Source organism: Rahnella sp. CFA14(1/10), from assembly GCF_004195095.1.
Classification (GTDB): Bacteria; Pseudomonadota; Gammaproteobacteria; order Enterobacterales; family Enterobacteriaceae; genus Rahnella; species Rahnella perminowiae.
On record NZ_SEWS01000008.1, the window covers coordinates 57099 to 171295 of the forward strand.

A 114197-nucleotide genomic window follows, 5' to 3' on the forward strand; every position below is an offset into this window, starting at 1 on the left:
GCCAGTCGCAGCGAGCAAAGGGATAGTGGATTTAACGGTGGCGATAGTGGCTGAATCAAGCATGGTGAACTCCGGCTCTGTGAGAATTTTATATAACATGTATTTAAAATACATGTTATATAAACCGACTATTGCTGTAAACCCCCCTAAAGGGGTAAGGGCTTTCCCCCGCAGGGGCCGGGTCACAAAGCTGAAATTTGTGCATGACCGGGTGAATAAATATCTCTTGATTATGGGCAGAGGTTCGCAGATCAAAGCCTTGCTGTATCTGGAGCCAATCGTTTGCCTAAAAACCTCAAACTGACCCTATCCGAAGGCCGCTTAAACATTTACACTGTGGCGCAGAACCCGGAAGGGGCTTTTTTTTAGTTTGTTGAGTCAGGAGATGCGGATGTTAAAGCGTGAAATGAACATTGCCGATTATGATGCTGAGCTGTGGGCAGCAATGGAAAAAGAAGTTGTTCGTCAGGAAGAACATATCGAGCTGATTGCGTCAGAAAACTATACCAGCCCGCGTGTCATGCAGGCTCAGGGTTCGCAACTGACCAACAAATATGCCGAAGGCTATCCGGGCAAACGTTATTATGGTGGCTGTGAATACGTCGACATCGTAGAACAACTGGCCATCGACCGTGCAAAAGAATTGTTCGGTGCAGATTTCGCCAACGTTCAGCCGCACTCCGGCTCACAGGCAAATTTCGCGGTGTATACCGCATTGCTGCAACCGGGCGACACTATTCTGGGGATGAACCTTGGCCATGGTGGTCACCTGACTCACGGTTCACCGGTTAACCTTTCCGGCAAACTGTATAACGTGGTGCCTTATGGCATCGACGAAAGCGGCGATATCGATTACGAAGACGTGAAACGTCAGGCCGAAGCGCATAAACCAAAAATGATCATCGGCGGCTTCTCCGCATTCTCCGGTATCGTTGACTGGGCAAAAATGCGTGAAATTGCCGACAGCGTTGGTGCTTACTTCTTCGTTGATATGGCACACGTTGCCGGTCTGATTGCTGCAGGCGTTTACCCGAACCCGGTTCCTCACGCACATATCGTGACCACCACCACGCACAAAACGCTGGCCGGTCCACGCGGCGGTCTGATTCTGGCGAAAGGCGGTGACGAAGAGTTCTATAAAAAACTCAATTCCGCTGTCTTCCCGGGTGGCCAGGGCGGCCCGCTGATGCACGTGATTGCCGGTAAAGCAGTCGCACTGAAAGAAGCGATGGAGCCTGAGTTCAAAGCTTACCAGCAACAGGTGGCTAAAAACGCACAGGCCATGGTGGCTGTGGTGCTGGAACGCGGCTACAAAGTGGTATCCGGCGGCACACACAACCATCTGTTCCTGATGGATCTGGTGGATAAAAACCTGACCGGTAAAGAAGCGGATGCTGCACTGGGCCGCGCTAACATCACTGTGAACAAAAACAGCGTGCCTAACGATCCGAAGAGCCCGTTTGTGACTTCCGGTGTGCGTATCGGTACACCAGCCGTCACCCGTCGCGGTTTCAAAGAAGCCGAAGCGCGTGAACTGGCTGGCTGGATCTGTGACGTGCTGGACAACGTGAACGATGAAGCAACCATCGAACGCGTTAAACAGAAAGTGCTCGACATCTGTGCACGCTTCCCGGTTTACGCGTAATATTTGCGAAGCCGTTAAGCTGCGAAAACCCGCTCCGGCGGGTTTTTTTATGGGCATGTATCAGAATTTGTGAGCTGGCAGACATTCCTGAAGTCAGAAAGCGTCTGCGGATTGCTAGCGATTGTGAGCTTTGTCAAAGTATTGGCCTCACACCGGAGGATTTATGGAATTGCGTTCCACGCGCTGGCTTGCACTCAGTTATTTCACCTACTTTTTCAGTTACGGTATTTTTCTTCCCTTCTGGGGCTTGTGGCTCAAAGGCGAGGGGATCTCCTCCGAAAGCATCGGCCTGCTGCTCGGTGCCGGTCTGGTCGCCCGCTTTCTCGGCACGCTCATCATTTCTCCCTCCATCAAAGACCCTTCTTACCTTATTACCGGTCTGCGTATTCTGGCGCTGCTTACGCTGGCGTTTGCCGTCGGTTTCTGGTTTGGCAACGGCTGGGCATGGCTGATGATTAACATCGCCGGATTCAGTCTGTTCTTCGGTCCGCTGGTGCCGCTGACCGATGCGCTGGCAGGTACGCTACAACGGCAGATCAATATGGATTATGGCAAGGTGCGCGTCTGGGGTTCCATTGCCTTTGTGATTGGTTCGGCGGTCACAGGCAAACTGGTCGAGGTGTATGGCCATAACGCGATTCTCTATACGCTGACCGCAGGCGTGGCGGCGATGCTGCTCGGCATGTTATTGCGCCCGAGCGTGAAGCCGGCAGGAGAGCCGCGTGCAAGCGGTGCGCCGGGTATTTCGTGGAAAGCGTTGCTGAGCGAAAAACCGGTCTGGTGTTTTCTGTTATGCGTGACGCTGCTACAGGGGGCTCACGCAGCGTATTACGGTTTCAGTGCCATTTACTGGCAGGATGTGGGCTATTCTTCCACAACTATCGGTTATTTATGGTCGCTGGGTGTGGTGGCGGAAGTGCTGGTATTCACCTTCAGTAAACAGCTGTTCAGCCGCTGGTCGGCACGGGATCTTCTGCTGCTTTCGGCCGTATGCGGCGTGTTGCGCTGGACAATGATGGGGGCGTTTACCGCTTTGCCGTGGCTGATTGTGATGCAGATTTTACACTGTGGCACGTTTACGGTCTGCCATCTGGCGGGCATGCGGTTTATTGCTGCACGGCCAGGTGATCAGGTGATCCGTCTGCAATCGGTGTATTCCGCACTGGCAATGGGGGGCGGCGTGGCAGTGATGACCATGTTATCCGGTTTCCTGTTCGAACATCTGCATGCCGGATTATTCTGGGTGATGGCGTTGCTGGCGGTGCCGGCGATTTTTCTGCGTCCGGCTGTGACGCCGTCAACGGTTGCGACATCAGCCCGTTAGGGAGCTTCGAGCAGCGAGCGGATACGTTTCCGCTGCTCTTTTGCCAGCGGTAACTGCGTGTGGATCACCAGCGGATCGGCGTCAGTGCTGCGGGTGGCGTAGGGGGTGACAATCATCGCTACGCCACTCGGTGCGCCGAATTTATAGAAATCCGCCAGCGTCTGATATTTGATGTTCAGCGGCAGCAGCGTCGCCTCGCGGATTTGCTGCTCGACGGCTTCTTCCAGCTGCGGATTATCGTGGGTCAGCAGCAAAATTTGTTTCTCCTGCAAGGCGTTACCCTGCATCAGCCATGCACCAAAGGTGATGGCCACCAGCCCGACTTCATCTTCTGAAAGCGTAATCAGGTATTCGTGCTCAAACCCCTGTAACGCCTCGCGGGTGGTACGCACCAGACGCGGATACATCCGGTTCACTTCTTCCTGCATCAGGTTATCGATGCCGATGCCGAAATGACAGCGTTCAATTGCCGGGCCCAGATGAGCGAAAAGCTGACCGACCAGTCCTTCGTAACTGCTGAATTTCATGCCGGCAATATCCTGAAAACGCGCCACCATATTTTCAATTTCTAACAACAGGCGCTGATCTTCCGTTGAGCCGGAACTCTGATAACTGTGGATTTTCAGCATCCGTAACATCAGCGTGAAAAACTCACATTCGCAGTCATCCAGCCGGCCTTTGCTGAGTGCCTGCAACTGGCTAAACAGTTCGCGGGCGGCAGGATATTCCGGTTTTTCACGCAACCAGCGCCGCTGTTGTTCGGTAAAACGCAAGCCGGTCGGGCCGTTGTTTTGCCACAGACAGTATTGAAGACAGATAAGCATCAGCTGGCGGTCATGTCCGCTCAGCGGCCTGGGCAGCAATGCACCGCAATCTTCGAGCATCAAACCCAGAATATCGGTGCGCAGTGCCGCTTTCGGGCAGGTCTGGCCTTCAAACGCGATGTGCAACCATGGGATGAAATGGCGCGAAACGAAATCCGGGGAAATACGTAATGTGCGGCGCAAACCCTGAAATAAACACAGCCGCTGAGCAAGCGCGTCGCCCTGAATACGGCACTGTTTTTCGCTATATTGCAGCACATCAAGCTGATGGATCCGCTGAATTTCGCAGGTCACTTCTGCCAGATCTTCCCACGTGATGTCTAATGCGACACCATTAATTTCACTGATGATCTCCAGCTGAACCGCCGTCAGCGGCGCGTAAAGCATCAGCAACACGTGGCAACGGCGTTGCGTAGCGGAAAGCGCAGGGGAGGGCTGTTTTTCTGGATTCATATCACCTGCCGAAAAAGTATCGCCTGAAATTATTAGTCAAGCATAGCAAAGCGAATGCCCGCAATAAGGCGCGGAGATTGGCTTTTACTCCGGCTTACAACTCAGATCACAGATATTTTTGACGACCGCTTAAATGCACAGCAAAATACTGTTACTTAGTAACAATATAATGGCGCCAGATATGGAAATGACGTTACACCAGGCCCGGAACCGGCCTTTTCCCCGTTACGTTAAATGGCTGTGCGCTGCGCTGTTGGGCCTGCCCGCCACGGTGCTGGCGCACCCGCACAGTTTTATTGATATGCAGACCACACTGGTGACAAATGAAACCTCACTGACCGGGCTGAAAATGGTCTGGACGATGGATGAAATCACCTCGGCAGATTTACTCTATGACGCGCATAACGCCAAACCGGGTTCGGATATCTGGAAGAAACTGGCGGCGGAAGTGATGGCGCGCGTGCTAAGCCAGCATTACTTCACGGATTTCTATCGCGATGGAAAACCGGTGAAGTATCTGGATCTGCCCAGTGAATATCAGCTTTCCCGCAAAGGCGATCAGGCGGTGCTGGAATTCGTCCTGCCGCTGGCGAAACCACAAGTGCTGGAAGGCAAACCCATGGAATTCTCCACTTTCGATCCTTCGTATTTTGTCGATATGACATATAAAGACAACACCGCGCTGCATCTGCCACCGGCGCTGGAAAAACGCTGTACGCTGGCGCTGTTTACACCAAAGCCGGATGCCTCGCTGCAAAACTATGCCCTGTCACTCGATAAGGCTGATGCCCCGCCGGAAGACATGGTTCTTGGTCAGCAATTTGCCCAGAAGGTGACGCTGGAATGTCATTAATCTCCACGCCATCGAAAACGCTGTCCTGGCGCGATCTCTGGCCGCTGGCGGTATTTCTGTTGCTGCTGGCGGGCGGTGCTTGCCTGTTAATCCATTACTGGCCGCGTATTTTGCTCAGCAGCATTATCTGGCAGCGGGAGTTACATCAGGAACTGGCCGGATTGCTGCGGCAGGTGAAACAAAATCCTGCGCAGGCGGGGATGACGCTGGCGGGCTTCAGCCTGATTTACGGCGTAATCCACGCTATCGGGCCGGGGCACGGTAAAATCGTCATTACCACCTACCTGGCGACACATCCTTCACGGCTGAAAACCAGCCTGAAGCTGACCTTCGCGTCGGCGATTGTGCAGGGACTGGTGGCGATATTGCTGGTCAGTGTGGTCCTTGGCGTGTTGCAGCTCTCTTCGCGACAACTGCATCAGAGCAGTTTCTGGATGGAGCGGGGCAGTTTCATTCTGGTGATGTTGCTCGGATTGCTGTTGTGCTGGCGAGCCCTCAAACGGGTGTGGCAAACCCTCAAAGATCTGCGCCGGCCACCGGCGATGAAAATCCGCAGCCTTTCCCCGGCGGCCAGTAATACGCATGTTCATGATGAATATTGCGGCTGCGGCCATCAGCATGTGCCCAGCGATCAGCAGCTTCAGGCGGGTGATGATTTGCGCACGAAGGTAGCGATTGTGCTGGCGATGGGGCTACGTCCGTGTTCCGGCGCGATCATGGTTTTGCTGTTTGCCAAGGTCATTGACGTCTACCTCTGGGGCGTGATTTCGGCGATCACTATGGCTGCCGGCACCTCGCTGACCGTATCACTTATCGGTGTACTGGTGTTTTACAGCCGTGCGCTGGCCGTCAAACTCAGCGCCAGCCGTACGCCTGCGGCGTGGCAGCGGATTGCCTGGTCGCTGCTGGCACTGACCGGCGGGATGATATTACTGGGAGCGGGCATCTTGCTCTACAGCACCGGCGGCGGTGATATTTCACCGATAACCGGCGGCCCATTCAGGGGATAAACCGCAGGCATAAAAAAACGGACGCCCGGTGGGACGTCCGTTGTTGTTTGTATCATTCAGCGGTGGGATTAACGCTTCAGCGCTTCGCTCAGTTCATCACGCATGGTCATCAGAATGCCTTTAACGACGCGCGGGTTGCCGGCAACAATGTTACCTGACGAGAAGTGGTTATGGCCGCCAACGAAGTCAGTCACCACGCCGCCGGATTCACGCACCAGCAGTTCGCCACCGGCGAAATCCCAGGGCTTCAGGGCGATTTCGAAGAATCCGTCAACGCGGCCAGCGGCTACGTAGGCCAGATCCAGTGCAGCAGAACCGGTGCGACGGAAGTCTGCACATTCGGTGAACAGTTTGCCCACGACATTCATGTAGCTGGTTGCGTGTTGTTTTGCTTTGAACGGGAAGCCGGTTGCCAGAATGGTGCCGTCGAGATCTTTCGCGTGAGTGCCACGCAGACGGTAACCGTTCAGCTGTGCGCCCTGACCGCGGGTCGCGGTGAAGAGTTCGTTACGCATCGGGTCATAAACTACCGCAACTTCAGTGCGGCCTTTGATGCGCACGGCGATAGAGACCGCGAAATGTGGGAAGCGTTTAACGAAGTTGGTGGTGCCATCCAGCGGGTCGATAATCCATTGTACATCTTTGTCTTCGCCTTCCAGCTCGCCACACTCTTCACTGATGATGGTGTGTTTTGGATAGGATTTGCGAATGACATCGATAATCATGTGTTCTGCATCGCGGTCTACGTTGGTAACAAAATCGTTGGTACCTTTTTGGGTAGATTCTACAGAGTCTGGCGTTTCGTAATGTTTGGCAATCAGGTTACCGGCCTTGCGCGCAGCGCGCACGGCGATGGTGAGCATCGGATGCATGGATATCTTCCAACTAGGATGTTAAAGAACGGGAATACGGGAAACGGCGCGCAGTATAGCAGGGGTTCTGAAAATTAACTACCGTTGTGTTAGGCTGTTGTGATTTTCCGTCTGGTAAGAGTTCCTATGCTGCCCAATATCCGCATTGTATTAGTAGAAACATCCCACACTGGCAATATGGGGTCAACCGCCCGCGCCATGAAAACCATGGGATTATCAAGTCTTTATCTGGTCAATCCGCTGGTGAAACCTGATTCTCAGGCCATCTCTTTATCTGCCGGTGCCAGCGATGTGATCGGTAATGCGACCATCGTTGATACGCTGGATGAAGCGCTGGCCGGTTGCAGCCTGGTGATTGGCACCAGTGCGCGTTCCCGCACCTTGCCGTGGCCGATGCTGGAACCGCGTGAATGCGGAGAGCTCAGCGCGAAAGCCGCACAAACCGCGCCGGTGGCACTGGTGTTTGGCCGTGAACGCGTCGGGCTGACCAATGAAGAACTGCAAAAATGTAACTATCACGTTTGCATTCCGGCCAATCCTGAATACAGTTCGCTGAATCTGGCAATGGCCGTGCAAATTATCGCGTATGAAGTGCGTGTCGCCTATCTGGCCTTGCTGGAAGCGGCAAAACCGCAGATTGAATATGAAGAAACGCCTTATCCTCTGGTCGATGATCTTGAGCGTTTTTATCAGCATCTGGAAAAAACCTTGCTGGAAACCGGCTTTATTCGTCAGGCACATCCGGGTCAGGTAATGAGCAAACTACGCCGTCTGTTTACCCGTGCGCGACCTGAATCTCAGGAGTTAAACATCCTGCGCGGTATTCTGACATCGATTGAAAAGACCAATAGCAGCAAAGAGTAAGCGCCAGGGGTTGAGGATAAACATCAAACCTTTGCTTGTTAATCAACAGATTACTTCTTACCCGTGAATGGCGACAACTGGGCGGAATATAGAGTCAGATAATACTTGAGTAAATTACTAGGTTAAATAGTTGACTGATTTACTCAGGAATGGCAGACTCATTTACATGTTCCGCACGATTGAATTTTTAAGTCATTTTAAACAGGTAACCATGCTATGAGACTGACATCCAAAGGCCGTTATGCCGTGACCGCTATGCTCGACGTTGCACTGCATTCCCAGGAAGGACCAGTACCCCTGGCTGACATTTCTGAGCGTCAGGGTATTTCCCTTTCTTACCTGGAGCAGCTTTTCTCTCGCTTGCGTAAAAATGGTCTGGTTGCCAGTGTTCGTGGTCCGGGCGGTGGTTATCTGTTAGGTAAAGACTCGGGTGATATCGCCGTTGGCGCGGTGATCACGGCCGTTGACGAATCCGTTGACGCCACCCGTTGTCAGGGTAAAGAAGGCTGCCAGAATGGCGAACGTTGCCTGACTCACACCTTATGGCGTGATCTGAGCGAGCGCATCAGCGGCTTCCTGAACAATATTACACTGGCAGAACTGGTCAACAACCAGGAAATCCTGGAAGTGGCTGACCGTCAGAACGGTGAAGTCCGTCGTCAGCCAAATGGCCGTCAGATGGAAACCATCAACGTCAATCTTCGAGCCTGATCCCCGTCATCCTTCGCGCCGCCCCGGCGTTGGCTGCTGTCGCAAACCCCGGTCACATACTAGTGTATGCTCCCGGGGATGTGCTCTGTTGCCGCCTTGATGCGACACGAATGATTTAGGGGAGCATGTGAATTTTGATGTTACTAAAAGCCCGCTGAAATGCAGATTTCCGCGGGCTTTTGCTTTTCAGACGTCATTTCTTACCGATTAGTGCCCGCAAAGCGTCATTTCCCTTTTAAGAAGTTGTGAACCCGTTTTAAACTGGTTGTCGTTTTTTTTATTCTTTCGTTCGAAACCGAACGCGCAGTCCGGAGCTACCTGCCATGAAATTACCTATTTATCTTGATTACTCTGCCACGACGCCGGTTGATCCGCGTGTTGCACAGAAAATGATGCAGTGTCTGACACTGGACGGTACTTTCGGTAATCCGGCCTCCCGTTCTCATCGTTTTGGCTGGCAGGCAGAAGAGGCCGTGGATGTGGCGCGTAACCAGATTGCGGAGCTGATTAATGCGGATCCCCGTGAAATCGTCTTCACGTCAGGCGCAACCGAATCTGACAATCTGGCGATTAAAGGCGCGGCTCATGCACAGCGTGCGAAAGGTCACCACATTATTACCAGCCAGACTGAGCACAAAGCGGTGTTAGACACCTGCGCGCAGCTGGAGACGGAAGGCTTTGAGGTCACCTACCTGACGCCGCAGGCCGACGGTGTTATTCCATCAGCAGCCATTGAAGCCGCGTTGCGCCCGGATACGATTCTGGTGTCCATCATGCAGGTTAACAATGAAACCGGCGTTATCCAGGATATCGCAACAATTGGCGAGCTTTGCCGCAGCCGGGGTATTCTTTTTCATGTGGATGCAACCCAAAGCGTGGGGAAAATCGCGATTGATCTCAGCGAATTGCAGGTTGATCTGATGTCGTTTTCCGCCCATAAGATTTACGGCCCGAAAGGCATCGGGGCGCTGTATGTGAGTCGTAAACCGAAAGTAAGGATTGACGCGCAAATCCACGGCGGCGGTCATGAGCGCGGCATGCGTTCAGGTACCTTGCCGGTGCATCAGATTGTCGGAATGGGCGAAGCGTATCGTATTGCCAAAGAAGAAATGACCGCTGAAGTGGCGCGTCTGTCCGCACTGCGCGATCGTCTGTGGAAAGGCATTCAGCAGCTTGATCGGGTGTTTCTCAATGGCGCGCCGGAACATGCTGCGCCCAATATTCTCAACGTCAGTTTTGCCGATGTTGAAGGAGAATCTCTGATTATGGCGCTCAAGGATCTGGCTGTTTCGTCTGGTTCCGCCTGTACGTCCGCGAGCCTCGAACCCTCTTACGTGCTGCGTGCGCTGGGATTAAGCGAGGAGCTGGCACACGGCTCAATCCGTTTTTCTCTCGGGCGCTGGACCACAGAAGAAGAAATTGATTATGCAATTGCGCTGGTGGTGAAATCTGTCCGTCGCCTGCGTGAGTTGCCCCCTGTTTATACAAAATAATGAAGTGCCGCCCGATGAAAGGGTGATTTGCCTGTCATTGAAAATGAATATTCATTGAAGATAAAAAACATCAGGAGTGCTGTTATGAGTTCCGAAGTCACGACCAATGAAGCAATGTCCGTATTCCTTTCTTCTCAGCCTGCCGATGCGCGCTGGGGCGAAAAAGCCACACTGAGCACCGATTCTGCCGGGATGACCATTCATCTCAATAGCGGCGATGTGCTGACGGTCATTGCCCGTGCCGCGCGTCGTATCGACGGCCAGGGAGTCAAAAATATTAAACTGGCCGGTGAAGGCTGGGATCTCGAAAACAGCTGGGCTTTCTGGCAGGGCTTCCGTGGTCCGAAAGGAACACGCCATGTTGAATGGGCCGAATTGTCCGAAGATGACGCGAAAACGCTCAGGCAACGGCTTAAAATCATCGACTGGGTGCGAAATACCATTAATACCCCGGCAGAAGATTTGTCCCCAGAACAACTGGCCACCCGCGCGGTTGATCTGATGTGTGAATTTGGTCACGACAAAGTCAGCTACCGTATCACCAAAGGCGACGACCTGCGTCAGCAAAATTATATGGGTATCCACATCGTCGGGCGCGGTTCTGACCGTCAGCCGGTCTTGCTGGCGCTTGATTACAACCCAAGCGGAGACGCTGAAGCGCCGGTTTATGCCTGCCTGGTCGGTAAAGGCATTACCTTTGACACCGGCGGTTACAGCCTGAAACCAAGCGGTTCCATGGATTCCATGAAAGCAGATATGGGCGGCGCAGCCACCCTGACCGGCGCACTGGCGCTGGCAGCGGCTAACGGCCTGAACAAACGCGTAAAACTGTATCTGTGCTGCGCGGATAACATGGTCAGCGGTAATGCACTGAAACTCGGCGATATCATCCGTTACCGCAACGGCAAAACCGTTGAAGTGATGAATACCGACGCCGAAGGCCGCCTGGTGCTGGCCGATGGTCTGATCGATGCGTCTGCGCAAAATCCTGAACTGATCATTGATGCTGCCACACTGACCGGTGCGGCGAAAACAGCGCTGGGTAACGATTATCACGCCCTGTTCAGCTTTGACGATGCACTGGCGGGTGAACTGCTGGAAAGCGCAAAATCCGAACACGAACCGTTCTGGCGCCTGCCGCTGGAAGAATTCCACCGTTCTCATCTGCCATCCAACTTTGCTGAACTGAATAATATTGCCGGTCCGGCACACACAGCGGGTGCGAGTACGGCGGCGGCATTCCTGTCTCATTTCGTCACGGAATATAAGAAAGGCTGGCTGCACATTGACTGTTCTGCAACGTACCGTAAAAGCGCAGCGGATCAGTGGTCTGCCGGTGCAACCGGTCTCGGCGTACGAACTGTGGCTAATTTATTGTTAGCTAAAGCGAAGTAAGCAGTAAAATTTGCATGAAGCATAACGGGGCGCTTAACAGTGCCCCGTTTTATACCATTACCGGAGTCAAGAACCATGAGTGTCCCACACGATCATCTGCCTGCTGGTGCTGCGGCAACTGACGGTGAAAACGAGCTGGAGCGGCTGCTTCGCCTGTCTGTCACCGCGCCTGCGTGGCGTCCGGCGTTTTATCAAACCTTGCTGGAATCCACTGTGTTTGTGCTCGGTGATGCAGGGCAGGATAACGCGGAAAAGCAGGGCAGTGTGGCGATCACCGCTGGCAGTGAACTGAATATTTTGCACTGGGAAAAACAGGACGGCAGCTCGATTATTCCTTTCTTTTCCTCGGTGGACGTTCTGGAAAAAGCCAGTGCCGGTGAAAGCCCGGATGAGCAGGCATTTGTCGCGCTGCCTGCCCGCGTGCTGTTTGAAATGACGCAAGGGGAAGAATTGTTTCTCAATCCCAAGTCGGAATATGGCAAGGAATTTTATCCGGGCGAAGTCACGCTGTTGCTGAACAGTGGCGGGCTGAATGCGCCGTCTGAGCTGGTGCTGGATAAAGAAAGCCAGTTGCTGATCGGCCAGCCGGAAGAATATCCTTCTACCATGATCGATGCGCTCACTACGCTTTTCGCCCGGAAGAAACCGGTGCGCCGCGCATTTATGGCGCTGATCCACGATAAAGCCGTGGATGATCAGCCCAACCTGCTGATCGGTGTTGAAGCGGACGGTGATGAACAGGAGATCGATGCGCTGATCCGCGAGGCGGGCAATGTGGCGAGTGAAACCTCTCCCGACGATCGTCCGGTGGATTTCTGTATCGTTTCTGAAAAAGAGCGCGGTATCAGCCATTACCTGATCAGCCACACGCAGCCTTTCTATCAGCGCAAGTGGGGAAGCTGGTTGCGCAATATCATTCCTTCTTCCGGTCAGGCATAAAAGTGACGATACACCAGGGGAAACGCCGTTTTGCCCCTGTTTTGTTTAAGGGAAATAGGTGGTTTAGGTTCGATAGTGAATCAATCACACATTTTTTTAATTAAATGTTGTGATTCGGGTAGGCAATCGTAACTTCGCTCCCTATAATCACCGCCATTTTACGGCAGGTATAACATTAAATTAACCGGCCCTACCTATAAAAGTCTGACAGAGGTTTTTTCATGACTATCGAACGCACTTTCTCCATCATCAAGCCAAACTCCGTAGCGAACAACGACATCGGTGCTATCTATGCCCGTTTCGAACGTGCTGGCTTCACCATCATCGCGTCTAAAATGCTGAAACTGACGAAAGAACAAGCGGAAGGTTTCTACGCAGAACACAAAGGCCGTCCGTTCTTCGACGGTCTGGTTGAATTCATGACCTCCGGCCCGATCATGGTTCAGGTTCTGGAAGGCGAAAATGCCGTTCAGCGTAACCGTGACATCATGGGTGCAACTAACCCGGAAAACGCGCTGGCCGGTACCCTGCGTGCAGACTTCGCTGACAGCTTCACCGCTAACGCTGTGCACGGTTCTGATGCTGTAGAATCTGCACAACGCGAAATCGCTTACTTCTTCACCGAAAGCGAAATCTGCCCGCGTTAAGATTTTTGAGTCACCGTTGCCGGAAGATGTGCCGCAAATTCACAAGAATTTTGCCACTGCGACTTTCCAAACATGGCAACCGTGCCCTAAAATTTGTACAATGTTGCGCCCCGAATGAGCCAGCCTCTTCGGGGCGCAATTTTATTTGCAGGCCAGCCGTTTTCTGTCAGGTCAGGCTCTGCACTTCCAATACGCCATAACGTGTAACAACGAGGCCATTTTCATCATGTTAGAATCCAACACCGCCGAGCCAACTTTGTCTGAAAATAACGCTGTTTCCGCAGAAGCCGTGAATACTGTCGTGCCTGCTGCTGCAAAAATTAACCTTCTTGACCTCAACCGCAAGCAAATGCGTGAGTTCTTCATCAACATGGGCGAAAAACCGTTCCGTGCAGATCAGGTCATGAAGTGGATGTATCACTACTGCAGCGATGATTTCGAGCAAATGACCGATATCAATAAGGCCTTGCGTGAAAAGCTGGCCCGCGTTGCAGAAATTCGTGCACCGGAAGTCGCGTCAGAACAACGTTCAACGGATGGCACCATCAAATGGGCAATTCAGGTGGGCGGACAGCTGGTCGAAACCGTCTATATCCCGGACGGTGACCGCGCGACCCTTTGCGTGTCCTCTCAGGTCGGCTGCGCACTGGAATGTACTTTCTGTTCCACGGCGCAACAAGGCTTTAACCGTAACCTGCGCGTGTCCGAAATTATCGGCCAGGTATGGCGTGCGGCAAAAATTATCGGTGCGGCGAAAGTGGCCGGTACACGTCCCATCACCAACGTGGTGATGATGGGGATGGGCGAACCTTTGCTGAACCTTAATAACGTGGTTCCGGCGATGGAAATCATGCTCGACGATTTCGGTTTCGGCCTGTCGAAACGTCGTGTCACCCTTTCCACCTCGGGCGTGGTCCCTGCGCTGGATAAACTGGGCGATATGATTGATGTCGCGCTGGCGATTTCTCTGCACGCACCTAACGACACCATTCGTAACGAAATTGTGCCGATCAACCGCAAGTACAATATCGATACTTTCCTGGCCGCCGTTGAGCGTTACATTGGCAAATCCAATGCCAATCAGGGCCGCGTCACCATCGAATACGTTATGCTGGATCACATCAATGATGGCACCGAGCATGCGCATGAACTGGCTGAACGTCTGAAGAATACGCCATGCAAAATCAACCTGATCCCGTGGAACCCGTTCCCGGGCGCACCGTATGGCCGCAGCTCGAACAGCCGTATCGATCGCTTCTCTAAGGTATTGATGGATTATGGTTTTACTGTGATCGTGCGTAAAACCCGCGGCGATGATATTGATGCCGCGTGCGGGCAGCTGGCCGGTGATGTTATTGACCGAACCAAACGTACGTTGAAGAAAAAAATGGCAGGCGAGCAGCAGATTTCTGTTAAAACCGTCTGATCCCAAGAAATATGCAGGGCTTTGCCGTGCCGTTCTGGTTAAGCCCACTGTTTTATTGTCGCTGGCAGGGTAAAGGGAATTAAGCATGGCAATGAAGGGCAGTGTGAGAATGTTGATGGTCACAGGTGTGGCTTTGGCGTTACTGGCTGGCTGTTCCGGTTCACCTAAAGAAATACCACCGGCCAGTGGCGCAGCACAAACGCGTCTGGAGCTGGGCATGGCGTATCTGAAACAGGGGAACATGGAGGCGGCCAGACAGAATCTGCAAAAAGCCGTTGACGGTGCGCCGCAGGATTATCGGACACAGCTTGGTATGGCCCTTTACGAGCAAAAAAACGGCAATCAGAAAGCCGCACAAACCCGCTACCAGCAAGCGTTGCAGCTTGCGCCGCAAAATGGGACGGTCTTAAATAATTACGGTGCGTTTTTGTGTAGTTTAGGGCAGTATGTACCCGCACAACAGCAGTTTAGCGCCGCAGCTAATGCGCCTGATTACGGTCAGGTTGCTGACAGTCTGGAAAATGCAGGCTACTGTTTTCTGAAGGCCAATCAGAATGAGGAAGCGCGAGTGTTACTAAGCCGGGCATTGAAAGTGGATCCCGATAAAGGCGCACCCTTGCTGACTGAGGCAACCAAAGAATTTGGAGAAGGGAATCGCGCTCAGGCGAAATTATTACTGGATGTATACCAACATGTTCTGCCAGCCACTGCCGACAGCCTCATGTTACAAATTCGATTCGCTGCGTTAGCGGGCAATCCGGATAGCGTTCAACGCTACGGTAAGCAACTTGCGCGTAGTTATCCACAATCTAAACAGTACCAGCAGTTCTTAGCCAATGAATACTGAAGCCCCTCAAGAAAATAATGCAAAACTGACCACAGGCGAACGTCTGCGTCAGGCTCGTGAACAGTTAGGTCTCAGCCATCAGGCCGTTGCAGAACGCCTGTGTCTGAAAGTCTCTACTATTCGCCAAATCGAAGAAGAAACGACGCCGGCCGATCTTGCGCCGACTTTCCTGCGTGGTTATCTGCGTTCTTATGCAAAACTGGTTCATGTCCCTGAAGAAGAATTATCAGGTCTGATCGGTAAACAAGCCCCAATTAAAGTGCCTAAAGTGGCTTCAATGCAGGGGTTCTCTCTCGGCAAGTCTCGCAAAAAACGTGATGGCTGGCTGATGGGCTTTACCTGGCTGGTGGTGTTTGTGGTGATTGGCCTGACCGGTGCGTGGTGGTGGCAAAATCATCAGGCACAACAGCAGGAAATCGCCACAATGGCCGATCAGTCATCGGCACAGCTCAGTCAGGATAATGGTCAGGGGCAAGCGATCCCTCTGGGCGACAATGCGAATTCTGCACCCACAACAGAAGATACCCCTGCTGATCCGGCGCCTGCCGCAAACGCAACACAACCGCAGAATTCTATTCCGCTGAATACCGCGCCGGGCGCAGCCGCCAGCAATACACCTGCTGTATCAGGCACGTCAGCCGCTCAGGCACCTGCTGCTGTCTCTACCAGCCAGCCCGCTACGCCTGAAAATGGTCTGCCAACCGGTGATGCACAAACTGCAGCCGCCGCGGGGGGAGATCCACAAGCTGTGACCTTTACTTTTAAAGCTGACTGCTGGTTCCAGATTGATGACGCGTCAGGGAAAACCCTGTTCAGTGGCATGAAGAAAGGCGGTGAAACCTTCAGCGTGAAGGGCACTGCGCCATACAAACTGAAAATCGGTGCGCCGGGGGCGGTAGATATCCAATTCCAGGGCAAGCCGGTTGATTTAAGTCGTTTTGTAAAATCAAGCCGTGTTGCACGCCTGACCTTAGCTGCCGAGTAATCGGCAGTTTGTCAGACGATGGCAACGATGGAGAGTGAAGCAATGCATAATCAAGCACCCATTACCCGTCGCAAATCAACCCGGATTTATGTCGGCAAGGTGCCTGTAGGTGACGGAGCACCGATTGCAGTGCAATCGATGACCAACACCCGCACCACAGATGTCGCGGCGACGGTCGCACAAATCAAATCACTGGAACGCGTCGGTGTCGATATTGTTCGCGTTTCTGTGCCCACTATGGATGCGGCAGAAGCATTCAAACTTATCAAACAGCAGGTTAATGTCCCGCTGGTCGCTGATATTCATTTCGATTACCGCATCGCCCTGCAGGTTGCAGAATACGGCGTTGATTGCCTGCGTATTAACCCAGGTAATATCGGTAACGAATCCCGCATCCGTTCCGTGGTCGATTGCGCCCGCGACAAAAATATCCCTATCCGCATCGGTGTGAACGGTGGTTCCCTGGAAAAAGATATCCAGGAGAAGTACGGCGAACCGACGCCGCAGGCGTTGCTGGAATCGGCGATGCGCCACGTGGATATTCTTGACCGTCTTAATTTTGACCAGTTTAAAGTCAGCGTAAAAGCCTCTGACGTTTTTCTGGCTGTTGAGTCTTATCGCCTGCTGGCTAAACAGATTGTTCAGCCTCTGCATCTTGGAATTACCGAAGCCGGTGGTCTGCGTGCAGGTTCTGTTAAATCGGCCATTGGCCTGGGCTTGCTGCTCTCAGAAGGTATCGGTGACACGCTGCGTATTTCGCTGGCGGCCGATCCGGTTGAAGAGGTCAAAGTCGGATTCGATATTCTCAAATCCCTGCGTATCCGTTCCCGTGGTATCAACTTTATTGCCTGCCCGACCTGTTCGCGTCAGGAGTTTGATGTCATCGGTACTGTGAATGCATTAGAACAACGTCTGGAAGATATCATCACGCCAATGGATGTTTCGATCATCGGCTGTGTGGTTAACGGTCCGGGCGAAGCGCTGGTTTCCACCCTGGGCGTGACCGGCGGTCATAACAAAAGCGGTTTCTATGAAGACGGTGTTCGTCAGAGAGAACGCTTTGATAACAACGATATGATCGACCAGTTAGAAGCTAAAATTCGCGCCAAAGCGGCGTTGATGGATGAGAGTAAACGTATCGTTATCAATCATCTTGAAAAGTAACATCGGTTGCGGGTGTCAGCGTACATCTGCATTATATTGAACCCGACTGGGGCAATGGCGTTGTGCGTTGAACCACAGGCCACAAAGCCCCTATAATCGGGTTCATTTTTTATAAAACGATAGAGAACTGACGTGGCAAAGAATATCCAGGCCATTCGCGGCATGAACGACTACCTGCCAGAAGACACAGCACTGTGGCAACGTATTGAAGGATCGCTGAAACAAGTGCTCGGCAGTTACGGCTATAGCGAAATTCGTATGCCGATTGTAGAGCAGACCCCATTGTTTAAACGCGCTATCGGTGAAGTCACTGATGTCGTGGAAAAAGAAATGTATACCTTTGACGACCGCAACGGCGAAAGCCTGACGCTGCGTCCGGAAGGTACGGCAGGCTGCGTGCGCGCCGGTATTGAACATGGTCTGCTGTACAATCAGGAACAACGTCTGTGGTACATCGGCCCGATGTTCCGTTACGAACGCCCGCAAAAAGGCCGCTATCGCCAGTTCAATCAGTTGGGTGTGGAGGTCTTTGGCCTGCAAGGACCTGACATTGATGCCGAATTAATTCTGCTGACCGCCCGCTGGTGGCGCGCACTGGGGATTTCTGAGCACGTTACGCTGGAACTGAACTCTATTGGCTCGCTGGAGGCACGCGCGAACTATCGTGACGCGCTGGTCGCTTTCCTTGAGCAGCACAAAGACACGCTGGATGAAGACTGTAAACGTCGTATGTACAGCAATCCGCTGCGTGTACTTGACTCCAAAAATCCGGATATTCAGACATTATTAAATGATGCGCCTGAACTGGGTGATTATCTTGATGAAGAATCAAGAGAACACTTTGCAGGTCTGTGTGAACTTTTAGAGCAGTCTGGTATCCCATATACGATTAATCAGCGACTTGTGCGCGGTCTGGATTATTACAACCGCACCGTGTTCGAGTGGGTAACCAACAGCTTAGGCTCTCAAGGTACGGTATGTGCCGGTGGCCGGTACGACGGTCTGGTTGAACAACTCGGTGGTCGTGCAACACCGGGTGTCGGTTTCGCCATGGGGCTGGAACGTCTGGTTTTACTGGTTCAGGCCGTAAACCCGGACTTCAAAGCGCCGGCGATCGTTGATGCCTACGTGATCTCATCCGGTACCGGCACGCAAAGCGCAGCGATGCAACTGGCTGAAACACTGCGTGATGCGCTGCCTGAGCTGAAAGTCATGACTAACTACGGTGGCGGCAACTTTAAGAAACAGTTTGCCCGTGCTGATAAATGGGGTGCGCGTGTGGCCCTGGTATTAGGCGAAACTGAAGTCGCTAACCAGCAGATCGTCGTTAAAGATCTGCAGAGTGGAACGCAAGAAACGCTGGCGCAAAGCGAAATCGTCGCGCGCCTGGCTTCGATGTTGGGTTAAGGAGAAGGACACTGTGGAAGTCTATACCACTGAGAATGAACAGGTTGATGCTGTACGTCGCTTCTTTGCGGAAAACGGTAAAGCGCTGGCCATTGGCGTTGTTCTGGGTATTGCAGCCCTTGGCGGCTGGCGTTTCTGGCAGAGCCATCAGGACTCAGCCCTGACGGAAGCCTCTGCGTCTTTCCAGCAAGCGAATCAGTTGCTGACCAGCAATAACGCGAAAGGCGTAGCTGATCTCGAAAAATTTGCGCAGAGCAATGACAATAATTACGGCGTATTTGCCGCCCTGCAACTGGCTGATCATTTTGTCGAAACCCGTGATTTCGCCAATGCTGAAAAGCAATTAGCGCAGGCGCAAGGTCAGGCCAAAGAAGATAATTTACGTTCGCTGGTGAACTTACGTCTGGCGCGTGTCCAGATGCAGCAAGGCAAATTTGATGATGCACTCAAAACGTTAGACGGCGTGAAGGGTGAAGGCTGGACGGCTATGCAGCAAGGCATCCGTGGTGATGTTCTGCTTGCCAAAGGTGATGCAAAAGGTGCGCGCGAAGCCTACAGCAAAGGAATTGATTCTAAACCCTCTCAAACGCTGCAAACCATGCTGCGTATGAAATTGAACAACTTAGCCAGCTAAGGGGAACCCCGATGCAATTGCGTAAAACACTCTTGGTAGGATGGGTTTCTGTTGCCCTGCTAAGTGGCTGTTCATTGTTTAACAGCGAAGAAGACGTGGTCAAAATGTCTCCGCTGCCAAAAGTTGAGAACCAATTTACTCCGACGCAAGTGTGGAGCAAATCCGTAGGCGATGGCATTGGCGAATTCTATTCCAATCTGCGTCCGGCCTGGCAGGACAGCACTATTTTTGCCGCTGATCGTTTTGGTCTGGTTAAAGCACTTGACGCTGACAGTGGTAAAGAAAAATGGAGCGTGAATCTGTCTGAAAAGACCGGCTTCCTCTCCCGCAATATTTCAGCACAGCTTTCAGGCGGCCTGACAGTTTCAGGTGATCACGTTTACGTGGGCAGTGAAAAAGCGATCGTTTATGCATTGAACACAACTGATGGTAAAATCGCCTGGCAGACCAAAGTGGCGGGTGAAGCATTGTCCCGTCCTGTTGTCAGTGATGGTCTGGTTCTGGTTCACACCGGCAACGGTATGTTGCAGGGGCTGAACGAATCCGACGGTACCATTCAATGGACCGCTAACCTCGATATGCCAACACTTTCTCTGCGTGGCGAATCAGCGCCTGCGGTGGCCTTTGGTGCGGCAATCGTCGGTGGTGATAATGGTCGCGTCAGTGCCGTGCTGATGAAAGAAGGTCAGCTGATCTGGCAACAACGTATTTCTCAGACCACCGGTACGACTGAAATCGACCGTCTGAGCGATGTGGACACCACGCCGGTTATTGTTGATGGCGTGATTTATACGCTGGCATACAATGGCAATCTGGTGGCGATGGATCTGCGTTCTGGTCAGATTATGTGGAAGCGTGATGTCGGTTCTGTGAATGACATCATCGTCGACGCAGGCCATATTTATATGGTTGATCAGGATGACCGCGTGATGGCGCTTGATACTCAGGGTGGTGTCAGCGTATGGCGTCAAAGTGAATTGCTGCACCGTAACCTGACGGCACCTGTGCTGTATAATGGTTATATTGTGGTCGGCGATTCCGAGGGCTATCTGCACTGGATCAACACCACTGATGGCCGCTTTGTTGCTCAGCAGAAAGTCGACAGTGACGGCTTCCTGAGCGCGCCGATTGTGGCAAGCGACAAGCTGGTTGTACAAGCGAAAGGTGGCGAAGTTTACTCCTTCACCCGCTAATACCGCGACCGGCATCGGGCTCTGAGATCGGATGATCCCGGGCTTTAAAACGGCTCCTGAATGGCTCAGGGGCCGTTTCGTATTATAAAATATGCGTAATCACGGCTGATGAATCAGGCCGTAACAGTTTGAATTATAGTGGTTTGCATTGAGATTTCGCAGGCCAGCTATTTGCGTTTAGCACCATATATACTATGCATCATAAAAACATTGAGGCTTCAAAATGATACCTGTCGTTGCGCTTGTTGGGCGCCCGAATGTGGGTAAATCCACTTTATTTAACCGTTTAACCAAGACGCGTGATGCGCTGGTTGCGGATTTCCCGGGGCTTACGCGTGACCGCAAGTATGGTCGTGCCGAAATTGAGGGTAATGAATTCATCATCGTAGATACCGGCGGTATTGACGGTACGGAAGACGGCGTTGAAACCCGCATGGCAGGGCAGTCTCTGCTGGCTATCGAAGAAGCGGATATCGTGCTGTTTATGGTCGATGCCCGTGCAGGCCTGATGCCTGCCGATCAGGGCATTGCCCAACATCTTCGCAGCCGTGAAAAAGCGACCTTCCTGGTCGCGAACAAAACCGACGGCCTGGATCCGGACAGCGCAACCGGTGATTTTTATTCACTCGGTTTAGGCGAGGTGTATGCTATCGCGGCTTCACATGGCCGTGGCGTCACCCAGCTGATTGAACATGTGCTGATCCCGTTCGTGGGTGAAAAGCCGGAAGAAGTGGAACTGACCGAAGAAGAGGCCAACGCGGCGTACTGGGCCGAACAGGAAGCCACCGGTGATGAAATCCCTGAGGACGAAGAAGATGATTTCGATCCGCAGTCTCTGCCCATCAAACTGGCGATTGTCGGGCGTCCCAACGTAGGTAAATCCACACTGACTAACCGTATTCTGGGTGAAGAACGCGTGGTGGTTTATGACATGCCAGGCACCACCCGCGACAGTATTTACATCCCGATGAACCGCGACGACCGTGAATATGTTCTGATCGACACTGCCGGTGTACGTAAGCGCGGGAAAGTCACTGAAACTGTAGAGAAATTTTCAGTAATCAAAACCCTGCAGGCGATTGAAGATGCCAATGTGGTGATGTTGGTTATTGATGCCCGCGAAGGCATTTCTGATCAGGATCTCTCGCTGTTAGGCTTTATCCTCAATAGCGGGCGCTCACTGGTTATTGTGGTCAACAAGTGGGATGGCATGAGCGAAGAAGCGCGTGCTCAGGTTAAAGATCAGCTGGATCTGCGCCTTGGCTTCGTTGATTTCGCCCGCATTCACTTTATCTCTGCCCTGCACGGCAGCGGCGTCGGTAACCTTTTCGAGTCTGTGAATGAGGCGTACACCTGCGCGACCACGCGTGTGAGCACTTCCTTACTGACCCGTATCATGCAAATGGCGGCTGACGATCATCAGCCACCGCTGGTGAATGGTCGCCGCGTGAAGCTCAAATATGCTCATGCCGGGGGGTATAACCCGCCAATCGTGGTGATCCACGGTAATCAGGTGAAAGACCTGGCCGATTCCTATAAACGCTATCTGATGAACTATTTCCGTCGTTCACTGAAAGTGATGGGTACGCCAATCCGTATTCAGTTCAAAGAGGGTGAGAACCCGTTTGAAGGCAAGCGTAATACGCTGACACCAAATCAGCTGCGCAAACGTAAGCGCCTGATGTCACACCTGAAAAAAAGTAAATAATCTGCAGGCGGGGCGCATAGAATGTGCCCCTTTTTTTTCGTCTTCGTTTCCCTGCAAGGAGCTGGCTGGATGTTCTGGCAGACCTGGAGTTTTGCATTTGGTGTTACGGTCCCAAACCTACTGATCTTGTTGCTGGGCATGGTGCTGCGCCGCACCGGCCTGATGGACGACAGCTTCAACGAGAAAGCCAGCCGGCTGGTGTTTAATATCGCCTTACCCTGCCTGCTGTTTTTCAGCGTAGCACAAGGGCATGATTCCTCAGGCTCAAACCTGCCGCTCGCCCTTTACGGGGGAATCGGTACCGTAGTTTCTTATCTGTTGCTGGAACTGGTGGCGATAAAACTGGTGAAAGACCCGCGTGAGCGCGGCATTTTTGTGCAGGGAGGCTTCCGGGCAAATACTGGTATCGCGGGGCTGGCTTATGCATCACTGGCCTTTGGCAGTGAAGGGATTGCGCTGGGCTCGATGTATCTGGCTGTGACGGTTATTTTGTTCAACGTCCTGTCGGTGATTACATTAACCCGCAGCCTGAAAGGCGGGCAGGGGAAAAGCATCGGGATGAAGCCTATCTTGCGCGGCATTATCACCAATCCGCTGATTATTGGTCTGGTCCTCGGGCTGGCGTTTAAGCACAGCCATTTACCTATGCCGGCGACCATTGCCAGCACCGGTGACTTTATTTCAGGTATGGCGCTGCCGCTGGCCATGTTATGCGCCGGTGCCAGCCTTGACTGGCAGGCGATGTTCCGCAGTTCTAACGTGGCAGCCTGGTCTTCTGCGTCACGTGTCATATTTGTGCCCGCGCTGATGACCCTCGGGGCAGGGTTGTTTGGCTTTCGCGGCGCGGCGCTCGGCGTTATATTTCTTTTTTCCTGTACACCGACCGCAGCGGGCAGCTACGTGATGACCCGCGCGATGGGCGGCAATGCGACACTGGCAGCTAATATTATTGCTGTCACCACGCTCGGATCATTTTTCACTACCGCACTGGGTCTGTATTTACTGCGGACGCTGGGTGTTATTTAGAAGGGAAAGACGATGGATGCACTTTGTCCGGTTTGCGGCCAGCCGATGAGCTGGGTAAGCGGTCACTTTCATTGTGACGCTGACCATGGCGACTTTACGCAAATCGCATTATGCCCGGATTGCCAGCAGCCGTTGCAGGCGCTTAAAGCCTGCGGAGCGGTAGATTACTTCTGCCAAAACGGGCACGGGATGATTTCTAAAAAACGGATACAGTTTACGTATTCGCCTTATTCGGAAGAGTGATCGTCAGGGGGAGCCTCTTTCCATAGGTTCACCAGTTCCTCGGGCGCTTCGGTTTCAGGAATAATGACAACCAGACTGGCTGAATGCTCTGCCGATGCATAATAAATCTCCAGCCGGAAATAACGCTGGTCTCCATGACCGGCGTTTTCTTTTTCCTGAGCATGGGGCAGTGCCTGATTGATGAGCTGGCAGATTTCCCGCCGCTTATCATCGCTCATGCCTGAAAGTTCAACCCGTCGCGGCCCGCTGAGTTTGGGGATAAACGCGATACCGCCTTCGCGGTAAATTTCAATCACCGCATTACTTTCCAGCGAATCTAAAGGTTTCATTTACATCACTCCGACCTGCTCCCAGGCTTCACGAACCGCTTGTGCAACGGAGGCGTCAAATCGTTTTTCCGCATGCTGAATAGTCAGTTGGGCGAAGGTGGCAAAGTCTGCATTTTTGGGCAGGGATTTATCACAGACCGTGTCATACCAGACGTAACCTGCACGTTCCCATGCATTCCCGCCCAGTTTAGTCGCCGCCAGATAAAATGCCCGGTTAGGTATGCCTGAGTTAATATGCACACCGCCGTTATCGTCGCGGGTATTCACATAACCGCTCATGTCCGCCGGTTGCGGATCTTTACCCAGCAGCGGATCATCGTAAGCAGTGCCGGGATGAGACATTGAGCGCAGGCCGGTCCCCTGAATGCCTTTTGCCAGCAATCCTTCACCAATAATCCAGTCGGCTTTATCAGCGGTTTGTTTCAGGTGGAATTGTTTCACCAGCGAGCCAAACACATCCGAGAGTGATTCATTCAGCGCGCCCGACTGGCCGTTATATTCCAGACCGGCTTCCGTTTCGGTAACACCATGGGAAAGCTCATGCCCGACAACGTCGATAGCAATCGTAAAGCGGTTAAAGATTTCGCCATCACCGTCACCAAATACCATCTGCTGTCCGTTCCAGAAAGCGTTTTGATAGCCTTTGTCATAATGCACGGTGCCGAGCAGTGCCAGACCTTTATTGTCGAGGGAATTACGCTGATACGCCTGCCAGAAGAAATCATACGTCACGCCCAGATAATCATAGGCTTCATCCACCGCCACATCGCCGTTACTGGCCTGGCCTTCCTTGCGCACAGATTCGCCCGGCAGCCGGGTGGTATTTTTGGCGTCATAAATATCGCGTTCTACCTGACCCGCTTTGGCTGTCACGATCTTCTGCGGTTTGGCGTAAGTCTGTGCCATTAACGTATTCACATGTACCAGGGTTTGTTTGGCACATCTGCGCTGGGGTTCTGAACCGTGTTCGATAATACGGTTAAGTATGTAAGGCGGGATAACGCTGTGGTAACGCTTTGCTGAACTGTGATTCATCGTGAATCTCCTTATCAAGAGTCACCCGAAGGTGAAAACAAGGTGTTCTGACTGCCTGATACTGAAAGCTGGTTAATGAATAGCCGTCACCGTCAGTATAGGACTGCTGAGCGCCAGGTCCGTTAAAGATGAGATTTATCTGTCCGGCTGCGGGTCATACAACGTATGCGGATGACAGGTCACGGCGCGTCCGCTGGCTTTTCTGACAGATTCACGCACCACCAGTTTTCCCTGCAACAGCTGCGTGGTATAAGGCGCATCGGGGCGCATCATGCGCCTTTGTAATAAGGAGATCGCTTCGGCACCGAGTTCATCGCGCGGCACATGCACCGCGGTCAACGGCACGTCATGAATTTCTGCCAGATTGAACCCGTCAGTACTGATAACGCTGATATCACCCGGCACGGAAAAACCGCGCTTTGCCAGCGCAGCAACCACACCGGATGCCATAAAATCCCCGCCGGCCAGGATGGCTGTCGGCAGCGGCTGGCCGGGCGGCAAGGCATCCAGAAATTCCAGCAGCGCCTGTTCGCTTTCCTGCGCCCCAAAACCTGACGTATTGAGCAAATGGTGGCGGTCACTGAAAACCTGATGATGGCGCGTGAATGCCTGTTTAATACCGGTGAGCCGCAGTTCCATGGTATGACGACGCAGGCATTGCACGGTCACGATATGAGTGTGGCCCTGAGAAAAAAGGTAGTCGCAGGCAAAATCGCCCATCGTCAGATGATCAGGACTGACGCTGTCATGGCGCATATGCCGGTCATGGCAGTTGATCAGTACACATGGTTTGCCCATGTCGGCCGCAAGCTGATGAATATGCGAATCGTCGATGCCGACCAGCAAGACGGCTTCGGTCTGCGGATCGGTCATTTTGGCAATGAACAGCGCGGCGTCGGCGTTTTCTTCTTCTATCGCGCAGTAGCGGACACGTACTTCGTGACGGGCGGTGGCAGCCAGAATGCCCTGGATCACCTTGTAGTAAAAAATATCGCTGCGCACATCAAAGGCCCGGGCCGGGGCGAAAATTAAAATATTGTTCAGCATCAGCCTGCCGGTCGAAAGGCCGTCGAAAACGCCCTGCGCCCTGGCACATTCCAGTACGCTGTCGCGCGCCTTGCTGCTGGTATTATTTTTTCCGGCTAAAACCCGTGAAACGGTACTGATCGACAATCCGGTCTGGTCGGCAATTTGCTGGATATTTAACTTTCCTTTCAAACTGTGATCTCCTTCAAAATGGCCCATGCAAAAATTTTCATATCTGAAGCTGTGATTCCCGTGAGCTTTTATCCTCCCTGAATTCCTTATGCAGTTATAGCGTGAAAGCTTTTGCAAAAAATCACGTTTCCCTCACAGAACCGGCTGCCTACTCTGCAGATGTACCTCACATAACACATCATCTGCGGCCAGGCCGACGGGTGGGAGAACCGATATGACAATTCAAATAAACACCGGGACAGCGGCGGTTGCAGGACGCCGAAAAATAAAAGCTTTACGCTGGTGGATGCTGGCGCTGTTCCTGCTCGGCGTGACAGTGAACTACGTCACCCGAAATTCTCTGGGATTACTGGCGGCTGAACTGAAAACCAGCCTGAACATGACCACCGAACAATATTCTTACATCGTCGCGGCATTTCAGGCGGCGTACACCCTTTTTCAGCCATTGTGCGGCTGGCTGATTGATGTGATCGGCCTGAAGCTGGGCTTCCTGATTTGCGCCTCAGTCTGGGCGGTGGTGTGTATGCTGCACGCCGGTGCGGGCAGTTGGATCCAACTGGCGGTTCTGCGCTTCTTTATGGGGAGTGCGGAAGCTGCGGCGACGCCTGCTAATGCCAAAGCCATTTCCGACTGGTTCCCGCGTAAAGAGCGTCCGGTCGCCGCCGGTTGGGCCGGCGTCGGCTTCTCGATTGGTGCCATGCTGGCACCGCCGATTATTCTGGTTGCACATATCTCGTTCGGCTGGCGTGGTGCATTCCTGTTCTGTGGCATCCTGTCGATGTTATGGGTGTTGTTGTGGTGGAAGTTCTACCATTCACCCGAAACGCATCCGAACCTCAGTAAAGATGAACTGGCGCTGATCCGCTCCGATAACGAACCACAGCAGACGCGTCTGCCGTTTATTAAATCACTGAAAATAGTCTGCAAAAACAAGAAATTCTACGGTATTGCTATCCCGGCATTTCTGGCGGAACCGGCTTGGGCGGTGTTCAGTTTCTGGGTACCTCTGTATCTGGCTAATGAACGCGGGATGGATTTAAAACATATCGTGATGTTCGCGTGGCTGCCGTTTCTCGCCGCCGACCTCGGCAGTATTGCCAGCGGATATCTCACTACGCTGTACCGCAAAGTCTTTGGCTGCACCCGCATTAATTCCATCGTCGCCAGCTCCGTCACCGGTGCATTTATGATGCTGTCCCTGGCGCTGGTGGCGGTCACGCAAAGCCCGTACGCCGCCATTGCGCTGATCTCCATCGGCGGCTTCGGCCATCAGGTTATTTCCTGCATGTTGAGCGCAGTGGTGGTAGAAACATTCGATAAAAGCCAGGTGGCAACCGTCAACGGTATGCGCGGTTCTTCGGCGTGGATCGCCAGCTTTCTGTTTTCACTGCTGATCGGCGCGGTTGCCGACAAAATGGGTTTCAATCCGCTGTTTATCGCGATGGGTTTCTTTGATTTGATCGGCGCAGTTTTCCTGATTGCCCTGATCGCTGAACGCCGCAATCCGGCAAAAAGGGAGGGAGTATGAAGACGTTAAAACACTGGGAGCTGGCCGGGCAGGACGATGCAGGTGTGGATCTGCGTGTTGATGGCCAGCATCTGTTTTCTCTGCGGGTGCTGGAACAGGGGCTGATTCGCATATTCATCCGGCGTAACGGCGCGTTGGCGCTGGATCGTACCTGGAGCATCGCACCACAAAATGATGTGCCGTGGGAAGGGCGCAACCGCCTGAGCAACGATGGTTTTTCGTTGCCGGGTTATCAGCTCGTACAGGACGAAGAACGCCTGATATTGACCACTGAGGCGCTGCGCGTCACGGTGCATCAGCCGCTATGGCTGGAGTGGGAGTATAAAAATGAGGCCGGTGTCTGGTTGCCGCTGGTGAAAGATCGTAAAACCGGCGCCTATATGCTTGGGGTGAAAAACGACGCGTCGGCACACTATCAGCTGCGCGAGGCGCAGGATGGCGTGTACGGGCTTGGCGAAAAAGCCGGTGACCTCAACCGCAGCGGCCGTCGTTTTGAAATGCGCAATCTTGATGCCATGGGCTACAACGCCGCCAGCACCGATCCGCTGTATAAGCATATTCCGTTTACCCTGACACGGCGCAATAATGTCAGCTTTGGCGTTTTTTACGACAATCTCAGCAATGTATGGCTTGATCTCGGCAATGAACTGGATAATTACCATCTGCCTTATCGTCGTTTCAGTGCGGAAGCGGGCGATCTGGATTACTACCTGTTTGTCGGCCCGACATCTCTCGACGTGACCAAAAAACTGGTGCGCCTGACCGGTAAAACCACCTTTGGCCCGAAATGGAGTCTCGGTTACAGCGGCTCGACCATGTATTACACCGATGCGCCGGATGCCCAGCAACAGCTGATGAAGTTCATCACGTTGTGCCAGCAGCACGAGATCCCCTGTGACTCCTTCCAGCTTTCATCGGGTTACACCTCGATTGGCAATAAGCGTTACGTCTTTAACTGGAATTACGACAAAGTACCGCAGCCGGAAGTGATGTCGAAAGCGTTTCTCGACGCCGGTATTCGTCTGGCGGCCAATATTAAACCTTGCCTGTTGCAGGATCACCCGCAATACGAACAGGTTGCCGGGCAGGGGTTGTTTATCCGCGACAGCGAAAACGATCAGCCGGAGCGTTCTGTTTTCTGGGATGACGAAGGGTCGCATCTCGACTTCACTCATCCTGGTGCCGTGTGCTGGTGGCAGAAAGGTGTGACGCAGCAGTTACTTGAAAAGGGCATCGGTTCGACCTGGAACGATAATAACGAATATGAAGTCTGGGACAGTGATGCCCGTTGCTACGGTTTCGGCAAGGCTATTGCTATTAAACACATTCGTCCGGTGATGCCGCTGCTCATGATGCGTGCGTCTTTTGAAGCACAGCAGAAATTTGCGCCGGAAACCCGCCCTTACCTGATTTCCCGTTCCGGCTGTTCCGGCATGCAGCGCTATGTGCAGACGTGGAGTGGCGATAACCGCACCAGCTGGCAAACGCTGCGTTACAACACCCGTATGGGGATTGGCATGAGTTTGTCCGGTTTGTATAACGTCGGGCACGATGTGGGCGGATTTTCGGGTGATAAGCCGGATGCGGAACTGTTTGTTCGCTGGGTGCAAAACGGCGTCATGCATCCGCGTTTCACCATTCATTCCTGGAATGATGATCACACCGTAAATGAGCCGTGGATGTATCCGCAGGTGACGCCGCTTATCCGCGATGCCATCCGTCTGCGTTATCGCCTTCTGCCGTATTTCTATACATTGCTGTGGCAGGCTCACGCGGATGACGAGCCGATGCTGCGCCCGACATTCCTCGATCATGAGCATGATAAAAATACCTTCGCAGAAACCGATGATTTCCTGATAGGCCGCGATTTGCTGGTCGCCAGTGTGGTTGATGAAGGACAGCGTGAACGCCAGATTTATCTGCCGGATAACGGCAATGGCTGGCGCGATTTTTATACTGGCGAATGGTTTGCGGGCGGGCAGACAATCACGCTGGATGCGCCGCTGGATCGTTTGCCGCTGCTGGTGCGCGCCGGTGCTGCATTGCCACAATCCCGCCGTCTGGCACATGTGGATGCCAGCAGAGATACGCTGCGTGAATTACATGTGTATCCGGCACCGGGTCAGGCGACCTCGTCAGGCATGCTGTTTGAAGATGACGGCGAAAGCCATCGCTGGGAGCAGAATCATGCGCTGTGGCTGAACTGGGATATCGTCAGTGACAATCAGCGAATCGACATCACGCTGACGCAGCGCGGTGATTTCAAACCGGCGTGGAAAACCCTGGATATCGTGCTGCCGCAAGGCGAAGCGCGTGAAGTGTGGGTCAATGGTGTGAAGACAAATAGCTATAATCTGTAAGCTTTTCAATCTCCTCCCTGCAAAAGGGAGGCGGCAGATGGGTTTTTAGCGTCTCCCCCTGCGACGGGGGAGGCCGGGAGAAGGTTTTAAACTCAACTCCGGGCTAAACCGCACGTTTCCGCGCTTTCTTTTCCACCACAACCGATTTCACTTCACTTTCAATCCAGCCATCGGCCAGACGGGTTTTCAGCGTATCGCCCGGTGCTGTTTGTGTGGTTTTCTTCAGCAATGCGCCCTGTGGTGTGGTGGTCACACTGTAGCCACGTGCCAGGGTCGCCAGCGGGCTGACGCCTTCCAGTTGCGTACAGGCAGTGCCGAAACGCTGACGGCTTTCCGCCAGTTGTGAAGACATCGCCTGTTGCAGCCGGTACTGAAGTTGCTGAACCCGTTGCTGGGCACGGTGAATGCGCGGTTGCGGTTGCTGTTGCGTCAGGCGCTGCTGTAAACGGTCGGTGCGACGCAGCATCTGACGCAACTGGTTTTGCATGGCTTCATCGAGACGACGGCGCAGCCTGAACAGCGCCGTCTGCTGGCGGGCCAGACGTAAATGCGGGTGCTGCTGTTGCAGACGGTGATTCAGGCGCGTGAAGCGCTGCGTCAGTTGGGCGAGATAATAATCCATCGCCATTTCGAGACGCTGCTGCTGCGACTGGATCTGGCGCAGCAATTCCAGCTGATTCCGGCTGATCAGTTCGGCGGCGGCAGACGGTGTCGGCGCGCGTAAATCCGCAACAAAATCGGCAATGGTGACGTCGGTTTCATGGCCAACGGCGCTGACGATGGGAATGCGGCTGGCGAAAATCGCCCGTGCCACGCGCTCATCGTTAAAGCTCCATAAATCTTCCAGCGAACCGCCACCGCGTCCGACAATCAGCACATCCACTTCCTCGCGGGCGTTAGCCAGTTGAATGGCGCGGACGATTTGCGCCGGGGCATCGGCACCCTGAACGGCGGTCGGATAAATAATGACGGGTAACGACGGGTCGCGACGCTTTAAGACATTTAAGACGTCGTGCAATGCGGCACCGCTGGCGGAGGTGATCACACCGACGCATTTGGCCGGGGAGGGCAGCGGTTGTTTATACTGCGCATCAAACAAACCTTCGGTGGCCAGTTGCTGTTTCAGCAGATCGAATTTTTGCTGCAATAAACCGTCGCCTGCTTCCTGCATACTTTCGGCAATCAGCTGATAATCGCCGCGCGGTTCGTACAACGTGATGGTCGCACGAACCAAAACCTGCTGACCATTTTGCGGACGGAATGTGGTGCGGCGGTTGGTATTACGGAACATGGCACATTTGACCTGAGCGCGGTCATCTTTGAGCGTAAAATACCAGTGGCCAGAGGAAGGCTGTGAGAAGTTTGAGATTTCACCGGAGAGCCAGACCTGACCCATTTCGTTTTCCAGCAACTGTCGGACCGTCTGATTGAGGCGGCTTACGGTAAAAATAGGAGGCGAAGAAGGTAGTGGCATGTGATCCAGATCAAATTCAAATACAGAGACTTAATCGAACGATACTACATGCCCGCAAAAGGTAATCAAGAAGTTTTTGAAATAGTTCTGGTCGAAATGCCTACTCACCTGTATACTCCCGCTGCAATATTTTATCTTTTCCGCATCCACCTTGGTGAGATATTGCCCATGCTACGTATCGCAAAAGAAGCACTAACGTTCGACGACGTTCTCCTTGTTCCAGCCCACTCCACAGTTCTGCCTAACACTGCCGACCTCGGTACTCAACTGACCGCTAAAATCCGTCTGAATATCCCTATGCTGTCCGCAGCGATGGATACCGTGACTGAAGCGAATCTGGCGATTGCTCTTGCACAGGAAGGCGGCCTTGGATTCATTCACAAGAACATGTCTATTGAGCGTCAGGCGGAAGAAGTCCGTCGCGTGAAGAAGCATGAAAGCGGCGTTGTTGCTGACCCTAAAACTGTCACGCCATCGACCACTTTGCGTCAGGTTAAAGAACTCACTGAAATTAACGGTTTTGCCGGTTATCCGGTCGTGACGGAAGAAAACGAACTGGTCGGTATTATTACCGGTCGTGACGTGCGCTTCGTCACCGATCTGGAACAGCCTGTGACCGCCGTCATGACGCCGAAAGAACGTCTGGTGACGGTCAAAGAAGGCGAAGCCCGCGAAGTCGTGCTGCAGAAAATGCACGAAAAACGCGTAGAGAAAGCGCTGGTGGTTGACGCGCAATTCCATCTGCTCGGTATGATCACCGTCAAAGACTTCCAGAAAGCCGAACGTAAACCTAACGCCTGTAAAGATGAGCAGGGCAGCCTGCGCGTCGGTGCTGCGGTTGGCGCGGGTGCGGGCAACGAAGAGCGTATCGATGCGCTGGTGGCTGCCGGTGTTGACGTATTGCTGATTGACTCTTCTCACGGCCATTCCGAAGGCGTGCTGGAACGTATCCGCGCCACCCGCGCAAAATATCCGGATCTGCAAATCATCGGCGGTAACGTCGCGACGGGCGCAGGTGCGCTGGCACTGGCTAAAGCGGGCGTGAGCGCGGTGAAAGTCGGTATCGGCCCTGGCTCCATTTGTACCACCCGTATTGTGACCGGCGTGGGCGTTCCGCAAATTACCGCTGTTTCTGACGCGGTTGAAGCGCTGGAAGGCACCGGTATTCCGGTCATCGCTGACGGCGGTATCCGCTTCTCCGGCGATATCGCGAAAGCCATCGCGGCAGGCGCAAGCTGCGTGATGGTGGGTGGGATGCTGGCAGGTACGGAAGAATCTCCGGGCGAAATCGAGCTGTATCAGGGCCGTTCGTACAAATCCTATCGCGGCATGGGGTCTCTGGGCGCCATGTCCAAAGGCTCTTCTGACCGTTACTTCCAGACGGATAACGCCGCAGACAAACTGGTACCTGAAGGTATCGAAGGTCGCGTAGCGTATAAAGGCCGTCTGAAAGAAATCATCCACCAGCAAATGGGCGGCCTGCGCTCCTGTATGGGGCTGACCGGTTGTGCTACCATCGACGACCTGCGCACCAAGGCTGAGTTTGTCCGCATCAGCGGTGCAGGGATCCAGGAAAGCCACGTGCATGACGTGACCATTACTAAAGAGTCACCGAACTACCGCATGGGTTCTTAATCCCACAGTCGCTGCTGCGCGTCGGCGATCCGGTGTGGGAAGCTGGCTTAAAATGCTCATTTACGTTATGTAAACTGCGCTTTTTCGCCAGCCTCCGCTTTGCCTCACGGGCGCCTGGATCGAGTCACTACAAATTTATATCCAGCCCGTATTTTCCGGGCTGATTAATATTCCGTTTTAACGCTTTTATTGCTTTCTGGAAAACGCCCCCTCATGAGCGAAAATATTCACAAGCACCGTATCCTGATCCTCGATTTCGGCTCCCAGTACACCCAGCTTGTTGCGCGCCGCGTGCGTGAACTGGGTGTCTATTGCGAACTCTGGGCCTGGGACGTAACCGAAGCCCAAATCCGCGAATTCAACCCGAACGGGATCATCCTGTCCGGCGGCCCGGAAAGTACAACCGAGCATGACAGCCCGCGTGCACCAGACTACGTCTTTGAAGCCGGTGTACCGGTTCTGGGCGTTTGCTACGGCATGCAAACCATGGCGATGCAGTTAGGCGGCCATGTTGAAGGTTCTAACGAGCGCGAATTTGGTTATGCGCAGGTGGAAGTTCAGACTGAAAGCGCGCTGATCCGCGACATTCAGGATGCCCTGAGCGAGAACAACAAACCGCTGCTCGATGTCTGGATGAGCCACGGCGATAAAGTAACGGCCATTCCGTCTGATTTCGTGACCGTTGCCAGTACCGAGACGTGCCCGTTTGCCATTATGGCGAACGAAGAAAAGCGCTTCTACGGTGTGCAGTTCCACCCGGAAGTGACGCATACCCGTCAGGGCCTGCGTATGCTCGAACGTTTCATCATGGATATCTGCGAGTGCGAAGCACTGTGGACGCCGGCAAAAATCATTGAAGACGCCGTTGAGCGTCTTCGTGTGCAGATCGGCGACGATCACGTCATCCTCGGTCTGTCCGGCGGTGTTGACTCCTCCGTGACCGCCATGCTGCTGCACCGCGCCATCGGCGACCGTCTGACCTGCGTGTTCGTCGACAACGGTCTGCTGCGTCTGAACGAAGCGGATCAGGTGCTGGAAATGTTCGGTGACCGTTTCGGTCTGAATATTGTTCACGTCGCGGCGGAAGAACGTTTCCTGTCTGCGCTGGCAGGGGTGGATGAGCCGGAAGCCAAACGTAAAATCATCGGCCGCGTCTTTGTTGAAGTATTCGACGAAGAAGCCTGCAAGCAGGATGAAGTGAAATGGCTGGCGCAGGGCACCATTTACCCTGACGTGATTGAGTCTGCGGCCTCTGCCACCGGCAAAGCGCATGTGATCAAATCGCACCACAACGTGGGCGGTCTGCCGAAAGAGATGAAACTGGGTCTGGTTGAGCCGCTGAAAGAGCTGTTCAAAGACGAAGTGCGTAAAATTGGTCTGGAACTCGGCCTGCCATACGACATGCTTTACCGTCACCCGTTCCCGGGGCCGGGGCTGGGCGTTCGCGTACTGGGCGAAGTGAAGAAAGAGTACTGCGACCTGCTGCGCCGCGCCGATGCTATCTTTATCGAAGAGCTGCATAAAGCCGACCTGTATAACAAAGTCAGCCAGGCTTTCACGGTCTTTCTGCCGGTCCGCTCTGTCGGCGTGATGGGCGATGGCCGTAAATACGACTGGGTTGTCTCTCTGCGCGCAGTCGAAACCATCGACTTCATGACCGCGCACTGGGCGCACCTGCCGTATGATTTCCTCGGCCGCTGCTCCAACCGCATCATCAACGAAGTCGACGGCATCTCCCGCGTTGTTTATGACATCTCGGGCAAGCCACCGGCAACGATTGAGTGGGAATGATTTAGCAAAAATAAAGGCTGAACGCCCGTAAAAACGCCAGTGCGATCGTAAGATCCACTGGCGTTTTTTATGCCTGGCATGCTCTCAGGGGATTATTTCAGATGCGCTGCAAACCCGCTTTTCCCCGGCGCAATGTCCGGTTTCAATATCAGTGACGGAATAGCGTAATCGCCGCCATTCTGCTGGCGAAATGAAATTGGCGTGGTGCTTTCTACTGTATCCAGCCGGTGAGCCATCTCCCCGCAAATTTGCGCGTAGCGGGTCTCATCCATGCGTCCGGTGCGGTAGAACACCAGTGGCGGCAGCACGGTAAAGCCCGGATAATGCAGCATGCCATGGTGGATCGGGAACAACAGGTCGTCGATCGGGCCGTTAATCCCACGCGCGCTGTAATGGGGTTCCCAGCCGCCGGTGGTGACCATCAGCATAGCGCGTTTTCCGGCCATTTTGCCTTCCCCGTAACGGTCGCCCCAGTGCGTGTCGGAATGCTCACCAACACCATAGGCAAATCCATAAGCATAAACACGTTCAACCCAGCCTTTCATAATGGCAGGCATTGAAAACCACCACAGCGGGAACTGGAAAATCACGGTATCCGCCCACTGTAATTTTTCCTGCTCGGCGGCGATGTCATCGCTTTGCGTGCCATTTTTGTAAGCGCGCTGAGAATCCTGCGAAGGGTGAAAAGGCCCCGGCGACGGTTCGGTGTTATCTCCTGCATCCAGCACGGCTTTCCATTGCATGGCATACAAATCCGAAATCTGCACATTGTGCCCGGCGGCCTGCAAATGGCTGACCGCAAAATCTTTCAGCGAGCCGTTCAGCGAGTGTGATTCAGGGTGAGCATAGACGATCAATACATTCATGACGAAACCTCCGTTAATGGGATAAAGGCAGAGTAGGTTGTCGTCAGGTATAGTTGAAATGAATTGATCATATAGCAGGTATAGCGATGAGTAATTTCGGTCGTCTGGATCTCAATTTGTTGCTGACGCTGGATGTTTTGCTGGCTGAACAAAATGTCACGCGAACTGCGCAGCGCCGTAACCTTTCGCAACCTTCGGTCAGCGTTCAGCTCGCTAAGTTGCGTCAATTTTTTGATGATCCGTTGCTGCTGCCGGGGCCGCGGGGAATGCGTCCGACGGCGCGTGCGGACGAATTGCGGGAACCGCTGCGGCAGGCCCTTGCCGCGCTGGAAAATGCGATCATTGCCGGAGAGGTTTTTGACCCGTCAAAGGCGAACCCTACCTGGACTCTGGGTGCCGCGGATTACGGCGAATCCACTATCGTTTTACCGGCCTTACGGGCATTGCGTATGGCCGCACCTTCCGCGCGGCTGTCTATTTTTGAAACATCACCTGCGCGGATTATCCACAAAATGGAGCAGGGTGAACTGGACCTGGCGTTTCATACCTCTGATGCGGTAATAAACGGGCTGCACAGCAGATTCCTGTTTGCCGAGCGCTATGTGCTGGTCAGCCGGAAAGGGCATCCGTCCGTCAACGGGCCGGTGACGCTGACAGAGTTCTGCGGGCTGGAGCATGTGATGGTTTCACCCGACGGCGGCGGATTTTATGGGTATACCGACACCGCGCTGGCGGCGGCGGGTTTAACGCGGCGTGTGGTCTTGTCAGTACCGCATTTCCTGTTTGTGCTTCAGGTGCTGATGACCACGGATCTGGTGGCGATGTTGCCCGAACGTTTAGTGCGGGGAAATCCTGCTTTGCAGATAACCGAAGCCCCGCTTGATGTACCGGGTTTTGACATGTTTATGGTGTGGCATGAACGTGCGCACCGTGACCCGGCACATCAGTGGTTACGGGAATTTATCGCTGATTCAGTCTGAAGGTTTATCATTCCCGGTAAACAAAAAAGGCAGCCCTCTGGCTGCCCTCATTGTTATGCTGTTTCGGGAGTTATTCTTTGAACAGCTTGGTATCGTTCGCCAGGCTGTCTACTACAACTTTTAAATCGTTAGCAGTGACTTTCTGAGTATCGTTGGCAACCTGCTTACCGAAGCCTTTACGCACGACTTTAATCACCGGTTTGCCGGTGCTGGCATCGATCAGCTCACCTTCAAAGTAAACTTCAGTATCACGCGTACGATGGCCTGTGGCGGTTTCAGTACCCGCAATAACCAGCGCGACCGGGATGACTTCATAGAACTGCAAACCCTCTGCCGAGGTGTTCACACCGGTGATCGCACCTTTGAAAATCAGTGTGCGCGGCCCTGCGTGATCTGTCAGTGGCATGCGCTCTGCCAGTGCCGGTTTCATGCGGCTGTTGGCGTAATCCAGCACCCCCTGCAAGGTAGCTTTGTCGATTTGTTCCGTTGGCTGAGGTTCCGGATAGAATTTAATCGGTTCGTATTTGATATAAGAATAATTGGCTTTTTTGAAAGCAGGATCTATCCAGCGCAGCACCGGATTACCTGATGCAGTTTTGACTTCCTTCAGACCGGAATAATCACCTAAAAAACCGGAGTATTTTTCTGTCTGGGTAATATGGCTGGTACAACCGGCCAGGAACAGCGCACCGGTCACTGCAGCAATCTGCATCAGTTTCATTGTTTTCATTCATACCCTCGAAATTTTTAAGGAAGCCATCGTATGTATAGCACTGCTGCGGAATTTAACCTCTTAACGACAAAGAAAAAATGATATTCGTCAGAACCACGAAAATAAGGTTTTTCGGGGTAATCATTTTCTTCTCAATTATTTCTTTGGTGAATGAAATAAATAGTATTCACCTTTTGGGCTGTCCCCCGCAGAGATGATGGTCCAGCCTTTTGACAGATAAAAAGCGACGGCATTTTTACTCTTGGCTAAACATTTCAGCGATCCCTGACGGGTAAAGGTTTCTTCAGCAGCGTGAAGCAATGCCGAACCTGCACCGGTTCCCTGATACTGCGGATCAACAAACAGGTTATGCAAAAAATTTTCCTGAGTGAAAATTGAGGCGAATCCCAGTAAATGTCCGTCACGTTCTGCGACCAGTATTGTCTCGCCGAGCACTGCCCGGTCAAAATCTTCCAGCTGAAAATCGTCTTCCAGCCATGTCCAGGTGTGCTTGCGCGAGGCCAGATAGAGCGTACGTAAAAACGGGCGGTCTGCTTCTTGATAAGGGCGTACAGTCATTGTTGAGGGCAAGCATTGACTCCTGAGGAAGTTTTTCATCAACGTATGTTATTCAGGTCTGTGCCCAGATACTGCCAGTGAAGCGGAATGAGTTCAATAAGCTTCACTGATTGGTTTTTTAACGCATTTGCTGATTGATCTTCTGACCTCCGCCGCCAATAATGCTCCCTTGACTCGGGGTGCCCGCTGCAAAGCAGGGCTGAGATTTTACCCGTATTACCTGATCTGGATTATGCCAGCGTAGGGAAGTCAGGTATCTCTCCTGATACCGCCTTCTTGAGCGCCGGTAGGGAGACTTATGAATACCCGACCTACCTACATTCCCGGCGCTTTAGCCGCCACTTCTCTGAAACAACTTCGCTTTGCTGCGCCGCTGGTTCACTGCCTGACCAATGACGTGGTGCAATCTTTTACCGCCAACGTCCTGCTGGCGCTGGGCGCGTCTCCTGCGATGGTGGTTGATCCCGCCGAAGCGGCACAATTTAGTGCCATCGCCGATGCCCTGCTGGTCAATGTCGGTACGCTGACACATCCCCATGCGCAGGCAATGCTGGCAGCCATTCAGGCAGGCAGTCAGGCCGGAAAGCCCTGGGTGCTGGATCCGGTTGCCGTCGGCGGCCTGAACTGGCGTACAGAATTCTGTCGTGAACTCATCACACTTAAACCCGCAGCAATCCGCGGCAATGCCTCCGAAATCCTGGCCCTCAGCGGCGTCAGTGCGTCCGGGCGCGGCGTTGACAGCGGCGATGATTCCTTTTCTGCTTTACCTGCCGCACAGCAACTGGCGCGTGAGACCGGCGCAGTCGTGGCTGTCACCGGTGAAACCGATTATGTCACCGACGGCCAGCGCAGTTGGGCTGTGGCTGGCGGGCACCCGATGATGACCCGAGTGGTGGGAACAGGATGCGCACTATCCGCAGTAGTAGCCGCCTTTGCGGCTTTGCCGGGCGATCGTCTGGATAACGTGGCCGCCGCCTGCCGGGTGATGTCCTGCGCGGGCGAACGCGCCTGTATGGCCGTGAAAGGGCCGGGCAGTTTCACGCCTGAATTCCTCGATAATCTGTATTTAATGGGCGAAGAATGGCTGAACGGCGAGGCAGACAATGAAACGTATTAATGCACTGACGATTGCAGGCACTGATCCGAGTGGCGGGGCAGGGATCCAGGCGGATTTAAAAACCTTTTCGGCGCTTGGCGCGTACGGTACCAGTGTGATCACCGCGCTGGTAGCCCAAAATACCCGTGGTGTGCAATCGGTCTATAACATTGAGCCAGGGTTTGTTTCAGCACAGCTTGATTCCGTACTGAGCGATGTGCGGATCGACAGTACCAAAATTGGCATGCTGGCAAACAGCCAGATTGTGGAAGCGGTGGCGGAGCGGATCCGGCATTATCAGCCACCGTTTGTGGTGCTGGATACCGTGATGCTGGCGAAAAGTGGCGATCCTTTGCTGCTGCCGGAAGCCGTTGATGCGGTGCGCCGTTTGCTGATCCCGCAGGCTTCGATGATTACGCCAAACCTGCCGGAAGCGGCGGCGTTACTGGAATGTGCGGTCGCAGTGAACGAAACCGAAATGCGTGAGCAGGGAGAAGCACTGCTGGCGATGGGATGTGGCGCAGTGCTGATGAAAGGGGGGCATCTGAGCGATGAGGAAAGCCCTGACTGGCTGTTTACACCGGGTTCCCGCGAGCGGTTTACTGCGCCGCGCGTGAATACCCGACATACTCACGGCACAGGTTGTACGCTGTCGGCCGCGCTGGCCGCTTTACGTCCGCGTCATCAACACTGGGCCGGTACTGTGCGTGAAGCCAAAGACTATTTACAGCAGGCGCTGATGCAGGCCGATTCACTTGACGTCGGTCACGGCATCGGGCCGGTACATCATTTCCACCGCTGGTGGTAACCACAGATTATGCGAGGCGCAGGGTTTCACTCAGCGCCTGTTCAGCCTGACGGAATTTCGTCAGTGCCTGTTGCAAATGCACGGCATCAAACGGGTTCAGCGGATAGAATTTTTCTTCTTTACGCGGGCGCAGCATCACGCGAATTTTGTCCGCTGACATCCGTTCAAACAGATAGCTGGCAATATCGTCGTTCTCTTCGTCTTTCCATGACAGCAGCAATGCCGCCTGTTCGCCGTTGCGTCGGCCAATAAACTGCCCGTGCAACCACAGCCCTTCCAGTTCGCCATCTTTTTGCAGTTTTTTACCGCTGAACCATGGCGATTCAGCCAGCGAAACGAGGGATTGCGACGTGATTTCGCCGTGCAACTGGCGCCATTGCGGGCGGTTGTTATCCATCTGCCAGCAGGCCATGCCGAGATAATCGTTCAGTTCACGCCAGTCTTGCTCCAGCTTCTCCCTGAGTTCAGGATCCTGCACATGCATGAACTGTTGCAGGCCGGTCGCCTGTTCGCCCAGCTTGTTATAGGCGATCACGGTCATGGTGCGGGGCTTACGGCGGAACGTGACCCACAGCAGCACTTTGGGGATACGGAAAGTGATGGCCTGAACGGTGAGTTTGTAACGATTGCCACGCGACATCACCAGGCCGCTGGACGTGCCCCGTTTGTCCTGATAATTCCTCACCAGGACCACGCTGTTCTGGCCCATCCAGCCCGTGACGTAATGTTCTTTTTCGCTTTCTGCCACGTCCAGATCCCGGACGATCTGACTGATTTTCTCGTTATCGAGTTGGGAGAGGGAGAGTGACTGATCGGCACTGTAGTAGCTTTTTTTCAGGGTGGCAGCGGCTGGCATAAAAGTATCCACGATATTGGTGTGGTTTACAGCTTACACCAAGTTGTCATACAGATTTCAGGGCTAACCCGCAAAATTTGAACGCCGTCGCAAACTGCTTGTGTTGTACTTCCTCCCTTTACTTACTCGGCATCAAACCAGTCACTGTTTTGTTCGGCAATGGGCGTAATGGTGGAAATCATTTCCTGCAAATGAATACGGATGGCTTTTTCTGCGGCGTCCGGGTCATGCGCTTGCAGTCCGTCAAAAATCGCATAATGCTGTGCAATCAGATTTTCCGGCGGTGACACTTTGCTGAGTGTCAGAAAGCGGACGCGATCCATTGTCGCTTTGATGTGCTCGACGGTTTCCCATGCCAGACGGCAGTCGATAATTTGTGCGATCGTGCGGTGGAACTCATCATCCAGTAGCAGGAATTCCTGCGTTTGCTGACGCTTTGCTGCCAGTGTCTGACGCTCAAGATTATGTCCGAGCAGCGCCAGATCTTTGTCCGTAGCGACCATGGCTGCACGGCGTACCACGGCGGTTTCAACGGCTTCGCGAATGAAACGTCCGTCAGCGACCCGTTTGGAGGAAATTTTCATTACATACGTACCGCGTTGCGGTAAAACCTGAACCAGTCCGGCTTCGGCCAGTTTGATAAAGGCTTCACGAACCGGCTGACGGGACACATTAAAGCGTGTGGAAATCTCTTTCTCCGACAGGAATGCCCCCGGTGCGATGGCACAGGTGACGATGTCCTGACGCAAGGTGCGATAAATCTGCTGATTAACCGGCACATTACTGAGAAATTCAAAGGAGTCTGTCATGGGCAAAAGTTGTCTTTAAAGTCGGAAGACCCCAATACTAACATGAGTTTTCTGATGTTTTTGAGATTGTTAGCGCAAGGTTTTATCAAATTATTGGGAGTTTATATGCTCACGGCAATACAGCTTTTTGTAGGCCGCAGGGGTAATGCCCAGTAGTTTACGAAATACCCGACGAAAATACGCCACGTCGTTAAACCCCGTCAGGCGTGCCACGTCCGCCACATTGCCGGTATTGGCCAGTAGCAGTTTTTCTGCTGCCGCGACCCGTTGTTTATGCAGCGCCTCTGTCAGCGTCATCTGAAAGGTCAGGCGGAAAACCCGCCCGAGATAATCAGCATTACAATGCAGCCGTTCCGCCAGTTCAGAGGCTCCCAGCGGCAGATGGAATTGTGTCGTAATCAGCTGACGGGCTTTATAGGCCAGCGCCACACCGGGGCCGCCCGGTTCAACATTCTCCGGCCAGGTGCGCGAGACTTCTTCTAACAGCAAAATCAGAAACAGATCCAGAGAATTACCGCCGCGTTCCTGTTCATATAAAAATAATCTGAACAGCGTTAGCAGCGTTTCGCGGTCCCTGACTTTACAATGTTGTGGAATATTCAGCTGTAAAGAGGGATTATTTTGCTGTGAATTATTTATTGCTATATCTTTCACAATATCAAAATGCAGCCAGTAAAATTTTAAATCAGCATCAAAGGTGGTGACGCCTTTATGTTCCCTGCCGGGAAATAACAATAGACTTTCTCCTTCGTGTAAATCAAAACGGCTATTTTCTTCCTGTAAAGACAATGAGCCCCGGACAACATAAATTAATTCATGCGAACTGAGTCTCCGGGTCGGATGTGTGCCTATTCCGCGGGAAATGAACAAACCGCCGTTTTGTACTTTCACCGGGATATTGACGGGAAACGTAAGCATTTCAGTCATTTTAAGGCACTCATCAGGCTGGATATACCTGACAGTAGCATAGAGAACATGCATCTCCAGCCAGGTTTAAAGAGGTTTTGATCTGCTTCACAGATTCTGATCGTGAGTCGGAATTGTCCCGTTTAACTACTTTATCCTCCTCTTGTTGGCATGAGGCCATTATGCCAGATTTATGGCGTACCTTATTTAAATCCAGGGCTGACACCCATAATTAGCCTTATTTATTGTGTTCCTACAGCTTATTAATAACGATATAAAAGCGAGGAAAAATAATGCCAACAGATTCAGTTAATACCGGTTCTGCAACGGTAAACGGAGAGAGCAGAATAACTTCTGCCCATGCCAGACTTTCGGTCAGTGAAAAAATCGGTTACGGATTAGGTGATGCCGGTGGCACGATAATGACCTGTCTGATCACCAGTTTTCTGACATTTTTTTATACCGATGTTTTCGGGCTGACGCCTGCTATCGTCGGTACGCTGTTTATTTCCCTGCGGGTGATTGATGCGATTTCCGATCCGCTGATGGGCATACTGGCTGACCGTACGCAAAGTCGCTGGGGACGTTTTCGTCCCTGGCAGTTATGGATTGCGTTACCTGTTGGCGTGATCGGGTTTCTCACCTTTACGGTGCCCGGCCTGAGTGGAGATGCCAAAATTGCCTACGCCTTCTTCACGTACTTCCTGCTTTCCGTGTCGTATACGGCAATCAACGTGCCGTATTGCGCACTGATTAACACCATGACCACCGATCATCGCGAAGTGATGTCTTGTCAGTCGTGGCGCTTTGTCCTGTGCGGTGTAGCGGGCTTTATGGTATCCGTCGGGCTGCCGTGGCTGGTACAGGTGTTGGGTAAAGGCAATGCGGCACTAGGATATCAGCAGGGCGTGGGGTTGCTGTGTGCGGTGGCGGTAGTGATGTTTCTGTGGTGTTTCTTCACCGTGCGCGAACGCCTGCCCCTTGCGTTGCTCGGGCAGTTCAGCGTTAAAGAACACATCCGCGGATTGCTGAAAAACGATCAGTTGTTGCTGGTTTTACTGATGTCTTTCCTGCTGATCAATGTGTTCAATCTGCGCGGCGGCGGCTACATGTATTTCATCACGTATGTGCTGAAAGGCGGGGCAGGCTACGCTTCGCTGTTCTTCGGTATGGTGACACTGGCTTCCATTTTCGGCGCGGTCATCGTCAATCAGCTGACCAAATTCATCGACAGCGTGCGGCTGTATATGCTGACAAATCTGGTACTGGCGGTGTTTTCCCTGATGCTGTGGTTTGTTCCTGCCGGTGAACATCACCAGATATTGTGGCTCGGTATCATCTTTGTACACTGCGTGATCCTCGGGTTCACGTTGCCGCTGCATTTTTCCATCATGGCGTTCGCCGATGATTACGGGCACTGGAAAAACGGTATCCGTTCCTCCGGCATGAACTTTGCCTTCAACCTCTTCTTTATCAAACTGGCCTGGGCATCCAGTGCCGGGATCATCAGCCTGGTCTTCATTCTGGTCTCTTATCAGGCTGGCGCAGAGCACCAGACTGCGGCATCACTCGGCGGGATCACCTTGCTGGAAACCCTGTTACCGGCGGCGATGCATCTGCTGCTGGCGGGAACGCTGATGTTTTGCAAACTCGATAACAAATTGCTGTCGCGGATGTCGCACGATTTAGCTGCAAAAATTTAATTTAACTTTTTCAGGAGGTTGTATGCCGTTTTCTCCGGTAGATTCTTTAGAAGTGCCTTTGCAAAAGGTGAATGTTTCCGATGCATTCTGGCTGGAATATCAGCGTCTGGTGAAAGAGGTGGTGGTGCCGTACCAGTGGAAAGCGCTCAATGATGATGTCGCCGACGCCGAACCAAGCCACGCGATTGAAAATTTCCGTATTGCCGCCGGGCAAAGTGATGGTGAATTCTACGGTATGGTTTTTCAGGACAGTGATGTTGCTAAGTGGCTGGAAGCGGTGGCGTATTTACTGACGAAAACGCCGGATCCCGCGCTGGAGGAAACGGCCGATCAACTGATTGAGCTGATCGGCGCAGTGCAGCAACCTGACGGCTATCTGAATACTTACTTCACCGTCAAAGAGCCGCAACAACGCTGGACTAATCTGGCTGAATGTCACGAACTTTACTGCGCCGGACATCTGATTGAAGCCGGTGTGGCTTATGTGCAGGCCACAGGCAAAACCCGTTTGCTGGAGATTGTCTGCAAGCTGGCTGATCACATCGCACATGTCTTCGGGCCGGGTGAGAAGCAGTTGCATGGCTACCCGGGACATCCGGAAATTGAGCTGGCACTGATGCGTCTGTATGAACAAACCGCCGAAAAGCGTTATCTTGACCTGACCCGTTATTTTGTTGAGCAACGGGGTATACAGCCGCATTTCTACGATATCGAATATGAAAAACGTGGAAAAACATCGCACTGGAATACCTACGGACCGGCGTGGATGGTGAAAGACAAGGCCTACAGCCAGGCGCATGTGCCGGTGGCCTTGCAGACAACGGCTGTCGGCCATGCGGTACGTTTTGTGTATCTGTATGCCGGTGTGGCCCATCTGGCGCGGCTGAGTCAGGATCAGGAAAAACGCGAAGTGTGCCAGCGTGTGTGGGAAAATATGACCCGGCGGCAGATGTACATTACCGGTTCTGTCGGATCGCAAAGCAGCGGTGAAGCTTTTTCTTCCGATTATGATTTACCCAATGACACGGCTTATACCGAAACCTGCGCATCGATTGGCCTGATGATGTTCGCCAACCGTATGTTGCAGATGGATCCTGACAGCCGTTATGCCGACGTGATGGAGCGGGCGCTCTACAACACTGTGCTGGCCGGGATGGCGCTTGATGGCAAACATTTCTTCTATGTCAATCCTCTGGAAGTGCATCCGAAAAGCATTCCGTTCAACCACATTTATGACCATGTAAAACCGGTGCGTCAGCGCTGGTTCGGCTGCGCCTGCTGTCCGCCGAATATTGCGCGTCTGCTGACATCGCTCGGCCACTATATCTATACCCAGCGCCCGGACGGTGTGGATATCAATCTGTATATCGGCAGCGATGTCGAAGCGACAATTGGCGGAAAAGCGTTGCGGCTGAAACAGTCCGGCGGCTACCCGTGGACAGAATGCGTGCTGATTGACGTCGATACCGATCAGCCGCTGGAGGCGACACTGGCATTGCGTTTACCCGACTGGTGTGACAGCCCGCAGGTTTCGCTCGATGGTAATCCGCTGGCGCTGGCCAGCCTGACGCAACATGGATATCTGCGTCTGACCCGGACATGGCAGAAAGGCGATCGGCTTGAAATGATACTGCCGATGCCGGTGATACGGGTGAAAGGCAATGCGCTGTTGCGGCACGTTGCAGGCAAAGTGGCAGTGCAGCGGGGGCCGCTGGTGTATTGCCTTGAGCAGGCTGACAACGGCAGTGAGCTGCATAACATCCGCCTGCCGCATGATGCAACGTTCCGCCTGTTTTCCGGCAGCGGACTGTTCGCCGGTAAAACATTATTGCAGGCTCAGGGCGGGCGCCGGGCATCCGTTCAGGCCAGTCAGCAGCCGCTTTATCACTATAATCCGCCTGTGGAAGACACTGTGCCGCAAACCCTGACCTTTGTACCGTACTTTACCTGGGCGAATCGCGGAGAGGGAGAAATGCGGGTGTGGGTGGACGAATAAAATCGCCATCCTGCAACCTGACTGAATATTGGCTGCGCTCCCCGTTGACGGGGAGCGACATGCACATTCAGACCATCAGCTGTGAGACAGCGTGGAGTCGGGCAGGTGTTTTGGCGGTTTAATCACGAAGAACACCAAAATAGCGCCCAGCGCGGCGACGCCGCCAGCGAGAATAAAGGCACTGTCAAAGCGTCCGGTGTTTTGAACAATGAAACCCGTCACGACCGGGCCGATGATACCCGAGACGCTGCCGACCAGATGAATAAATCCACTGGTGCCGCCGACGCGGGATTTATGCACCACATCCTGGATAATCGCCCAGTAAATCGCACCGGTCGTATACAGGAAGAAAATAGACACTGACATCAGGATGACTGCCGGAACCACGCTGGTGACAATCCCGGCGAGTGCGACACAAACAGCCGCAGCTAACAGGCTGACCACTAATATAATTTTACGCGACAGCAATAAGCGGCCGGTAATATTAAAAATTTTATCAGAAATATAACCACCTAATGCCAGGCCGACAAAACCCACAATCCAGGGAATAACCGTCGTCAGGCTCATCTCTTTAATATTCAGTCCATGTGCCTGTACCAGATAAGCCGGGAACCAGCTGAGGAAGAAAAATAAAATATAGTTGTAGCAGAAGAAGGCAAATGCAGTAACCAGAATAATCGGCTGACGTAAATAATACCCAAGACCATGTGAAGCCTGCGCCATATTCTCTTCTTCACTTAAATGCTCATTCTTCATTTCGTCAACTAAACGCAGTTCTTCCGGTGAAACGCGTTTGCTTTTCAGCGGATTATCCGCAACCGTAAAGAACCACACCACCATCCAGACGATGCCGATACTGGCAATGACCATAAACGCCGGACGCCAGCCGAAGGAAATTGCCAGATACCCGACAATCGGCCCGGCCACTGCGCCACCCAGGGGAGAACCGGCACTGAGCAAGCCCATCGCGGTTGCCGCCTGTTTCTTCGGGAACCAGCCGTTGATCATTTTATTTGCCGAAGCACAAATCGGGCCTTCGGCCATGCCGAATAATACCCGTAAAATCAGCATGGAATAAAAGCCGGTCGCGATAGCGGTCATGCCACAAAATACTGACCATAAGCCGACAGCTAATCCCATCACCAGCGTCGGGCCGAATTTATCCACGGCCAGGCCACCGATAAAGTTAAATATCGCGTAACCAAAGAAGAAACTGCCAAATATCATGCCGAATTGCTCGGGATTAATGGTCAGTTCTTTTTCTATCATAGGCACAGTAATCGACAGCGCAACGCGGTCGAGGTAATTGATCATATAAACCAGAAACAGCAGGAATACGATGATCCAGCGTAGGTTCTTAAACATAGATGCGTGCTCCACTTGTAGGTGTCGTTTTAATAGTGTTGCGTTTTTATAGGTAGAATATGAGGTACGGCAGGCGGGAAGATATTTGAAACCTTCCCGCCTTGTTGCAAAAATTAACGCTAAATCAGAATGTCAGTAAAACCTTGCAGCAGGAACGCTGATCTTTCTCGAACAGCGTTAATGCCGCTTCTACTTCACTGGCGGGCATCCAGTGCGTCACCAGTTTTTCGGGCGCGATTTTTCCCTGCTCCATCCATTCAATAACCTGCGGGAACCGGTGACTGTTCAGGCGTGAAGAAAACAGTGAAATCTCTTTGCTGGTGATACTTTGCTGCGTGACCAGGCTCGGCTCGCCGGAGAAACCCATCATACCGATACGTGCTGCCGGAGACGCCAGCAGAATGGCCTCCTGTAAGATCGCCGGATGGCAGGCAGCATCGACGATAAGTGTCGGGCGTACACCTTCTGCAGCCAGCACATCAGTCACGCTGCGGTCGCTGTTATTGATGATCCAGTCTGCGCCACTTGCCTGCGCCATCTGCAACCGTTCGTCGATACGGTCAGCGACAATGACTTTCTGCACCCCGTAAACCCCTTTCAGCACCTGAATCACCGTCAGTCCCATCGGACCTGCGCCGTATATCAGTGCAGTATCCTGCGGTGTCGGTTTGAGAAATGCCGTGATATTCGCTGCGATAGTAAACGGCTCGACCATGCTGGCGAGTTTGTCCGGGATCACTTCCGGCACCACATAGGCGTTTTTCGCCGGTGCACAGGCGTAATCACTGAAACCGCCATCGCGGTGGACGCCGATAACCTGCAGTTCTGCACAAACATTCGGGCGGCCGATCGAGCACGGGTAGCAATGCCCGCAACTGACTACCGGATCGATCACCACACGTTCGCCGATACGTGCGGTATCGACGCCTTCGCCGGTGCTGTCGATGTGGCCGAAGAACTCATGGCCGATAACCCGCGGGTATTTCGCAAACGGATTGTGGCCGTGATAAATATGCACATCTGAACCACAGATGCCCGCATGACTGACCCGAACTCGTACTTCGCCGGCGGCAGGTACCGGCAAAGCACGTTGCTCGATGACTAATTTTCCAGGTTGCTCAATAACGACGCTGTTCATGTTTCGCTCCCTTACCAGTTCCACAACGTGCCGTCTTCCAGACGGGCCACCGGCAGATACGCCGGCTCGTACGGATATTTCGCCGCCAGTTTTTCGTCAAACTCAATGCCCAGACCCGGTTTTTCGCCCGGATGCATGTAGCCGTTGTCGAACGTCCAGTTATGCGGGAAGACTTCCAGCATTTGCTCGGAATACCCCATATATTCCTGTACGCCGAAATTCGGCACCCACAGGTCGAAATGCAGGGCCGCAGCCATACAAATCGGCGAAAGATCGGAAGGGCCGTGCGAGCCGGTGCGCACCTGATATAACGAGGCGAAATCGGCGATGCGGCGCATACCTGTTATGCCGCCAGCGTGCGTCAGCGTAGTGCGGATATAGTCGATCAGCTGTTCTTCGATAAGCTGCTTGCAATCCCAGATGCTGTTAAACACTTCGCCGACGGCAATTGGTGTCACGGTATGCTGGCGGATCAGGCGGAAGCATTCCTGATTCTCAGCAGGCGTCGGATCCTCCATCCAGAACAGGCGATATTCTTCAATGCTTTTGCCAAAACGCGCCGCTTCGATGGGCGTCAGGCGGTGGTGCATGTCGTGCAGCAGATGTTCATCGAAACCAAATTTATTACGCACGGCTTCGAACAGTTTTGGCGTGAAATCGAGGTATTTTTCCGTTGACCATAACTGCTCTTCCGGCCAGTTGCCTTTCGTCGCCGGTTCGTAGGCCAGACCTTTGCCTTTCGCCATGCCATAAGTGGTTTTCATGCCCGGTACACCGCATTGTGCGCGGATCGCCTTAAAGCCCAGTTCTTTATGTTTGGCGTAATCATCGAGTACTTCATCAACGGAATGACCGGTGGTGTGACAGTAAACCATGACGCCGGTGCGGGATGCGCCGCCGAGCAACTGGTACAACGGCATATTGGCGGCTTTGGCTTTGATGTCCCATAACGCCATGTCCACGGCAGAAATGGCAGACATGGTGACCGGTCCGCGACGCCAGTAAGCGCCTTTATAGAAAAACTGCCAGATGTCTTCGATCTGATGCGCATCGCGGCCGATCAGCTGCGGACACACATGATCTTTCAGATAGGATGCGACCGGTAATTCGCGGCCATTTAGTGTGGCATCACCAATGCCGGTCAGCCCGCTTTCAGTGGTGATTTTCAACGTCACAAAGTTGCGTCCCGGACAGGTGACAAAAACTTCAGCATTCACGATTTTCATCGGTTACGACCTTTTGCAGTAAAAGTAGGATGCATTTTCTTTGGTTATAAATACGCCTTTTGCTAACTACCATACAAGTATGTTTAGCGTTTTTTGCCGGAGAGGATCACACTTTGTGAGGGAAATGTTGCAGGGATTAAAAAGAAAACGCCTGCGGTTAACAGGCGTTATTTGGCAGGAAAAAGCGGAGACTATTCCGCCAGGCGCATAACTTCGTTCCATACCGCTTCATCGACCGGGATGCCCAGACGGCGGTTTTGTTCACGGTTAGATGCAGCGGTCTGGCCCGGATAACGGACATCGCGGCTGTTTTCGGCAGGTTCCGACTGGTTAACGTAGTCTGCGACGCTGTCGGCCATGCGTTCGGTGAATTCGGCACCCCCGAGTTGTGTCGGGTCAAATACCATGAAAATCTGGCTGGCACCGGTGCAACTGCCTTTGCCAATTTTGTCGATCTCATTGGTGGGTGATCCGGCCGATAACAGCGCGGCCATGGCATCCAGCACAATGGCCAGTCCGGAGCCTTTCCAGTAACCCGTCGGTAAAATACGCATAGAGGCTTCGATAGGACCAGGATCGTCTGTGAGATGACCTTCTTTGTCGTAGCCGCCGGGGAAGGGCAGTTTTTCATTTTTCAGCCGCGTGACCTGCAATTTGCCGTAGGAATATTGCGACATTGCCATATCCAGTACGATCGGGCCTCTGGCACGGGGTACGGCCATCACGAACGGGTTGTTGCCCACTCGGGTGTTTTTGCCGCCCCACGCGGGCATGCAGGATTCAGTATTGGTCCAGCAAATCGCCGCCATGCCTTGTTGTGCCGCATGCCAGCCATAACTTCCGCCACGCATCCAGTGACTGCTGTTTTTCAGCGCGACAATGCCGACACCGTATTCCTTTGCCATCTCTGCCGCTTTATCAACGGCAAACAAGGCATTGGTGATGCCGATACCGCGGTTGCCATTATAGATGGCGATGGCACCAAGGGATTTTTCCAGCTCCGGTTTGGCATGAATATCAATCCAGCCCTTATTGACGTAATCGACAAAACGCGCCACACGGTTCAGGCCATGGGATGAAATGCCGTCGCAACTGGACTCTGTATGTATGCGTGCGCAGGTACGTGCGCTTGCTTCATCAAGTCCCGCTTTTTGCAGGGCGTGAAAGATAGTCTGTTGCATCAGGCTGAATTCAATTCTTTGCATGGTCGGCTCCGGTTGAGAGATCATCTGGCGTGAGTGTGGATAATTCTTCCGTCTGGCTAAGAATATTATTATCACCCCAACATTTTTCGTATGGCCAGCCGGTCAGCTGTTCGGTAATTAAGCGGGTTTCCGGTGTGACATCATATTTACTGCCGCCGGCTTTCAGGCGCTCAATCTCATTGACCAGCAACGCATGGTTATGACGTGTCAGACGGAATTTCATTGAACTGTATAAACCCACCAGCAGGAAGATGACTGAACCTGTGCCAAATACCAGCGTGATCCCGTACACGGCTTCAGCAGGTTGTGTTGCGCTTTTCGGGGTAAATCCGTAATGCTGTAATAACAGGCCAACCCCAAATAAAGCCACCGCCTGAACGGCTTTGCGCACGAAAGTCATGACGCCGGCGAATATCCCCTCGCGTCGTTTTCCGGTCAGCATTTCATCCACATCCGGAATAAAACTGTAAATATTCCAGCAAACATAACTGGTACCTGAACGGCCAACACCCATTAAAATGACGGAGAGATAAATCAGCGCCATATTAAACGGCAGTTGTAATAAATGGATGGCTAAAAACAACCCGACACTGGCTAACATAAATAACTGTGCGATACGGTAAGATGCGCCATTACCTAATTTCATGCACAGGAAAATAAACAGCGCGACACAGACAAACTGTACCAGTGTCATTAATGTCATGGCATTCGAGGCCGTCACGGCGTTTTGTCCGAGGACAAAAATAATGTAGTAGGCCAGCACTGCACCGAGTACGTCGAGAGCGACATAACCGCCCAGATACATCCCCACGTGCTGACGGAAGGTGCGTACTTTCATCGTCGAGATCAGGGATTTAAACAAATGTTTCATGTCGCGGCGAAAAGAGAGTTTTGGCGCGGCGACATCAACCGGGATCGGGCGCTCCCATGTGTAAAAGTAAAGCATCAGGATCACCACGGCAAACAGTACGCCGAAAATGACGCCCATAATCAGAAACGATGATGATGAATCTTCACCGAGATAGGCAATTATCCGACCCGGTAACCAGGCGGCTAATATCGCGGCACCGGTAGAGAAAAACATTCTCACGCCAGTCAGTTTGGTGCGCATTTTAAAGCTGGAGGTCATTTCCGCTGCCAGTGTTTCATAAGGTACAATGGCCAGCGTATAAGCGGCATAGAATAAAATATAAGTGAGCAGGTAATACCAGAATCCCATGCCGCTGACCCACATAATAATGTAGGTTACCATAATCAGCGGAGCACCAAATAAGAAGAAGAAACCTCGGCGGCCGTATTTTTTACCCCACGCATTACGGTAGAAATTATCCGTGACATACCCCATAAGCGGATCGAAAAAAGCGTCCAGCAGGCGTGCTGTAGCAATAACGGCACCGGCCTCTGCGGGACTTAATCCGGCATAGGTGGTATAGAAAAACATTATCCACAGACCCAATACCGCAAAACATCCCCCGCCGAAGAAATCTCCCCCGCCGTAGGCCAGCATATTTTTTACCGATATCGGTCTTTCTTTATGATGATTAATCATACTACCCCTGCATTCCGTCACCGGATAAATAAGAGTCGTAAAAAGAAATGCGTCGTTTGTGCCCGCAGAAGTTCATAAATGAAGTATTCAGCGACATCGGCAGAGTAAAATTAAGTAATGTATATCTACCATACAAGTATGCGAAACGGGTTTTATCGGACCAGATCACAAAAAAGAGAGCAGAATTCCTCTGTACTGCAAGACGGATCACAGTACAGAGAATGAACAATGAGAAGGGGGGATATCAGCCGAGCAGCTCACACTGAGGGGGTAAACGGCACTGAATGGCACCAGTCAACACCTCAATATGGAACTGTTTACCGGTCAGCGGTTCACCGTCAAGGTTGAAGGTCATGTCGTGGGGCGCGGTGATGTCGAGCCATGGCAGGCTGACGGAAACGATATTTTTGTTTTCTTCATTATTGAGCAGGCTGCGCAGGAATGACGGCAGCAGCTCTTCTGACGTCAGAAGACGGAGCTGCAGCAGGCCGTCGTTGATCAATGCGTCCGGGCAAATCTGTTGTCCGCCACCGGCCTGGCGGCCATTACCGATGCCGATCACCAGCGCATCGCCTTCCCACTGAAAATCCGGGCCTGTGATTTCGCAGCGATCCGCTTTGAGCGTATCCAGACGTAAAAGCCCGTGGATGAAATACGAAACGCCACCCAGTGCCGCTTTCAGTTTTTCCGGTGTTTCCGTGGTGATACGTGTCCCAAAGCCGCCTGTCGCCATGTTGATGAAGAAATGCTGGCTGTTGACGCAAGCCAGATCGATCTCGACGGCCCGGCCTTTTACCGCCAGTTGTAATGCCTGCTCAGGCGTCGGGGGAATATTGCAGGCGGTAGCGAAATCATTCGCCGTCCCCAGTGGCACAATCCCCAGAGCTGGCCTTACACCGTCGAGTTGTGCCAGCGCACCCGCCACTTCGTTAATTGTGCCATCACCGCCACCGGCGATCACGGTTTCACAGCCCAGTTCAACGGCTTCGGTGACATAACGCGCCGCATCACCGTGCTCCCAGGTGACCCGTACGTCCAGCTTCACGCCTTCAGCACGCAGCGCGTTCACCGCTTCGCGCAGTTCTTCGATGGCGGCCCCTTTTCCATTTAAAATCAGCAGTGCTGTGGTCATGTATGCTCCTTTTATCTATACATAACAACAATAGATGATTGTGACCGTATTTGGCTATCGGATAAATCAGTGAAGCGTTCTCTTTGGTATTAAATAATTTCAGTTAAGGTCATTCAATAAAATACTTATTTATCTGCAAAAGATATTTTATTTTTTTAGGGAGGAAAGAGATTATTTGTTTGATGAATGGAAGTACAAGAAGTTGCCCGAATATTCAAAGAAAAGCCAGCTCAAGGGAGATTGAGCTGGCCAAGGAGGTGGTTCCTAGTGTAGTCCGGTGCTTTATTTTGCATTCGAAGTAAATTGCGAATACATATTAACCAGCTACTCTAAAAATAGATGTGATCGAATTCTTATTTTCGAAGAATTCCTTATTTTGAATGCGGATTCCGGGTGTCGGTTTCTTGCAGATTACGCAACAAAATAGCGAATTCCAGGCTGACATCTTCCGGCAGCGCAACATAAACGAAGTGGCCATTACCCGGTGCCACGTCGGTCGGCTGACCTTTTTTGTTGCGTAACGCGTCGAGTGTGAACTGAACGTTGCCCTGCGGCGTCATCATTTCCACGCTGTCGCCGACGCTGAACTTATTTTTTACGTCGATTTCTGCCCAGCCATCTTTACGGTTACCGGTAAATTCACCGACAAATTGCTGGCGGTCACTGACCGAGAAACCGTATTCGTAGTTCTGTTGTGCGTCATGTGTATGACGGCGCAGAAAACCTTCGGTATAACCGCGATGCGCCAGGCCTTCCAGCGTTGACAGCAGCGTCGGGTCAAACGGTTTTCCGGCCACTGCGTCGTCAATGGCACGGCGATAAACCTGTGCGGTGCGGGCGCAATAATAGAAGGATTTGGTACGGCCTTCTATTTTCAGCGAATGTACGCCCATTTTAGTCAGGGTTTCCACATGCTGAATCGCACGCAGGTCCTTAGAATTCATAATATAAGTGCCATGCTCATCTTCAAAAGCACTCATGTATTCACCCGGACGCATCGCTTCTTCCAGCATAAATACTTTATCCGTCGGCTGGCCGATGCCTAACGTGGGTTCTGCGGCTTCTACCTGCTGAACCGGGATCGGTTCGTATTGGTGCACGATGTTGCCGATGGCGTCTTCTTTGCCTTCCTGAACTTTATACTCCCAACGGCAGGCGTTGGTGCAGGTCCCCTGATTCGGATCGCGTTTATTGATATAACCGGAAAGCAGACAGCGGCCGGAATACGCCATGCACAGTGCACCGTGCACGAAAATTTCTATTTCCATGTCCGGCACCTGAGCACGGATTTCAGCGATCTCTTCAAGCGACAGCTCGCGGGACAAAATGACGCGCGTTAGCCCCATTTGTTTCCAGAATTTCACTGTTGCCCAGTTCACGGCGTTGGCCTGCACCGAGAGGTGAATATCCATTTGCGGGAACGCTTCGCGTACCATCATGATAAGGCCCGGATCGGACATGATCAGGGCGTCCGGTCCCATATCTATGACCGGTTGTAAATCACGGATAAAGGTTTTGAGCTTGGCGTTATGCGGGGCGATATTGACCACCACATAGAATTTTTTACCCAGGGCGTGGGCTTCGTTAATGCCTGTTCCCAGGTTCTGGTGGTTAAATTCGTTATTACGCACACGCAGGCTGTAGCGGGGCTGGCCGGCATAAACCGCATCAGCACCGTAGGCAAAAGCATAACGCATATTTTTCAGGGAGCCGGCAGGGGACAGCAGTTCCGGAACAAAAGAATCGCGGGTAAACATAGTCAATCTCAGTCTGATCACAAGTCAGGGTCGTCCCGGATGCGGGGCGACGAAAGGTCAGAATTGTAACGTCTGAGTTGTTTAAAAGCAGCCAGTTCGTGTGGGTATTTGAAGTTTTACCGGGGCAGATCAATTTTTGGATCCTGAGGTTGCAGCAGGAAATGTAGCAACCTCAGGATAACGAGGTCAGGCGATTTGCTGGGTGAGATCACGGATCTCCGGGCTTAGCCCGTTTTTGATAACGGACAGCACCCCTTTTTTAGCGGTGCGGGGTGCGGTGTACATCTCGCTTATGGCAATGACCTGATGATTTTTTGCTTTCAGGACAAAGTAAAACTGCCCGTCTTTCGTGGGTTTGATCTCGTACTGGGCTTCTTCTGAGACGTTGTTTTGTACCGATAAGATGCCGTTTTCCGCTGATGCTTTGCTGGCATACATTTCACTGGTGAGAAGAATCTCTCCGTTACCGGCTTTAAGGATAAAGTGATATTGCCCGTTCCTCGCCTTAATCAGCTCATAGTGGCTATTAGCCATAAAGGTAATCTCCATAAGAGGGGTTATTTTTCAGAAATAAGTGTAGTTAATGGAGACTTTTTCGCGGCGATAGCGGAAATTTAAGGTATGAAATGTGAGCTGGCCGACAGACTTTCAGTAACTTTACAAACCTGAGTTGCCGGCCCGAAGAACATTAAACTAAATGGCAAGGCTCCGCTTCCCAACGGTAACCGACGCCGTATACCGCGCGGATAAATGCCTTTTCACCATCAAGTGATTCGAGCTTACGGCGCAGGTTTTTGATGTGGCTGTCGATGGTGCGATCCGTCACAACGCGGTAATCGTCATAAAGATTATTGAGCAGCACTTCCCGGGTAAAGACATAACCGGGTTTCACAGACAGGGTTTTTAGCAGACGAAATTCCGCCGGAGTCAGCTCAAGTTCGTGTCCCTGAAAAGTGGCCTGAAAGCGAGCCTCATCAATATGCAGGCCGGTATCTTTTGTCACGTGCTCATCCGGACGCACACAACGGCGCAGGATAACCTTCACGCGCGCGACCACTTCCCGCGGGCTATAAGGCTTACAGATATAATCATCTGCGCCTATTTCCAGCCCGAGCAGACGGTCAATTTCTTCCGTTTTGGCAGTCACCATCATGACCGGCACATCGGAGAACTGGCGGATGTCACGGCATATCGTTAAACCACTGCTGCCCGGCAGCATCAGATCCAGCAGAATCAGTGCCGGGGGCTGGGTTTTAACCAGCGTAACCACGTCGTTTCCGTCGGGTAACCACTGCGTGGCATAACCTGCCGCTTCGAGATAATCAATCAGTAACTGGGCGAGTTTAGGCTCATCCTCCACGATCAGGATTTTCAACGGCGCAGGGCCGGACAATGCAGAGTCGTTCATTCAGTTTCTCGGGCCATGTGGGACAGAAAGAGGCAGGACGACCGTAATGCGCACGCCACCCGCCGGGGAGTGGCTTGCGCTGATCTGCCCGCCGTGGGCTTCGACGATATTCTGGCAAATTGCCAGACCTAAACCCGAGCCGCCGCTGGCGCGGTTACGCGAGCCTTCGGTACGGTAAAACCGTTCAAAAATACGGATGAGCTGCTCATCGCTGATGCCCGGCGCGCTGTCCTGGAAAATCAGATTCAGCGTTTTTTCACAGATTTCTCCCTGGATTTCCAGGCCGCCATTCGGATCAGTATAGCGCAGGCTGTTTTCCAGCAGATTATTGAAAAGCTGCGACAGCCGCTGCGGGTCACCAAAGACTTCAGCACTTTCCGGCAGATGGCTGTTGAGCGTTAACTGTTTGCTGTGGAAACGGTCACGCGAGCCGGCCTCGGCCAGTTGTAGCAGATGTACAACGTCGGTATCGACTTTGCGATAAGCCAGCGCACCGGCATCTGACAGAGAAAGCTGATGCAGATCATCGACCAGTTTGGTCAGAATCGCCACTTCAGATTGCAGCGATTCCAGTGAACCGACGGTCATTTTACGCACACCATCCTGCATGGCTTCCAGCTCACCGCGCAATACCGCCAGCGGGGTGCGTAACTCATGGGAAATATCTGCCATAAATGCCCGGCGCATCTGTTCGTTTTTCTCCAGCGTCATTGCCAGCTGGTTAAAGTCCTGCGCCAGTTTCCCCAGTTCATCTTCACTGTCGACTTCCACGCGGGTGCTGAAATTTCCCGCAGCAAGCTGATGGGTGCCATTAACCAGCCGTTTTACAGGCGCGAGCATACCGCGAGATAACACCCAGGTTACGACGGCGGCCAGCAGTGCGGTAAAAGCGACAATCATCCAGCTGGTGCGGCTCTGCTGACGCTCAAAGTTGATATCGGCATCGCGGGTCAGGCGCTCAGCGGGCGTGGAAATTACTGAACCGATGATCACGCCATTGACGGTCATCACGCGACGCGGCCCTTGCAGATCGGGCGGGACCGGTTGATCGTAACCGCCGATCCGGCGATCGTGACTGTCGAGGATCCAGAATTTTGTCCGCCAGCCCTGTGGCGGCATTTTCGAACTGCTGTTTTGTTCAAATGAGCGCATCAGCTGGTAGATCAACCGATCATTTGTTTCCAGAAACTCCCAGCTGCCATGCTGCTTGTATTGCTCCTGCAACGTGTCCGCTAACAGTTCGACGCGCTGTTCGTTGCTTTGACGGATATAGTCAATAAAGCCTCTTTCGAAGCTCATCCGCACGCCCCAGTTCATGATGATCAACACCAGTGCGCAGGTACAAAAGATGGCCATAAACAGCTTGGCGGTGATACCAGGTTTCATGATTTTCTCATCGGATCGGGGGAAGCGGCCGCCGGACGACGCCGGTTAATGATGGCGTTTTTCTGCCTGTCAGGCGGCACTTTGGAAAATACCCAGGCAGGCAGGGCAATCACCAGCGCCATCGACATATAGCAATACAGAAAAGCGGTGTGCAGGGTACTGCTGTCAGGTGTCATTGCTTGCTGGTGAGCGAACAGGCCAATCAGTAAACCGGCAACGCTGACACCGAGGCTCATTGACAATTGCATGATCATCGACAGTAAGCTATTGCCACTGCTGGCAAGGCGTGGCGGTAAATCTTTAAGTGTCAGGGTATTCATCGACGAGAAGCGCAGCGAGTTCACCATTCCCTGGAAGAACAGCACAATCGGGATCATCCATACGGCGCCGTAAATCGCCACCAGCGGAAAAATCAGGGTAATCAATGCCAGCAGCAATGTGGCGCTGACCAGTGCCGAACGATAACCTAGCTGATTCACCAGCCGGACCACCACGCGTTTCATCCCCATGCTGCCCAGCACCATTGGGATCATCATCAGTCCGGCATGGAAGGGCGTAAAGCCCATTCCAAGTTGCAGGAAGACCGGTGTCATAAACGGCAGCATGCCGCTGCCGATACGCCCCAGCAAGCTGCCGGTCAGGCCAATTTTAAAAGACGGTGTATGGAACAGGCGCAAGGAAAACAGTGCTGAAAGATTACCGCGAGCGTGTAACCAGTAAATGCCCAGCGCCGCACCACCGGCGATGACCAGTAATACAATTTCCAGCGCCGTCAGCCCCATGCTGCGGCTGCCTTCCAGCGCCAGCGTCAGCGTGGCCATACACACTGCCAGCATAACAAACCCGCTGATATCAAAGCGCCGGGTTTGCATTTTATAGTTCGGCATGATCATTAATGTGGCGATGCATCCGGCCAGACCGACCGGCAAATTGATCAGGAAAATCCAGTGCCAGCTTGCATATTGCACCAGAAAACCGCCTAACGCCGGGCCCAGTAACGGGCCGACCTGACCGGGCAATGTCACCATTGTCATCGCTGCCATGTATTCGCTGCGCGGGACAATTTTCAGCACTGTTAGCCGGCCAACAGGCACCATCATCGCGCCGCCAATCCCCTGAACGATGCGTGACATCACCAGTTCGCGCAGGCTTTCCGATTGTGCGCACAGCAGCGAACCGAGCGTGAACAGCACAATGGCTGAAAAAAATACCCACTTAACCCCGACTTTGTCCGCCAGCCAGCCACTCGCCGGTAACATCACCGCGACCGTCAGCACATAAGCCACAATGACCGAATGCATGTGCAGCGGATTTTCGCCCAGACTGCGGGCCATCGACGGCAGGGCAGTATTAACGATCGTAGTGTCAAGGGCCTGCATAAAAAAGCCAAAGGCGACGATCCATAATTGCCAGCGAACTGAAGCTGGCAGCGGCGTGGAAGGAGGTAAAGTGTCAGTGTTTTCAGATTTCATGAGTCATCGCATCAGCACAATCATTGTTGCGGTATTTCAGGCGGGAATTAACCTGCAGACCGGCTTACAGTGTAGCCAGAATGTTTCAGCAGAAAATGGAGGAAATAAGGAGAGTCTTTCCCATTTTTTGACAATACTTCTGACTATAAAGAATAGCTTTCAGCCTGACATTTTATATCAAAATGCTAAGGTTGACCTTTGACCATCAACCGTTCGCATGCAAAGTAAGTCTGATCTGAGCGTTTAAAAGGGAGATAATGATGAACAAAAGAGAACTGGGTCGTACAGGTATCCAGGTGCCGCCGTTAACCTTCGGTGGCAATGTATTTGGCTGGACCGTCGATCAGGCAGCCTCGTTTAACCTGCTGGATGCCTTGCTGGATCATCAACTGAATTTCATTGACACAGCTGACGTCTATTCGAGCTGGGTTGAAGGTAATAAAGGGGGCGAATCCGAAACCATTATCGGTAACTGGCTGAAAAAAACCGGTAAGCGTGACCAGATTATTCTCGCCACCAAAGTCGGAAAACCGATGGGTGAGGGAAAAGTCGGGTTGTCGCCACGCTATATCAAAGAGGCGGTAGAGGCCTCGCTGAAGCGTCTGCAAACGGATTATATTGATTTGTATCAGTCACATGATGACGATGCCGATACACCGCTGGCTGAAACCATGGCGGCATTTGACCGGCTTATTAAAGAAGGGAAAGTGCGTGCCGTTGGGGCATCCAACTACAGCGCACCACGTCTGGTTGAAGCGCTGAAAGTCAGTCAGGAAAACGGACTGGCGCGTTATGAAACGCTGCAACCGCAATATAATTTGTATGACCGTAAAGTATATGAAGAAGCGCTGGAAAAAGTCGTGACGGATAACGGCTTAGGTGTCATCAACTTCTATGGCCTGGCAGCCGGTTTTCTGACCGGGAAGTACCGTACCAGGGCCGATGCAGGGAAGAGTAAACGCGGTGAAAGTGTGATTGCGCGTTGCCTGAATGAGCGTGGCCTGAAAATACTGGCCGGATTGGATCAGGTTGCCGGTAAGCATGGTGCTCAGCCGGGACAGGTAGCACTGGCCTGGCAGATTGCCCGTCCGGGTATCACTTCACCGATTGTCAGTGCGACCTCTCTGCAACAGCTAAACGAACTGGCGCAGGCTGCGACCCTGAAGCTGGATGAGTCTGATATCAGGACGTTAAATGATGCCAGTGCCTGGTAAGTCCTGGCTCTGAACCATAAAAAACCGCCTGGATTCAGGCGGTTTGCGTTTATCGGCCTCTTTAAATCCTAACGGAATAACGTTTGGGCCCAGCGCGCCAGACCTGCCGTAACCGAGCCGAAATCATTTCCTCCAACCAGCGGGATCCCGGGTAACTGCGCCTGCAAAGCGGCGCGCAGCAACGGTGAACGTGCACTGCCACCGGTCAGGTAAATCACATCAGGTTTAATTTCGCTGCTGGCGAGTGCCAGACTGACCTGCTCCTGAATACGTTCCAGGGGCTGAGAAATCGCGTCACTCAGTTGCTGCTGGGTAATGGTTTCTGCCAGACCCGATTCAATGAAGTCCATGGCTGCCGTCACGCTTTCACGTTCAGACAATGCAATCTTACTTTCTTCCGCTGCACGAACCAGACGGTAGCTCAGACGTTGTTGCTGAACTTTCAGCAGGCGTTTGATCAAATCAGGCTGCGCTGCATCACGGATCAGATCACGTAACATGCGGCCGTTCGCCACACTATAGAAATCCAGTTGCGCCGGAACATCGTTGGTCGCGACGGCATTCCAGTAAGGCAGGGCCGGGATAGCGATACCTTTCTGGGTTTCACTGCCCATACCAAATTGTGGAGTCAGCTGTTTGAATGCGGTCATGATATCCAGATCATTACCGCCGATGCGGCAACCACTATGACCAAGCAGGCTGTTCTGACGCTCTGCTTTATCACGCCATTGTGGCCCCATCAGCAGTACCGAGCAGTCAGTCGTACCGCCGCCGATATCGACAACCAGCACCGTTTTCTCTTCGGTCAGTGTGGCTTCGAAATCCAGACCGGCCGCGACCGGTTCAAACTGGAAAGCGATATCACGAAAACCCGCACGTTCTGCCGCACGCTGCAAAATACCTTGTGCCTGAGCATTGGCTTCATCACCGCCCATGCCCTGGAAGTTAATCGGGCGGCCAATAACCGCCTGTTCAATACTTTCCTGCAGGACAGACTCAGCCTGACGTTTGATGTGGAACATCATCGCGCAAACCAGATCTTCGAACAGGGCGATCTGTTGTGGCTTCAGGCCGTTTGCGCCGAGGAACGATTTGGGAGAACGCACAAAGTACACTTCTTCCGGATCTTCCATATAGGTCGAAAGTGCCCGCAAACCGAAGTTTACGCTGTTGGCATTAACCGGGATATCTTCCTCGCGGTTAAAGCTGATACTGCGACGCAGCAGCGCCAGATTTTCATCACTGCCTGCGGGAACCTGCCCGTGACGGTTCAGCCATTCGCTGACCGCTTCACGTGTCGGTGCACAAAGCATGGAGGGTAAGTAAGGATCGTTATTTTCTAGCGCCAGAAGGTGAGCGTTATCGTCACGCATCACTGCAACGGAGCAATTCGCTGTACCGTAGTCAAATCCAATAAACATCATTGTTCCCCATGCCAAAGAAGGGACGGGACTTTACCGGAGAGAGGGCGATTCATCAAGTCAGATAGGATGCGCAATGAAGAGGAAATCCCTCTCCTGGGGAGAGGGAATCAAGTACAGAGAATTACTTCAGCAATGCCTGCGCTTTAGCGACGACATTATCAGCGGTAAAACCGAACTCTTTAAACAGTTGCTCGGCTGGCGCAGATTCCCCGAAGGTTGTCATGCCGACAATGGCACCATTGAGGCCGACATATTTGTACCAGTAATCGGCGATACCCGCTTCAACCGCAACCCTTGCGGTCACGGCTTTCGGCAGAACCGATTCGCGGTAAGCCGCGTCCTGTTGGTCGAAGACATCGGCAGACGGCATGGAAACCACGCGTACTTTGGTGCCTGCGGCAGCCAGAATGTCCGCAGCTTCTACCGTGATGCCCACTTCCGAACCGGTGGCAATCAGGATCACCTCCGGCGTACCGTCAGAATCTTTCAGTACATAACCGCCGCGTGCAACGTTAGCCAGCTGTTCCGCCGTACGCGGCTGCTGGGTCAGGTTCTGACGCGAGAAGATGAGCGCAGAAGGGCCGTCAGTACGTTCGATGGCGTATTTCCAGGCGATAGCCGACTCCACCTGATCACCCGGACGCCATGTGTTCATATTTGGCGTCACGCGCAGGCTGGCCATTTGTTCTACCGGCTGGTGCGTAGGGCCATCCTCACCCAGACCGATTGAATCATGGGTGTACACAAACACGTTGCGGATCTTCATCAGTGCCGCAAGACGAACGGCGTTACGGGCATATTCCACAAACATCAGGAATGTCGCGGAGTACGGCAGGAAACCGCCATGCAAAGCGATACCATTAGTAATGGCGGTCATGCCAAATTCACGAACACCGTAATGAATGTAGTTACCCGCCTGATCATCACCGATGGATTTGGAACCAGACCACATTGTCAGGTTACTTGGCGCGAGGTCAGCGGAGCCGCCAAGGAATTCCGGCAGAATTTTACCGAAGGATTCCAGCGTATTCTGCGAGGCTTTACGACTGGCAATATTGGCCGGTTTCGCCTGCAATTCTTCGATGTATTTCTGCGATTCGTTTTGCCATTGCGCAGGCAGTTTGCCGCTCATGCGGCGCTCAAATTCTGCGGCCAGTGCCGGATAGGCTTTGGCATACGCGGCAAACTTCTCATTCCAGGCTTTCTCTTTCGCTTTGCCGGCTTCTTTGGCATCCCACTGGTCATAAATATCTTGTGGGATTTCGAAAGGCGGGTAGTGCCAGCCGATATGTTCACGGGTGGCTGCAACTTCATCATCACCCAGCGCAGCACCGTGGGCACCGTGAGTACCGGCTTTGTTCGGTGAACCGAAAGCAATGACGGTTTTGCACAGCAACAGTGACGGTTTGTCAGTGACTTTGCGGGCTTCTTCGATAGCCGCTTTCACCGCGTCAGGATCGTGCCCGTCAATACCGCGGATCACATGCCAGTGATAGGCTTCGAAGCGTTTGGCGGTGTCATCGGTGAACCAGCCTTCAACATGACCGTCGATAGAGATACCGTTGTCATCATAAAACGCAATCAGCTTGCCGAGTTTCATGGTGCCGGCAAGCGAACAGGCTTCGTGTGAGATACCTTCCATCATGCAACCGTCGCCTAAAAAGACGTAGGTATAGTGGTCGACGATGTCGTGATTTTCACGGTTAAACTGAGCCGCAAGTGTACGTTCGGCAATCGCGAAACCTACGGCGTTCGCAATCCCCTGACCCAGCGGGCCGGTGGTGGTTTCCACGCCCGGCGTATAGCCAAATTCCGGATGTCCTGGCGTTTTAGAATGCAGCTGGCGGAAGTTTTCCAGCTCTTTCATCGGCAGATCGTAACCCGTCAGATGCAGCAGGCTGTATTGCAGCATTGAACCGTGGCCGTTTGACATCAGGAAGCGGTCGCGATCGACCCATTTAGGGTTGGTTGGATTGTGATTCATATAATCACGCCACAACACTTCAGCGATATCCGCCATTCCCATGGGGGCTCCGGGATGGCCTGAGTTCGCTTTTTGAACGGCATCCATGCTCAGTGCACGGATCGCATTTGCGAGTTCTTTACGAGAGGGCATATTCACTCCATCTGTTTTTTCAACGCTAAAATTCAAAACTTACATTCAGTTAAAACTAAAGTTGTGCCGACAGCATATCTTCGAGTTTCTTCTGATCGACGGCAAATGAACGGATACCTTCGGCCAGTTTTTCAACGGCCATAGCATCCTGATGATGCTCCCAGAGGAATTCAGCCTGTGTCAGCGGTGCCGGCTTTTTATCTGCCTGAGAAGACGGCTGCAGTTTGCGTTCAACCGGTGCATCACTGGCTTTCAGTTCTTCCAGCAGGTTTGGTGAAATCGTCAGGCGGTCACAACCTGCCAGGGCCAGAATTTGTTCCACTTTGCGAAAGCTCGCGCCCATGATGACAGTCTCGTAACCGTGGGATTTGTAGTAGTCGTAGATATTCCGGACAGATTCTACGCCCGGATCTTTTTCGACGTCGTAGGTGGCGTTGGGCTCTTTGGCTTTGTACCAGTCATAGATACGGCCAACAAAAGGCGAAATCAGATATACTCCGGCTTCGGCGCAGGCCCGTGCCTGAGCAAAAGAGAACAGCAAGGTCAGATTGCAGTTGATGCCTTCTTTTTCCAGTTCATTAGCGGCCTGGATACCTTCCCACGTTGATGCCAGTTTAATCAGGATGCGCGATTTATCGATGCCATGATCCTGATATAAACCGATCAGTTTGCGGGCTTTTTCGATACACAAATCCCGGTTAAATGACAGGCGGGCATCCACTTCTGTCGAGACGCGCCCCGGCACACTTTTCAGGATTTCGGCCCCGATATTAACGGCCAGTTTATCTGTCGCATTGATCACCTGAGTTTCTTTGCTGCCACCTTGCTTGCGGGCGTAGTCCAGCGCGTCTTTAATCAGGTTTTGGTACTGCGGCAGGTCGGCTGCTTTGAGGATCAGCGAAGGATTGGTCGTCGCATCCTGAGGCTCGAAATGACGGATAGATTCAATGTCACCGCTGTCGGCAACGACGGTGGTGATTTTTTTTAGTGCGTCTAACTGGTTCATCTCTTAGCTCCTTGGCGAGAAAAAACGATACAGCAATAAGGTCTGACGACTCTCTTTCGTAGGGCTCCTACCCTGCATCATTCGGTTAACAAACTGAATGCGCTTTTTCTGATTACTGCAATGGGTCTCAACAATGGCGGCCCTGTTGCCCGACAAACTGAGCGTCTGGCGAGAAAAGCGCAAGGACAAACTTTAAGCTTAGTGCATTTTTACGAGACGTCTTCCATGAATGAAAAGTAATCAATGTAACGGCTAAGTTTTGGTCGTGATTCACCCTTAGCCATGGCAGGGTTATCTATACTTGTCAGCAGGAAAATCAGATGCTGATGTTTCCCGTACCCTGTTGTCTCTGCAAAAAATAAGAAACACGAAAAGGATCCTGCAATGGACGAACAACTCAAACAAAGTGCGCTCGATTTTCATGAGTTTCCGGTGCCTGGCAAAATTCAGGTTTCACCCACCAAGCCTCTCGCGACACAACGTGATCTGGCGCTGGCCTATTCTCCGGGCGTTGCCGCTCCCTGTCTGGAGATCGCTAAAGATCCGCTGGCGGCTTACCGGTACACCGCACGCGGCAATCTGGTGGCGGTGATTTCCAACGGTACCGCTGTTCTCGGGCTGGGAAATATCGGTGCCCTGGCCGGGAAACCGGTGATGGAAGGTAAGGGCGTATTGTTCAAAAAATTCGCCGGTATTGATGTGTTTGATATTGAAGTGGATGAGAACGATCCCGATAAACTGATCGATGTGATCGCCGCGCTGGAGCCGACGTTCGGCGGCATCAACCTTGAAGATATCAAAGCGCCGGAGTGCTTTTACATTGAGAAAAAGCTCCGGGAGCGCATGAAAATTCCGGTGTTTCATGACGATCAACACGGCACCGCCATTATCTGTACCGCCGCAGTGTTAAATGGTCTGCGCGTGGTGGGGAAAAGCATTTCCGATGTGCGGCTGGTCGTTTCAGGGGCGGGGGCTTCTGCCATTGCGTGCCTGAATTTACTGGTGGCGCTGGGGCTGAAACGCCATAACATCACGGCCTGCGACTCCCGTGGTGTGATTTATCAGGGGCGCGAAGACAACATGGCTGAAACCAAAGCGGCTTATGCGATTGAAGATAACGGCCAGCGCACATTGGGGGATGCAATCCCGGACGCCGATATTTTTCTGGGGTGTTCCGGCCCCGGAGTTTTGACGCAGGAGATGGTGAAAACCATGGCCAAAGATCCGCTGATCCTGGCGCTGGCTAACCCTGAGCCGGAGATTTTACCGCCGCTGGCAAAAGCAGTGCGACCCGACGCCATTATCTGTACCGGCCGTTCGGATTATCCGAATCAGGTGAACAATGTCTTGTGCTTCCCGTTCATTTTCCGTGGTGCGCTGGATGTCGGGGCAACCACCATCAATGAAGAAATGAAACTGGCCTGTGTTCATGCTATCGCGGATCTGGCAATGGCCGAGCAAAGCGATGTGGTGGCTTCCGCTTACGGTGAAGAAGAGCTGTCTTTCGGACCTGAATATATTATTCCTAAGCCTTTTGATCCGCGCCTGATCGTGAAAATTGCGCCCGCCGTAGCGAAAGCCGCGATGGAGTCCGGTGTGGCTATGCGCCCGATTGAGGATCTGGAGGCGTATGCCGAAAAACTTACCGAGTTCGTCTACAAAACCAATCTGTTCATGAAGCCTATTTTCTCGCAGGCTAAGAAAGACGCCAAACGGGTGGTAATGGCGGAAGGAGAAGAGGAACGCGTGCTGCACGCTACGCAGGAACTGATTTCCCTCGGGCTGGCGAAGCCGATTCTGGTCGGACGGCCGAGCGTCATTGCCATGCGCATCAAAAAACTCGGTTTGCAACTGGAAGCAGGCCGGGATTTTGAAGTGGTGAACAACGAATCTGATCCGCGTTTTAATGAATACTGGCGCGAATATTATGCGTTGATGAAAAGGCGCGGTGTGTCTCAGGAACAGGCGCGCCGGGCTGTGATCGGTAATCCGACGCTGATTTCTGCCATCATGCTGCTGCGCGGCGAAGCCGATGCGATGATTTGCGGCACGGTCGGTACCTATCATGAGCATTACGATATCGTGGCGAATGTGTTCGGTTTTCGCAAAGGTACGCATGTTGCCGGGGCGATGAATGCGCTGCTGCTGCCGAGCGGCAATACCTTTATTGCTGATACCTACGTCAATGATGATCCAACCCCTGAACAGCTGACAGAAATCACGCTGATGGCAGCAGAAACGGTGAGACGGTTTGGGATTGAGCCGAAAGTCGCGCTGTTGTCGCACTCCAGTTTTGGTACCTCAGACAGCCCGGCCGCGCTGAAAATGCGCCGTACCCTGGAATTGATTCATGAGCGCGATCCTGATCTGGAAATCGACGGTGAGATGCACGGTGACGCGGCGCTGGTGGAAAGTATTCGTCAGGATGTGATGCCGGACAGCCCGCTGAAAGGATCGGCAAATATTCTCATCATGCCGAATATGGAATCGGCGCGCATCAGTTACAACCTGCTGAGGGTATCGTGTTCGGAAGGGGTAACTGTCGGACCGGTCCTGATGGGGGTATCGAAACCGGTACATATTCTGACGCCAATTGCCTCGGTCAGGCGAATAGTCAATATGGTAGCGCTGGCGGTCGTGGAAGCCCAAACCGAACCTTTATAACCACGCAACTGTTAGCGTAAAAAACGGGCATCAAAGCGATGCTCGTTTTTCTCAATCGCCGTCTCAGTATTTCACTTCGCCGATACGCTCCAGCGCATCGACGATCAGATCCCAGAAACGCTGATGGTCGAGTTTGACTGCCACCTGCGTATGGCAATCCGGCGGGGGCGGGGCGCGGAAATCGGCGACGGTCATACCCAGTGTTAAGGTGCCCGTCAGTTCGATATCTACCGGCACCTTTTGCACGGTCATTACGTTCGCATCAATGACATAAGCTACGGCACACGGATCGTGAACCGGCGGTGAATCAAAGCCCTGGCGGTCTTTGTAGCTCAGGCCAAAGAAATCCAGCAGTTCGCCGACAAATTTAGCCGGCTGAGTACCTACAGCGGCGATGCGCGCGGCAACTTCAGGGGTAGCCAGTGCCTGATGGGTTAAATCAAGCCCGACCATCGTCAGCGGCCATTTCTCGTTAAATACAATATGCGCGGCTTCAGGATCAATTTTGATATTGAATTCTGCGACTGCACTCCAGTTTCCCACGTGGTAACCACCGCCCATGAGTACCACTTCTTTCACACGTTCAACAATACGAGGCTCTTTGCGTACAGCCATAGCAATATTGGTCAGCCCACCGGTGGGCACCAGCGTAATGGTTTTTGGCGGGTGAGACATGATCAGATCAATTACCAGATCGATAGCATGAACAGGTTCAAGAGTGAGGGTCGCTTCCGGTAGCACCGGACCATCCAGACCGGACTCACCATGGATTTCGTCAGCAATTTCAACCTGACGTACCAGCGGACGGGTTGCGCCCGCCGCAAACGGCACGCCAGTCAGGTTAATCACACGTGCCACGGCGAGGGCATTGCGGGTGACTTTCTCCAGCGTCTGATTACCGACGACCGTTGTGACAGCCAGCAGTTCGATGTCTGGGTTACCGTGTGCCAGTAACATCGCGATAGCATCGTCGTGCCCAGGATCGCAATCAAGGATGATCTTTTTGACCATTTTTTACATCCTTTTCAATTTATCCACTTTTATCAGTCCCCAAAATCATTCGAATTGCATGAAGGGGAATTAGTTTTTGGCCTGTTGCAACCACTTATCCAGTTCATTGGCAAATTGCTGACGGTCGCGCTGATTAAGCGCGGGCGGTCCGCCGGTTTGTACGCCACTGGCGCGCATGGTGTCCATAAAATCACGCATGTTCAGGCGTTCTTTGATGGTCTCGGTGGTATAACGCTCACCGCGCGGATTCAGCGCCACGCCGCCTTTTTCAATGACTTCCGCTGCCAGCGGAATATCGGCGGTGATCACCAGATCACCTGGCTCAGTGCGTTTTACAATTTCGTTATCTGCTACGTCAAAGCCCGCTTCTACGCGTAAGGTGCGCAGGAATTTTGACGGAGGTGTACGGATGGTCTGGTTGGCAACCAGCGTCACCATCATGCCGGTACGTTCGGCGGCGCGGAACAGCACTTCTTTGATGACATTCGGACAGGCGTCTGCATCAACCCAGATTTGCATCAGTTTGGCTCTCCCTTTTCAGCCAGCCAGTCGCGAACCGGCAGAAAGTCGTTATAAAGTGCGGCTTCCGGGCTGCCTTCTTCCGGCTGATAGCCGTATTCCCAACGCACCAGCGGAGGCATCGACATTAAAATAGATTCCGTGCGGCCACGGGTTTGCAGGCCAAACAGGGTTCCGCGATCCCATACCAGATTGAACTCAACGTAACGCCCCCGGCGGTAAAGCTGGAACTGGCGCTCACGCTCGCCCCACGGCAGAGCTTTGCGTTTTTCTACCAGGGGCATATAGGCGTCGGTAAAGCCGTTGCCCACAGCCTGCATGAAACTGAAACAAGTGGCGAAATCCGGCGAATTAAGGTCATCAAAGAATAAGCCGCCGATACCGCGTGCTTCGTTACGGTGTTTAATAAAGAAGTAATCGTCACACCATTTTTTGTATTTCGGATAGACATCATCGCCGAACGGCTGGCAAAGCTGTTGTGCAGTTTGGTGCCAGTGGTGGGCATCTTCTTCAAAACCGTAGTATGGCGTGAGGTCAAAGCCACCGCCAAACCACCAGACCGGCGCTTCACCGGGTTTTTCCGCAATGAAAAAGCGTACGTTGGCATGGCTGGTTGGCACGTAAGGATTCAGCGGATGAATAACGAGTGAAACGCCTATGGCCTGAAAACTGCGACCAGCCAGTTCAGGTCGATGCGCGGTTGCGGAAGCGGGCAGGGTTGCACCGGCAACATGCGAAAAGTTGACACCTGCCTGTTCAAACACTGCGCCATGGGTCAGCACCCGGCTCTGGCCACCACCACCTTCCTCCCGTACCCATTGATCTTCAGCGAACCGGCCCTTGCCATCGGCGGCAGCCAGTTGCTGGCAAATGTGATCCTGGAGTTTAAGCAGAAAAGTTTTAACTTGCTGGATGTCGGGAATGGATTGGCTCACGGGCAAACTCGCAGACGTTGACTTAAGAGGCATTCAGCGCCTTGCGGGCGCTGAATCAAAAAGAGGAAGTGATTATATACCCAAAAACATCCGCGTCGGCTAGAGACGCCTGCTTTTAGCAGTGCAAAGACGTTACCGGGGCTTACGTTCGTTGGCATCGAAGTAACTGAAGAAATTTACGATCCCCTGTGAAATGGCCTGCGCGATTTCACGACGGAACGCCGTAGTGCTGAGTAACTGTTCTTCCTGGTGATTGGTAATAAACGATGTTTCCACCAGAATCGACGGTATCGACGGGGATTTTAATACAGCAAATGCAGCCTGTTCGGTCTGCTGGCTGTGCAGATGGTGTATCGGACGGATTCTGTCGAGCACATGATGCCCCAGTGTCAGACTGTTTTTGATGGTGTCGGTTTGCACCAGATCGAACAATACCTGTTGCAGATAATTATTGTCTTCTTTGGCATATTTCGCGCCCGCGACCAGATCGGCATCGTTTTCTTTTTTAGACATATACCGCGCCATCGCGCTGCTGGCCCCGCGATTAGAGAGGGCGAAAACAGACGCGCCTGAAGCCGTCGGGCTGGTGTAACCATCGGCATGAATCGAAACAAATAAATCGGCCTGATGCTGATGAGCCAGTTCAACCCGCTGATAAAGCGGTATAAAGTGATCAGAATCGCGGGTCAGTTTAACGTCAATATGACTTTGCTCGCCCAGGAATTCCCGCACATAGTTGGCGATTTCCAGCACGACATGTTTTTCTTCCGAGCCTTCATGACCCACCGCACCGGAATCGATGCCACCGTGTCCGGGGTCAATCATCACCAGTTTTTTCGCACCCGGAGGTTTAGGGGCCGGTGCAGATTGGGTGATGTGTTCATGCTGCGCGGCGCTGGCAGAACGTGAACCGAAAGCGGCAATCGCCAAACCAAGCCCGGAAAGTAGCAGCTGGCGACGGGTGGCGGCGGCAGGCAAAGGCTGGAAATGCAAAAATTTATTCAGGGGGTTTAACATCAGTCCGTTACCGTCAGAAAAAATGCAGAATGCCCTATGTTATAGAGTATCTTTTTTATCGTTTCGACCTGAGAACTATTACTTTTTATGAATAATGTGTCGTGAATGATGTCATGACCGAATAACTATCCAGGACAGACAGAGCGTCATGGTGTTTTATGTAAAGATTTTATCGCTCAAAACGGTTTATAAAGTACACAATTGGTGATTTTGATGTTGCGTATCAAACAGATCACGCGATAATCATATAAACCCCGATTAACAGCGGCGAACAGTGATGGAAATTCGCGTATACCGTCAAGAAGATTTCGAAGAAGTACTGACCTTATGGGAACGCTGCGATTTACTGCGTCCGTGGAATGATCCAGAGCTGGATATTGAACGTAAAATTAACCACAGCCCTGAGTTTTTCCTGGTGGCGGAAGTGGGCGGTGAAGTGGTGGCGACGCTGATGGGCGGCTACGATGGTCATCGCGGATCAGCCAATTATCTGGGGGTACATCCGGATTATCGCGGCCGTGGCATTGCCAATGCGCTGGTAAACCGTCTGGAGAAGAAGTTAATCGCCCGTGGTTGCCCGAAAATGAATTTAATGGTGCGTGCTGAAAACGATGCGGTAGTCAGCATGTATGAAAAACTGGGTTATGAAATTTCGGATACGCTTTTACTGGGTAAACGACTGATCGAAGATCAGGAATACTAAATCGTTATTCCGGCGAATAAAAAAGCCCCGGCAGGAGTGATCCGCCGGGGCTTCGTTTTCTGAGTTACTTGATCAGTTTTACGCTTTTGACATCCACTTCGACAGAATTCCAGTCTTTATCGACTTTACCTTCAATGCGGATTTTGTCCTTGGGTGACACGTTCTGTCCCTGCCAGCGTTTGCCGTCAATTTCGACATTGAGGGTGCCGGTATTGTCGCGGAAAATGTATTTATCATGGTCGATACGCTGATCGATGAACCCTTCCAGCATGATCCACTGATCATCCTTCATGGTTTGCGCGTCTTTCACTGTACTACTCAGCGCCGTGGTACCCGTGAAGCCACCCTGTGGGGCAGGCTGGGTTTGTGATTCCTGCGCCGACGGGCCGTTAAATCCGCCAGCCTGCTGGGCAAAGGCAGTGGCTGAACAAAGTGCAATGAGGGTTGCCAGCGTGATCTTCTTCATCATAATAGTCTTCCTTAAGTTAACGTTTCCAGAGTACCGGCAACGATGACATCTTTTCGGATGTGTTGCCGCGTTGGAGACCAGTAAAGCAGACAGTTCTTAACAGTTTCTTAAGCCTATACCCGGCATACTTAAAATTGCAGAGGTGTTGGCTGCGCTCAGTGATGTGAATCACTTACCTGAGTAAGTTCATCGGATCACTCCGCTGGCTGTTTTTCTGTACTTCGAATTATTTTAGGTATGCTCTTGATATATTTTAAAAACTTAACTTCATTTGCAGGAACGTTGTCCTTTTTATGAACCCGGATGATTATAACGACCATGGTATGTTGCGCTTGCCATTGTGGTTTTGGACTATTTTGATTTTGCAGGCGCGGACCTGGATATTATTTGTGATGGTCGGGGCGTCGCGCCAGCAGGGCAGTGACCTGTTGGCGTTGTTTTATCCTGAGTCGCAAAATTTCTGGTCCGGAATGTTACTCGGATTGCCACCCGCGCTGTTGTTTTTACTCAGCGGGCGTCGTCATGTATGGCCGCGTATCTGGCAGGCCGGTTACTGGTTGCTGCTGGCTGGCATGTTTGTCACATTTGCCTTGCAGGGGCTGGGGTTATGGCAAAGTACAGATACGATTTCCGGCGTGGATATCGTGCTGGCCTTGCTGGATGCAGCGGCGCTGGCTTACTGGCTCATGAGCCGCCGTCTGCGCGCCTGTTTTGATGCCACGCGCCGTCTGGCCTGATGCATATTCCATTCGGGGATGAACTTTTTAACCAGAAAAGTACTCGAACTGGCGCTAAACCCTCATGCTAAATAAACAATAATTTCACTGCCGGTTTATCCGCCAGGCCGCACCGGCCGACGGGAACGGGGAGTCAAGGAGTGTACCGAATGACTGTTCGCATACGGGTTCGCCCGATGTTGCTGGCGCTGCCGTTAATTCTTACGGGCTGTTCATCACTGTCTAACATGTCGTGGCCAGATATTTCCTGGTCGGGTATGAATCCGCTTAACTGGTTTGGCAGCAGCCTGACAGTCAGCGATAAAGGCGTGGGCGGAATAACCAGCAGCACACCGCTGACAGAAACAGCCGTTAAAGACGCGCTGGACGGCGACTATACCCTGCGCAGCGGGATGTCGATGAGCGATGGAAAAATGCTGAGTTTCTTCCAGGCGATGGACGGCAAAGACGTGAAAATGTCCATCAGCGGTGAGCCGAAAGGCAATGTTCAACGCGTTGATGTGGTGGATCCGAAAGTTGAAAGTGAATGGGGTGTCAAAATCGGCACACCTTTCAGCACGCTTTACAGCAAGGCCTTCGATGTCTGCGTCAAAGGCGAAGGGGATGATGCCGAAAACGTCGAGTGTAAAGCGCCGCAAAGTGCTCACGTAACCTATGTGTTCAGCGGTATCTGGCATGGTCCGGATTCGCTGATGCCTTCGGATGATGCCCTGAAAGACTGGAAGGTCAGCAAAATCATCTGGCGTGCTAATCCGGCAAATAACGCGCAATAAAACGGGAATCTGTGTTTAAAAAGCCCTCAATGCCTTGCCTTCGCGCAAGGCATTTTTATTGACATCCGGTATGATGTCGCCGGTCAAATTAACGAGGATGAGAAAATGACTCAGGTTCAGAGCGGCATTTTACCCGAACATTGCCGTTTCGCGATTTACATCGAAGCGAAAGCTCAGGGTGACCTGGATGCGCTCCGGCAGGGCTGCCGTGCATTTGTGGCCGTACTGGAAGACATGCAGAAAAAATTTCCCGCAGAACATCTTGGTGCGGTCATTGCCTTTGGCAACGATGTATGGCGTGATTTATCCGGCAATCAGGGTGCAGAAGAACTGAAACCTTTCGAGCCGCTGGGCAACGGGCTGGCACCGGCGACGCAGCGTGATATGTTGCTGCATATTCAGTCGCTGCGTCATGACGTGAATTTTGCGCTGGCACAGGCGGCATTAAAAGCATTCGGCAGTTCAATCACTGTCGAAGAAGAAACTCACGGATTCCGTGCGCTGGAAGAACGTGACCTCAGTGGTTTTGTCGACGGCACTGAAAACCCGAAAGCAGAAGCCCGCGCTCAGGTGGCCATTATCCCTGAGGGTAGCGTCGATGCCGGTGGCAGTTACGTGATGGTCCAGCGCTGGAAACATAATCTGGTGCAATGGGAACGCTTCACTGTGCAACAACAGGAAGAAGTGATAGGGCGTACTAAAGAAACGGATGAAGAGCTGGATTCAGAAACCCGTCCGGCCACCTCCCACGTCAGTCGCGTTGATCTGAAAGAAGACGGCAAGGGCCTGAAAATCCTGCGCCAGAGCCTGCCTTACGGTACGGCCAGTGGTGAACACGGCTTGTATTTCATCAGCTATTGCGCCCGTTTGTGGAATATTGAGAAACAACTGCTGAGCATGTTTGGCGATCTTGATGGCAAACGCGATGCTATGCTGCGCTTCACCCGTCCGGTAACCGGCAGCTATTATTTTGCCCCCTCCCTGACCCGCCTGTTAGCGCTTTAACACCTCCCGGCGCGTTCCGTTGCGAACGCGCTGTTTCTGTCTCTCCTGTTATTCCCTTCGCGTTTGTTAACGTCTTATAGCTTTTCATGCTTGAAAATCACCAAATGGTATATAAAACCGTTACAGCCTGACCCTCAGTTATAAATACACTGTGTAGTATTGAGCGGTTCATATGCGTATCGCAAATCGATGAATTCACCAAAGGCTGAGCATGAAAACAGAAACGGGGTTTGTTAAAGCGTGGTTTACAGGCAGCCTGCTTAAAGGATCTGTCGCGGCAGTGTTGCTGGCCAGCGGGGCGGCTTCGGCCACTGAATTGCTCAACAGCTCTTATGATGTCTCCCGTGAACTGTTTGCCGCATTGAACCCGCCTTTTCAGAAACAGTGGGCGGACCAAAATAATGGCGACAAACTCGATATCAAACAGTCGCATGCCGGTTCGTCCAAGCAGGCACTGGCCATTTTGCAGGGACTTAAGGCCGATGTGGTCACTTACAATCAGGTGACGGATGTGCAGATTTTGCATGACCGTGGCAATCTGATCCCGGCCAACTGGCAAAGCCGTCTGCCTAATAACAGTTCGCCGTTCTATTCAACCATGGCGTTTCTGGTGCGCAAGGGCAATCCAAAAAATATTCACAGCTGGGACGATTTAGCGCGTCCGGGCGTGAGCCTGATTTTCCCGAATCCTAAAACCTCCGGTAATGGCCGTTATACCTATCTCGGTGCCTGGGGCGCCTTCAATCTGGAGGATAATAAAAACCAGGCGCAGACCCGCGAAAAGATGGCGGGTTTCCTGAAAAACGTGCAGGTATTTGATACCGGCGGCCGTGGCGCCACCACCACTTTTGTCGAACGCGGACTGGGTGATGTACTGATCAGTTTCGAATCGGAAGTGAACAACATCCGTAAGCAGTACGGTGATGATAAATACGAAGTCATTGTTCCGAAGGTGGATATCCTGGCGGAGTTCCCGGTCGCCTGGGTGGATAAAAATGTCGAGAAAAATGGCACAGAGAAAGCTGCAAAAGATTATCTGAATTATTTGTGGAGCCCGCAGGCGCAGAAAATCATCACCAGTTTTAACTACCGTGTGTATGACAAAACAGCAATGGCGGCAGCGAAAGAGCAGTTCCCGGCAACTAAATTGTTCAAAGTTGAAGATCAGTTCGGTGGCTGGCCACAAGTGATGGAAACCCATTTCAGTACCGGCGGTGAGCTGGACAAACTGTTAGCGCAAGGTCACAAGTAATGTTGTTGTCGAGCAAACGCGTATTACCCGGATTTACCCTGAGCCTCGGCAGCAGTTTGTTGTTCGTGTGCCTCGTGCTGTTGCTGCCGCTGAGTGCGCTGGTGATGCAGTTGTCACAAATGACACTGACGCAATATTGGGATGTCATCACCAACGGTCAGGTGGTGGCGGCCTATAAAGTGACGCTGCTGGCGGCAGGTGTGGCGAGTATTTTTAACTGTTTCTTCGGCATGCTGATGGCATGGATCCTGACCCGTTATGAGTTCCCCGGTAAAAGCCTGGTGGATGGTCTGATGGATTTACCGTTTGCCCTGCCGACGGCCGTGGCCGGTTTAACGCTGGCAGGATTGTTTTCTACCACCGGTTTTTACGGTCAGTGGCTGGCGCATTTTGATATCAAAGTAGCGTATACCTGGCTGGGTATTGCCGTGGCGATGGCATTTACCAGCATCCCGTTTGTGGTTCGTACCGTGCAACCGGTGCTGGAAGAATTAGGCCCGGAATATGAAGAAGCTGCTGAAACACTGGGTGCATCGCGCTGGCAGAGCTTCCGTCGTGTGGTGTTGCCTGAAGTGATGCCATCGCTTCTGGCGGGTACGGCGTTGTCCTTTACCCGCAGTCTGGGAGAATTCGGCGCGGTCATTTTCATCGCCGGTAACATTGCGTGGAAAACCGAAGTGACCTCACTGATGATTTTTATTCGCTTACAGGAATTTGATTACCCGGCAGCCAGCGCCATCGCTTCGGTGATCCTCGCGGCATCGTTGCTGCTGTTGTTTGCGATTAATACCTTACAGAGCCGTTATGGCCGTCGTCTGGGAGGCCAGTAATGTCTGATGTTCCGGCTTTTGCAGGCGAAAAACGCCAGCGTATTGACTGGGTAAAATGGTCACTGATCGGCACCGGTGTGCTGATTTGTGTTCTGTTGTTGCTGATCCCGATGATTAGCATTTTCGTACTCGCGGTTTCCGACGGCCTTGCTGCCGTGTGGAAGAACCTGTCTGACACTGACATGTTGCACTCCATCTGGCTGACGGTGCTGATGGCGCTGATCACCGTGCCGGTTAACCTGATTTTCGGCACACTGCTGGCCTGGCTGGTGGCCCGCTTTAATTTTCCGGGACGTCAGCTGTTACTGACGCTTATCGACATTCCGTTCGCGGTGTCGCCGGTGGTGGCAGGGCTATTGTATCTGCTGTTTTACGGCACCAACGGTCCGATTGGCGGCTGGCTGGATGCCCATAATATTCAGTTTATGTTCGCCTGGCCGGGTATGGTGATGGTGACAGTATTTGTCACCTGTCCGTTTGTTATTCGTGAGCTGGTGCCGGTGATGTTAAGCCAGGGCAGTCATGAAGATGAAGCGGCAGTGTTGCTGGGGGCGTCAGGCTGGCAGATGTTCCGCCGCGTGACATTACCGAATATCCGCTGGGCATTGTTATACGGCGTGGTGCTGACCAACGCCCGCGCCATTGGGGAGTTTGGCGCAGTATCGGTAGTGTCCGGTTCTATCCGTGGCGAAACCTACACGCTGCCTCTACAAGTCGAATTACTGCATCAGGATTACAACACTGCAGGCGCGTTTACTGCCGCTGCGCTGTTAACCCTGATGGCAATTGTCACATTATTTCTGAAAAGCGGCCTGCAATGGCGTCTGAAGCGCCACAATGACCGTCTTGAGCGGGAGGGAAGTCATGAGCATTGAAATTAACGGTATCAACAAATATTTTGGCCGCACTAAGGTGCTCAATGATATCTCGCTCGATATTGCTTCCGGAGAGATGGTTGCGCTGCTCGGGCCTTCCGGTTCAGGTAAAACCACGCTGCTGCGTATTATCGCCGGGCTGGAAAATCAAAACGCCGGCCACCTGAGCTTCCACGGCAAAGACGTGACGCGCCTTCATGCCCGCGATCGTCAGGTCGGTTTTGTATTCCAGCATTACGCGCTGTTCCGTCATATGACCGTGTTCGATAATATCGCGTTTGGTCTGACGGTGTTGCCGCGCCGCGAGCGTCCGGATGCCGGTGCGATCAAACAGAAAGTCACTAAATTGCTGGAAATGGTGCAGTTAGGCCATCTGGCAAACCGTTATCCAGCACAACTTTCCGGTGGTCAGAAACAACGTGTGGCACTGGCGCGTGCGCTGGCGGTTGAACCGCAAATTCTGCTGCTCGATGAACCCTTTGGCGCACTGGATGCACAGGTGCGTAAAGAGTTGCGCCGCTGGCTGCGGCAGTTACATGAAGAACTGAAATTTACCAGCGTGTTCGTGACGCACGATCAGGAAGAAGCCATGGAAGTGGCTGATCGTGTGGTGGTAATGAGCCAGGGCAATATCGAACAGGTCGGCGCACCGCAGGAAATCTGGCGTGAACCGGCAACCCGTTTCGTGCTGGAATTCATGGGTGAAGTCAACAAGATCAGCGGTGAAATCCGGGGTTCTCAGCTGTACGTCGGTGCATACCACTGGCCGCTGGATAATCCGCCGCTGCATCAGGGCGCAGTCGACTTATTCCTGCGTCCATGGGAAATGGAAATTACGCCGCACAGTACAGCGCGTTGCCCGTTGCCGGTGAAGGTGCTCGAAGTCAGCCCGCGTGGCCATTTCTGGCAGCTTATCGTGCAGGCCGAGGGCTGGCACGACAAACCGCTTTCGGTTGTGCTTTCCGAAACACACGGTAACAGCGCACCTCAGCGCGGCGATCGGTTCTATGTCGGCGGGCTGAATGGCCGTCTGTATGCGGGCGACCAGCCTCTGCAACCCGTTGCGTTAGCGAAGAGTGCCTGATATTTTTTGATCAGAATTTTTCTCAGGGCGGTCATCGGGCCGCCCTTTTTATCGTCTGATATCTGTTTATGTATTTTTTATCGGCAGATATAATTTTTTAATATAAGGCGGGCCCGTGAGTACGCTCGAACATTACATCGGCAATACCCCTCTGGTGAGATTACAGCGTCTGACGCAGGGTCTGGACAGCGAGATTTGGGTTAAGCTGGAAGGGAATAATCCTGCCGGATCGGTAAAAGATCGTGCCGCACTGTTTATGATTGAGCAGGCGGAAAAACGGGGTGAAATTCGCCCTGGTGATACGCTGATTGAAGCCACAAGCGGAAATACCGGGATTGCGCTGGCGATGATTGCTGCACTCAAAGGCTACAAGTTGAAATTGCTGATGCCGGAGAATATGAGTCTCGAACGTCAGGCATCGATGCGGGCGTATGGTGCCGAACTGTTGCTGGTCAGTCGTGCGCAGGGCATGGAAGGCGCGCGCGATCTTGCTTTGGAAATGGAAAAACAGGGGCAGGGGAAAGTGCTGGATCAGTTTAATAACCCTGATAATCCGCTCGCGCATTTCACGACAACAGGCCCTGAAATCTGGCAACAGACGCACGGACGGATCACCCATTTTGTGTCCAGCATGGGCACCACCGGCACCATTACCGGTGTCAGCCGTTATCTGCGCAGCCAGCATGCTGGCGTCAGGATTGTCGGGTTGCAACCTTCTGAAGGCAGCAGTATTCCCGGTATACGCCGCTGGCCGCAGGCCTATCTGCCGGGCATTTTCAATCCGGAACTGGTCGATGAAGTGATGGATATGGGACAAAACGAAGCAGAAGATACCATGCGGGCGCTGGCGCGGTCGGAAGGTATCTTCTGTGGGGTGAGTTCCGGCGGCGCGGTAGCGGGTGCGTTGCGTGTGGCCAGAAGCCATCCGGGCAGCGTGATAGTGGCGATTATTTGTGATCGCGGTGACCGTTATTTATCCACTGGGGTTTTTAATGTTTAATTCTATATTCAGCTGTTGAATGTAAAATTAGAGTAAAAGCGGCTGCGAATGGCTGGCTTAGTGGTAAAAATGACCAAAATTTTAGCCAGGCGGAAATGAACAATGAAAATTTTATTAGTCGATGACGACCTTGAATTAGGCACCATGCTCAGTGAATACCTGATTGCAGAAGGTTTTGATGCGTCTCTGGTGCTGACCGGTAAAGCGGGTGTGGAAGGTGCGATGTCTGGCGAATACACCGCGATGATCCTGGATATTATGCTGCCAGACATGAGCGGTATTGATGTATTGCGTCAGGTGCGTAAAAACAGCCGGCTGCCGATCATCATGCTGACCGCGAAAGGGGACAACATTGATCGCGTCATCGGTCTGGAAATGGGGGCGGATGATTATATGCCGAAACCGTGCTATCCACGTGAACTGGTGGCACGTTTGCGTGCTGTATTGCGTCGTGTGGAAGAACAGCAGCAATCACACGCTGATACGTCCTCGGTCAACTATGGTGATCTGACGCTGAATCCGGCGACCCGGAGCAGTGAATGGCGCGGCGTGCCCTTCGATCTGACCGCTTCTGAGTTCAACCTGCTGGAATTACTGTTGCGTTCGCCTGAACGTGTGGTCTCCAAAGATGAATTGTCGGAAAAAGGTCTCGGGCGTCCGCGTGAAGCGTATGACCGCAGTATTGATGTGCATATCAGTAACATCCGCCAGAAACTGGGGTCACTTGAAGGTGGCGATATGCTGACTATTGAAACGGTGCGCAGCATTGGCTATCGAATCCGCTAAACGACTGCGCGGCAGGTTGTTCTGGAAAATATTGCTGGGTTTCTGGTTTACTTTCGTGGCAATCGCTCAGGGGCTCTGGGTGGTTTTTGCTTTCTACAATCCGCATGAACCGCCGGAAAGTGGTATTGCCCGCCGGTTTGTGAAACTTCAAATTACTTCGGCTGTGTCCACGCTGCATTCCGGCGGTATGCCTGCACTGAATGCCATGATTGCTGACTGGCCGCAAGATGACCGGCAGTTCTTTTCGGTGTCACCGTCTTTGCTGCCGGCAAAAGGTAGCAGCATGCAGGAGCTTGAGCCCGGAAAAACGCCGCATGAAGTGGTGGAGTTTGTGCAGGGGCCCGACGGCCAGGGTTACCGTCTGCGTTATGACGTGGCGGGGCTGATGGATGAATACCGGCCACGAAAGCACCACCGCGAACTGCTGAATATGCCACCGCCATTGTTGTGGCTGGGCGGGCTTGGCGGGTTGCTGTTCAGTGCCGTTCTGGCGTGGAACCTGACACGGCCGATGCTGCAAATGCGTAAAGCTTTTGATCGGGTGGCGCAAGGCGATTTATCGGTACGTCTGTTTAGCAGCATGGGTAAGCGGCACGATGAATTGTCCGAAGTGGCGCGCGATTTCGACTCGATGGCTGAACGCCTGCAAGTGCTGGTCAGGGCGCGGGAAGAGCTGCTGCATGATGTCTCGCACGAACTGCGCTCCCCGCTGGCGCGCTTGCAACTGGCCATCGGTCTGGCGCGGCAGAATCCGTCGAACGTCGAAAGCTCCCTGAGCCGCATAGAACACGAGGCGGGGAGGCTGGATAAAATGATCGGCGAACTGCTGGCGTTATCGCGCACCGAAAGCAGTGAAATTCCTGATGAAGAGTACTTTGATCTCTACGGGCTGGTGGAAGCCGTGGTTAACGATGCGCGCTATGAAGCGCAGTTGCCGGGTGTTGAAATTGCGATGTATCCCTCGTCTCCGGATAACCTGGATTACACGGTAAAAGGCAATGCTGAACTGATGCGTCGTGCGGTAGATAACGTAGTGCGTAATGCGCTGCGCTTTTCGGCCCGCGGGCAAACTATCAGTGTTTCACTGGCACAGATTGAGCAGTATTTGCAGATTGAAGTGGCCGATCAGGGGCCGGGTGTGGAAGAGGATAAGCTTTCGAGTATCTTTGACCCGTTCGTGCGCGTTAAATCGCCGCTGTCAGGCAAAGGCTATGGCCTTGGGCTGGCTATCACCCGTAAAGTGATGTTGGCCCATGAAGGTAAAGTGGATGCCCGTAACGCGCAGCCTCATGGGCTAATTATCAGCCTTCAAGTCCCGCACTGGAAGCCTGCGTCATAATCCGGGCTGAAGATGCATTGGGGCCAGCGCAAGCGCTGTTCAAAAAGCTATAGCCTTTTGTCCTGTCACTCTAATTATTTTGCGGACAGATATTTACAGGCAATAAAAAACGGCGCTGATTAGGCGCCGTTTTTTATTTCTCGCTGAGCGAATTACTTTTTGATGCGGATGATCGGGGTTTCGCCCACAGTCACGCTACCCGTCAGTTTAATCAGCTCTTTGATCTCGTCCATGTTAGAGATAACAACCGGAGTCAGAGTAGACTTCGCTTTCTCTTCCAGCAGCGCCAGATCAAACTCGATAACCAAATCGCCTTTCTTAACGCGCTGGCCTTCTTCAGCGATGCGTTTGAAGCCTTCGCCTTTCAGTTCAACGGTGTCGATACCGAAGTGCACGAACAACTCGATGCCACTGTCGGATTCGATTGAGAAAGCATGGTTAGTTTCGAAGATTTTACCGATAGTGCCATCAACCGGAGCAACCATTTTGTTGCCAGCAGGTTTAATAGCAATACCGTCACCTACGATTTTCTCAGCGAAAACAACGTCAGGCACGTCTTCAATATTGACAATTTCACCAGACAGCGGTGCCACAATCTCAATGGTACCTACGTCTTTTTTATCATCAGAAACCAATGATTTCAGTTTATCGAACAAACCCATGATCTTCTCCTAAGCATTAATTTGGGCAGCTTTACCAGCATCGCGCAATTAGCAGAGTGTTTTTTCTTCAATGAACTTGTTAACCAGGTTCATCAACTCTTGCGCCGTAGGTTGGGCCAGGGCCTGGTCTGCCAGCGCTTTCACATCTTCGAAGTTTGTATTGCGAATAATTTTCTTGATGCGTGGGATAGAGATAGCACTCATGCTGAACTCATCTAACCCCATGCCCAATAGAAGAAGTGTAGCACGTTCGTCGCCGGCTAGCTCGCCGCACATCCCTGTCCATTTACCGGCAGCATGAGATGCGTCAATAACTTGTTTAATTAAACCAAGCACAGACGGTGACATTGGGTTGTACAGATGAGAAATCAGCTCGTTACCGCGATCCACTGCCAAAGTATACTGGGTAAGATCGTTTGTACCAATACTGAAGAAATCAACTTCTTTCGCCAGGTGATGCGCAATCACAGCTGCTGCTGGCGTTTCAACCATCACACCCACTTCAATGGTTTCATCGAATGCCTGACCTTTCTCACGCAGTTGCGCTTTCAGCAGTTCAAGTTCTGCTTTCAGTTCACGCACTTCTTCGACTGAAATGATCATCGGGAACATGATGCGCAATTTACCGAAGGCAGAGGCACGCAGGATGCCTTTCAACTGATCGTGAAGAATTTCTTTGCGATCAAGGCAGATACGGATTGCGCGCCAACCCAGGAACGGGTTTTCTTCTTTCGGCAGGTTCATGTACGGCAGGTCTTTATCACCGCCGATGTCCATGGTACGTACGATAACCGCCTGTGACCCCATCGCTTCAGCAACGGCTTTGTATGCCTGGAATTGCTCTTCTTCGGTAGGCAGGCTGTCACGGTCCATGAACAGGAATTCTGTACGATACAGGCCGACACCTTCAGCGCCATTGCGCTCTGCACCCGCGACGTCGCGCACGGTACCGATGTTGGCACAAACTTCTACCTGATGGCCATCCAGCGTAATAGCCGGTAAGTCTTTCAGCTTAGTCAGTTCGTCTTTTTCACTGATGTACTGGTTCTGAACGGCTTTCAGCTCGTCAATAATGTCTGCTGTCGGATTGACATAGATTTTATTGTTCACGGCATCGAGGATCAGGTAGTCATCATTTTTGACTTGTTTGGTCACGTCGCTGGTACCCACGATAGCAGGCAGTTCCAGTGAGCGGGCCATGATCGAGGTGTGAGAAGTACGGCCACCCAAATCAGTAATAAAGCCCAGAACCTTGTTCAGGTTCAGCTGTGCAGTTTCTGACGGCGTCAGATCGGTCGCAACCAGGATAACTTCGTCCTGAATGGAGCTCAGATCAACGATGGTCATGTTCAGAATATTGCGCAGCAGACGTTTGCCGATGTCGCGTACGTCAGCCGCACGTTCTTTCAGGTATTCGTCATCAAGCTCTTCCAGGGCTTTCGCCTGGCCTTCAATGACAGAGAAAGCTGCAGCGTCAGCAGAAGCGTGCTCGTCTTTGATAAGGGCTATGATTTCCTGTTCAAGCTCTTCGTCTTCCAACAACATGATGTGGCCTTCGAAGATGGCTTCTTTCTCTTCACCGAAGGTCTCACCGGCTTTAGTCTTGATCACTTCCAGTTGAGCAGAGGCTTTCGCACGGCCCGTCAGGAAACGTTCAACTTCCTGATCAACGTGATCTGGAGAGATTTTTTTCCGGTTGATGACAATTTCATCTTCTTTCAACAGAAGTGCTTTGCCGAAAGCGATACCGGGAGATACTAAAATGCCTGAAATCATAACCCTACCTTTCTCTTGACTGGTTTAAACTATATAAGAGCGGTTGTTTATTACTCGAGCTCTGCCATCAGTTTTACCAAGTGTTCAACGGCTTTCTGCTCGTCTTCACCTTCAGCTGAGAGGGTCACAACGGTACCTTGGGTCAGGCCCAGAGTTTGCAGTTTGAAAAGGCTTTTAGCACTGGCGCTTTTACCGTTTGAAGTCACGGTGATGTCAGAAGCGAAACCTTTAGCTTCTTTCACGAACTGTGCAGCAGGGCGGGTGTGCAGACCATTAGGAGCGGTAATAGTAACTTCTTGCTGGAACATTGTTGTTTCCCCAACTTATTAAAGTAATGTTGTGGAGCTAAAGTTTAGCTTATGGCCTTCACTTTAGCCTGTAGAGATTAGCGCCTGACTATGGTTCAGGGGCAGGTTCAGATGCAACAGAAAAGAGAAAATAACGCACTCAGCGATAAAACTCTTTGCCCTGGATCCAGGCTTTTTCTGTTATTCCTCCATTATGCCGTCTTTTTCCCTGATGTAACAAATCAGTAAATCGATTCAGCCGGGAAGCGTCATGGAAGCGATTAATTTCGAGCATCGAAATAATTGTCCGGTTAAATACTAAACCTGGCGGGTAAAATCAATGACGAAGTGGTGTAAAGTTTGACGCAGGCCACAAAAAAGCACCCCTTGAGGTGCTTTTTTAGCCGCTTTTAAGGATGTGGCATTATTGTTGCAATTCTTTCTCGGTGAATAAATCTGCAAACAATGCGGTACTCAGATAGCGTTCACCAGAAGAAGGCAGAATAACCACGATAGTCTTATCTGCAAACTCCGGTTCTTTGGATAATTTCACCGCAGCTTCAACTGCTGCACCGGAAGAAATCCCGGCCAGAATACCTTCTTCTTCCATCAGACGGCGTGCCATGTGAATGGATTCATCGTTGGTGATCAGCGTAACGCGATCCAGCAACTCCAGATCCAGGTTACCCGGAATAAAACCTGCACCGATACCCTGAATTTTATGCGGGCCCGGTTTGACTTCTTCGCCGTTCAGTGTCTGGGTGATAACGGGAGAGTCGGTTGGCTCGACGGCCACCAGTTTCACGCTGCTTTTTTTACTTTTCAGATAACGACCCGTTCCGGTGATCGTGCCGCCGGTACCCACGCCTGCGATCAACACATCCACTGCGCCATCGGTATCTTCCCAGATTTCCGGGCCGGTAGTCTGTTCGTGGATAGCCGGGTTGGCCGGGTTGCTGAACTGCTGAAGAATGAGATAACGCTGCGGATCGCTGGCCTGAATTTCTTCGGCTTTGGCAATCGCGCCTTTCATGCCTTTGGCGCCTTCGGTCAGCACCAGATTGGCGCCGAGAGCTTTAAGCAGCTTACGACGTTCAACACTCATGGTTTCCGGCATGGTCAGTGTCAGTTTGTAACCCCGCGCGGCAGCCACATAAGCCAGTGCAATACCGGTGTTACCGCTGGTGGGTTCAACCAGTTCGATATCTTTGGTCAGAATGCCTTTTTTCTCAGCATCCCAAATCATGTTCGCACCGATACGGCATTTTACGCTGAAGCTCGGGTTACGTGACTCGACCTTAGCCAGAATACGACCATTACCGATACGGTTCAGACGAACCAGTGGCGTATGGCCAATTGTTAATGAATTGTCTTCATAGATCTTGCTCATAACCCGTCCTTTACCTGTATGAAATATTCACGGTGTGAAGCTTTCAACACTATGAAATAAGTGGGAATCAGGAAAGCATACGCGAACCGCTTTCCCAGTGAAGTAAGGTTTTGGTATTTGCTATACCGATACGTTATTAAGAAATAAGTTCGGTGAAGAAAAGTCAAGCATAGCAGGCAGCCGCCCGCAGGCGGCTGTGAGAAAAAGGGACTATTTTCGGGTGGCATTCACATCGATATTATTTTTGACGTAAACATCGCGGTAACGGTCACACCACATGGCCGTCGCGCCGCATACAGCAACCGGCAGGATCACCAGATTCAGCACCGGGATCATCGTAAACAGACTGACCAGAGAACCAAATTGCATGTTGTCGATTTTATTGCTGCCAAGTGAGCGACGCATATCGGCAAAACTGACTTTGTGATTATCGAACGGATAATCGCAATACTGAATCACGACCATCCACGCGCTGAAAAAGAACCACAGTACGGGCGCGATAGTCTGGCCTATCACCGGAATGAAATACAGCGCGAACAGCAGCAGGGCGCGTGGCAGGTAATACGCCAGTTTCTGCCACTCACGTTTCATGATGCGCGGGAGATCTTTCATGATGTCCCAGATGCCCGTATCAGGCAGCGGTTTGCCGGTAAGACGCGCTTCGAGCTGTTCGGCGAGTAATCCGCTGAAGGGGGCGGCTATCCAGTTGGCAAGGGTGCTGAAGAAATAGCTGAACACCAGTACCACGGAAAGCACCGCCACTGGCCAGATCAGATAATCCAGCCAGCTGAGCCACGACGGCACCTTGCTCATCATTGCCGGGATCCATTCACCCAGTTGGGTGAACAGCCACCCGAATGCACCGCCCATCAGCAGCACGTTGACAGCCAGGGGTAAAATCACAAAACGTCGTATCCCGGGTAAGGAAATGAGCGTCCAGCCCTGTGTGAAATAATGTACGCCGTTTTCTTGTCTGGCGCTTTGCGATGAGCTCATAAACGAAATTTTCTCTCTGAGTTGAATGACATGGGCTATCATATCGGTATGATTTTCCACTGGCTAGCGGTGGATTGGCTGAAAAAACAGCAAAAAAAGGTGCAACTGCCCTATTTATTAGCAGAAAGTAGAGTCGAGACTTGCACTTATCTACGTGGGCAAATAGAGTTAATCATGTGAATGTTTGCCGTGGTGGCAATGTATTAGAACAACAGAGATAGCAATGATGCAGGATTTGCGTCTGATATTAATCGTTGTTGGTGCGATCGCCATAATAGCGTTGTTGTTACACGGTTTGTGGACCAGCCGTAAAGAACGCTCTTCGCTTTTCCGCGATCGTCCAGCTAAACGTGTGAAAAAAGAACGGGAACAATCTCCGTCCGAAGATTTTGTCGATGGAGTGGGGGAAGTGCGCGTGCGTCCTGCTTATCCTCAGGATGAACCGACTTTTGGTCAGTATGATGAGCCTGAACAGACTGCACCGCCACGTCAGCCGCAGGTTTCTCCTGCGCAGCCAGCGCCAGCACCTGTTGCTCGTCCTCAACAACCGGCTCAGCCACCGCAATATGCTGCGCAGGATGATCCGTTGCTGAGTGGTTATTCAGCCTCTGAATCCGCCACTGCACCGCGTCGCGAACCTGTCGCTGATTTTGCACCTCAGGACTCCGCACCTGAAGCCAGAACGCATGCGCCGGTTGCGCCGCAAGATATCCATGCTGACGCGGCGCCTGCTGCGAAAGCAGAACCTCAGGCTGCGCCTTTTGCCCCGGCAGAAGAAGCCCCGGCTGAGAAAGCGAAACTGAAAGAAACGGTCCTGGTACTGCATGTTGCTGCCCATCAGGGCGGTGTCATCGGTGGTGAAGTGTTGCTTAACAGCGTGCTTCAGGCCGGTTTCCAGTTTGGTGCGATGAATATTTTCCATCGCCATGTCAGCCCTGCCGGGAGCGGTCCGGTGTTGTTCAGTCTGGCCAATATGGTTAAACCGGGTTCTTTTGACCCGGACAATATGTCTGACTTCTCTACGCCGGGTGTGACGTTGTTTATGATGGTGCCTTGCTACGGTGATGCGCATCAGAACTTCAAACTGCTGCTGCAGTCTGCCCAACGTATTGCCGATGATGTCGGTGCGATGGTGCTTGACGATGAGCGTCGTATGATTACGCCGCAGAAGCTCGAAACGTACAAAGCGCGGATCCGCGAGGTCCTCGAGGCGATCGCCTGAGTCAGGCTTTCGTGAAATACCCATTCCCCTGACCCCCGCTTGCCGGGGGTTTTTTATCTCCACGGTGAGTCATGGCCACTATCGAAGAACAGATCAATCAGTTACGCACTCAGTTACGCCATCACGAATATCAATATCACGTTCTGGATGCCCCGGAAGTGCCTGACGCCGAATATGACCGCTTAATGCGCGAGTTACGTGAGCTGGAAACCGCGCATCCTGAACTGGTCACCGCAGATTCACCGACGCAGCGCGTGGGCGCGGCACCGCTTTCCGCATTTGAACAGGTCAGGCATCAGATACCGATGTTGTCGCTGGACAACGTATTTGATGAAGAAAGCTATCTGGCATTTTATAAACGTGTTCAGGATCGTCTGAAGACGTCAGAACCGCTGACTTTCTGCTGCGAACTGAAACTTGACGGGCTGGCAGTGAGCCTGTTGTATGAAAATGGCGAACTGGTGCAGGCCGCCACACGTGGCGATGGCACGACCGGTGAGAATATTACGGCCAACGTGCGCACAATACGTGCCATCCCCCTGCGCCTGCATGGCGACAATATTCCTGCACGTCTTGAGGTGCGGGGTGAAGTGTTTATGCCACAGCCTGGCTTTGAAGCGATGAACGCTGAAGCACGCCGTACCGGGGGCAAAGTATTTGCTAACCCGCGTAATGCCGCTGCAGGTTCATTACGTCAGCTTGATCCGCGTATCACCGCCAGACGTCCGCTGACTTTCTTCTGCTACGGCGTGGGTCTGCTGGAAGGGGGGGAGCTGCCGCGTAGTCATCTTGCCCGCCTGCAACAATTCAAGGCCTGGGGTTTACCGGTCAGCGATCGTGTGCGTCTTTGCACCGGCAGTGATGAAGTGCTGGCGTTTTACCGTCAGGTTGAAGCGGAACGTCCATTGCTGGGGTTTGATATTGACGGCGTGGTCGTGAAAATTGATTCGCTGGATATTCAGGAAGCACTGGGTTTTGTGGCGCGGGCACCGCGTTGGGCGACAGCGTTTAAATTCCCGGCGCAGGAACAGATTACGCGGGTGAAAGATGTCGAGTTCCAGGTCGGGCGCACCGGTGCGATCACGCCGGTCGCACGTCTTGATCCCGTGCTGGTTGCGGGTGTGATGGTCAGCAACGCGACGCTGCATAATGCTGATGAAATCGAACGTCTGGGCCTGCGTATCGGCGATACCGTGATTGTCCGCCGTGCCGGTGACGTTATCCCACAGGTCGTGGGCGTGGTGCTGGATGAACGTCCGCAAGATGCCCGTGAAGTGGTTTTCCCGACGCATTGTCCGGTCTGTCACTCCGATGTCGAACGTGTCGAAGGTGAAGCGGTAGCGCGTTGTACGGCGGGTCTGATTTGTGGTGCACAGCGTAAAGAAGCGCTGAAACATTTTGTCTCCCGCCGGGCGCTGGATGTTGATGGCATGGGCGACAAAATCATCGATCAACTGGTCGAGAAAGAATATGTCAAAACGCCGGCGGATCTGTTCCGGCTGACGGCGGGTAAACTTACCGGTCTGGATCGCATGGGACCTAAATCGGCACAGAACGTGGTTACTGCGCTGGAAAAAGCCAAAGAAACCACGCTGGCCAGATTCCTGTATGCGCTGGGCATTCGTGAAGTGGGCGAAGCCACAGCCGCTAACCTTGCCGCGCATTACGGCTCGGTTGAGGCGCTTAAAGCGGCAGATATTGAGTCGCTGAAAAGCGTGCAGGATGTCGGCGATGTGGTGGCTAAACATGTGGTCAATTTCCTGTCGGAAGAACATAACCAGCAGGTGATTGATGAGCTGTTAAGCCCTGAAATTAATATTCACTGGCCGGAAGTGCAGGTCATTGTACCGGAGGAAATTGACAGTCCGTTTGCCGGTAAAACCGTGGTGTTGACCGGTTCGCTTTCGATCCTTTCACGCGATGAAGCCAAAGATCGTCTGACCGCGCTGGGGGCAAAAGTCTCCGGCAGCGTGTCGAAGAAAACTGATCTGGTGATTGCCGGTGAAGCGGCAGGATCCAAGCTGGCGAAAGCACAGGAACTGGGTATTGAGGTGATCGACGAGGCGGAAATGATCCGTCTGCTGGGTGAATAAAGCATGGAAAAAGAAGATCTGATCCAGATAGCCAATACGGTCATGCCGTTCGGTAAGTATGCCGGACGCGTGCTGATCGACCTGCCGGAAGAATATCTGCTGTGGTTCGCCCGTAAAGACGAATTCCCGCAGGGGAAACTGGGTGAACTGATGCAACTGACGCTGGCGATCAAAAGTGAAGGATTGCAAAGCCTGATCAATCCGCTGCGTCGTCATGGTCCGGGGCTGGGTGGCACCGACGAGTAACGGTCCGTCTACCCGATGTAGAAGGCGCTGATGTCAGCGCCTTTTTTCTGCCTGTTATTCGCCTGCGCTATTCAGTGACAGGCGTTTGTTTGAGCGCCGCTTCCTGCTGCTTTTTCTGATAACGTTTCGCCAGCACCGCACAGGTCATCAGCTGTACCTGATGGAAAATCATCAGCGGCAGCACCATCATGCCAATGGCACTGACCGGAAACAGAATATTCGCCATCGGAATACCGTTCGCCAGACTTTTCTTCGAGCCGCAGAATACGATAGTGATTTCATCGGGTTTACTGAAGCCCATCCAGCGTGCCATGTAGGTGTTAATGACCAGAATAAAGGCCAGCAGTACCAGACTGAACACCAGGATAAACAACAGTGAGCCGACACCGACCTGATGCCAGATCCCCTGAGTCACGGCTTCACTGAAAGCGGAATACACCACCAGCAAAATCGATGTCTGGTCGGTTTTGCCAATCATTTTACGGTGGCGTTCGACAAAGCCGCCAATCAGCGGACGCAGCAAGTGTCCGGCGACAAACGGCACCAGCAGTTGCAGCACAATATGCCAGACCTGTGCTAAACCATTCCCCGTTTCCCCCTGTACATGCATCAGCAGGCTGACCAGCAACGGTGAAACAAATATCCCCAGCAGGCTTGATGCGGAAGCACTGCACACCGCTGCCGCCACGTTGCCGCCCGCCAGTGAGGTAAACGCAATCGCCGACTGCACGGTGGCGGGCAAAATACACAGATACACAAAGCCGCTGTAAATTTGCGGGCTGACATCCACCGGATGCCACCACTGAAAAAGCAGCCCGAGGATCGGGAATAAAATGAAAGTGCTGAACATCACCCATAAATGTAAACGCCAGTTATTGCTGCCCTGAAAAATAGCTTCGCGTGAGAGTTTTGCGCCATGCATGAAAAACAACAGACCAATGGCGAAAATGGTCAGGTTATTGAAGAAAGCGACAAATATGCCGCTGGCCGGGAAGAATGTCGCCAGCAGAACAGTGGCGATAAGTGTCAGGGTGAAGCGATCAGGTAAGAAGCGCATAGCAGGTCTCGGAAAGGTTGTCTCTGAATGCGGCTATTTTGTGCTTTTCCGATATAATTAAAAAATTGATTTATTTAATCCATTAATGCAGAAAATTCATGAATTATTCACTCAGACAACTTCGTGTGTTCGTGGCGGTTTCACGCTATGGCAGTTTTAGCCGGGCAGGGGAAGCGATAGGGTTAAGCCAGTCGGCTGTCAGCCACAGTATGAAAGAACTGGAAGCTGAAATGGGGGTACGCTTGCTGGACCGCACAACGCGCGAAGTCGTGCTCACCGACGCCGGTCTGCGCCTGGCGAATCGTGTCGAGCCGTTGCTCGACGAACTCCACGCCATGCTGCTTGATACCCGCAGCTTTGGCACACAGCACAATGGCCGGGTGCGCATTGCTTCAAGCCAGACGATTTCGGCGCAACTGATGCCACAATGTATCTCCAGCGGCGAGCGACAGTATCCTGAGATCAGTATCCTGCTGCGTGACCAGGCGCAGCAACTGGTGCTTCACAGCGTCAGAAATGCGGAAGTGGATTTCGGCATTGTGATTGATCCGGGTGAAAGCACCGACCTCGACTGCGAGCCTATTTTGCACGAGCCGTTTTTACTGATGTGTCGCGAGGATCACCCGCTGGCGGCGCTGGCGGAAGTTGAATGGCAGGCGCTGAACGGCCAAAAACTGGTGCTGCAGGATTACGCATCAGGAAGCCGGATCCTGATTGACGGCGCACTGAAAGCGCAGAAAGTGGATACCATGATCGCCCAGGAAATCGGCCATCCGGCCACTTTATTCCCGATGGTTGAAGCCGGGATTGGCATCAGTGTGATCCCGGCGCTGGCTTTACCCATGCCGCAAGGGAGTCGTCTGGTGGTGAAAAATCTGGTGCCGGAAATTAACCGGGTACTGATGTTGGTTAAACGTAAAAACCGGTCGTTATCACCCGCTGCGCAGGCTATCTGGCAGGTGGTGAAAGAGCAGGCGAACTTATTGCGGGAAAAACGCAGCCAGCAGGGAATGTACGGACTCTGATACCTTGCCGGCTGTTTCAGGCTTTAACTGCGGTTACACGTAAATATCGACAGCATTGGTTTCTGAGGGCTTATTCACGCCTTCGTCTTTCTTCATTTCGGCGGCGGCTTGTTGTTGCTGCTGTTGCTGAAGCGCTTTCTGAGCCTGCTGTTGTTGAATCTGAGCGATTTGCTGTTGCAGCAGTTCGATTTGCTGCTGCAGGAGTTCTTGCTTTTGCTTAACTGTGTCAGCATCTTCGCCTGAACCGCCCAGACTTTTGAGCTGTTCAGTCAGTTTGGTAATCTGCTTAGTCAGTTTTGCAATCTGGCTGGCACTGCCTGAGTCACTGGTGGACGCGGAGCCCACCGAACTGCCAGTCGCGCTGATAGTTGTCATAAAAAGCCTCACTTAGTAAGAATAAAATTTTGCACGTAAGCGTGCGTAACAGATATCGGCAGTAATCAGAGAGGCTTTACCGGCTTTTCATATTCCTTACAGTATTTATGGTTTTTATTCGATTCACGCTTTCACGCTGAGCTTCGGCCACCGGCTCAGCCAGCCTTTGCTGCGGACCCGTTCGGCAAAAACGGCGGGGATCGCATGGCGCGGGTTTGGCGTAATACTGAAAGCGAACAACGCATCCAGTCCCAGCGGCGCGTTCAGCTCGATTTGCCCGTCAGTATTCATTCTTGCGCCGATAGCGGTTTCCACTTCCACCCAGTAGCTCATTGCCTCAGCGCTGGAGACATAAGGCGTATGACCGTGACGCTCGTGCATGCGGGCCTGATTTTTCACTGACCAGGGGAGCTCGGGCGAATTCGCTTTCAGATGTTGTTCATAGCGTTTGTCAGTCTGTGCCGAACAATCCTGAGGATTGAAATATACCAGGTCGATATCATTAAGCGGTGTGGCCTGTATATAGCCGTGCAGCCGGTCCCAGACCAGATTCCGGACAAATCCCGCCGCCAGCCACCCGTCGTTAAGACCCAGTGCATGTGCCTGCGTCAGCGCCTGCAAGTGAAGCGGTTCCTCTCTGAGCCAGGTAATGATTCTCTGTTCCAGGGTCGCCATGCGATGTTCTCCTTTTTGCACATCTTCGTTCTGAGAAGCCAAAGTGTAGCGCCATTTGGTGACACTTTTTCAACGCACCATTTCGGAGATGCGGTTGACTGCAGCGCGCTAAAATGTGGCAAATCTCCCCGGAATACGGCTCCGGACCGCATTTGGTCAGGGCTTCTTAAGTGGTACAGCCTTTGCAACATCAACCTTTGTAACACCAGGAATGGGCAAGGCTGTCACATTTTCTCTTCTTACAGAATTGATTTACCACCGGGCAGGGGATCATTTATGCAAACCACGAAAGTCGCACCCGTTTTAAAACGTACACTGGGGAGCTTTAAACTCTGGGGCATCGCTGTCGGACTGGTAATCTCCGGCGAATATTTTGGCTGGAGTTATGGCTGGGCGCAGGCAGGCACGCTGGGCTTTCTTATCACCGCACTGGTGATAGCGGCCATGTATTGTGCCTTTATTTTCAGTTTTACTGAACTCACCACATCGATTCCGCACGCCGGCGGGCCTTTCGCTTACGCTTACCGTGCGTTCGGGCCCACCGGTGGATTTGTGGCGGGTTTTGCCACGCTGGTGGAATTTGTCTTTGCACCGCCCGCTATCGCGATGGCGATCGGCGCGTATCTCAATGTGCAGTTTCCGGCCATTGAGCCGAAATGGGTGGCTGTAGGCGCGTATCTGGTGTTTATGGTGCTCAATATTCTTGGTGTCAGTATTGCCGCCACCTTTGAACTGCTGGTCACGTTACTGGCGATTTTCGAATTGCTGGTCTTTATGGGCGTGGTGGCACCCGGTTTTGAAATGTCGAACTTTGTTCACGGCGGATGGGCGGGCAGCGACACTTTCAGCCCGGCGGCGTTTTCCGGCATCTTTGCAGCCATACCTTTTGCCATCTGGTTTTTCCTGGCCATAGAAGGTGCATCAATGGCCGCAGAGGAGGCAAAAGATCCGCAGCGTACCATTCCGAAAGCCTTTATCGGCGGTATTCTGACCCTGACCGTTCTGGCGCTCGGCGTGATGTTGTTTGCCGGTGGTGTGGGCGACTGGACCAAGCTGTCGAACATTAACGACCCCTTACCACAGGCCATGAAACTGATTGTCGGCAGCAACAGCGGCTGGCTACATATGCTGGTCTGGCTGGGGCTGTTTGGCCTGATAGCCTCTTTCCATGGCATTATCATGGGATATTCCCGGCAGATCTTTGCGCTGGCCCGGGCGGGTTATTTGCCTAAACGACTGGCCAGCGTCAATGCCCGTTTCCAGACACCGCATCTCGGTATCATCGCCGGGGGCATTGTGGGCATTGCGGCCATTTTCTCAGATTCACTGATCGTCATCGGCGGCCAGCCGCTGACGGCCAATATCGTGACGATGTCGGTATTTGGTGCCATTGTGATGTACATCATTTCTATGGCTGCGCTGTTTAAGCTGCGTCGCAGCGAACCGAATTTAATCCGCCCGTTCCGTGCGCCGCTCTATCCTTTTGCACCGGCGCTGGCGCTGGTACTGGCTGTTGTCTGTCTGATCGCTATGATTTACTACAACACCTTACTGTTTCTGATTTTCGCCGCCATGATGTTGCTGGCGTATGCCTGGTTCCGCATCACCCATCAGGCGCGAACGGATGCTGCAGAAGATCCGCAATTACGTGGCCTGCGCCCGGTGCCCGCTAAAAGCAGCAAATAATCCGGTGCGCTAAGGAGTGTTATGTTTCAGACGACATTAAGTCACCGACGCTATCAGTTTAAGGATTTACGCGAACTGATGGCAAAGGCGTCGCCCGCACGGTCAGGTGATTATCTGGCTGAAGTGGCTGCCGCCAGCGCCGAAGAGCGGATGGCGGCGAAAATGGCACTGGCCGATGTGCCGCTCAAAACCTTTCTGCAACAATTACTGGTGCCGTATGAGGATGATGAGGTCACGCGGCTGATTGTCGATACTCATGATGTCGCGGCGTTTGCCGCGATCTCGCATCTCACCGTCGGAGATTTCCGCGACTGGCTGCTCAGTGAGAAAACGGACAGTACGGTGCTGGCTGCGGTTGCCCGCGGGATTACGCCGGAAATGGCGGCAGCTGTCAGCAAGCTGATGCGTAATCAGGATCTGATCCTGGTGGCTAAAAAATGCAGAGTGATCACTCAATTTCGCAACACTATCGGATTGCCTGGTCACATGAGCGTGCGCCTGCAACCGAATCATCCGACCGATAACTTACAGGGCATTGCTGCCAGTATGCTTGACGGCTTGCTCTATGGTTCCGGCGATGCGGTAATCGGCATCAATCCCGCCAGCGACAGTTTACCGTTGCTGGAAAATCTCAATTACATGCTTGATGACATCATCACGCGCTTTGACATTCCTACGCAGTCCTGCGTTCTGACCCATGTTACCAACACCATCAAACTGGTGGAGCACGGCGCGCCGGTGGATCTGGTGTTTCAGTCAATTGCAGGCACTGAAGCGGCGAACAGCGGGTTTGGTATCAATCTGGCATTGCTGGCGGAAGCGCAACAGGCGGCACTCAGCCTCAGGCGTGGGACGCTCGGCGACAATGTGATGTATTTCGAAACCGGGCAGGGGAGTTGTTTATCCGCTAATGCACACTTCGGGATAGATCAGCAAACCTGTGAAGCGCGGGCATACGCGATTGCACGGCATTTTTCACCGCTGCTGATCAATACCGTGGTGGGGTTTATCGGGCCGGAATATCTGTATGACGGCAAGCAAATCATCCGTGCAGGACTGGAAGACCATTTCTGCGGCAAACTGCTGGGCGTACCGCTGGGTTGCGATGTCTGTTACACCAACCATGCCGAAGCCGATCAGGATGATATGGATACTTTACTGACGCTGCTTGGCACCGCCGGACTGACATTCCTGATTGGCGTACCGGGCGCGGATGACATCATGCTCAATTATCAGAGCACTTCTTTCCATGATGCGTTATATATCCGCGAATTACTCGGGCTGAAACATGCGCCGGAATTTGCCGTGTGGCTGGAGAAAATGAAAATTATTGATCCGCAGGGCGCCTTACAGGATACCCGCGCGTCCCATCCGTTACTGCGTCAGTTACCGCAACTGAGCTGAGGTTGGCGTTGATGAACAATGAAAAAGGGCAGGGCTTATCGTCCGTGGTACATAATAACCCCTGGGAAACGCTGCGTCAGTTTACGGCCGCACGTATCGCGCTGGGACGGGCAGGGTCGAGTTTGCCCACAGAAGAGCTGCTACGGTTTGGTTTAGCGCATGCGCAGGCGCGTGATGCCGTACATCAGCCCTTTGACAGCCAGAAGCTTGAACCCGAACTTTATGCGCTGGGGCTGGAAACACTGACCGTTGCCAGCGCGGCTCCGGACAGGGCGACCTATCTTTGTCGTCCTGATCTCGGGCGCAAATTGTCAGAAACCAGCCGTCAGGCATTGCAGCAGCTGGCACCGGAGCCGGCAGACGTAATACTGGTCATTGCTGATGGTCTGTCATCGAAAGCCGTGCACCGCCAGGCCGTACCCTTGATTGCGGCGTTATTGCCGTATCTGCGTACGCTGGAGCTGAAAATCGGGCCGGTGATACTTGCGCATCAGTCGCGGGTGGCACTGGGCGATGATATTGCGCAGGTGATGAAAGCGAAGGCTGTGGCGATTTTGATAGGAGAACGCCCGGGATTATCCTCTCCCGACAGTTTAGGTATTTACATGACCTGGGGGCCGCATACCAAAAGGCTGGAATCGGAAAGAAATTGTATTTCCAATGTGCGGCCGGAAGGGCTCAATTATCCGCAGGCCGCTTTTAAACTCGCCTGGCTGCTTGAGCAGTCCTTCCATCGCCAGCTGTCGGGCGTGAATTTGAAAGATGAAAGCGATAACCCGGCGCTGCACAACAAAGTCGTGCCGATGTTTAAATTAAAATAGGGGGAAAGAGGGGGAGAGAGGCTCGAACCAGCAGCTGGTTCGCCTCCATCACGGTTAAAGTTCCGGAGTACAGATGCGAAAAAAGCGCCTAAAGGCGCTTTTCTCTGAATTGGTGGGCCGTGCTGGATTGATTCGGCCTCCGGCCTTACCCTTCGGGCAACGCTGTCGCGTTGTCGTCTCGCTGCGCTCGGCTCGAACCAGCAGCTGGTTCGCTTCCATCACGGTTAAAGTTCCGGAGTACAGATGCGAAAAAAGCGCCTAAAGGCGCTTTTCTCTGAATTGGTGGGCCGTGCTGGATTCGAACCAGCGACCAATTGATTAAAAGTCAACTGCTCTACCAACTGAGCTAACGGCCCGCAGAAGTGGTGGGCGATGACGGGCTCGAACCGCCGACCCCCTCCGTGTAAAGGAGATGCTCTACCAACTGAGCTAATCGCCCACTTCTGGGTACTTCCCTCGGTAAGAAGAAATGTGCTGAGAAATGGTGGGCGATGACGGGCTCGAACCGCCGACCCCCTCCGTGTAAAGGAGATGCTCTACCAACTGAGCTAATCGCCCATTTCTCAATTCTTCCTACTTATCACAACGCGGCACTCTTAAAGAGTGGTGGGCGATGACGGGCTCGAACCGCCGACCCCCTCCGTGTAAAGGAGATGCTCTACCAACTGAGCTAATCGCCCCCGTCGTGATGGAGTCGCATTATAGGGATACTTGAAATTACGTCAACGCTTTTTAAAAACAAAAATGTTCGTTCGGCTTATTTTTAGTCAACCTGACGGGTTTCTCGCCCCCGTAGTCGATTCTTTACGCATTCATGGCCTTAAACCACGCGACTGCCTCTGGTTGTGCGTTGAGGAATCAGGGCAGAGTGGTAGAATGTCTGCCACTTTTTGTTAATTGATAGCGACGTTTTTTTGGCGTTGCGTGATTAAGGTTGCACCCGGATGAAAATCAAAACCCGTTTTGCCCCAAGCCCGACCGGCTATCTGCACGTCGGTGGCGCCCGTACCGCGCTCTATTCCTGGCTCTTTGCCCGCAACCTTGGCGGTGAATTTGTGCTGCGTATCGAAGACACCGATCTCGAACGCTCCACCCAGGCTGCTATTGACGCGATTATGGATGGCATGAACTGGCTGAATCTGGACTGGGATGAAGGCCCGTATTTCCAGACCAAACGTTTTGACCGTTATAACGCGGTGATTGATGAGATGCTGGAAAACGGCACGGCTTATAAATGCTATTGTTCTAAAGAACGTCTGGAAGCGTTGCGTGAGGAACAAATGGCGAATAACGAGAAGCCTCGTTATGACGGCCATTGTCGCGACAGCCATGAACATCACGCGGCCGATGAGCCGTGTGTCGTGCGTTTTCGTAACCCGCAGGAAGGTTCGGTTATTTTTGACGACCAGATCCGCGGTCCGATCGAATTTAGCAATGACGAGCTTGATGATCTGATCATCCGCCGTACCGATGGTTCCCCGACCTATAACTTCTGCGTTGTCGTTGATGACTGGGATATGGAAATTAGCCATGTTATCCGTGGTGAAGATCACATCAACAATACTCCGCGCCAGATCAACATCCTGAAAGCGCTGGGCGCACCGGTACCGGTTTATGCGCACGTTTCAATGATTCTGGGCGATGACGGTAAAAAACTGTCTAAACGCCACGGCGCGGTAGGCGTGATGCAATACCGTGATGACGGTTATCTGCCCGAAGCCCTGCTGAACTATCTGGTGCGTCTGGGCTGGTCTCATGGCGATCAGGAAATTTTCAGCCGTGATGAAATGAAGGCCCTGTTTTCACTGGAAAACGTCAGCAAATCAGCCAGTGCGTTCAACACTGAAAAACTGCAATGGCTGAACCACCACTATATTAATACGATGGATCCGCATTATGTGGCGACCCATCTGTTGTGGCATGTGGAGCAGGCAGGTATCGAAACCCGTAACGGCCCGCAACTGTTCGAAATCGTCACCCTGCTGGGTGAGCGCTGCAAGACCCTGAAAGAAATGGCCGTGTCCTGCCGTTACTTCTATGAAGATTTTGCAGAGTTTGATGCGGATGCGGCGAAGAAACATTTACGTCCGGTTGCGCGCCAGCCGCTGGAAGTGGTACGCGCCAAACTGGCTGCAATCACTGACTGGACTGCTGAGAACATTCACCACGCTATTCAGGGCACAGCGGATGAGCTGGAAGTGGGGATGGGTAAAGTAGGGATGCCACTGCGCGTTGCGGTAACCGGCGCAGGTCAGTCACCGGGTGTTGACGTCACCGTTCATGCTATCGGTCAGCGCCGTGTGCTGGCGCGTATCGATATGGCATTAGCCTTCATTGCTGAGCGTGAAACACAAGCGCAGTAATGACCGCTCAGTAGCTTGTTAAAAACAGTCGTAAAAAAGCCAGCACGGGAAACCGGCTGGCTTTTGTATTTCCGTAAAACGTAAGCGTGAAAACGGCTTAATTAACGTTGTTCAGTCGCCGGTGTTTCAACGGTCGGACGGTAGGCCAGGAAATACATCAGACCAACGAAGCCTGCACCCCCTACAGCGTTACCGAGGAAGACGGCCACGAAGTTAGGCAGATATTCTGACCAGCTCAGCGCACCGGCAAAGATTGCTGCAGGCACGATGAACATATTTGCCACCACGTGCTGGAAGCCGATGGCCACGAACGCCATAACCGGGAACCACATACCGATCACTTTGCCGCCCACTTCTTTACTGGCGAAGGCCAGCCAGATTGCCAGACACACCAGCCAGTTACAGCCGATACCAGAAATGAACGCGTGCATGAAGTCTGCATTGACCTTCGCAGTGGCGGTTGCCACGGTTTTGCTCAGGAAAGCCCCTTCCGTCAGCCCCAGAACGTGACCGAAGAAATAGGCCACGGCCAGACTGCCCAGCAGGTTAGCGACAGTCACCCAGAACCAGTTACGCAAAACAGCGTAAAGGCTGATCTGACGCGCGAACCAGGCGATAGGTAAGGTCATCATATTACCGGTCAGCAGTTCTCCCCCTGCTAATACAGTCAGAATGATGCCTACCGGAAACACAGCAGCGCCCAGCAAGTTACTGAATGAACCCCAGGAAGCAGGTAATGTCCCTATTACATGCAGATCCAACAGGAAACCGGTGGCGATAAAGGCGCCAGCCAGGAAGCCCAAAATTAACAAATTCAACACGGTGGCGCGGCTTTTATTAACGCCCGCTGTGACGGCGATGGAAGCGATTTCTTTAGGTGAATACAAGGACATGGGAGTGCTCGAATGGTTTAAGTTATGATTATTGCGCGAGCAGTCTATTCTGAGATTTATCTCAAAACAAGACGATTTTCATAGTCTGCTAACATTCTATTAATTATTCGGACATAGATGTTAAGGAAATGCGTAAGCAGATCAGAAAGCTAGGAATCGTGCGGGCTGGCGGGTGTTTTGTAAAACAAAGTGTCTGTCTGAAAATTTCCCTGAAGAAAGGTGTTTTTTGCCGGAGGGATGAGGGATTTGACGGCTTTTTCAGCGCTTGAATTCAGAAACGGATTTAGCCGTTGACAGGGGTAGCGACGTTTCATATTATGCGCCCCGTTCACCCGTTTTTACGGGCATGAATTGGGGGTATAGCTCAGCTGGGAGAGCGCTTGCATGGCATGCAAGAGGTCAGCGGTTCGATCCCGCTTATCTCCACCAACTTCCTTTCCAGAGCAAGTTGGCTGTTTCCTTCCCAGGGAAACAAAAAGTAAACAGATACAACCTCGTGTGGGGGTATAGCTCAGCTGGGAGAGCGCTTGCATGGCATGCAAGAGGTCAGCGGTTCGATCCCGCTTATCTCCACCAAATATTAAAGAAACCTGCTTCGGCAGGTTTTTTGCTTTCCGGGGTTTGTGATTTTCCTTCCGGTTTTCCTGCCTGAATTGCAGACATAAAAAAACCCGCCGAGGCGGGTTTCTTGTCGTTCTGTATTGGCTTACTACGCCAGTACCAGACCTGCGATAGAAGCAGACAACACGCTGACCAGCGTTGAGCCGTACAGCAGTTTCAGACCGAAGCGTGAAACCACGTTGCCCTGATGTTCGTTCAGACCTTTAATAGCACCTGCAACGATACCGATCGAGGAAAAGTTCGCGAATGACACCAGGAACACGGACAGGATGCCCACGCCGCGAGGTGACAGCTCAGTCGCGACTTTCTGCAGATCCAACATCGCAACGAATTCATTGGAAACCAGTTTGGTTGCCATGATGCTGCCGACTTGCAAGGCTTCGTGGCTTGGCACACCCATCATCCATGCGAACGGATAGAAGACATAACCCAGCACGCCCTGGAAGGTGATACCGAATACCACGTCAAACAATGCATTCAGGCAGGAGATCAGTGCGATGAAACCAATCAGCATGGCTGCAACGATGATAGCCACTTTGAAACCCGCCAGGATATATTCACCCAGCATTTCAAAGAAGCTCTGGCCCTGATGCGTATTACCGATTTGCAGGTCTTCTTCTGAATCAACTTTATAAGGGTTGATCAACGACAGTACGATGAAAGTACTGAACATGTTGAGCACCAGCGCAGCAACAACAAAGCGCGGTTCGAGCATGGTCATATACGCACCCACAATCGACATAGAAACCGTCGACATTGCTGTGGCTGCCATGGTGTACATACGTTTTTCAGACATTTTGCTCAGAATATCTTTATACGCGATAAAGTTTTCTGACTGACCCAAAATCAGGGAGCTGATGGCGTTGAAAGATTCCAGTTTTCCCATGCCATTAATTTTCGACAGAACCGTACCGATAATACGGATGACGAAAGGCAGTACACGAATGTGTTGTAAAATACCGATGAGTGCAGAAATGAACACGATCGGACACAAAACTTTCAAGAAGAAGAACGCTAATCCTTTATCGCTCATGCCTCCAAATACGAAGCCGGTCCCTTCCGCAGCGAATCCTAATAATTTCTCAAACAAGTCTGAGAAGCCTTTCACAAAACCTAAACCAACAGAAGAATTCAGGAAGAAGTAGGCTAATAAGACTTCGATGACCAGCAGCTGAACAATGAAACGTAAACGGATATTTTTCCGGTCACGGCTCACCAGTAAAGCGAGTGCAGCGACAACGGCCAACGCTAATACAAAGTGCAATATTCGGGACATGGGTGCTCCAAATTAGAGGCAGGCTATATTTCGACGGACATTTTATGTAACGCGTACATTTAAAACGTGAAGTCGATTGCAAATATAGAAATTACAGACACGAATTGCAACAAATCACGGCTCATCACACAAAAAATCAAGATGTTAATAAAACTAAGCACAATTAGCATTCCTGTGCTAGTTTTATCATGTGCCGTAATGCATTCTGAATCTGGCCCGTTAATGTCTGTTTTAGGAAAGTACGATGCGTCTGGCTTTCTGAAATCGGGTGAGCGAATCACCTCTCAGTTATTACCTTCCCGCTTACAGCTGCTGCCTATCAGAGCAATCACTCAGATCATTCTAAATGCACTTGATAATCATTATCAATTAGATATGATTGATGTAAGCGTAATAATTGTAAGGGTTAACTAACTATGCTGAACAGCCGGGCCGAATCCACAGGCCGCGCGTCCAGAAAGATGAAGCTTTCACTGATGGGGCCGGCTTTTATTGCCGCCATCGGTTATATCGATCCGGGCAACTTTGCGACTAATATTCAGGCCGGAGCCTCTTACGGTTATCAGTTGCTGTGGGTGGTGGTATGGGCTAACATCATGGCGATGTTGATCCAGTTGTTGTCTGCCAAACTCGGTATTGCCACCGGCAAAAACCTGGCCGAACATATCCGCGATCGTTTCCCGCGTCCGGCTGTCTGGGCTTACTGGGTGCAGGCGGAAATTATCGCGATGGCTACCGATCTTGCCGAATTTATTGGTGCCGCCATTGGCTTTAAACTGCTTCTCGGGGTATCGCTGTTACAAGGCGCGGTGCTCACCGGGATTGCGACCTTTATTATCCTCGGGCTGCAAAAACGCGGGCAAAAGCCGCTGGAACTGGTGATCGCCGGTTTGCTGCTTTTTGTCGCGGCGGCGTATATCGTTGAGTTATTCTTTTCGCAACCGAGCATGGTGGCGCTGGGCAAAGGCATGTTGATCCCTGCACTGCCAACCGCCGATTCAGTCTATCTGGCTGCCGGTGTACTCGGTGCGACCATCATGCCGCATGTCATCTATCTGCACTCCTCGCTGACTCAGCGGGGCGGTAAAGCCTCTAAAGCGCAGCGTTATTCAGCCACCAAGCTGGATGTCGGCATTGCCATGACTATTGCCGGTTTCGTGAATCTGGCGATGATGGCGACAGCCGCAGCGGCATTTCATTTCAGCGGACACAGTGGGATCAGCGAGCTGGATGAAGCCTATCTGACGCTGCAACCGTTGCTGGGTCACGCTGCTGCGACTACCTTTGGTCTGAGTCTGGTGGCTGCCGGTTTATCTTCAACAGTGGTCGGTACGCTGGCCGGGCAGGTGGTGATGCAGGGGTTTGTGAAATTCTACATTCCGCTGTGGGTTCGCCGTACAGTGACCATGATGCCGTCTTTTATTGTGATCCTGATGGGATTAGATGCCACACGCATTCTGGTGATGAGCCAGGTCTTGCTGAGCTTCGGGATTGCGCTGGCATTGCTGCCGTTGCTGGCTTTTACCGGTAACCGCAGCCTGATGGGTGATATGGTGAATACGAAAACCGTCCAGTGGGCGGGCCGGTTCATCGTGCTGATCGTCGTCAGCCTTAACCTCTATCTGCTGATCGGTATGTTGAAATAACGCCTGCGCAGCGACAGACAAACAAAAACGGGACAGTTTACGCTGTCCCGTTTTTGTTTGTTTTATTCAGTTGATTAATGGCGGTGGTCGCCATGCCCGCCGCCCCGGTGATCATCATGGCCGTGCCCCCGGTCATGTCCCCGACCCCGATCCGGCCCGCGGCCGTGATCATAATGCGCACGCCCGTGGTCGCTGTAATAATAACGCGGCGGTGGCATCGGACGACGTGGCGGATGGCGTTCGTTCCACCAGCCATGATCGCGCCAGCGATAACCATCCCAGTAATAGCCGCGCGGGCTGCGTGCACCATAGTGGTGGCCCCGATAGCCGTTCCACCAGCTTGGGTTACGCCAGTCATAGCCGTCCCAGTAATAACCCCGCCTGTCGCGGTCACCGATATTGATAGAAAGGCCCGGCGTATTCAGGCTGAAACTGCTGGCCTGCACGGTGGGTACCGCCGCAGGGAGCAGGGCAAAGAACAAAGTCGCAAAAAGTACCGGTTTTAACATGTGTGGCCCCAGATTCCTTATAATTTATGCTGACAGTTATAAGGGGAAGCGGACACCGGTTCTATTGCTTACAATCCTGTTTTGAATGATTTACGCGCCTTAACGGTTTGCTTACGAAGCCTCCATAAAGGCGCGTTTTTTATACTGAAGAGTAACCGTTTACACTAAAATCCCTTCAATAGCCGCCAGTTCTTCTGCGCTGAAATGGCGATGTGAGACCATGCCCACGGCGTCGTCGATCTGGCTGGTTTTACTGGCGCCAATCAGGACAGACGTCACGCGGTCGCCCCGCAGAACCCAGGCCAGCGCCATCTGCGACAGTTTCTGACCACGTGCCTGGGCAATCTCATTCAGCTTACGCACTTTCGCCAGTTTCTCTTCTGTCAGTTGATCCGCAGTCAGGAACTTGCTGTCACTGGCCGCACGGGAATCTTCAGGAATACCTGCCAGGTAACGGTCCGTCAGCACGCCGCCCGCCAGTGGCGAGAAGGCGATGGAACCCACGCCGTTATCCGCCAGCGTATCCAGCAAATCCGCCTCCACCCAGCGTTCGAACATCGAATATTTCGGCTGATGGATCAGGCATGGCGTGCCAAGTTGCTGCAAAATCTCAAACGCTTTTTTCGCGCGTTCTGCCGGATAGTTCGACAAGCCGACGTAAAGCGCTTTGCCCTGACGTACGATTAAATCCAGCGCCGCCATCGTTTCTTCCAGCGGCGTATCAGGATCAGGACGGTGATGATAGAAAATATCCACATACTCCAGACCCATGCGTTTCAGGCTCTGATTCAGGCTGGCGACCAGATATTTTTTTGAGCCCCAGTCTCCATACGGGCCGTCCCACATGGTGTAACCGGCTTTGGAGGAGATAATCAGCTCATCGCGGTAGGGTAATAAATCTTCCTGCAGGATGCGGCCGAAATGTTGTTCCGCAGAACCCGGAGGCGGGCCGTAGTTATTAGCCAGATCGAAATGGGTAATCCCATGGTCAAAAGCATGGCGGATGAGTTTGCGGCCATTTTCAAAATGCGCGTTATCGCCGAAGTTATGCCACAGGCCAAGAGAAACGGCGGGTAATTTCAGACCGCTCCGGCCGCAGCGACGGTATTCCATATTCTCGTAACGGGTTGGACTGGCTCGATACACCATGTGAGTCCTTATAATCAATTCAGGAGTGAACAGAAGGTAATAACTTCATAAAAAAACCATTTTAGTGTATGCGCTTTCACAAGCATTTCCAGCTAATCAGATCACATCCGGAACAATCCTTACGCGCAGAGAGATTGATTACCGTGACTATTCTTCCTGCATATTACCTTTACTGCTGAATCCGCTTTCCTGCCTTAACGCAGTGCAGGGGTGTAACTCTGCGTTGCCATGCCTTATTTCGGATAATTAATATCCTCTTCCCCGGTTTGGGGTAATACTTAAATTAGTGGGATTAACTGTTTACTTTATTTTTAACAGAGGATCGTCATGGATAATGAATATACCGTAGGTGACTATCTCTTGGACCGCTTATCATTAAGCGGGATCTCCGAGTTGTTTGGCGTACCGGGCGACTACAATCTGAAATTCCTCGACAGCGTGATCAATCATCAGCAAATCACCTGGGTCGGCTGTACCAATGAATTAAATGCTGCTTATGGCGCAGATGGTTATGCGCGTATTAAGGGGCTGGCGGCGTTGCTGACCACATTTGGTGTCGGTGAACTGAGTGCGCTGAATGGCATTGCCGGCAGTTATGCGGAATATGTGCCTGTCGTGCATATTGTGGGCGCACCAGCGCTGACGTCTCAGCGTAAGGGGGAGTTGCTGCATCACACGCTGGGAGATGGTGTATTCACCCATTTCGCACGGATGTCCGCGCCGGTCAGCGTGGCGCAGGCGTCCCTCACACCGGAAAATGCCCTGGCTGAAATCGACCGTGTCATTGAAGAGGTCATGTACAACTCGCGGCCGGGGTATCTGTTGCTGCCCAGCGACGTGGCCGCATTGCCGGTCAGTACCCGGGCGCAGGCGTTACCTGTGCGTCAGCCGCCTTTCTCACCTTCTTCTCTGGATGCTTTTGTTGCTGCTGCTGAAACGCAGTTGCGGGGCGCAAAACGGGTTTCACTATTGGCAGATTTTCTGGCAGACCGTTTCGGGGTTAAAGCTGCGCTGGAACAGTGGATGGAAGACGTGCCGCTGGCGCATTCAACATTGCTGATGGGCAAAGGTTTATTTAACGAGCAACAGGCGCATTTTGCCGGTACTTATTCCGGGGCCGCCAGCGCACCATCAACGAAAGACGCGATTGAAGGGGCCGATGTGGTGATCACGGTCGGGGTGAAATTCACTGACACCATTACCGCCGGTTTTACCCAGCAGCTTCCGTCCGGAAAATGTATTGACCTTCAGCCCTTTTATGCCCGGGTAGGTGACCAGATTTTCCACCAGCTACCGCTCGAAAAAACGGTCAGCGTGCTGCACCGGCTTACCGCTGAGCTGGCTGGCATCCGGACACCCTATCCCGTTAAACATAATAGATTGCCGTTGTCGCATGATAACAGCCTCGGGCAATATGCCTTCTGGCAACAGATTCAGGACTTCCTGCAGCCGGGAGATGTGCTGGTCGCTGAGCAGGGCACGGCCTGTTTTGGTGCGGCAGCGCTGAATTTGCCGGAAGAGTGTCAGTTTGTCGTCCAGCCTTTATGGGGATCTATCGGTTTCACGCTGCCCGCTGCGTTTGGTGTACAGATCGCCGTACCTGAGCGCCGTGTTGTGCTGCTGATTGGCGACGGATCTGCACAGCTTACCCTGCAGGGATTAGGTGCCGCGATCCGTTACGGTCTGCCACCGGTTATTTTTGTGATTAATAATGACGGTTACACCGTTGAACGGGCGATCCATGGTGAAACCCAGCGCTATAACGATATTGCACAGTGGAACTGGACACAGTTCCCGGCGGCCTTCGGGGGGACAGAAGTGTTCAGCGCGCGGGCGGATTCGCCGCAGGCGCTGAAAGAAGCGATAGAGAAGGCCACCGCACGGCGGCAGATGGCCTGGATAGAAGTCATTTTGCCGAAGATGGATATTCCTGACTTGCTTAATTCAGTGACTAAATCACTGGCGAAGCGTAACTCAGGGCAATAGATCAGTGTCCGGTGACGGCGGGTTAGTCAGCTGGTCGATGAACCACCAGCCCGCCGGACCGGGCTGATTGTTTTTACTCCAGACCGCATCCACGGAAATTTGCTTCGGCCAGCCGCGTAACGGCAGGCTGACAAGCTTGTCATGGCCAAACTGTTGCACCAGCCAGTGCGGCAGTATCGCCCAGCCAAACCCCTGTTCTGCCATTTCCAGCAACATCAGATAGCTTGGCGCTGACCATATTTGCCCCTGCGTTTGCGGCATTTCACGGCGGCTATAAGGTTGCAGGCAAAGCTGGCGGAAGGTATGCAACTGTTCCGGCTGCAGACCGGTGGTGTTTGCCAGCGGATGATCACGGCTGCAAAACACCGACATGTCCGTTTGTTCCGGTAAACGTGCTACGCCGATGTCCGGCGGATAATGATCCTGCACTTCCACCATACCAATATGGGCGCGGCCGGACTGTAACAGGTCAATCACATCCTGATCTTCGGCGATCTGACATTCAAATTCGATATCGGGGTAACGGCGCTCAAACCGACGCAGCAGCGCCTCGTGGTGGGTCGGCTGATAAGTGTCCGACAACACGAACGTCAGGCGGGTTTCGACCTGTGCCGACAAACGTATCGCCAGTTTATCAAGCCGCTCGCTGGCCGCCAGAATAGCCTGAACGTGACTAAGTACGCGTTGACCGGCCGGTGTCAGCACCGGCTGGCGGCTCTGGCGGTCAAACAGCGTTAGGCCCAGATCCACTTCCAGATTGGCGATGGCTGTACTGACGGTAGACTGACTCTTGCGCAGCTTACGTGCCGCTGCTGAGAATGATCCGGTATCGGCCGCTTCGACAAAAGCCATCAGGGCTTCCGGTGAATAGCGCATCCTGTGCTCCTTCTGGTTTTAACCCATCTATTTTAACGATACTTCCTATCTTTTATCTATCTTATTTACTGATGATAATAGCCGTCTGTGACAGCCGTCACGTAGCAGTTCACCTAACAACGATCAGAAATCAGGCAGGTTTTTATGGCTAAGCAAACACGGAATATCTCGCAGAAAACGTTCGGCGAACGCATTTTTCATGCGGTAGGTTTCGAAATTCTGGCTGTGCTGATTTCAGCCCCCGCCGCAGCCTGGGCGCTGAACAAACCTGTCTGGGAAATGGGCGCCCTGGCGATCATGTTGTCGACGACAGCGATGGTCTGGAACGTTGTCTATAACAGTCTGTTCGACAAATTCTGGCCGGTTTCCCGGGTGGTGCGGACATTTAAAATCCGCGTGGCGCACGCGCTGGGCTTCGAAGGTGGATTTATCATGATTGGTCTGCCGGTTGCCGCGCTGTGGCTGGGGATCGGGCTGCTGGATGCCTTGATGCTGGAAGTGGGATTCTTTCTGTTCTTCCTGCCGTATACCGTGGTCTACAACTGGGTTTACGACACGTTGCGCCAGCGCTGGATGAACCGCCGTCTGGCCGCAGAAGATTGCCCAGCCAGACGTTGATCCGCGTTACTGAGGGTACAAAAAGCCCGCCGGCATTTTCTTTGCAGGCGGGCTTTTTGTCGGTTATGGTTTTGCCATCGGGGAAAAATACAGGGTGTGCAAATGAAAACATTAGGGCTGATTGGTGGCATGAGCTGGGAATCCACCGTACCGTATTACCGCATGATTAACGAACAGGTAAAGCAACAACTGGGCGGATTACATTCGGCCAAACTGTTCCTTTACAGCGTCGATTTTTACGATATCGAAAAGCTGCAAATGGCCGGTGACTGGCAGCAGGCAGGCGAAATTCTCGGTAATGCCGCGCATTCACTGGCGCGCGCAGGTGCGCAATTTATTGTCGTATGTACTAACACCATGCATAAAGTGGCGGATGATATCGAACGTATCGGCGGCCTGCCGCTGCTGCATATCGCCGATGCGACGGCAGAAAAAATCGCAGGGCAGGGGCTGCGTAAAATCGGCCTGCTGGGTACGCGCTTTACCATGGAACAGGATTTCTACCGCGGGCGTTTGCAGGAAAAACATCAGATTGACGTGGTGACGCCGGATGAAGCTGACCGTGCGATTGTCCATCGCATCATTTATGAAGAGCTGTGCCTGGGCGTTATCAGGGATGATTCCCGCGAAGAATATCGGCGGATTATTGGCAAATTAGAACAGCAGGGCGTGGAAGGTATTATTCTCGGATGCACCGAAATTACCCTGCTGGTGGGCGAGGAAGACGCGAGCGTACCTGTTTTTGACACCACTGCCATTCATGCGCTGGCGGCAGCGGAGTTTGCATTAAAGCAGGATTAATCTTCTTCCGGGGCCTGACGTACAAGCCGCTGTTTTGCCACCTGCATCAGCGGCTTCCCGGCCAGCATTAACCAGGCTGGCAGCATCACGATACACAACAACGGCAGCAGCTTCAGCCCCGGAACCACGGCGGCAGCCATAAACAGGCTAAGCCAGCCGTCGCGTGTCACCACCAGTACCATACCCATCACGGCGCATGAAACAGTCACCGCCGCCGGCACATCCGGCGCGTACTGATGCAGCATCAGGCCAAGCGATACCCCGACAAACACCGCCGGGAAAATACGTCCGCCACGAAAACCGCAGGCCGCCGCCACCACCAACGCCGCCAGTTTGGTCAGGGTGATCGCCAGCAATGGCCCCATCTCAAACAGCGCATTGGAATGCGCCAGCTCTTTCATTTCATCCAGCCCTTTAAACAGGGTAATTTCTCCGCCAATCAGTGCCAGTAACCCCAGCACAAACCCGCCAATACCCAGCCGCAATATCGGATTATGAATACTGTTAAACATCCGGTGCACATGCGGGAACAGCCAGACAGCAATCATCCCCAGTGCGATAGCAATCAGCACCACCACTGACCCGCTGAAAATATCCATCAGGCTGGCGGCGTCATACGACGGAATACTGAGCGAAAAATCGGGCTGGAAAAATTGTTCGGTGGTGATGGCACCTGCACCTGCTGCGAGTAATGGCGCAAAAAGGCGATCCCATAACTGCACATCTTTGTTACCGCCGAGGGTTTGCGAAAAAATCAGCGCGGCCGCCACTGGCGTGCCAAACAACGCGCCGACAGTCCCGGCTGCCGCCAGGATCACCCAGTCAGTCGTCGGTACCCGGGGCAATAAGCGCGAGCCTAATGCCGCCACCAGCGCAATATTAATCACCGTGATCGGATGTTCCGGCCCCAGACTGACGCCGCCTGCCAGTCCGACCATCAGCGCCAGCGCAAGACCCGGCAAAGCATTGATCGCCACCGGTGCCCCAATCAGCGACTCCGTAGCAGGATCCGGCCCGGCGTGGCCTGGCATATACTTTATGATGGCACCGACGCCAATGCCGGTCAGTGTCAGCATAAACAGCGTCCAGCTGGCGGATTGAGTATTGATATTGAGCACGGCGGGAATGTTCTCCCACAGCAGATTCTGCAGCGCGCCAGAAATCATCATGACGAACACCAGCACCAGGCTGGACATCACACCAATAATGATCGCGGGCAGGGCAAAAGCTAACATGACTCTGGCGCGGGGATGGAACATGCACGTATTTCCTTATTTATAATTTCGTTTGCTCTGATAGCTTAGATGAATCCCGGCAAAGTCAGTTTGCGGGCTGTCGACATAATTTTGTGTAGCATGCTGCATAAATGTGGGTTGTTTCAAAACTGCATTGCAGCGTATAGCAATTACCGCTATTTTGCCCACACGAATTTGGCGCGGATGCGCAGCATAATGAATTTACTTTTGCGGAGAATAACATGACCAAATACTCCCTGGTGGGCGATGTCGGGGGCACTAACTGCCGCCTGGCGCTTTGCGCTTTGGACAGCGGTGAGATTTCGCAGTCGAAGACTTTTTCCGGGCTGGATTACGACAGTCTGGAAGCCGTCGTTCGTGAGTACCTCGCGCAGCAGCATCAGGAGGTTGAGGATGCATGCATCGCTATCGCTTGTCCGATAACCGGCGACTGGGTGGCGATGACCAACCATACGTGGGCCTTTTCCATTGCCGAAATGAAGAAAAATCTTGGACTGCAACATCTGGAAGTGATCAATGATTTCACTGCCGTTTCTATGGCAATCCCGATGCTGAAAGAAGATGACCTGTTGCAGTTTGGCGGTAAAAAAGCACAGGACGGCAAACCGGCAGTGATTTACGGAGCCGGCACGGGGTTGGGCGTCGCACACTTAATTCATGCCAACAACCAATGGCTGAGCCTGCCGGGCGAAGGAGGCCACGTTGATTTTGCGCCAAACAGCGAAGAAGAAGACATTATTCTTGAGCAGTTGCGTACCGAAATGGGGCACGTTTCTGCTGAGCGTATTCTCTCCGGTCCGGGACTGGTGAATCTTTACCGCGCCATCGTCAAATCAGATAATCGTGTGCCGGAAAACTTCAGACCGAAAGACGTGACGGAGCTGGCTCTGGCAGATGAAAATCTGGATTGCCGCCGCGCACTGTCACTGTTTTGCGTGATCATGGGACGTTTTGGCGGCAACCTGGCACTCAACATGGGCACCTTCGGCGGCGTGTACATTGCAGGTGGCATCGTTCCGCGCTTCCTGGAATTCTTCAAAGCCTCAGGCTTCCGCGCCGCGTTTGAAGACAAAGGGCGCTTCAAGGATTACCTGATGGATATTCCGGTATTCCTGATCACCCACGATCAGCCGGGGCTGTTAGGTGCAGGGGCTTATCTGCGTCAGTCGATTGGTATGACGATCTAAAACTGCCCCTGAGAAGGTAACTCGATCGGCTCCTCCCCTGCGAAGGGGAGGAGCAAGGAACCCCTCCCGAGATTTAGCATGAAGTCGCACTCAAGTTCATCTTGCCCATCATGATTTTTTTCTGACTTTAATTCCCGCGATAAGTCGAGAAACCGTAAGGACTGACAAGCAGAGGGATGTGATAGTGAGGCACTGAGCCATCTGCTTTAAAAATAACAGGGATTTCCGGGAAAAATGAAGCGGTATGATGTTTTTCAAACCATTCGCCAGTTTTAAACGTTACCCGATAATTACCTTTCTCCATCACACTTTCATTGGGATACAGCGCCGGAATTCGTCCCTGCTCATTGGTCACTCCACTGCTCAGTTGCACCCATTTGTTACCTTCCTGCTTCTCGAGCGATACGCTTACCCCCTGTGATGGCAGCCCGTTTTGCAGGTTCAGAACGTGGACGCTAAGAGGGTTTGCTGCAAAGGCGGATGTCAGACACAGCGCATTGATAATACCGGCGAGTAATAATTTCTTTTTAAACATATGTTCGTCCTTTTGAACTCAATGT

The 114197-nt window shown here is 52.6% G+C and carries 102 protein-coding genes, 6 tRNA genes, 1 other RNA gene and 1 riboswitch (1 of these 110 only partly in view); of the genes, 57 read left to right on the plus strand and 52 right to left on the minus strand.

All coding sequences use genetic code 11. From position 1 onward, the window contains the following. Window positions 1-63, minus strand: partial view of an NO-inducible flavohemoprotein gene (gene hmpA / locus EVX52_RS16480; protein WP_129955111.1) — the start only. The gene continues 1128 nt to the left of window position 1, outside the view; the window shows 63 of its 1191 coding nt (coding positions 1-63); the start codon lies at window positions 61-63; its stop codon lies off the left edge, out of view. 328 nt (window positions 64-391) lie between these two features. On the opposite strand from hmpA, the gene glyA reads away from it, so the two are divergent. Both glyA and EVX52_RS16490 read left to right on the plus strand, forming a co-directional pair. Beyond that, entirely contained in the window at window positions 392-1645 is a 1254-nt protein-coding gene (gene glyA, locus EVX52_RS16485; protein WP_129955112.1) for a serine hydroxymethyltransferase, read from the plus strand. A gap of 163 nt (window positions 1646-1808) precedes the next feature. Further along, the gene (locus EVX52_RS16490) at window positions 1809-2969 is read left to right on the plus strand and encodes a 3-phenylpropionate MFS transporter (RefSeq protein ID WP_129991678.1); all 1161 of its coding nucleotides are present in this window, start codon (window positions 1809-1811) and stop codon (window positions 2967-2969) included. Here EVX52_RS16490 and csiE read toward each other — a convergent pair. Continuing rightward, entirely contained in the window at window positions 2966-4246 is a 1281-nt protein-coding gene (csiE, locus tag EVX52_RS16495; protein WP_129955114.1) for a stationary phase inducible protein CsiE, read from the minus strand. The two genes, EVX52_RS16490 and csiE, sit on opposite strands and share 4 nt — an antisense overlap. Window positions 4247-4427: 181 nt before the next feature. Here csiE and EVX52_RS16500 point away from each other — a divergent pair, with 181 nt between their 5' ends. Both EVX52_RS16500 and EVX52_RS16505 read left to right on the plus strand, forming a co-directional pair. Further along, the gene (locus tag EVX52_RS16500; protein WP_129991679.1) at window positions 4428-5099 is read left to right on the plus strand and encodes a DUF1007 family protein; all 672 of its coding nucleotides are present in this window, start codon (window positions 4428-4430) and stop codon (window positions 5097-5099) included. Next, entirely contained in the window at window positions 5090-6109 is a 1020-nt protein-coding gene (locus EVX52_RS16505) for a nickel/cobalt transporter (protein ID WP_129991680.1), read from the plus strand. The genes EVX52_RS16500 and EVX52_RS16505 overlap by 10 nt, the downstream gene beginning before the upstream one ends. Window positions 6110-6177: 68 nt before the next feature. Here EVX52_RS16505 and suhB read toward each other — a convergent pair whose 3' ends face one another. Continuing rightward, the gene (gene suhB / locus EVX52_RS16510; protein WP_129955117.1) at window positions 6178-6981 is read right to left on the minus strand and encodes an inositol-1-monophosphatase; all 804 of its coding nucleotides are present in this window, start codon (window positions 6979-6981) and stop codon (window positions 6178-6180) included. A gap of 126 nt (window positions 6982-7107) precedes the next feature. Between suhB and trmJ the strand changes: the two genes are divergently transcribed. The 16 genes from trmJ to EVX52_RS16590 all read left to right on the plus strand — a co-directional run bounded on the left by trmJ (window position 7108) and on the right by EVX52_RS16590 (window position 23663). Beyond that, a complete protein-coding gene (gene trmJ, locus EVX52_RS16515; protein WP_129955118.1) occupies window positions 7108-7845 on the plus strand; it encodes a tRNA (cytosine(32)/uridine(32)-2'-O)-methyltransferase TrmJ in 738 nt (245 codons plus the stop codon). 216 nt (window positions 7846-8061) lie between these two features. Continuing rightward, window positions 8062-8556 (plus strand): Fe-S cluster assembly transcriptional regulator IscR, encoded by a 495-nt coding sequence (iscR, locus tag EVX52_RS16520; protein ID WP_129955119.1) that lies wholly within the window; start codon window positions 8062-8064, stop codon window positions 8554-8556. 323 nt (window positions 8557-8879) lie between these two features. Next, window positions 8880-10049 carry an IscS subfamily cysteine desulfurase gene (locus EVX52_RS16525; protein WP_129955120.1) on the plus strand — a complete coding sequence of 390 codons (1170 nt, stop codon included), beginning with the start codon at window positions 8880-8882 and terminating at the stop codon, window positions 10047-10049. 84 nt (window positions 10050-10133) lie between these two features. Further along, entirely contained in the window at window positions 10134-11444 is a 1311-nt protein-coding gene (gene pepB, locus EVX52_RS16530; RefSeq protein WP_129955121.1) for an aminopeptidase PepB, read from the plus strand. 75 nt (window positions 11445-11519) lie between these two features. Beyond that, window positions 11520-12383 carry an enhanced serine sensitivity protein SseB gene (sseB, locus tag EVX52_RS16535; RefSeq protein ID WP_129955122.1) on the plus strand — a complete coding sequence of 288 codons (864 nt, stop codon included), beginning with the start codon at window positions 11520-11522 and terminating at the stop codon, window positions 12381-12383. Between the two features lie 221 nt (window positions 12384-12604). Next, window positions 12605-13030: a nucleoside-diphosphate kinase gene (ndk, locus tag EVX52_RS16540; RefSeq protein ID WP_015696252.1), complete on the plus strand. Its 426-nt coding sequence runs from the start codon at window positions 12605-12607 to the stop codon at window positions 13028-13030. Window positions 13031-13256: 226 nt separating this feature from the next. Beyond that, window positions 13257-14456 (plus strand): bifunctional tRNA (adenosine(37)-C2)-methyltransferase TrmG/ribosomal RNA large subunit methyltransferase RlmN, encoded by a 1200-nt coding sequence (locus EVX52_RS16545; RefSeq protein WP_129955123.1) that lies wholly within the window; start codon window positions 13257-13259, stop codon window positions 14454-14456. A 109-nt stretch (window positions 14457-14565) separates the two neighbouring features. Beyond that, complete coding sequence (pilW, locus tag EVX52_RS16550) at window positions 14566-15303, plus strand: type IV pilus biogenesis/stability protein PilW (protein ID WP_205951621.1); 738 nt, start codon at window positions 14566-14568, stop codon at window positions 15301-15303. Continuing rightward, the gene (gene rodZ / locus EVX52_RS16555) at window positions 15293-16288 is read left to right on the plus strand and encodes a cytoskeleton protein RodZ (protein WP_129955125.1); all 996 of its coding nucleotides are present in this window, start codon (window positions 15293-15295) and stop codon (window positions 16286-16288) included. Before pilW ends, rodZ begins: the two co-directional genes overlap by 11 nt. Window positions 16289-16330: 42 nt before the next feature. Continuing rightward, window positions 16331-17452 (plus strand): flavodoxin-dependent (E)-4-hydroxy-3-methylbut-2-enyl-diphosphate synthase, encoded by a 1122-nt coding sequence (gene ispG, locus EVX52_RS16560; RefSeq protein WP_129955126.1) that lies wholly within the window; start codon window positions 16331-16333, stop codon window positions 17450-17452. A gap of 132 nt (window positions 17453-17584) precedes the next feature. Beyond that, complete coding sequence (gene hisS / locus EVX52_RS16565; RefSeq protein ID WP_129955127.1) at window positions 17585-18859, plus strand: histidine--tRNA ligase; 1275 nt, start codon at window positions 17585-17587, stop codon at window positions 18857-18859. Between the two features lie 13 nt (window positions 18860-18872). Next, a complete protein-coding gene (locus EVX52_RS16570; RefSeq protein ID WP_129955128.1) occupies window positions 18873-19493 on the plus strand; it encodes a YfgM family protein in 621 nt (206 codons plus the stop codon). Between the two features lie 11 nt (window positions 19494-19504). Then, entirely contained in the window at window positions 19505-20686 is a 1182-nt protein-coding gene (bamB, locus tag EVX52_RS16575; RefSeq protein WP_129955129.1) for an outer membrane protein assembly factor BamB, read from the plus strand. A gap of 223 nt (window positions 20687-20909) precedes the next feature. Then, window positions 20910-22394 carry a ribosome biogenesis GTPase Der gene (gene der / locus EVX52_RS16580; protein WP_129955130.1) on the plus strand — a complete coding sequence of 495 codons (1485 nt, stop codon included), beginning with the start codon at window positions 20910-20912 and terminating at the stop codon, window positions 22392-22394. 69 nt (window positions 22395-22463) lie between these two features. After that, window positions 22464-23420: an AEC family transporter gene (locus EVX52_RS16585; RefSeq protein ID WP_129955131.1), complete on the plus strand. Its 957-nt coding sequence runs from the start codon at window positions 22464-22466 to the stop codon at window positions 23418-23420. Between the two features lie 12 nt (window positions 23421-23432). Further along, on the plus strand, window positions 23433-23663 hold the full coding sequence (locus EVX52_RS16590; protein ID WP_129955132.1) for a zinc ribbon domain-containing protein: 231 nt from the start codon (window positions 23433-23435) through the stop codon (window positions 23661-23663). On the opposite strand, the gene EVX52_RS16595 is transcribed toward EVX52_RS16590, so the two are convergent. From EVX52_RS16595 to EVX52_RS16605, 3 genes are all read right to left on the minus strand, one after another. After that, window positions 23648-23992 (minus strand): protealysin inhibitor emfourin, encoded by a 345-nt coding sequence (locus EVX52_RS16595; RefSeq protein WP_129955133.1) that lies wholly within the window; start codon window positions 23990-23992, stop codon window positions 23648-23650. The genes EVX52_RS16590 and EVX52_RS16595 overlap by 16 nt on opposite strands. Beyond that, the gene (locus EVX52_RS16600) at window positions 23993-25027 is read right to left on the minus strand and encodes a M4 family metallopeptidase (RefSeq protein ID WP_129991681.1); all 1035 of its coding nucleotides are present in this window, start codon (window positions 25025-25027) and stop codon (window positions 23993-23995) included. 135 nt (window positions 25028-25162) lie between these two features. Next, entirely contained in the window at window positions 25163-26245 is a 1083-nt protein-coding gene (locus EVX52_RS16605) for a LacI family DNA-binding transcriptional regulator (RefSeq protein ID WP_129991682.1), read from the minus strand. Between the two features lie 214 nt (window positions 26246-26459). On the opposite strand from EVX52_RS16605, the gene EVX52_RS16610 reads away from it, so the two are divergent. Then, the gene (locus tag EVX52_RS16610) at window positions 26460-27773 is read left to right on the plus strand and encodes an MFS transporter (RefSeq protein ID WP_129955136.1); all 1314 of its coding nucleotides are present in this window, start codon (window positions 26460-26462) and stop codon (window positions 27771-27773) included. Further along, window positions 27770-30133 (plus strand): TIM-barrel domain-containing protein, encoded by a 2364-nt coding sequence (locus EVX52_RS16615; protein ID WP_129991683.1) that lies wholly within the window; start codon window positions 27770-27772, stop codon window positions 30131-30133. The genes EVX52_RS16610 and EVX52_RS16615 overlap by 4 nt, the downstream gene beginning before the upstream one ends. Window positions 30134-30236: 103 nt before the next feature. On the opposite strand, the gene xseA is transcribed toward EVX52_RS16615, so the two are convergent. Continuing rightward, the gene (gene xseA, locus EVX52_RS16620) at window positions 30237-31607 is read right to left on the minus strand and encodes an exodeoxyribonuclease VII large subunit (RefSeq protein ID WP_129952154.1); all 1371 of its coding nucleotides are present in this window, start codon (window positions 31605-31607) and stop codon (window positions 30237-30239) included. A 168-nt stretch (window positions 31608-31775) separates the two neighbouring features. On the opposite strand from xseA, the gene guaB reads away from it, so the two are divergent. Both guaB and guaA read left to right on the plus strand, forming a co-directional pair. Beyond that, the gene (gene guaB / locus EVX52_RS16625) at window positions 31776-33242 is read left to right on the plus strand and encodes an IMP dehydrogenase (protein WP_015689478.1); all 1467 of its coding nucleotides are present in this window, start codon (window positions 31776-31778) and stop codon (window positions 33240-33242) included. A gap of 213 nt (window positions 33243-33455) precedes the next feature. Continuing rightward, entirely contained in the window at window positions 33456-35033 is a 1578-nt protein-coding gene (gene guaA / locus EVX52_RS16630; RefSeq protein ID WP_013574385.1) for a glutamine-hydrolyzing GMP synthase, read from the plus strand. 92 nt (window positions 35034-35125) lie between these two features. Here guaA and EVX52_RS16635 read toward each other — a convergent pair whose 3' ends face one another. Next, window positions 35126-35899 (minus strand): NAD(P)H-dependent oxidoreductase, encoded by a 774-nt coding sequence (locus tag EVX52_RS16635; protein WP_129991684.1) that lies wholly within the window; start codon window positions 35897-35899, stop codon window positions 35126-35128. A gap of 86 nt (window positions 35900-35985) precedes the next feature. On the opposite strand from EVX52_RS16635, the gene EVX52_RS16640 reads away from it, so the two are divergent. After that, on the plus strand, window positions 35986-36879 hold the full coding sequence (locus EVX52_RS16640; RefSeq protein WP_129991685.1) for a LysR family transcriptional regulator: 894 nt from the start codon (window positions 35986-35988) through the stop codon (window positions 36877-36879). Between the two features lie 70 nt (window positions 36880-36949). Here EVX52_RS16640 and EVX52_RS16645 read toward each other — a convergent pair whose 3' ends face one another. Beyond that, window positions 36950-37609, minus strand: coding sequence for a DUF3313 domain-containing protein (locus tag EVX52_RS16645; RefSeq protein WP_129952160.1), 660 nt, complete (start codon window positions 37607-37609; stop codon window positions 36950-36952). Window positions 37610-37747: 138 nt separating this feature from the next. Then, window positions 37748-38170, minus strand: coding sequence for a GNAT family N-acetyltransferase (locus EVX52_RS16650; protein WP_205951575.1), 423 nt, complete (start codon window positions 38168-38170; stop codon window positions 37748-37750). Window positions 38171-38335: 165 nt separating this feature from the next. Then, window positions 38336-38434: riboswitch (TPP riboswitch) on the plus strand. 34 nt (window positions 38435-38468) lie between these two features. Here EVX52_RS16650 and thiM point away from each other — a divergent pair. Together thiM and thiD are read left to right on the plus strand one after the other, a co-directional pair. Then, window positions 38469-39287 (plus strand): hydroxyethylthiazole kinase, encoded by an 819-nt coding sequence (thiM, locus tag EVX52_RS16655; RefSeq protein WP_129952162.1) that lies wholly within the window; start codon window positions 38469-38471, stop codon window positions 39285-39287. Then, window positions 39274-40074, plus strand: coding sequence for a bifunctional hydroxymethylpyrimidine kinase/phosphomethylpyrimidine kinase (thiD, locus tag EVX52_RS16660; RefSeq protein WP_129991686.1), 801 nt, complete (start codon window positions 39274-39276; stop codon window positions 40072-40074). The genes thiM and thiD overlap by 14 nt, the downstream gene beginning before the upstream one ends. 7 nt (window positions 40075-40081) lie before the next feature. Here thiD and EVX52_RS16665 read toward each other — a convergent pair whose 3' ends face one another. The 3 genes from EVX52_RS16665 to EVX52_RS16675 form a co-directional block, all read right to left on the minus strand. Then, window positions 40082-40930: a hypothetical protein gene (locus EVX52_RS16665; protein ID WP_129991687.1), complete on the minus strand. Its 849-nt coding sequence runs from the start codon at window positions 40928-40930 to the stop codon at window positions 40082-40084. Between the two features lie 122 nt (window positions 40931-41052). Continuing rightward, window positions 41053-41739, minus strand: a complete 687-nt coding sequence (locus tag EVX52_RS16670) for a GntR family transcriptional regulator (RefSeq protein WP_129952165.1) — start codon at window positions 41737-41739, stop codon at window positions 41053-41055. Between the two features lie 90 nt (window positions 41740-41829). Beyond that, the gene (locus tag EVX52_RS16675) at window positions 41830-42666 is read right to left on the minus strand and encodes an AraC family transcriptional regulator (protein ID WP_129991688.1); all 837 of its coding nucleotides are present in this window, start codon (window positions 42664-42666) and stop codon (window positions 41830-41832) included. 272 nt (window positions 42667-42938) lie between these two features. Between EVX52_RS16675 and EVX52_RS16680 the strand changes: the two genes are divergently transcribed. After that, complete coding sequence (locus tag EVX52_RS16680; RefSeq protein WP_129952167.1) at window positions 42939-44348, plus strand: MFS transporter; 1410 nt, start codon at window positions 42939-42941, stop codon at window positions 44346-44348. A 22-nt stretch (window positions 44349-44370) separates the two neighbouring features. Continuing rightward, window positions 44371-46344 carry a glycoside hydrolase family 127 protein gene (locus tag EVX52_RS16685; RefSeq protein ID WP_129991689.1) on the plus strand — a complete coding sequence of 658 codons (1974 nt, stop codon included), beginning with the start codon at window positions 44371-44373 and terminating at the stop codon, window positions 46342-46344. 75 nt (window positions 46345-46419) lie between these two features. Here EVX52_RS16685 and EVX52_RS16690 read toward each other — a convergent pair whose 3' ends face one another. The 11 genes from EVX52_RS16690 to mdtD form a co-directional block, all read right to left on the minus strand. Continuing rightward, window positions 46420-47709, minus strand: coding sequence for an MFS transporter (locus tag EVX52_RS16690; protein WP_129991690.1), 1290 nt, complete (start codon window positions 47707-47709; stop codon window positions 46420-46422). A gap of 124 nt (window positions 47710-47833) precedes the next feature. Next, a complete protein-coding gene (locus tag EVX52_RS16695; protein WP_129991691.1) occupies window positions 47834-48847 on the minus strand; it encodes a Zn-dependent oxidoreductase in 1014 nt (337 codons plus the stop codon). Between the two features lie 11 nt (window positions 48848-48858). Continuing rightward, a complete protein-coding gene (rspA, locus tag EVX52_RS16700) occupies window positions 48859-50073 on the minus strand; it encodes a starvation-sensing protein RspA (RefSeq protein WP_129952171.1) in 1215 nt (404 codons plus the stop codon). A gap of 191 nt (window positions 50074-50264) precedes the next feature. After that, complete coding sequence (gene yiaK, locus EVX52_RS16705) at window positions 50265-51278, minus strand: 3-dehydro-L-gulonate 2-dehydrogenase (RefSeq protein WP_129952172.1); 1014 nt, start codon at window positions 51276-51278, stop codon at window positions 50265-50267. Further along, window positions 51265-52827 (minus strand): MFS transporter, encoded by a 1563-nt coding sequence (locus EVX52_RS16710; protein ID WP_129952173.1) that lies wholly within the window; start codon window positions 52825-52827, stop codon window positions 51265-51267. The genes yiaK and EVX52_RS16710 overlap by 14 nt, the downstream gene beginning before the upstream one ends. 244 nt (window positions 52828-53071) lie before the next feature. Further along, window positions 53072-53959 carry a lipid kinase YegS gene (yegS, locus tag EVX52_RS16715; RefSeq protein WP_129991692.1) on the minus strand — a complete coding sequence of 296 codons (888 nt, stop codon included), beginning with the start codon at window positions 53957-53959 and terminating at the stop codon, window positions 53072-53074. Between the two features lie 371 nt (window positions 53960-54330). Next, on the minus strand, window positions 54331-55716 hold the full coding sequence (yegQ, locus tag EVX52_RS16720) for a tRNA 5-hydroxyuridine modification protein YegQ (RefSeq protein ID WP_129991693.1): 1386 nt from the start codon (window positions 55714-55716) through the stop codon (window positions 54331-54333). A gap of 186 nt (window positions 55717-55902) precedes the next feature. Next, complete coding sequence (locus EVX52_RS16725; protein ID WP_129952176.1) at window positions 55903-56250, minus strand: YegP family protein; 348 nt, start codon at window positions 56248-56250, stop codon at window positions 55903-55905. A gap of 154 nt (window positions 56251-56404) precedes the next feature. Then, entirely contained in the window at window positions 56405-57124 is a 720-nt protein-coding gene (gene baeR, locus EVX52_RS16730; RefSeq protein ID WP_129952177.1) for a two-component system response regulator BaeR, read from the minus strand. Continuing rightward, on the minus strand, window positions 57125-58510 hold the full coding sequence (gene baeS / locus EVX52_RS16735; protein ID WP_129991694.1) for a two-component system sensor histidine kinase BaeS: 1386 nt from the start codon (window positions 58508-58510) through the stop codon (window positions 57125-57127). Next, window positions 58507-59982 carry a multidrug transporter subunit MdtD gene (mdtD, locus tag EVX52_RS16740; RefSeq protein ID WP_129991695.1) on the minus strand — a complete coding sequence of 492 codons (1476 nt, stop codon included), beginning with the start codon at window positions 59980-59982 and terminating at the stop codon, window positions 58507-58509. The genes baeS and mdtD overlap by 4 nt, the downstream gene beginning before the upstream one ends. Window positions 59983-60242: 260 nt before the next feature. Here mdtD and EVX52_RS16745 point away from each other — a divergent pair, with 260 nt between their 5' ends. Then, window positions 60243-61196, plus strand: a complete 954-nt coding sequence (locus EVX52_RS16745) for an aldo/keto reductase (RefSeq protein WP_129991779.1) — start codon at window positions 60243-60245, stop codon at window positions 61194-61196. Between the two features lie 68 nt (window positions 61197-61264). On the opposite strand, the gene yegD is transcribed toward EVX52_RS16745, so the two are convergent. The 3 genes from yegD to tal all read right to left on the minus strand — a co-directional run bounded on the left by yegD (window position 61265) and on the right by tal (window position 65742). Beyond that, window positions 61265-62617, minus strand: a complete 1353-nt coding sequence (gene yegD, locus EVX52_RS16750; protein WP_129952773.1) for a molecular chaperone — start codon at window positions 62615-62617, stop codon at window positions 61265-61267. Window positions 62618-62741: 124 nt separating this feature from the next. Continuing rightward, entirely contained in the window at window positions 62742-64736 is a 1995-nt protein-coding gene (gene tkt, locus EVX52_RS16755) for a transketolase (protein ID WP_129952180.1), read from the minus strand. A 55-nt stretch (window positions 64737-64791) separates the two neighbouring features. Beyond that, window positions 64792-65742: a transaldolase gene (tal, locus tag EVX52_RS16760; RefSeq protein ID WP_129952181.1), complete on the minus strand. Its 951-nt coding sequence runs from the start codon at window positions 65740-65742 to the stop codon at window positions 64792-64794. A gap of 384 nt (window positions 65743-66126) precedes the next feature. On the opposite strand from tal, the gene maeB reads away from it, so the two are divergent. Then, window positions 66127-68406 carry an NADP-dependent oxaloacetate-decarboxylating malate dehydrogenase gene (gene maeB / locus EVX52_RS16765; RefSeq protein ID WP_129952182.1) on the plus strand — a complete coding sequence of 760 codons (2280 nt, stop codon included), beginning with the start codon at window positions 66127-66129 and terminating at the stop codon, window positions 68404-68406. A gap of 63 nt (window positions 68407-68469) precedes the next feature. Here the strand turns inward: maeB and EVX52_RS16770 are convergent, their stop codons facing one another. The 4 genes from EVX52_RS16770 to amiA all read right to left on the minus strand — a co-directional run bounded on the left by EVX52_RS16770 (window position 68470) and on the right by amiA (window position 71888). Further along, entirely contained in the window at window positions 68470-69417 is a 948-nt protein-coding gene (locus tag EVX52_RS16770) for a nucleoside hydrolase (protein WP_129991696.1), read from the minus strand. Window positions 69418-69486: 69 nt separating this feature from the next. Beyond that, window positions 69487-69936: a YaiI/YqxD family protein gene (locus tag EVX52_RS16775; RefSeq protein WP_129952184.1), complete on the minus strand. Its 450-nt coding sequence runs from the start codon at window positions 69934-69936 to the stop codon at window positions 69487-69489. Further along, window positions 69936-70904, minus strand: coding sequence for an oxygen-dependent coproporphyrinogen oxidase (gene hemF, locus EVX52_RS16780; RefSeq protein WP_129952185.1), 969 nt, complete (start codon window positions 70902-70904; stop codon window positions 69936-69938). The genes EVX52_RS16775 and hemF overlap by 1 nt, the downstream gene beginning before the upstream one ends. A gap of 99 nt (window positions 70905-71003) precedes the next feature. After that, complete coding sequence (amiA, locus tag EVX52_RS16785; RefSeq protein ID WP_129952186.1) at window positions 71004-71888, minus strand: N-acetylmuramoyl-L-alanine amidase AmiA; 885 nt, start codon at window positions 71886-71888, stop codon at window positions 71004-71006. Window positions 71889-72165: 277 nt separating this feature from the next. Here amiA and EVX52_RS16790 point away from each other — a divergent pair, with 277 nt between their 5' ends. Then, window positions 72166-72591: a GNAT family acetyltransferase gene (locus EVX52_RS16790; RefSeq protein WP_095922987.1), complete on the plus strand. Its 426-nt coding sequence runs from the start codon at window positions 72166-72168 to the stop codon at window positions 72589-72591. A gap of 64 nt (window positions 72592-72655) precedes the next feature. Here the strand turns inward: EVX52_RS16790 and EVX52_RS16795 are convergent, their stop codons facing one another. Further along, window positions 72656-73057 carry a YgiW/YdeI family stress tolerance OB fold protein gene (locus EVX52_RS16795; RefSeq protein WP_205952680.1) on the minus strand — a complete coding sequence of 134 codons (402 nt, stop codon included), beginning with the start codon at window positions 73055-73057 and terminating at the stop codon, window positions 72656-72658. 296 nt (window positions 73058-73353) lie between these two features. Between EVX52_RS16795 and EVX52_RS16800 the strand changes: the two genes are divergently transcribed. The 10 genes from EVX52_RS16800 (at window position 73354) to EVX52_RS16845 (ending at window position 82741) form a co-directional block, all read left to right on the plus strand. Next, the gene (locus EVX52_RS16800) at window positions 73354-73797 is read left to right on the plus strand and encodes a DUF2919 domain-containing protein (RefSeq protein WP_129952188.1); all 444 of its coding nucleotides are present in this window, start codon (window positions 73354-73356) and stop codon (window positions 73795-73797) included. Between the two features lie 149 nt (window positions 73798-73946). Then, window positions 73947-74570 carry an RpoE-regulated lipoprotein gene (locus EVX52_RS16805; RefSeq protein ID WP_129952189.1) on the plus strand — a complete coding sequence of 208 codons (624 nt, stop codon included), beginning with the start codon at window positions 73947-73949 and terminating at the stop codon, window positions 74568-74570. A gap of 105 nt (window positions 74571-74675) precedes the next feature. After that, window positions 74676-75575: a Dyp-type peroxidase gene (locus EVX52_RS16810; RefSeq protein ID WP_129991698.1), complete on the plus strand. Its 900-nt coding sequence runs from the start codon at window positions 74676-74678 to the stop codon at window positions 75573-75575. A gap of 211 nt (window positions 75576-75786) precedes the next feature. After that, window positions 75787-76827 (plus strand): sulfate ABC transporter substrate-binding protein, encoded by a 1041-nt coding sequence (locus tag EVX52_RS16815; RefSeq protein WP_129991699.1) that lies wholly within the window; start codon window positions 75787-75789, stop codon window positions 76825-76827. Next, window positions 76827-77657 carry a sulfate/thiosulfate ABC transporter permease CysT gene (cysT, locus tag EVX52_RS16820; RefSeq protein WP_129991700.1) on the plus strand — a complete coding sequence of 277 codons (831 nt, stop codon included), beginning with the start codon at window positions 76827-76829 and terminating at the stop codon, window positions 77655-77657. Before EVX52_RS16815 ends, cysT begins: the two co-directional genes overlap by 1 nt. After that, window positions 77657-78532 carry a sulfate/thiosulfate ABC transporter permease CysW gene (gene cysW / locus EVX52_RS16825; RefSeq protein ID WP_129952193.1) on the plus strand — a complete coding sequence of 292 codons (876 nt, stop codon included), beginning with the start codon at window positions 77657-77659 and terminating at the stop codon, window positions 78530-78532. Before cysT ends, cysW begins: the two co-directional genes overlap by 1 nt. Beyond that, the gene (cysA, locus tag EVX52_RS16830; protein WP_129991701.1) at window positions 78522-79616 is read left to right on the plus strand and encodes a sulfate/thiosulfate ABC transporter ATP-binding protein CysA; all 1095 of its coding nucleotides are present in this window, start codon (window positions 78522-78524) and stop codon (window positions 79614-79616) included. The genes cysW and cysA overlap by 11 nt, the downstream gene beginning before the upstream one ends. Before the next feature lie 115 nt (window positions 79617-79731). After that, window positions 79732-80616 carry a cysteine synthase CysM gene (gene cysM / locus EVX52_RS16835; protein WP_129952195.1) on the plus strand — a complete coding sequence of 295 codons (885 nt, stop codon included), beginning with the start codon at window positions 79732-79734 and terminating at the stop codon, window positions 80614-80616. Window positions 80617-80718: 102 nt separating this feature from the next. Continuing rightward, on the plus strand, window positions 80719-81402 hold the full coding sequence (locus tag EVX52_RS16840; protein ID WP_129952196.1) for a response regulator transcription factor: 684 nt from the start codon (window positions 80719-80721) through the stop codon (window positions 81400-81402). Then, a complete protein-coding gene (locus EVX52_RS16845; protein WP_129991702.1) occupies window positions 81383-82741 on the plus strand; it encodes an ATP-binding protein in 1359 nt (452 codons plus the stop codon). The genes EVX52_RS16840 and EVX52_RS16845 overlap by 20 nt, the downstream gene beginning before the upstream one ends. 152 nt (window positions 82742-82893) lie before the next feature. Here EVX52_RS16845 and crr read toward each other — a convergent pair whose 3' ends face one another. The 5 genes from crr to cysZ all read right to left on the minus strand — a co-directional run bounded on the left by crr (window position 82894) and on the right by cysZ (window position 87852). Continuing rightward, window positions 82894-83403, minus strand: a complete 510-nt coding sequence (gene crr / locus EVX52_RS16850) for a PTS glucose transporter subunit IIA (protein WP_101076258.1) — start codon at window positions 83401-83403, stop codon at window positions 82894-82896. 48 nt (window positions 83404-83451) lie between these two features. Continuing rightward, a complete protein-coding gene (ptsI, locus tag EVX52_RS16855; RefSeq protein ID WP_129952198.1) occupies window positions 83452-85179 on the minus strand; it encodes a phosphoenolpyruvate-protein phosphotransferase PtsI in 1728 nt (575 codons plus the stop codon). A 50-nt stretch (window positions 85180-85229) separates the two neighbouring features. After that, window positions 85230-85487 carry a phosphocarrier protein Hpr gene (gene ptsH, locus EVX52_RS16860; protein ID WP_013574433.1) on the minus strand — a complete coding sequence of 86 codons (258 nt, stop codon included), beginning with the start codon at window positions 85485-85487 and terminating at the stop codon, window positions 85230-85232. A 403-nt stretch (window positions 85488-85890) separates the two neighbouring features. Further along, window positions 85891-86856, minus strand: a complete 966-nt coding sequence (gene cysK / locus EVX52_RS16870; RefSeq protein WP_129952199.1) for a cysteine synthase A — start codon at window positions 86854-86856, stop codon at window positions 85891-85893. A gap of 210 nt (window positions 86857-87066) precedes the next feature. Continuing rightward, window positions 87067-87852 carry a sulfate transporter CysZ gene (gene cysZ, locus EVX52_RS16875; protein WP_129991703.1) on the minus strand — a complete coding sequence of 262 codons (786 nt, stop codon included), beginning with the start codon at window positions 87850-87852 and terminating at the stop codon, window positions 87067-87069. Window positions 87853-88075: 223 nt separating this feature from the next. Here cysZ and zipA point away from each other — a divergent pair, with 223 nt between their 5' ends. From zipA to EVX52_RS16890, 3 genes are all read left to right on the plus strand, one after another. Then, window positions 88076-89074: a cell division protein ZipA gene (zipA, locus tag EVX52_RS16880; protein WP_129952201.1), complete on the plus strand. Its 999-nt coding sequence runs from the start codon at window positions 88076-88078 to the stop codon at window positions 89072-89074. Window positions 89075-89145: 71 nt separating this feature from the next. After that, window positions 89146-91167: an NAD-dependent DNA ligase LigA gene (ligA, locus tag EVX52_RS16885; protein WP_129991704.1), complete on the plus strand. Its 2022-nt coding sequence runs from the start codon at window positions 89146-89148 to the stop codon at window positions 91165-91167. Window positions 91168-91170: 3 nt separating this feature from the next. Continuing rightward, complete coding sequence (locus EVX52_RS16890; protein ID WP_129952203.1) at window positions 91171-91413, plus strand: DUF3820 family protein; 243 nt, start codon at window positions 91171-91173, stop codon at window positions 91411-91413. 67 nt (window positions 91414-91480) lie between these two features. Here EVX52_RS16890 and EVX52_RS16895 read toward each other — a convergent pair whose 3' ends face one another. Further along, window positions 91481-92470, minus strand: a complete 990-nt coding sequence (locus EVX52_RS16895; protein ID WP_129952204.1) for a bile acid:sodium symporter family protein — start codon at window positions 92468-92470, stop codon at window positions 91481-91483. A gap of 98 nt (window positions 92471-92568) precedes the next feature. On the opposite strand from EVX52_RS16895, the gene EVX52_RS16900 reads away from it, so the two are divergent. After that, window positions 92569-93495, plus strand: coding sequence for a LysR family transcriptional regulator (locus EVX52_RS16900; protein WP_129952205.1), 927 nt, complete (start codon window positions 92569-92571; stop codon window positions 93493-93495). A gap of 33 nt (window positions 93496-93528) precedes the next feature. On the opposite strand, the gene EVX52_RS16905 is transcribed toward EVX52_RS16900, so the two are convergent. After that, a complete protein-coding gene (locus EVX52_RS16905) occupies window positions 93529-93870 on the minus strand; it encodes a FlxA-like family protein (RefSeq protein ID WP_129952206.1) in 342 nt (113 codons plus the stop codon). Between the two features lie 123 nt (window positions 93871-93993). Continuing rightward, window positions 93994-94545 carry a nucleotidyltransferase family protein gene (locus EVX52_RS16910; protein WP_129991705.1) on the minus strand — a complete coding sequence of 184 codons (552 nt, stop codon included), beginning with the start codon at window positions 94543-94545 and terminating at the stop codon, window positions 93994-93996. A 276-nt stretch (window positions 94546-94821) separates the two neighbouring features. Between EVX52_RS16910 and eat the strand changes: the two genes are divergently transcribed. Genes eat through eutC form a run of 3 tightly spaced genes read left to right on the plus strand, consistent with a single transcriptional unit; the run spans window position 94822 to window position 98456 of the window. Next, window positions 94822-96231 carry an ethanolamine permease gene (eat, locus tag EVX52_RS16915; protein ID WP_129991706.1) on the plus strand — a complete coding sequence of 470 codons (1410 nt, stop codon included), beginning with the start codon at window positions 94822-94824 and terminating at the stop codon, window positions 96229-96231. A gap of 21 nt (window positions 96232-96252) precedes the next feature. Beyond that, window positions 96253-97635, plus strand: coding sequence for an ethanolamine ammonia-lyase subunit EutB (locus EVX52_RS16920; protein ID WP_129991707.1), 1383 nt, complete (start codon window positions 96253-96255; stop codon window positions 97633-97635). An 11-nt stretch (window positions 97636-97646) separates the two neighbouring features. Then, window positions 97647-98456, plus strand: coding sequence for an ethanolamine ammonia-lyase subunit EutC (eutC, locus tag EVX52_RS16925; RefSeq protein WP_129952210.1), 810 nt, complete (start codon window positions 97647-97649; stop codon window positions 98454-98456). Between the two features lie 110 nt (window positions 98457-98566). Here eutC and EVX52_RS16930 read toward each other — a convergent pair. The 5 genes from EVX52_RS16930 to EVX52_RS16950 all read right to left on the minus strand — a co-directional run bounded on the left by EVX52_RS16930 (window position 98567) and on the right by EVX52_RS16950 (window position 99136). Then, window positions 98567-98692: non-coding RNA, RtT sRNA (locus EVX52_RS16930), on the minus strand. A gap of 44 nt (window positions 98693-98736) precedes the next feature. Then, a tRNA-Lys gene (locus EVX52_RS16935) sits at window positions 98737-98812 on the minus strand. Between the two features lie 7 nt (window positions 98813-98819). Then, window positions 98820-98895: transfer RNA gene (locus tag EVX52_RS16940), tRNA-Val, on the minus strand. Window positions 98896-98938: 43 nt separating this feature from the next. Beyond that, window positions 98939-99014: transfer RNA gene (locus tag EVX52_RS16945), tRNA-Val, on the minus strand. Window positions 99015-99060: 46 nt separating this feature from the next. After that, window positions 99061-99136: transfer RNA gene (locus EVX52_RS16950), tRNA-Val, on the minus strand. A 264-nt stretch (window positions 99137-99400) separates the two neighbouring features. On the opposite strand from EVX52_RS16950, the gene gltX reads away from it, so the two are divergent. Then, on the plus strand, window positions 99401-100819 hold the full coding sequence (gene gltX / locus EVX52_RS16955) for a glutamate--tRNA ligase (RefSeq protein ID WP_129991708.1): 1419 nt from the start codon (window positions 99401-99403) through the stop codon (window positions 100817-100819). Window positions 100820-100920: 101 nt separating this feature from the next. Here the strand turns inward: gltX and EVX52_RS16960 are convergent, their stop codons facing one another. Beyond that, complete coding sequence (locus EVX52_RS16960; protein ID WP_013574448.1) at window positions 100921-101712, minus strand: formate/nitrite transporter family protein; 792 nt, start codon at window positions 101710-101712, stop codon at window positions 100921-100923. A 353-nt stretch (window positions 101713-102065) separates the two neighbouring features. Here EVX52_RS16960 and EVX52_RS16965 point away from each other — a divergent pair. Together EVX52_RS16965 and EVX52_RS16970 are read left to right on the plus strand one after the other, a co-directional pair. Beyond that, window positions 102066-102141, plus strand: a tRNA-Ala gene (locus EVX52_RS16965). Between the two features lie 71 nt (window positions 102142-102212). Further along, window positions 102213-102288, plus strand: a tRNA-Ala gene (locus EVX52_RS16970). A 133-nt stretch (window positions 102289-102421) separates the two neighbouring features. Here EVX52_RS16970 and EVX52_RS16975 read toward each other — a convergent pair. Then, complete coding sequence (locus EVX52_RS16975; protein WP_013574449.1) at window positions 102422-103609, minus strand: NupC/NupG family nucleoside CNT transporter; 1188 nt, start codon at window positions 103607-103609, stop codon at window positions 102422-102424. Window positions 103610-104025: 416 nt separating this feature from the next. On the opposite strand from EVX52_RS16975, the gene EVX52_RS16980 reads away from it, so the two are divergent. Then, complete coding sequence (locus tag EVX52_RS16980) at window positions 104026-105255, plus strand: Nramp family divalent metal transporter (protein ID WP_129991709.1); 1230 nt, start codon at window positions 104026-104028, stop codon at window positions 105253-105255. Between the two features lie 74 nt (window positions 105256-105329). On the opposite strand, the gene EVX52_RS16985 is transcribed toward EVX52_RS16980, so the two are convergent. Together EVX52_RS16985 and mgrA are read right to left on the minus strand one after the other, a co-directional pair. Next, window positions 105330-105764, minus strand: coding sequence for a DUF2502 domain-containing protein (locus EVX52_RS16985; RefSeq protein ID WP_037038488.1), 435 nt, complete (start codon window positions 105762-105764; stop codon window positions 105330-105332). Window positions 105765-105923: 159 nt separating this feature from the next. Then, on the minus strand, window positions 105924-106913 hold the full coding sequence (gene mgrA / locus EVX52_RS16990) for an L-glyceraldehyde 3-phosphate reductase (protein ID WP_129991710.1): 990 nt from the start codon (window positions 106911-106913) through the stop codon (window positions 105924-105926). Between the two features lie 327 nt (window positions 106914-107240). On the opposite strand from mgrA, the gene EVX52_RS16995 reads away from it, so the two are divergent. After that, window positions 107241-108899, plus strand: a complete 1659-nt coding sequence (locus tag EVX52_RS16995; RefSeq protein ID WP_129991711.1) for an alpha-keto acid decarboxylase family protein — start codon at window positions 107241-107243, stop codon at window positions 108897-108899. Here the strand turns inward: EVX52_RS16995 and EVX52_RS17000 are convergent. Then, window positions 108888-109775 carry a LysR family transcriptional regulator gene (locus tag EVX52_RS17000; protein WP_129991712.1) on the minus strand — a complete coding sequence of 296 codons (888 nt, stop codon included), beginning with the start codon at window positions 109773-109775 and terminating at the stop codon, window positions 108888-108890. The two genes, EVX52_RS16995 and EVX52_RS17000, sit on opposite strands and share 12 nt — an antisense overlap. Before the next feature lie 144 nt (window positions 109776-109919). Between EVX52_RS17000 and EVX52_RS17005 the strand changes: the two genes are divergently transcribed. Beyond that, window positions 109920-110393, plus strand: a complete 474-nt coding sequence (locus EVX52_RS17005; protein ID WP_129991713.1) for a multidrug/biocide efflux PACE transporter — start codon at window positions 109920-109922, stop codon at window positions 110391-110393. 102 nt (window positions 110394-110495) lie between these two features. Next, window positions 110496-111194, plus strand: a complete 699-nt coding sequence (locus EVX52_RS17010) for an aspartate/glutamate racemase family protein (RefSeq protein ID WP_129991714.1) — start codon at window positions 110496-110498, stop codon at window positions 111192-111194. Here EVX52_RS17010 and EVX52_RS17015 read toward each other — a convergent pair. Beyond that, entirely contained in the window at window positions 111191-112453 is a 1263-nt protein-coding gene (locus EVX52_RS17015) for an ion channel protein (protein ID WP_129952218.1), read from the minus strand. The two genes, EVX52_RS17010 and EVX52_RS17015, sit on opposite strands and share 4 nt — an antisense overlap. 218 nt (window positions 112454-112671) lie before the next feature. Between EVX52_RS17015 and glk the strand changes: the two genes are divergently transcribed. Beyond that, window positions 112672-113637, plus strand: coding sequence for a glucokinase (gene glk, locus EVX52_RS17020; RefSeq protein WP_129952219.1), 966 nt, complete (start codon window positions 112672-112674; stop codon window positions 113635-113637). A 127-nt stretch (window positions 113638-113764) separates the two neighbouring features. On the opposite strand, the gene uraH is transcribed toward glk, so the two are convergent. Then, complete coding sequence (gene uraH, locus EVX52_RS17025) at window positions 113765-114172, minus strand: hydroxyisourate hydrolase (protein ID WP_095922951.1); 408 nt, start codon at window positions 114170-114172, stop codon at window positions 113765-113767. Window positions 114173-114197: the final 25 nt, after the last annotated feature.

What these genes read in the sequence shown, in the direction of transcription:
- yegS (WP_129991692.1), bottom strand. Translation starts at nt 53,959, where the DNA reads ATGACCACAGCACTGCTGATTTTAAATGGAAAAGGGGCCGCCATCGAA.
- baeR (WP_129952177.1), bottom strand. Translation starts at nt 57,124, where the DNA reads ATGAACGACTCTGCATTGTCCGGCCCTGCGCCGTTGAAAATCCTGATC.
- EVX52_RS16710 (WP_129952173.1), bottom strand. Translation starts at nt 52,827, where the DNA reads ATGATTAATCATCATAAAGAAAGACCGATATCGGTAAAAAATATGCTG.
- EVX52_RS16805 (WP_129952189.1), top strand. Translation starts at nt 73,947, where the DNA reads ATGACTGTTCGCATACGGGTTCGCCCGATGTTGCTGGCGCTGCCGTTA.
- cysZ (WP_129991703.1), bottom strand. Translation starts at nt 87,852, where the DNA reads ATGAGCTCATCGCAAAGCGCCAGACAAGAAAACGGCGTACATTATTTC.
- EVX52_RS16645 (WP_129952160.1), bottom strand. Translation starts at nt 37,609, where the DNA reads ATGAAAACAATGAAACTGATGCAGATTGCTGCAGTGACCGGTGCGCTG.
- EVX52_RS17015 (WP_129952218.1), bottom strand. Translation starts at nt 112,453, where the DNA reads ATGTTCCATCCCCGCGCCAGAGTCATGTTAGCTTTTGCCCTGCCCGCG.
- ndk (WP_015696252.1), top strand. Translation starts at nt 12,605, where the DNA reads ATGACTATCGAACGCACTTTCTCCATCATCAAGCCAAACTCCGTAGCG.
- eat (WP_129991706.1), top strand. Translation starts at nt 94,822, where the DNA reads ATGCAAACCACGAAAGTCGCACCCGTTTTAAAACGTACACTGGGGAGC.
- EVX52_RS16895 (WP_129952204.1), bottom strand. Translation starts at nt 92,470, where the DNA reads ATGCGCTTCTTACCTGATCGCTTCACCCTGACACTTATCGCCACTGTT.
- sseB (WP_129955122.1), top strand. Translation starts at nt 11,520, where the DNA reads ATGAGTGTCCCACACGATCATCTGCCTGCTGGTGCTGCGGCAACTGAC.
- amiA (WP_129952186.1), bottom strand. Translation starts at nt 71,888, where the DNA reads ATGTTAAACCCCCTGAATAAATTTTTGCATTTCCAGCCTTTGCCTGCC.
- EVX52_RS16995 (WP_129991711.1), top strand. Translation starts at nt 107,241, where the DNA reads ATGGATAATGAATATACCGTAGGTGACTATCTCTTGGACCGCTTATCA.
- EVX52_RS16815 (WP_129991699.1), top strand. Translation starts at nt 75,787, where the DNA reads ATGAAAACAGAAACGGGGTTTGTTAAAGCGTGGTTTACAGGCAGCCTG.
- thiD (WP_129991686.1), top strand. Translation starts at nt 39,274, where the DNA reads ATGAAACGTATTAATGCACTGACGATTGCAGGCACTGATCCGAGTGGC.
- iscR (WP_129955119.1), top strand. Translation starts at nt 8,062, where the DNA reads ATGAGACTGACATCCAAAGGCCGTTATGCCGTGACCGCTATGCTCGAC.
- hemF (WP_129952185.1), bottom strand. Translation starts at nt 70,904, where the DNA reads ATGCCTCTTAAGTCAACGTCTGCGAGTTTGCCCGTGAGCCAATCCATT.
- cysT (WP_129991700.1), top strand. Translation starts at nt 76,827, where the DNA reads ATGTTGTTGTCGAGCAAACGCGTATTACCCGGATTTACCCTGAGCCTC.
- EVX52_RS16900 (WP_129952205.1), top strand. Translation starts at nt 92,569, where the DNA reads ATGAATTATTCACTCAGACAACTTCGTGTGTTCGTGGCGGTTTCACGC.
- EVX52_RS16590 (WP_129955132.1), top strand. Translation starts at nt 23,433, where the DNA reads ATGGATGCACTTTGTCCGGTTTGCGGCCAGCCGATGAGCTGGGTAAGC.
- EVX52_RS16690 (WP_129991690.1), bottom strand. Translation starts at nt 47,709, where the DNA reads ATGTTTAAGAACCTACGCTGGATCATCGTATTCCTGCTGTTTCTGGTT.
- der (WP_129955130.1), top strand. Translation starts at nt 20,910, where the DNA reads ATGATACCTGTCGTTGCGCTTGTTGGGCGCCCGAATGTGGGTAAATCC.
- EVX52_RS16745 (WP_129991779.1), top strand. Translation starts at nt 60,243, where the DNA reads ATGAACAAAAGAGAACTGGGTCGTACAGGTATCCAGGTGCCGCCGTTA.
- EVX52_RS16980 (WP_129991709.1), top strand. Translation starts at nt 104,026, where the DNA reads ATGCTGAACAGCCGGGCCGAATCCACAGGCCGCGCGTCCAGAAAGATG.
- EVX52_RS16635 (WP_129991684.1), bottom strand. Translation starts at nt 35,899, where the DNA reads ATGAATGTATTGATCGTCTATGCTCACCCTGAATCACACTCGCTGAAC.
- EVX52_RS16840 (WP_129952196.1), top strand. Translation starts at nt 80,719, where the DNA reads ATGAAAATTTTATTAGTCGATGACGACCTTGAATTAGGCACCATGCTC.
- EVX52_RS17010 (WP_129991714.1), top strand. Translation starts at nt 110,496, where the DNA reads ATGAAAACATTAGGGCTGATTGGTGGCATGAGCTGGGAATCCACCGTA.
- EVX52_RS16545 (WP_129955123.1), top strand. Translation starts at nt 13,257, where the DNA reads ATGTTAGAATCCAACACCGCCGAGCCAACTTTGTCTGAAAATAACGCT.
- ptsH (WP_013574433.1), bottom strand. Translation starts at nt 85,487, where the DNA reads ATGTTCCAGCAAGAAGTTACTATTACCGCTCCTAATGGTCTGCACACC.
- EVX52_RS16695 (WP_129991691.1), bottom strand. Translation starts at nt 48,847, where the DNA reads ATGAACAGCGTCGTTATTGAGCAACCTGGAAAATTAGTCATCGAGCAA.
- yiaK (WP_129952172.1), bottom strand. Translation starts at nt 51,278, where the DNA reads ATGCAAAGAATTGAATTCAGCCTGATGCAACAGACTATCTTTCACGCC.
- EVX52_RS16685 (WP_129991689.1), top strand. Translation starts at nt 44,371, where the DNA reads ATGCCGTTTTCTCCGGTAGATTCTTTAGAAGTGCCTTTGCAAAAGGTG.
- xseA (WP_129952154.1), bottom strand. Translation starts at nt 31,607, where the DNA reads ATGCCACTACCTTCTTCGCCTCCTATTTTTACCGTAAGCCGCCTCAAT.
- EVX52_RS16670 (WP_129952165.1), bottom strand. Translation starts at nt 41,739, where the DNA reads ATGACAGACTCCTTTGAATTTCTCAGTAATGTGCCGGTTAATCAGCAG.
- EVX52_RS16665 (WP_129991687.1), bottom strand. Translation starts at nt 40,930, where the DNA reads ATGCCAGCCGCTGCCACCCTGAAAAAAAGCTACTACAGTGCCGATCAG.
- EVX52_RS16890 (WP_129952203.1), top strand. Translation starts at nt 91,171, where the DNA reads ATGGAAAAAGAAGATCTGATCCAGATAGCCAATACGGTCATGCCGTTC.
- crr (WP_101076258.1), bottom strand. Translation starts at nt 83,403, where the DNA reads ATGGGTTTGTTCGATAAACTGAAATCATTGGTTTCTGATGATAAAAAA.
- mdtD (WP_129991695.1), bottom strand. Translation starts at nt 59,982, where the DNA reads ATGAAATCTGAAAACACTGACACTTTACCTCCTTCCACGCCGCTGCCA.
- ligA (WP_129991704.1), top strand. Translation starts at nt 89,146, where the DNA reads ATGGCCACTATCGAAGAACAGATCAATCAGTTACGCACTCAGTTACGC.
- EVX52_RS16585 (WP_129955131.1), top strand. Translation starts at nt 22,464, where the DNA reads ATGTTCTGGCAGACCTGGAGTTTTGCATTTGGTGTTACGGTCCCAAAC.
- EVX52_RS16725 (WP_129952176.1), bottom strand. Translation starts at nt 56,250, where the DNA reads ATGGCTAATAGCCACTATGAGCTGATTAAGGCGAGGAACGGGCAATAT.
- bamB (WP_129955129.1), top strand. Translation starts at nt 19,505, where the DNA reads ATGCAATTGCGTAAAACACTCTTGGTAGGATGGGTTTCTGTTGCCCTG.
- mgrA (WP_129991710.1), bottom strand. Translation starts at nt 106,913, where the DNA reads ATGGTGTATCGAGCCAGTCCAACCCGTTACGAGAATATGGAATACCGT.
- glk (WP_129952219.1), top strand. Translation starts at nt 112,672, where the DNA reads ATGACCAAATACTCCCTGGTGGGCGATGTCGGGGGCACTAACTGCCGC.
- EVX52_RS16775 (WP_129952184.1), bottom strand. Translation starts at nt 69,936, where the DNA reads ATGCAAATCTGGGTTGATGCAGACGCCTGTCCGAATGTCATCAAAGAA.
- EVX52_RS16910 (WP_129991705.1), bottom strand. Translation starts at nt 94,545, where the DNA reads ATGGCGACCCTGGAACAGAGAATCATTACCTGGCTCAGAGAGGAACCG.
- EVX52_RS16800 (WP_129952188.1), top strand. Translation starts at nt 73,354, where the DNA reads ATGAACCCGGATGATTATAACGACCATGGTATGTTGCGCTTGCCATTG.
- EVX52_RS16905 (WP_129952206.1), bottom strand. Translation starts at nt 93,870, where the DNA reads ATGACAACTATCAGCGCGACTGGCAGTTCGGTGGGCTCCGCGTCCACC.
- cysW (WP_129952193.1), top strand. Translation starts at nt 77,657, where the DNA reads ATGTCTGATGTTCCGGCTTTTGCAGGCGAAAAACGCCAGCGTATTGAC.
- csiE (WP_129955114.1), bottom strand. Translation starts at nt 4,246, where the DNA reads ATGAATCCAGAAAAACAGCCCTCCCCTGCGCTTTCCGCTACGCAACGC.
- zipA (WP_129952201.1), top strand. Translation starts at nt 88,076, where the DNA reads ATGATGCAGGATTTGCGTCTGATATTAATCGTTGTTGGTGCGATCGCC.
- gltX (WP_129991708.1), top strand. Translation starts at nt 99,401, where the DNA reads ATGAAAATCAAAACCCGTTTTGCCCCAAGCCCGACCGGCTATCTGCAC.
- baeS (WP_129991694.1), bottom strand. Translation starts at nt 58,510, where the DNA reads ATGAAACCTGGTATCACCGCCAAGCTGTTTATGGCCATCTTTTGTACC.
- suhB (WP_129955117.1), bottom strand. Translation starts at nt 6,981, where the DNA reads ATGCATCCGATGCTCACCATCGCCGTGCGCGCTGCGCGCAAGGCCGGT.
- rspA (WP_129952171.1), bottom strand. Translation starts at nt 50,073, where the DNA reads ATGAAAATCGTGAATGCTGAAGTTTTTGTCACCTGTCCGGGACGCAAC.
- pilW (WP_205951621.1), top strand. Translation starts at nt 14,566, where the DNA reads ATGTTGATGGTCACAGGTGTGGCTTTGGCGTTACTGGCTGGCTGTTCC.
- EVX52_RS16985 (WP_037038488.1), bottom strand. Translation starts at nt 105,764, where the DNA reads ATGTTAAAACCGGTACTTTTTGCGACTTTGTTCTTTGCCCTGCTCCCT.
- pepB (WP_129955121.1), top strand. Translation starts at nt 10,134, where the DNA reads ATGAGTTCCGAAGTCACGACCAATGAAGCAATGTCCGTATTCCTTTCT.
- ptsI (WP_129952198.1), bottom strand. Translation starts at nt 85,179, where the DNA reads ATGATTTCAGGCATTTTAGTATCTCCCGGTATCGCTTTCGGCAAAGCA.
- EVX52_RS16975 (WP_013574449.1), bottom strand. Translation starts at nt 103,609, where the DNA reads ATGTCCCGAATATTGCACTTTGTATTAGCGTTGGCCGTTGTCGCTGCA.
- uraH (WP_095922951.1), bottom strand. Translation starts at nt 114,172, where the DNA reads ATGTTTAAAAAGAAATTATTACTCGCCGGTATTATCAATGCGCTGTGT.
- EVX52_RS17005 (WP_129991713.1), top strand. Translation starts at nt 109,920, where the DNA reads ATGGCTAAGCAAACACGGAATATCTCGCAGAAAACGTTCGGCGAACGC.
- EVX52_RS16615 (WP_129991683.1), top strand. Translation starts at nt 27,770, where the DNA reads ATGAAGACGTTAAAACACTGGGAGCTGGCCGGGCAGGACGATGCAGGT.
- ispG (WP_129955126.1), top strand. Translation starts at nt 16,331, where the DNA reads ATGCATAATCAAGCACCCATTACCCGTCGCAAATCAACCCGGATTTAT.
- EVX52_RS16600 (WP_129991681.1), bottom strand. Translation starts at nt 25,027, where the DNA reads ATGAATCACAGTTCAGCAAAGCGTTACCACAGCGTTATCCCGCCTTAC.
- EVX52_RS16770 (WP_129991696.1), bottom strand. Translation starts at nt 69,417, where the DNA reads ATGGTCAAAAAGATCATCCTTGATTGCGATCCTGGGCACGACGATGCT.
- EVX52_RS16650 (WP_205951575.1), bottom strand. Translation starts at nt 38,170, where the DNA reads ATGACTGTACGCCCTTATCAAGAAGCAGACCGCCCGTTTTTACGTACG.
- glyA (WP_129955112.1), top strand. Translation starts at nt 392, where the DNA reads ATGTTAAAGCGTGAAATGAACATTGCCGATTATGATGCTGAGCTGTGG.
- EVX52_RS16640 (WP_129991685.1), top strand. Translation starts at nt 35,986, where the DNA reads ATGAGTAATTTCGGTCGTCTGGATCTCAATTTGTTGCTGACGCTGGAT.
- EVX52_RS16795 (WP_205952680.1), bottom strand. Translation starts at nt 73,057, where the DNA reads ATGAAGAAGATCACGCTGGCAACCCTCATTGCACTTTGTTCAGCCACT.
- guaA (WP_013574385.1), top strand. Translation starts at nt 33,456, where the DNA reads ATGAGCGAAAATATTCACAAGCACCGTATCCTGATCCTCGATTTCGGC.
- trmJ (WP_129955118.1), top strand. Translation starts at nt 7,108, where the DNA reads ATGCTGCCCAATATCCGCATTGTATTAGTAGAAACATCCCACACTGGC.
- guaB (WP_015689478.1), top strand. Translation starts at nt 31,776, where the DNA reads ATGCTACGTATCGCAAAAGAAGCACTAACGTTCGACGACGTTCTCCTT.
- eutC (WP_129952210.1), top strand. Translation starts at nt 97,647, where the DNA reads ATGAACAATGAAAAAGGGCAGGGCTTATCGTCCGTGGTACATAATAAC.
- cysA (WP_129991701.1), top strand. Translation starts at nt 78,522, where the DNA reads ATGAGCATTGAAATTAACGGTATCAACAAATATTTTGGCCGCACTAAG.
- EVX52_RS16675 (WP_129991688.1), bottom strand. Translation starts at nt 42,666, where the DNA reads ATGACTGAAATGCTTACGTTTCCCGTCAATATCCCGGTGAAAGTACAA.
- EVX52_RS16595 (WP_129955133.1), bottom strand. Translation starts at nt 23,992, where the DNA reads ATGAAACCTTTAGATTCGCTGGAAAGTAATGCGGTGATTGAAATTTAC.
- EVX52_RS16920 (WP_129991707.1), top strand. Translation starts at nt 96,253, where the DNA reads ATGTTTCAGACGACATTAAGTCACCGACGCTATCAGTTTAAGGATTTA.
- EVX52_RS16500 (WP_129991679.1), top strand. Translation starts at nt 4,428, where the DNA reads ATGGAAATGACGTTACACCAGGCCCGGAACCGGCCTTTTCCCCGTTAC.
- EVX52_RS16505 (WP_129991680.1), top strand. Translation starts at nt 5,090, where the DNA reads ATGTCATTAATCTCCACGCCATCGAAAACGCTGTCCTGGCGCGATCTC.
- tkt (WP_129952180.1), bottom strand. Translation starts at nt 64,736, where the DNA reads ATGCCCTCTCGTAAAGAACTCGCAAATGCGATCCGTGCACTGAGCATG.
- yegQ (WP_129991693.1), bottom strand. Translation starts at nt 55,716, where the DNA reads ATGTTTACCCGCGATTCTTTTGTTCCGGAACTGCTGTCCCCTGCCGGC.
- EVX52_RS17000 (WP_129991712.1), bottom strand. Translation starts at nt 109,775, where the DNA reads ATGCGCTATTCACCGGAAGCCCTGATGGCTTTTGTCGAAGCGGCCGAT.
- EVX52_RS16525 (WP_129955120.1), top strand. Translation starts at nt 8,880, where the DNA reads ATGAAATTACCTATTTATCTTGATTACTCTGCCACGACGCCGGTTGAT.
- yegD (WP_129952773.1), bottom strand. Translation starts at nt 62,617, where the DNA reads ATGTTTATTGGATTTGACTACGGTACAGCGAATTGCTCCGTTGCAGTG.
- rodZ (WP_129955125.1), top strand. Translation starts at nt 15,293, where the DNA reads ATGAATACTGAAGCCCCTCAAGAAAATAATGCAAAACTGACCACAGGC.
- EVX52_RS16610 (WP_129955136.1), top strand. Translation starts at nt 26,460, where the DNA reads ATGACAATTCAAATAAACACCGGGACAGCGGCGGTTGCAGGACGCCGA.
- maeB (WP_129952182.1), top strand. Translation starts at nt 66,127, where the DNA reads ATGGACGAACAACTCAAACAAAGTGCGCTCGATTTTCATGAGTTTCCG.
- cysK (WP_129952199.1), bottom strand. Translation starts at nt 86,856, where the DNA reads ATGAGCAAGATCTATGAAGACAATTCATTAACAATTGGCCATACGCCA.
- EVX52_RS16490 (WP_129991678.1), top strand. Translation starts at nt 1,809, where the DNA reads ATGGAATTGCGTTCCACGCGCTGGCTTGCACTCAGTTATTTCACCTAC.
- tal (WP_129952181.1), bottom strand. Translation starts at nt 65,742, where the DNA reads ATGAACCAGTTAGACGCACTAAAAAAAATCACCACCGTCGTTGCCGAC.
- thiM (WP_129952162.1), top strand. Translation starts at nt 38,469, where the DNA reads ATGAATACCCGACCTACCTACATTCCCGGCGCTTTAGCCGCCACTTCT.
- EVX52_RS16810 (WP_129991698.1), top strand. Translation starts at nt 74,676, where the DNA reads ATGACTCAGGTTCAGAGCGGCATTTTACCCGAACATTGCCGTTTCGCG.
- EVX52_RS16960 (WP_013574448.1), bottom strand. Translation starts at nt 101,712, where the DNA reads ATGTCCTTGTATTCACCTAAAGAAATCGCTTCCATCGCCGTCACAGCG.
- EVX52_RS16680 (WP_129952167.1), top strand. Translation starts at nt 42,939, where the DNA reads ATGCCAACAGATTCAGTTAATACCGGTTCTGCAACGGTAAACGGAGAG.
- EVX52_RS16790 (WP_095922987.1), top strand. Translation starts at nt 72,166, where the DNA reads ATGGAAATTCGCGTATACCGTCAAGAAGATTTCGAAGAAGTACTGACC.